Genomic DNA, 115,343 nt, shown 5'->3' on the forward strand with positions numbered 1-115,343 from the left:
TGTAGAACCTGTATTTGCACAACTCAAACATAATAATGGTTTTAGAAGATTTTCTCTAAAAGGACTTGAAAAAGTGGAGTTAGAGTTCGGTTTAATGGCATTAGGTCACAATTTAAGAAAGAAAATTGCCGCATAAGGTCAATTTTTGACTTTTTCAGCAGAAAGAAAAATCAAACTAAAAAACCTGAAAATAAAAAAGCCGACTCAAATTGTGTTTTGAGACGGCTTCAACGTTAGTAGAAAAATTTCTGCTAACGTTTTTTGTTTGTTGAAAACCGTGACTGAACACTTAATACTGAACACTAAGAACTATTCCTCTACTTTCTTAATCACTTTTCGAGCCACTTCGATTTTGAACTTTTTACCTTTCATTTTTTCGTCTCGAATATTCTGCAATAAGTCTTTTACTTTTCCGAATTTGACTGCGGCAAAAGAAATAAAATCTTTGACTTCTATTAATCCTAAATCGCCTTTTTCTAATTTTCCTTTTTGAGAAAAGAAACCCACAATGTCGATTTTATTTAACTTATTTTTCTTTCCACCGCTGATATAAATTGTTTGAAATTGTGGCGGTTTTGGAACACTTCTAGCTGTTTCTACTTCTAAAACAGGAATAGAATAATCAATATAATCCGATTTCTTTTCGCTATCATGTATCAAAATATACGCCGTTCCCGAAGCCAACATACGAGCGGTACGACCATTTCTATGTGTAAATTCATCTTCTTTTGAAGGCAAATGATAGTGAATTACGTGATTCATTTCTGGGATATCCAATCCACGGGCTGCCAAATCGGTTGTGATTAAGTAACTCATACTACCGTTACGAAACTGAATCAAAGCACGCTCACGTTCGTCCTGATCCATTCCGCCATGGTAATACGTAGCATAAATCCCTTTTTCATTCAAAGTATCACTAATGCGTTCGGCTGCATCACGATGGTTGCAAAAAACAATTGCAGATTCCGATTTTAAGGAACAAATCAAATTGAAAAGTGTACCTACTTTATCTCTTTCTTTGGAAATTACCATTCGCATTTCGAGATTACTCTCTCTCTCTTCTTCTTCAGGAATAAAATCCAAAATCGTTGGATTGACAACTCTCGTGTATTTTGGAATCTCTATATCTGAAGTAGCCGAAACCAAAACACGTTTGTTTAACTTAGGTAACTTTCCAATAATAAAAGACATTTGCTCATGAAAACCCAATTGTAAAGACTTATCAAATTCGTCTAAAATCATTGTTTGGATTTTGTCCAAACGAAAAGTTCCCCTTTCGATATGATCTGCAATTCGGCCAGGAGTACCAATTAAAACCGCTGGTGGGTTGCTTAAGTTTTTGATTTCGGTATCAATAGAATGACCACCGTAACACACATTAACTTTATAATCCGTTCCCATTTTTTTCCAAACTTGCTCAATTTGTAGTCCTAATTCACGTGAAGGAACCAAAATCAAACATTGAACAGACAAAATTTCAGGCTGTAACAACTCTAAAACTGGCAATAAAAAAGCCAATGTTTTTCCGGAACCTGTAGGCGATAACAACAAAACATTGTTGTCATGCAAAATAGCGTCTTGTGCTACTTCTTGCATTTCATTCAATGCTGAAATCGCTAAATTTTTAAGTATATTTTGAGGTAGGTGTTTTGGATTCATTTTTATAATTTGGGCAAAGGTAGTTAAAAATTGTTGTCAGTACAGTATTCCTCAAAAGCCAGACTAGGTTTTGAGCAGTTAACAAATCATCGCAAATCCTAAAACAAAGAATTGAAATTACTATGTTTATACTGCCAATTTTAATCCAAATACAACAATCCGCGAGCTAAAAGCTTACGGTCTTAGCACAACTGATTAAATATTGGCCAATCTCTAAAACTTACTTCTAACCTATCTAGGTAGAAAATTCATTCGGCCACTTTTAATACTTGAGTATAAAAAACGAAGTTGTTTACAAAAATCACCCCAAATTAAAAAAACGAACATCATTTTAAAATTAAAATCACTATCGCGGCCAATAATCAACTAGATGTGTTGAAAAAACAGTTCAAATGACTAATAACAACTAAACTCTGCTTACTGTTTTTTGACTTACAAATTTCATTGTAGTGCAAAACTTAATATCCATTTTGGTTGAACTAAAAAACTATCTGACGATTAGCCTTTATATTATTTCGTCAAATATCAAAAAATATTAATTTAACTTTTCTTCCTCTTCAAACAATAATTTAATATTCTCGTAAGAATTTTTTAACACCTCTGGTATCTCATCAGGGCTAAACCAGGCCACTTTTTCGATTCCTTCCTCCAATTGTCCTTGCGGAATCCCGTCAAAATCTGATTGCATTTCAAACCAATGTGTAATTTTCAACTTATAAACACCGTTGCGTTTGAAAACATGGTAAGTCTTTTGAAGCTTGTTGGTCACTCTTAATTGGTTTACCCCTGTCTCCTCCTCTACTTCACGCATGGCAGTTTGCTCAATATCTTCTCCTTTTTCGGTACCTCCTTTGGGCAAATCCCATTTTCCGTTCCTAAAAATAAAAAGCACCTCCCCTTTTTTATTATAGACCAAGCCTCCACCTGCTTTATTTACAGGTATTTTTGTCTTTAAAGTTTTCATAATTTCACGCTCATCTGGATGATAGAGATAGGCTTTTTGAATTTTATTTTGAAAAATTTTAACAATAAGTTGCTTGATATCAATACTTTCGAGAAGAAATAATTGAAAATCGGTTTCTTTTGATATTTTATTTGTCAAAAAAAGTGGTTTGTCGTTCACAAAAACTTTATACATTTGTACTATGATTTTTAATAAAGATACAGCCGAAAAAACAGCCGAATTGCTTTTACAAATAAATGCAATTAAATTGAATCCAGGAAATCCTTTTACATGGGCTTCAGGATGGAAATCGCCTATTTATTGCGATAATCGTTTAATACTCTCATTTCCAGCCATAAGAAATTATGTCCGAGATGAATTTTCTAAACACATTGAGAAACAATTTGGAAAACCTGATGTAATTGCAGGTGTAGCTACTGGAGCCATAGGAATTGGGATACTCGTTGCCGAAAGCATGGGATTACCCTTTGTGTATGTACGTCCAGAAGCTAAAAAGCATGGTCGTCAAAACCAAGTAGAAGGTTTTTTACAAAAAGGCCAAAATGTGGTTGTGGTAGAAGATTTAATCAGTACTGGTAATAGTAGCTTGATGGCTGTAGAAGCTTTGAAAGCAGCAGGAGCCAATATCAAAGGAATGGCTGCTATATTCACTTATGGTTTTGATGTTGCAGAACAAAACTTTAAAGCAGCTAACATTGATTTATACACACTAAGTAACTACCAAAATTTATTAAATTTAGCGGTAGCTAAAAGTTATATTACAGAAAAAGAAGAGGCTACTTTAAGAGAATGGAGTGTTACGCCATCAACATGGAATGTTGTCATTGAAAAATAAACCAAGATGAATCTAGAAAGCCCCAAAGTAACGGTTGAAAAATCAGCTCAGGAATTGTTTGAATCCTTGTCAGACATAAAAAACTTTGAAAAATTAATGCCTGAAAACATTGCTAAATTTGAAGTAGTAGAAGACGATTCTTTTATTTTTGGGCTGAAAGGAATGCCTGAGGTGCATCTAAAAATGAAAGAAAAAATCGCCCCTTCAAAAGTAGTCTTAGGTGCAGCTACTGGAAAACTTCCTTTTACATTGATTGCCTCTATCGATGCAGTATCCGATAATACGAGTGCTGTAAAATTAGATTTTGAAGGCGAATTCAATGCAATGATGGCAATGATGGTAAAAGGTCCTATCAGTAAATTCATTGAAACATTAGCAAATAATATGGGGAAATTATAAAAAAAAACCTATTTTGATATTTTCAAAATCCCTTTTAGTTTCATTTTAGAACTAAAAGGGATTTTCGTTTGAAAAGAGACGAAGAAAATCTATATAATTTCACAAAGCTAATCTTAACTTTGAGTGCTTTCCAAAAAATAAAATACAGATTAAGTTAAAAACGAAGCAGAAAAAACTTCTATAGTAGGGATTAATATAACATTTGAACTTCTTTAATCCCAAATTCAGCTGTTACATCATCCTCTAACAAAACTTGCAATTTCCCTTGACAGGTTACACCTTGAATAATTCCCATGAAGTTTTGGTTAGTCTTCATATTTTTAAAAGCCATGGGCGTGTTTTTTTTGAAAAGCAAATCAGCATAAGTTAGCCAAATAGCATCCCATTTTGGCGTCTTGACCGCCAAATTTTGTTTAATATTTTCAATTATTCGCAATACGAGTGATTCTATATCAAATTCACGTTGACACAAGACTGCCAGTGAAGAAGCTTTGGGTAAGTTTTCTAAGTTAATTTGGTTTACATTCAGCCCAATCCCAATAATGGAATGAATAGTCCCGTCTTGTTTAACACTATTTTCGATCAAAATGCCACCGATTTTAAATTGATATGACATAATGTCGTTAGGCCATTTAATTTTCAATTGAGGAATTTGAAAATGTTCTAAGGCTTGAACAATTGAAACCGCAACCGCTACATTTAAATTAAAAATATCAGAAACACCAGTAAGCGTTTCTTTCAAAAAAACACTCATTATGAGATTCTTACCTGATTCTGTTTGCCAAACCGTCCCCATTTGTCCTCGTCCTTTTGGCTGACTTTCAGCTGTGACAACAGTAAAACTTTCTACTGCTTCCTTTAAACTTAATTGTTTTAGAAAATCATTCGTAGAATCTATGGCATTGAGTTTGATTAGTTTCATTTAGTTATTATTTAACAAACAGCATTTAATATTATGTTAAGGTTCAAAAATAATGACAAAAAATGATAACTTTGCGAACTTACACATATAAAATAATTCATGGCGAAAAAAACAGTAAATAACGATGCTCTTTTAGCGAACATCATAAAAGGAATAGAAGAAGTAAAAGGTAATGACATAGACATTCTAGACTTAAGAGAAATAGACACTTCGGTTTGTGATTATTTTATTATTTGCAACGGAAATTCAAATACTCAGGTTAACGCCATAGTAAACTCCATCCAAAAAACAGTATCGAAAGAATTAAAAGATAAGCCTTGGCATATTGAAGGTACAGATAATGCTGAATGGGTACTGATGGATTACGTAAATATCGTAGTACATGTTTTCCAGAAACACATAAGAGAGTACTACAATATTGAAAGCTTATGGGGGGATGCAAAAATCACTACTATAGAAAACAAATACTAAAGACAATAAACATAGAATGGCAAAAAATAATAACCCAAATCCAAATAAATTTAGAATAAGTCCTTGGTTAGTTTATACAGCCATCCTACTTATTTTCTTATTTATTAGTTTCGTAACTGGTGGTTCTAATATCCAAGAGCCAGCTCAATTAACCTCATCTAAATTCAATGTTTTTTTAGATAAAGGCCAGATTGACAAAGTAATCGTTTACAACAAATCAGAAGCTGAAGTTTTTTTAAAGCCTGAAGCTTTAAAATTACCTGAACATAAAAAAGTTGCTAAAGATATTTTTGACAGACCTAACACAAAGGGACCTCAATACACTTTTGAAATAGGAAATGATCAAATTTTCCAAACCAAACTGGAAAAAGCGGTTGAGGAAGGCAAATTAAAAGATTTTAACTTTTTAGCAAAAAGCAACTGGTCTGATATTATTATCAGCTTACTACCTATCATCATCATTATTGGAGTATGGTTATTTATCATGCGAAAAATGTCAGGTGGTGGCGCTGGTGGTGGCGGACAAATATTCAACATTGGCAAATCCAAAGCCAAATTATTTGACGAAAAAACTGATGTTAAAACTACCTTTAAAGATGTTGCTGGCTTAGAAGGAGCGAAAGAAGAAATACAAGAAATTGTAGAATTTTTGAAAAATCCAGAAAAATACACCAACTTAGGAGGGAAGATCCCTAAAGGTGCCTTACTGGTAGGACCTCCAGGTACAGGGAAGACTTTATTAGCTAAAGCCGTTGCTGGTGAAGCACAAGTACCCTTTTTCTCTTTATCAGGTTCTGATTTTGTGGAGATGTTCGTAGGTGTTGGAGCCTCACGTGTAAGAGATCTTTTTAAACAAGCTAAAGAAAAATCACCTTCCATCATTTTCATTGACGAAATTGATGCTGTGGGTAGAGCGAGAGGAAAAAGCAATATGTCAGGTGGTAATGACGAGCGTGAAAACACTTTAAACCAATTACTAACCGAAATGGATGGTTTTGGAAGCCAAACTAACGTCATCGTTCTAGCAGCAACAAATAGAGCTGATGTATTAGATAAAGCTTTGATGCGTGCTGGTCGTTTTGACAGACAAATCTATGTAGACTTACCAGACGTTAGAGAACGTGCTGAAATTTTCAAAGTACACTTAGCTCCTCTAAAGAAAGTAGAAGGATTAGATCTAGACTTTTTAGCCAAACAAACTCCGGGTTTCTCTGGTGCTGATATTGCTAACGTATGTAATGAAGCGGCTTTAATTGCTGCTAGAAATAACAAAACAGCAGTAGATAAGCAAGATTTCCTTGATGCTGTAGACAGAATTGTTGGTGGTTTAGAGAAAAAGAATAAAATCATCACCATTGAAGAAAAGAAAGCTATTGCCATACATGAAGCAGGACATGCTACTGTAAGCTGGATGCTGGAACATGCCGCTCCACTTATCAAAGTAACTATTGTACCTAGAGGTCAAAGTTTAGGTGCTGCTTGGTATTTACCTGAAGAACGTCAAATTGTACGTCCAGACCAAATGCTTGACGAAATGTGTGCTACAATGGGTGGTAGAGCTGCTGAAAAAGTAATTTTCAACCGAATCTCAACAGGTGCATTAAGTGACTTAGAAAAAGTTACCAAACAAGCTCGAGCTATGGTAACCATTTATGGTTTGAATGATAAAATAGGAAATGTAACTTACTACGACTCAACGGGTCAAAGCGAATACAGTTTCTCTAAACCTTATTCAGAAGAGACTGCCAAAATTATTGACACTGAAATCTCAGAACTGATTGAAGGACAATACCAAAGAGCTATTAAAATATTAGAAGAAAACAAAGACAAACTGAACGAATTAGCAGACATCTTAATTGAAAAAGAAGTGATTTTCAAAGATGACTTAGAAACAATTTTCGGGAAGAGAGCGTTTGACAAAAATCTAGGAGAAATAGTATCTTAAGAAAGGCTTTATTAATAATTATTTTTAAAATCTTAATTCAAAAAACGCTTTTGAATTAAGATTTTTTTATCTTTGAACGTTTTTCAGATAACAAATAAAGCCCCTTTTCATAATATGAGCATTTTCAGCAAACTTTTTGGTTCTAGCAGTGCAGCTTCAGAAGAAGATAATGACAAAGAAAATAAAAACTCTTTTCCTGAAAAAAACATGACTATAGACGAACAATTCATCTATAATTTCAAGAAAAACGGAGGTAAATTTTTGTATTGTGAAAATCAAGAAGAAGTAACAGAACAGTTTGAAAATATACTACAAGAAAATGATTGGTACGAGAGTGAAGTACTTTGTTATGAAGCTTCTCTTTTTGGTATACTAGAAGAAAACAAACTTTCCTTTACTAAAGTTAACAATCCTAAATTTTTATTTGCAGGATGTGAAAACCTGATTGCTGACGAAGGCTCGGTTTTATTTTCATCTCGTCAAATAAAGCAACACAAACCAAACGAATTACCTACCAACATTGTTGTTTTTGCTAAAACAAGTCAAATTCTTGCCTTTAAAACCGATGGCCTCAGTGCTATCAAAAAGAAATATGAAGGTGATTACCCAACCAATATTACCGCGATAAAATATTTTGAAAAAGCAAAAGAAGAAGACTTTACGCAATATGGAAGTTCTGCAAAAAACATTTATTTGTTGCTTTTAGAAGATCTTTAAAATGAATGAAACCCTCAAGAGATCTTTATCAGGAGCTGTTTATATCTTTCTATTAATATTCAGTATCATTTACTCAACCGAAAGTTTTTTTTTACTTTTTGGTGCATTCCTGCTAACTGCTACTATTGAGTTTTGTTCTTTAGTGAAAATAAATAAAATAGCACCTTTTCTATTTGCCTTAGTATGTTATGTTTTTTTCTACAGCATTACTTTTGCTACAAACGGATTCTTATTATCCCTTAAATTCAACAAAACATTTGATTTAATTGTATTAGGCTCCACCTTATTTGTATCTGCGAAATGCATACATTTTTTATTTGACAGTAAATCTTTAAATATAGATACATTTTCAAAATACGTTTATTTACTAGGATATATCATTCTCCCTTTTATCATTATCACTAAAATACCTTTTGGAAAAGCAGGATATAATCCTAAAATCCTAATTAGTATTTTCATTTTGATCTGGACCAATGATTCTTTTGCATACATTGTAGGGAAATCGATAGGGAAAACTAAATTATTTGAACGTATATCACCTAAAAAGACAGTGGAAGGGTTTTTTGGCGGAGTTTTTTTTACAGTTCTAGCCAGTTATATTATCGCAAGATATTATATTCAAATCGCTGAATCCAATATCTACATTTGGATTATTATTGCTCTAATAGTTGGTGTTTTCGGTACTATAGGCGATTTAATCGAGTCAAAATTCAAAAGAGTAGCCGAAGTAAAAGACAGCGGAAAAATAATGCCAGGCCACGGAGGCGTACTAGATCGACTAGATAGTGTTATATTTGTAGCACCAATTGTATTTTTGTTTTATCAAATTTTAAATTATGTTTCATAAAGAGGGAATCAAGACCATTTTACTAGGTATTATTTTTACCGTTACTGTACTATTAGTATCAGATCAATTTATAGCTGTTGAATGGGTGAAAAAGCTTATTCAAATCAGTGCTTTTTTAATATTGATTATTATTTTACAATTCTTCAGAAACCCGAAGAGAACCGCAATCATTAATGAAAATCACATTCTAGCTCCTGTAGACGGAAAGGTAGTGGTTATTGAAGAAGTATATGAAGGAGAATATTTCAAAGACAAACGTTTGCAAGTTTCTATTTTTATGTCACCAGTAAATGTACACGTAACTCGCTATGCAATGAGTGGCTTGGTCAAATTTAGCAAATATCATCCAGGAAAATTTTTGGTTGCTTGGCATCCAAAAGCAAGTGAAGAAAACGAAAGAACGACCATAGTAATTGAAAATAAAACTTTTGGGGCTATATTATACCGCCAGATTGCTGGTGCCTTAGCACGTAGAATTGTAAATTATGCTCAAGAAGGCATGCAGGTAGTGCAAGGAACCGATGCTGGTTTTATTAAATTTGGATCTAGAGTAGATTTATTTTTACCAATCGGAACCAAAATTGACGTTGTTTTAAACCAAAAAGCTATAGGAGGAAAAACTATTATTGCTACTAAAGAGTAATGAGCAAAAAAGATTTAGAAATACAATTTCAAGAAGCATTACAAAAAGCCTCAGAAATGACTCAAGCTTCCCTACCACAAGACGTTCAATTACGCCTATATGCCTATTTCAAACAGGCCACTTTTGGTACAATTGACCCCAAACAACCTAACGCCTCTTTCCACCTTAGAGATGCTTTCAAAACAAACGCTTGGATGCAAATTAGTCATATTTCTGTCTCAGAAGCAAAAAAAAGATACATAGAAATCATTAACTCACTTTTAGAAAAACCAAATTCCAATGAAAACGAATAATTTTTTTATAGTAAGTACACTAGCCGTTCTTTTCTTTATTTCATGTAATAAAAAAAAATATACAGAAGTAGTTGAAGTTCCTTTGCCTACTGCACAAGAAAAAATAACGATAGGCTTCCCAGAAGACGTTAGAGCAGACCCTGGTTCTTTCTTAATGGAAAAATTACCTTATGCTTATGATGCTCTTGCTCCAACAGTTTCCCCTTTAACCCTAGAAACACATTATTCAAAACATTACCTAACCTACACCAATAATTTCAACAAAGCAGTTGCAGGAACAGGACTAGAAAATCTATCTATTGAGGAAGTTCTAAAACAACTCGACCTAAACAATGCTGAATTGCGCAATAACGCCGGTGGTTATTACAACCATGGTTTGTATTGGAAGTCGATGTCCCCAAATGGTGGAGGCAAACCTACTGACACGATAGCATCAGTTATCAATAGGGATTTTGGTTCTTATGAAAATTTCAAAAGAAACTTTTCTGCTGAAGCCAGCAGACAATTTGGTTCCGCTTGGGTATGGCTGGTTGTAGACAAAGGAGGAAAACTTCAAATCACAAGTACTCAAAACCAAGACAATCCATTGATGCGAAATGCCATTGTTCAAGGAACGCCTATAATCGCTTTAGATTTATGGGAACATGCATATTATCTAGGTTACCAATACCGTCGCAGAAGCTATATTGAATCCTTTTTTAATGTCTTAAATTGGAAAAAAATAAACGAAGCCTACGAAGCAAGTACACGAAAAAAATACAGATAATAAAAAGCTGATGTAAATTAAATATACATCAGCTTTTTTATTGCAATTCACATCCTATTTAAATATCATTCCATTTCTAAAATGAAAGATTCTAATGGTTCTAATTGCATTGCAATCAAACCTTCTCCGTTTTTAACCTCCATTATTAATTTGGTTTTCTTGTATAGCTGCTCTTTTAACTTGTATTTTCCATCATTCAAACCCCATTTTTCAATAACTAGGCCTGGTACTTTCAACTCAAAACTACTTTTAATTTCATCAGAAAAATTAACTACAATTACTAATTTTTGAGTTTCAGACCAGCGCGTATAACTATAAATCCACGTATCATAACCTTGCGTATGATATCGGTTTGCGAATTGAATTTCCTGAAATCCTCCCATCAACGCAGAGCTTTCCAATGTAAAATTCAATAACCGTTTGTAAAAATCACGCAAAGAAGCTTCTTCGGCCGTTAACTGCCCACCATCAAATTTCCCATTATTTACCCAACGTTGATGTGATGGCACACCCACATAATCAAAAATAGAAGTTCGAGAATGTGTCCCAAAACCTCCATTCTCATTAGCCGCTTCACCTACTTCCTGGCCAAAATAAATCATTACCGGAGCAGTACTTATCGTAGCCGAAACCACCATCATTGGTTTGCCTTTTTCCCCACTGCCTGCAAATTCTGGACTAGCAATACGCTGTTCATCATGATTATCTAAAAATTTCAACATATGATGACCTATATCCCATAAATCATACTGAATTTGGGTCAATTCATCAGGCCATGAACGTCCTTGAATCACATCTTTTAACTTATCATAGGTACCCACTTTATCATATAGGTAATCCATTTTTCCCATTTTGATATAATTGTAATACAATTGCGGATTATAAACCTCAGCAAGTAAAAACGCATCCGGATTTTCCATTTTGATAGCCGAGTTCATAAAACTCCAAAATTCAAATGGAACTAATTCTGCCATATCATATCGAAACCCATCTACTCCTTTTTTAGTCCAATACAAAGCAATGTCTCTAAATTTATACCAAGAATCTGGCAACTCTTTATCTTTCCAGAATTCAAAGTGTGTTTCATAGGACTCCGTATCATAACCCCATGGTAAAAAAGGAAAATCATAGCTTCCATCAGGACGTACCCCATAATTGATTTTTACAGTTTCGTACCAATCATTTTTGTCTGGACGTGCCAATCGAGAACCATTACCTGTCCATTTAGCAGGAATTTCAACAAATGGTGTACTTAAAGACGGATGCGATTCCCCGCCTAGTGGTGGCTCAATATCGGGTAATTCAAACTGAGAATTGGGAATATAATAAAAATTATTATCCCTGCTATACTCTACTGAACTGTCGTCATTAGCTCCAAAATCTTTCACTCCTCTCGGATTGGTTTTTCCTTCGTATTTTCGAGCCACATGATTAGGTACAATATCAATAATTACTTTCATCCCCGCTTTGTGAGTACGTTCAATCAAAGCCTCAAATTCCTGTAAACGATTTTCAGGATTCACCGCTAAATCAGGGTTTACATTAAAATAATCCTTGACTGCATAAGGAGAACCTGCACGCCCCTTCACCACTGAAGGATGATCATTTGAAATCCCAAAAGCTGTATAATCATTAATCAAGGCATGATGCGGTACTCCCGTATACCAAATATGAGTTACTCCTAGCTTTTTAATTTCCTTAAGCGCTTTAGGGGTAAAATCGGCGAACTTCCCAACTCCATTCTCGTCAATTGTTCCCCAAGGTTTGTTTGTTGTATTAGTATTCCCAAAAAGTCGTGTAAACACATGATACACTACTTTTTTAGTCTCCCTGTTTTTTTCTTTATTCATAATAACTTATTTAGTTCATTCACACCCAAATCATGCAGGTAACCACTAGATTCTTTAATTTCTAAATATAATATTTTCTAAAAAACAACCACTAACAAAGCTGTTGTATTTTCAATTTTAATAATAGAAATCAAAAACTGACCATCTTTGACACAAAAGCACAAAGTTAGTTAGTCGTTAAATTTAAATTAAACCTTATTATTAATGTCAATCTTCTATTATTTTTGTAAAAAAACTAGTAACCTTAGATAAAAACTAGTAAAAACAATAACAAATGGCTTCAGGAATTTTTTTATTATTAGACGATATCGCAGCATTAATGGATGATGTGGTTGTGATGAGCAAAGTGGCGACAAAAAAAACCGCTGGAATTTTAGGCGATGATTTAGCCGTTAATGCCGAAAAAGCATCTGGTTTTGTCTCTTCTAGAGAGATTCCTGTTTTGTGGGCAATTACAAAAGGTTCACTTCTAAACAAAATTATCATTCTCCCGCTAGCTTTTGTGTTGAGTTATTTTGTACCTGTATCCATCACAGTCATTCTTTCAATAGGAGCAATTTATTTGGCCTACGAAGGTGCTGAAAAAATTTATGAATATTTTTTCCCTCACCATCATGAAACAGCTACAGCTTTGACTCAAAACTTGACAGAAGCTGAAATAATAGAACAAGAAAAAAGCAAAATCAAATCGGCAATCTTAACAGATTTTATTCTTTCAATTGAAATAATAATTATTGCCCTAGGAACCGTACTCGAAAAATCAATTACTACTCAAATCATTGTCACCTCTTTCATCGCTTTACTAGCGACTGTAGGCGTTTATGGAATAGTTGCCATCATAGTACGTATGGATGATTTAGGTTTAATTTTGAGTAGAAAACAGCACAAGATTCAGCAGATTATTGGAAAGATATTGATTCAAGCATTACCCAAAGTGATTCAATCTTTAGCTTTCATTGGTACTATTGCCTTACTTCTTGTTTCTGGAGGGATTTTCAAGCACAACATTGACTATTTTCACCACTTTTTGGACAGTTTTCCATCCTTGGCTAGCGAATTTATTCTAGGCCTCGCCATTGGAGGAATTACACTATTCACAATAAGTAGCTTTCAATTTATTAGAAAAAAAATCATGTAATTTTATTCCTAAACACATCTTTTCAAATCTTGAAAGCAATAACCAATTTCATTGCTTCCTTTTTCATAAATTTGACGAAAAATATTTCCATTGAAACCATTTCATTTTTTTATTAGCTTTTTCTTGTTTCTCATGAGTTTTCAAACACTTGTGGCACAAACTCCCAAAAAAATCATTATTGAACATTCGGACTTTGCAGATGTTAATGAAGCCGAGATTCCAGATGCTTTTTTACTTACTGGAAATGTGAGCGTTAACCACGACGGAATAGTTTTAACTTGCAACAAAGCCTATTATTTTCAAAAAGAAAATTACATAAAAGCTTTTGGAAATGTTCAACTGGTACAGGGAGATACACTTTACCTCAATAGTAAATATGCTGAATACAACGGTAATATGAAACAAGCATTTGCCACTGGAAATGCAGTGATGAGTTCTCCAGATGCTACTTTAGCTACGGATACTATCAATTTTAACCGAAATACGCAAGAGGTTTACTACAACACGCAAGGAACAATTACAAATCGAGAAAACACCTTAAAATCGAAATCTGGTCGCTATTATGTAGCTCAAAAGAAATTTCAATTTTTAACTGCTGTAACAATTACTAACCCAACTTATGTCATCAAGTCTAACCACTTAGACTATTACAGTAACTCAGGCCACTCATATCTTTTTGGACCTTCAACAATAACAAGTAAAGCCAATTATATCTATACAGAAAAAGGTTTTTATGACACAAAAAAGAATCTCGCTCACTTTTTAAGAAAATCCTATATTCGTTATGATGACCGTTTAATTGAAGGAGACAGTTTGTATTACGACCGAAATAAAGAATTTGCTTCAGCCACACGAAATGTCAAAATCACAGATACCATCAACAAAGGGATTGTAAAAGGTCATTATGCCGAAATGTACAAGAAAAAAGACTCTCTTTTTGTAACCAAAAGGGCTGTGGCTATAAATTTGGTCGAAAAGGACTCTGTTTACATTCATGGAAAAAAATTAATGGTAACAGGACCTGAAGGCAACCGAATCATTCGCGCATTTAATAATGTTCGGTTCTTTAAAACAGATATGAGTGGCAAATGTGATTCTCTGCATTCTAGTTCCAAAGAAGCTTTGACCAAACTAATTGGGAATCCAATTTTATGGAATGGCGAAAATCAAATCACAGGGGACATTATGCATCTTATTGGCAGCAATCAAACTCGAAAACTCGATTCTTTAAAAGTGCTTAACAATACTTTTTTAGTATCCAAAGACACTTTGGGAACTGGCTTCAACCAAGTCAAAGGTCTCAATTTATATGGTAAATTTGAAGAAGGCAAACTCCACGAAGTTGATATTGTCAAAAACGCGGAAGTTATTTATTATATGCGGAATGACGCTCAGGAACTCATTGGTATAAATAAAAATGTAAGTAGTAGAATCAATATGACAATGGCTGATAATACAGCCGAAACTATTACTTTTTACAACCAAGTGGATGGAAATATTTATCCTGAAGAGGAATTGCCTGAAAATGCACGAAAACTGAGGGGTCTCAATTGGCGTGGCGAAGAAAGAATTAAAAACAAAGACGATATTTTCTCCGAAGAGGACAATCAAATGAATGAAAAATTAGTCCAAGAAGGTGAAATTGACAAGGCCAAAACCAACGTTCCTATGAAAATCAGGAAAGAAACTTTGGACTATGACAAGAAGAAAAAGAAGAAATAAATTTAGTACTAAGTCGTAACTTAAAATAAAAACTTTGTGAACTTTGTAATTAAAAAAGAACGAAATTGAATTCAGATTTTATAAAATACCAAGCGCAAACCTCTCCTTACCCTTTGGGCATGGAAGTTTCTCATGCAAAAGGCTCCTATATATACGACACAAACAATAAAAAATATTTGGATTTTGTCGCTGGTGTTTCTGCTTGTACCTTGGGACATCAACCACAAAGAGTCAATCAAGCTATAAAGGATCAATTAGATAAATATTCCCATGTAATGGTTTACGGAGAATATTCTCAAAGTCCCGCAGTTGAATATTGCAAATTAATGGCTTCTCTCCTACCTGCACCTTTGAACAAAACCTATTTGGTTAATTCTGGAACAGAAGCAATTGAAGGAGCTTTAAAACTTGCCAAACGTGTTACAGGACGTAGCCAATTGCTATCCTGTCACAATGCTTACCACGGCAACACCATGGGCTCTATGAGTGTAATGGGTTTCGAAGAACGTAAACAAGCTTTCCGCCCCTTACTTCCAGATATTGATTTTATCACCTTTAACAATGAAGCTGATTTAGAAAAAATAACCACTAGAACCGCTGGAATATTATTAGAAACAATTCAAGGTGGTGCTGGTTTTATCCAACCAGAAAATGATTTCTTAAAAAAAGTACGGCAACGTTGTACCGAAGTAGGTGCCTTAATGATATTGGACGAAATCCAACCTGGTTTTGGACGAACAGGTAAATTATTTGGATTTCAAAATTACGATATCGTTCCTGATATTGTGGTTATGGGTAAAGGCATGGGAGGCGGAATGCCAGTAGGCGCTTTCACAGCTTCATCAGAAATGATGGACTTACTTACCCATAGTCCTAAATTAGGACACATCACAACCTTTGGAGGACATCCTGTCATTGCGTCAGCCTGCTTAGCCACTTTACAAGAATTAACAGAAACTGATCTTATAGAAGCTACTTTAGTAAAAGAAAAACTCTTTAGATCACTTTTGGTACATCCTTTGATACAAGAAATAAGAGGAAAAGGGTTAATGCTTGCCATTATGACAAATAGTGCAGACATTACAAATGAAGTGATATTGAAGTGCCAAGACAGAGGACTTATTTTATTTTGGTTACTCTTTGAAAGTTGTGCCATTCGAATCACTCCCCCTTTGACTATTTCCGAAGAAGAAATTCGTGAAGGTTGTGCGATATTGATAGATGTGATGAACGAACTGGCTTTAAAACAGGAAAATAATAACTAAAAAAATACCATATTACTAATAATTCATTACCTCTTAGATTGTTAATTAAATTGTTTACAACAATTCTAGATTTTCTTCCTCATAAAAGTAATGATGCCTAACTTTAAATAGGCTAAATTCTAAACAACAACAGTATGCAACTAAGTGACGAAGAAGAAAACTATAACTTATCGCTTTCCAAATTCGAGTCCATGTTAAAAACCAATAAGGTGCTCTTTTTTGACTCTGAAGAATTTGAGGAAATTATCCTTCACTATTTGGATACAGGTAAGACGGCGTTGGCTAAAAAAGCCCTAAAATTAGCACTTGACCAACATCCTAAATCAACTGGTTTAAAATTGGTCCAAGTTGAAATGCTTATTTTTGAGGACAAGCTAGATATTGCGGAAAAATTACTCAACGAACTCTATGCTATTGAGCCCAACAATGAAGAAATTTACATTCAAAAGGCCAATATTTGCTCTAAGAGAGACTTGCATGAAAAAGCCGTAGAATATCTTAAAATGGCATTAGACCATACCGATGATTATGCCGATGTGTATAACTTGATGGGAATGGAGTACTTATTTATGGATAATCTTGAAGAAGCAAAGAATAGCTTCATAAAATGTCTCGAAGAAGATATCGAAGATCAATCGGCACTATATAATGTGGTGTATTGTTTTGAGTTTTTAGATCAAAATATAGAAGCTATTGAATACCTCAATCAATATATAGATAAGAATCCATATAGCGAAATCGCATGGCACCAGAAAGGACGTTTACACTATGGATTAACACAGTATGATGAAGCTATTCGTGCCTTTGAATACGCTACTTTAATTGACGAAGATTTTCTAGGGGCTCATATGGAAAAAGCCAAAGCATACGAACGTCTGAATCAATACGATAAAGCCATCGAAAGCTACAATCGCACCATTGAGCTAGATGACGCCACCTCTTATGCTTTATTAAGAATAGGAAAGTGCCATGAAAAATTAGGAAACACTGCTTTAGCATTAAAATTTTATAACGAAACAGTACATGAAGACCCATTACTTGACAAAGGTTGGATTGCTATTACTGATTTTTACGTTCGTCAAAATAACTTTCAAAAAGCATTATTTTTTGTCAACAAAGCACTAGCTATTGACAATCAAAATAAGCTGTATTGGAAACGTTATGCTACTATCAACAAACAAATGAACTTTTTTGAAGAGGCAGAATTTGGATATAGAAAAGCAGTAGAATTTGGCGATACCGAATTAGACACTTGGTTGTTTTGGGTTGACTTATTGCAATTTTTAGGAGAATTTGACGGTGCTATCATGACACTATTACAAGCTACCGAATTTTATCCGGAATCAAATGAAATTGAATATCGATTGGCAGGATTGTATTTTATGATTCAAGACACTGCTAAAGCCAAATTTCACTTGAGCAATGCATTACGTCTCAATTTTGACAACTATATTCTTTTAGAAGACCTATACCCTATAGCTTGGGCTAAAAAAAGTGTTAGAAATTATATTGATAAACATAAGAAAGAATAATGATTACGATTAACAAAAAGCGTTATGGCTTATTAGGAAAAAATATTAGCTACTCCTTTTCAAGAGGATATTTTAAAGAAAAATTTGAATCGGGTAATTACGAGGGATGTAGCTATGAAAATTTTGACATTCCTGAAATTACAGATTTCCCAAGTATTATCGAACACCACCCATCTGATTTAAAAGGGATTAATGTCACTATTCCATATAAAGAAGTAGTTATTCCTTACTTAGATAAATTATCCAAAAAAGCAGCCAAAATTGGAGCCGTAAACACCATTAAGATTACAAAAAAAGGCAAATTAAAAGGCTATAATACTGATTATTACGGATTTAAAAAGTCATTACAATCACTTTTACAACCACATCATCAGAAAGCATTAATCTTAGGTACTGGTGGTGCTTCTAAAGGAGTTGCTTTTGCCCTAGAAGAGTTGGGTATACAATATACATTTGTCTCTAGAGGAAACAAAGCAAACACCATTGATTACAGTCAAATCAACGAAGCTACTTTTAATCAATACCACATCATTATTAACTGTACTCCAGTAGGTACAAGTCCTAATATCGATGCTTGCCCTGATATTCCTTACGAATATTTTTCAGACAAACATATCGCTTACGACTTAATTTACAATCCTGCCGAAACGAAATTTCTCCAGCAAGCCAAAGCAAAAGGTTCTCAAATAAAAAATGGACTGAAAATGCTTGAATTACAGGCTGAAAAATCTTGGGAAATCTGGAACAAATAAACTCCCATAACAACACTAAAAAACCCGCTTAGAATCAAATCTAAGCGGGTTCTTATTTTGGTACAAACTGGATTATTTACCCATTTTTTCTTTAAGTGCTTTTTTCTCAGCAGACATTTCCAATGCTCCATAAACACTCATAAGAGTTGTCGAAATGTCTTCATTTTTAGGATCGATTTCCATAGCTTTTACTAGTAAAGGAATAACTCCTTGGTAAATCTTTTTCTTCTCAGCTTTCAAAACTTCATACCTTTTATTGTCTTTGTCAGAAGTTCCCAATTTATTCATCTCTGCATTGATTGGTGTTTCAGCTTCTAATTTTAAAGCAACTAAATTAATGTAAGCGTTCATATACTTTGGTTGCACCTCAATTGCTTTCTTATAGTACATCTCGGCCTCTTCTTTATTTTTAGCATTTGCACTAACCACACCTAAGTTAAACAACAAATCAGGATCATTAGGGTTCTTAGCTAAAATTTCAGAAACTAATTTTTTATAGGTATCGAAATCTTTGGTCTCCAAATATAAATTAGCTTCAGTCAATGCCAAAGAACTATCAGAAGGATTTAAAGCTTTAGCCTCAGCTATTACTTTCTTGGCTTCTTCGATGTTTTTTTGCTGAACCAAAATCAAAGAAATATTTTTATAAATCTCTCCTTGTTTTGATGGTATCACTTCGACTCTCGGTTTTGAATGGGTTTTCAATTTCACCATTTTATCCATCTCAGCTTTAGTAGCGAATGATTCTTCTTTATTTGAAACTTCGCTTGTAGCCATAAAAGATTTAGATTTACCAGTGAAATTAAGTTTTCTTAATTCTTGCAAGTCCTTAAGAGCCCCTTCGTAATCTTTCGCATTCAATCTAAAACTTGAAGCATAATACAAATTCAAAGTGTCTTTTTTATCTAATAGATAGGCTTCATATAACTTTTTTGCTCCATCCTTAAAATTTTCAGCTTTTGAATCTTCAATTGCTCCATTGATTAATTTGTCCTTAACCTTTGCAACTACTTTATTCATTTCAGCTGAATACTCCTTTTTACCAGATTTTCTCTCAATTTCCATTACTTTTTTAGCTGCCTTAGCTGCCTTCAATAAGTTCTTTTCAGTATCAACATTTTTGTCAGCGGCATCCATGTATACCGTTTCCCTTAAATAATAATACTTCGCTTGCTCTTCTTCAGAAGCATTCGTAAGCAACGGTTCTGCTTCATTTAAAAAATTAGCAACTTCCGCAATATTCCCCTTTTTCAAGGCTTTTTCTGCAGACTTTAATTGGTCCTTTTGAGCAAAGGTAGCTACTGACATCACCAAAGCCGAAGCAAGCAATACGTTTTTAGCTTTCATAATAAATTATTTTTAAAATTAGTTAGTTTGTTTTCATTTTACACCTAAGACTCATCATCTTCATCTTCTAGTTCTTCATCACTATCGTCCTCTACTATTTCTTCATCCTCATCGTCGTCGTCCTCAACGACATCGTCTTCCAGAACCTCTAGAACTGGTTTCACTCTTTCAATTGTTTCAATTACTTCACCGTCTTCGCCAATTACTTTTTCTTCTTCTTCATCTTTCATTACTTTGGCTACTGCTGCAATTGAATCGTTCCCTTTAAGATTAATCAACTTAACACCTTGAGTAGCACGTCCCATAACACGTAAATCCTCAATTGCCATTCTGATTGTCAATCCTGATTTATTAATAATCATTAAATCATCAGCATCAGTAACAGCATTTATGGAAATTAATTTTCCTGTTTTCTCAGTAATATTAAGTGTCTTGACACCTTTTCCACCTCGATTAGTGATACGATAAACATCTTCTCCGTCATCATCCACTAACTTAGTACGTTTTCCATACCCATTTTCAGTTACAACTAAAACTTGAGAATCATTTACTGCATCTTTATCTACAGTAACCATACCAATTACTTCATCTGTATCATCTTTTAACGTAATTCCACGTACTCCAGAGGCTGTTCTTCCCATCGGACGTGTTTTCGTTTCTTCAAAACGAACTAGTTTACCTGACTTAACTGCAAGGATAATTTGACTTTCACCGTTGGTTAATTTAGCTTCTAATAACTCATCACCTTCTTTAATTGTGATAGCGGCAACACCATTTACTCTAGGTTTAGAATATTTCTCCAAAGAAGTTTTCTTTACCTGTCCTTTTTTGGTCACCATTACTAAATTATGGGTAGTGATATAGTCCTTATCTTTAAGATCTTGCGTACAAATAAAAGCTTTTACTTTATCATCACTTTCAATATTCACTAAGTTTTGAATCGCTCTACCTTTTGCGGTTTTACTACCTTCTGGGATTTCATACACACGCATCCAGAAACATTTTCCTTTTTGTGTAAAGAACATCATGTATTGATGGTTAGTTGCCACAAACATATGTTCTAAGAAATCTTGATCTCTCGTTCCTGCACTTTTTTGCCCTACTCCACCTCTATTTTGAGTTTTGTATTCGGTTAAGTTGGTACGTTTAATGTATCCAGCATGCGAAATCGTAATTACTACTTGTTCGTCTGCAATCAAATCTTCGATACTTACATCTCCACCAGAATATTCAATTTGAGAACGACGTTCATCACCGTATTTATCTCTTATTTCGGTAAGCTCTTCTTTTATTAAAGCAATACGCAAGTTGACATCTGCTAATAAAGCTCTTAAGTGCTCAATTAACTTCATGATTTCTTCGTACTCCGCTCTTAATTTATCTTGCTCCAGTCCTGTCAATTGACGCAAACGCATCTCAACAATGGCTCTCGCTTGAATATCTGACAAATTAAATCTTTCGATTAATTTCTCTCTAGCTTCTTCTGTATTCTTAGAGGCTTTGATTAAAGCGATTACTTCGTCAATATTATCAGAAGCGATGATTAATCCTTCTAAAATATGTGCTCTTTCTTCTGCTTTTCGCAATTCGAACTTGGTTCTACGAATCACAACATCGTGACGGTGTTCTACAAAATAATGAATCATATCTTTTAGATTCAACATTTGAGGACGTCCGTTTACCAATGCAATATTGTTCACACTGAACGAAGACTGTAATTGTGTATACTTATATAAGGTATTCAAAACTACGTTAGGTGTTGCATCACGTTTTAAGATGTACACAATACGCATACCTGTTCTATCTGACTCGTCACGAATATTTGCAATTCCGTCAATTTTTTTCTCATTAACTAAGTCCGCAGTACGCTTAATCATATCTGCCTTATTGACTTGGTATGGAATTTCAGTTACGATAATACTTTCTCTTCCATCTACCTCTTCAAAACCAACTTTAGCACGCATCACTACACGTCCACGTCCTGTTTTAAAGGCTTCACGAACTCCCTCATATCCATAAATCACACCTCCAGTAGGGAAATCAGGTGCTTTAATATGAGTGATTAATTCATCAATTTCAATGTCATTATTATCGATGTAAGCTAAAGTACCATTGATCACTTCCGTTAAATTGTGAGGAGGCATATTAGTAGCCATACCCACGGCAATACCTGTTGCTCCGTTAACCAACAAAGTTGGCACACGGGTAGGCATTACTTTTGGCTCATATAAAGTATCATCAAAGTTCAATTGAAAATCAACTGTTTCTTTTTCGATATCTGACATAATTTCTTCAGAGATCTTACGCATTCTGGCCTCTGTGTAACGCATAGCTGCAGGGCTATCACCATCAACAGAACCAAAGTTACCTTGACCATCTACTAATAAATAACGCATGCTCCACTCCTGAGCCATACGAACCATGGCATCATATACAGAGGTATCTCCGTGTGGGTGATACTTACCCAAAACTTCTCCAACGATTCTGGCAGACTTTTTATGGGCTTTATTTGAAAAAACTCCTAAATCATACATTCCATAAAGAACACGACGATGTACAGGCTTCAAACCATCTCTAACATCTGGAAGCGCTCTAGATACAATAACCGACATTGAATAATCAATGTAAGCTGATTTCATTTCATCTTCTATATTAATAGGAATTAACTTTTCTCCTTCAGACATAAGTTGTTATATTAAATATTATATTCGTTTCAAAACGTGCCAATATACAGCTTTTTGAAATTTTTAAAAGCTTTTTACCTCACTAATTTCAATGATTTATTAACAAACCTAGCCCATATTTGTTGAATAAATTAACCTTTTTTTTAACCATATTATTTATTTTTTTTGTCACTTAGCTGTCAAGACCCGATAAAGGAATGATTTTTGTTTTTAAAATACTAAATCACTAAATTTACTGATACCAATTACAAATATTATGGATGATAATTTTTCACCAAGAGTAAAAGACGTTATTACCTACAGCAAGGAAGAGGCCTTGCGATTAGGTCATGACTTTATAGGAACAGAGCACTTAATGCTAGGTATCTTAAGGGACGGTAATGGAAAAGCTATAAGAATATTAAACAATCTTTCTGTTGACCTAGAACATTTACGCAGAAAAGTAGAAATACTAAGCCCCGCAAACCCAACCACTGAAACCAACATCGAGAAGAAAAATTTACATTTGACTCGTCAAGCCGAAAGAGCTTTAAAAACAACTTTTTTAGAGGCCAAAGTTTTTCAAAGCACTTCTATCAGTACAGCGCATTTATTGCTATGTATATTAAGAAACGAAAATGATCCCACAACCAAGCTACTAAATAAACTAAAAATAGATTATGACCTAGCTAAAGAACAATATTTAAATATGACACCAAACGAAGAAGAATTCCTAGAAAACCTACCTAGAGCTACTGATTCATATAATGACGATCTAGGACAAGATGACAGCCTAAAAGAAGGCAATTTCAATAATCCTGCTAATAAATCTAATAAAAAATCAAAAACACCAGTTCTTGACAACTTTGGTAGAGATTTAACAGAAATGGCTGAAGAAGGTAAACTAGATCCAGTTGTAGGACGTGAAAAAGAAATTGAGCGTGTTAGCCAGATTTTAAGCCGTCGTAAAAAGAACAATCCGTTATTGATTGGAGAACCTGGCGTAGGTAAATCTGCTATTGCAGAAGGTCTTGCTTTACGCATTATCCAAAAGAAAGTTTCTCGCATCTTATTCAACAAACGCGTTGTTACTTTAGACCTTGCAAGCCTTGTAGCTGGCACTAAGTACCGCGGACAGTTCGAAGAGAGAATGAAAGCGGTGATGAATGAATTAGAAAAAAATGACGACATTATCCTTTTTATTGATGAAATCCACACTATTGTAGGTGCTGGCGGAGCCACTGGTTCACTAGACGCTTCCAATATGTTCAAACCTGCATTAGCAAGAGGTGAAATACAATGTATTGGTGCTACTACTTTGGACGAGTATAGACAATACATCGAAAAAGATGGTGCTTTAGAAAGACGTTTCCAAAAAATTATCGTAGAACCTACATCAGTTGAGGAAACCATCACCATTTTGAATAACGTTAAAAACAAATACGAAGACCACCACAATGTAACTTATAGCCCAGAAGCCATTGAAGCTTGTGTAAAATTAACCAATCGCTATATGTCGGAGCGCTTTTTACCAGACAAAGCCATTGATGCCTTGGACGAAGCAGGATCACGTGTTCATATTACCAACATTGAAGTTCCTAAACAAATACTTGATCTCGAACGTCAATTAGAAGACATTAGAGAGCTTAAAAATGTAGTTGTTAAAAAACAAAAATATGAAGAAGCAGCTAAACTTCGTGATGACGAAAAACGTCTTGAAAAAGATTTAGCCATCGCACAAGAACAATGGGAAGAGGACGCTAAAAACAACAGAATAGAAGTAACAGAAGACAATGTTGCCGACGTAGTTTCTATGATGACAGGAATTCCCGTAAATCGTATTGCCCAAACCGAAAGCAATAAACTCGCGAAGTTACCAGACCTAATTGAAAGCAAGGTTATTGGTCAAAAAGAAGCCGTGATGAAAATCGCTCGTTCTATTCAAAGAAACAGAGCAGGCTTGAAAGACCCTAACCGACCAATAGGTTCCTTTATTTTTCTAGGCCAAACTGGTGTTGGTAAAACACAGTTAGCCAAAGTTCTTGCTAGAGAATTATTTGATTCTGAAGACGCTTTGGTTCGTATTGACATGAGTGAGTACATGGAGAAATTTGCGATATCTAGATTAGTGGGAGCACCTCCAGGATACGTTGGTTACGAAGAAGGCGGCCAATTAACCGAAAAGGTAAGAAGAAAACCTTATGCTGTAGTACTTTTAGACGAGATCGAAAAAGCACATCCAGATGTATTCAACATGCTTTTACAAGTACTTGACGATGGATTCTTAACGGATAGTTTAGGTCGTAAAATTGATTTCAAAAACACAATCATCATTATGACTTCAAATGTAGGTGCGAGACAATTAAAAGATTTCGGACAAGGAGTTGGATTTGGAACAGCCGCTAAAGTGGCACAAGCTGATGATAACTCAAAAAGCATTATTGAAAATGCTTTAAAGAAAACATTTGCACCTGAATTCTTAAACAGAATTGACGATGTGATTGTATTTAATGCATTAGAGAAAGCCGACATCGATTTGATTATCGAAATTGAATTAAAGAAATTATATTCTAGAATTGCCGAATTAGGATACATTTTAAAACTTTCTGACAAAGCAAAAAGCTTTATCGCTGACAAAGGATTTGACAAACAATTTGGAGCAAGACCCCTAAAAAGAGCCATTCAAAAATACGTTGAAGACTCATTGGCAGAAGAAATAATCACTTCTAAAATAGATTCAGGTGATGAAATATTTATGGATATTGAAGATGGAGCACAAGAACTATCCGTCGAGATACATAAAGCTGGAGAAGCCAAAAAGAAATAATTTATGATTCTCAATAATTTACAAACCCGTTACGTTTTATTAACATAACGGGTTTGTTTTTTAACGTATTCTTGACTAAAATCAAAAAACTATAGCTACTTTTACTTCTACTTAAAATTAGGCTAAACAAATCATAAAAAATGTCTCTAAACAAAGTCATACTCGGTAGTGAAGAATGGTGTTCACTACCTGAATTAGGCATCCCAACCATCAAAGCTCGTGTAGATTCAGGTGCTAAAACATCCGCTTTACACGCTGTAAACATTGCTCCTTTCATAAAAAACGAAACTAATTGGGTTAAATTCGACATTAATCCTATTCAGAATAATCAAAAAACTGTCATCCATTGTGAAGCTCCATTAATCGACAAAAGAATTGTAAAAAGCTCCAGTGGATTCAGAGAACAACGTTATGTCATCCAAACCCCTTTAGAAATTGGAGGAGAAAAATGGCTTATCGAAATGACATTAACCAACCGAGATTCCATGGGGTATCGCATGCTCTTAGGCAGAGAAGCCATGAGTGGCAGAGTACTAGTGGACCCAGAACAACAATATCTTCTAGGAAAACCTACAACCGAGCACCTCAAAGAACTATACAAAGATGCCGAAAAACAGACCACAGGTTTACGAATTGGACTTTTAGCTAGTAATCCCGAACTATACAGCAACAAAAGAATCATGGAAGCAGGCGAAATGCGCGGCCATGAAATGCATTTTCTTAATATTAAGGAATGCTATATGAAATTGGACGCTGAAAAACCCGAAATACATTACAGGGGAGGAATTATCTTAAACCAGTTTGACGCAATTATTCCTAGAATTCGCCCTAGTGCTACATTTTATGGATGCACCTTAACGCGTCAATTTGAAGCTCTAAAAGTATACTGTTTAAATTCGTCTACAGCGATAACCCAGTCCCGTGATAAATTATACTCACTCCAACTACTACTACATAGCGGAATCGGTATTCCAACCACAGGATTTGCAAATTCTCCTTTAGACACTAATGATTTGATAAAAATGGTTGGAGGACCACCATTAATTGTAAAATTATTAGAAGGAACACAAGGAAAAGGAGTGGTTTTAGCAGAAACCAAAAAAGCTGCTGAAAGTGTTATCAACGCTTTCAAAAGTCTCAACGCAAACATCCTTGTTCAGGAATTTATTAAAGAAGCAAACGGTAAAGATATTCGTTGCTTTGTCATTGACGGTAAAGTAGTCGCTTCTATACAAAGAGAAGCCATGCCTGGAGAATTTAGAGCTAACATTCATCTAGGAGGAACAGCTTCTATCATCAAAGCTACAGCAGAAGAAAAACGAATTGCCATTAAAGCCGCCAAAGCCATGGACCTAAAAGTTGCAGGTGTTGATATTATTCGTTCTTCAAAAGGACCATTATTACTGGAAGTAAACTCTTCACCGGGCCTTGAAGGAATTGAAGGTGCTACAAACAAAGATATTGCAGGTGAAATGATTAAAGCGATTGAAAAAAACTTTATCAAATCAAAGTAATCTCATTTCAAAACACACACTTTAAAACAAAAAAACATCCTAAATCTCATTGAATTACACTGCCCCCAAAAAGTTAGACACTATTTGGGGGTATTTTTATGGAAAGAAAAGTCAAGTATGATTATGCATTTAAACTTGAATGTGTAGAATTAGTTATCAACGAGCATTATTCTTGTGAATCTGTAGGTAATAAAAAAGGGGTTAGTAAGTCAAATGTTGAAAAATGGGTGAGATTCTATAATCACTATGGTGAAAATGGTTTAGTACCGAGAAAGAACCGTAGTTATAGTTCTGATTTTAAATTTAAGATATTGCAGTACATTCAGAAAGAATCTTTATCGCTTCGAGATTGTTGTGTAAAATTTGACATACCTGATGCAGCAATTATAGTAAAATGGAAAAGAGATTTTATTAACTTTGGTTTTGAAGGATTAAAACAAAAACCAAGAGGTAGACCCAAGAAGATGAGTGATTTTAAACGTAAAAAACGTAAGTCTGATAAACCATTAACTAAAGAAGAAAAGCTATTACAAGAAATAGAGTTTCTTCGTTGTGAGAATGATTTACTAAAAAAGTTCCAGGCCTTAATTCAAGCCGAAGAGCAAGCCAAAAAGCGCAAGCCATAATGGAATTAAGGCATAAGTACGATTTAAATTTACTTTTGAATCAAACAAATATGGCACGGAGTAGTTTTTATTATTATGAAAAACGAAGTAAATCGATTGATAAATATCTTGAAATCAAAGAGTTTATAAAACGTATTTACCACAAACATAAAGGCCGTTACGGCTATAGAAGAATTACAGACGAACTCAACAATCAAGGAGTAATAATTAATCATAAAACAATTTTAAGACTAATGAAATCTTTAGGATTAAAAAGTGTTATTAGAGTTAAAAAATACAAATCATACAAAGGAGAACAAGGAAAAATAGCTCCTAATTTGTTAAACAGAAATTTTAAAGCAGCAGCACCTAACCAAAAATGGGCAACCGATATTACCGAATTTAATGTCTCAGGCAAAAAATTATATTTATCACCAATTATTGATTTATTTAATCAAGAGATAATTAGCTACGAATTGAAGGAACGACCTGTGTTTGCACAAGTAAAAGTGATGTTAGAAAAAGCTTTTAAAACAATACCAAACAACACGAGCTTAACCTTACATTCTGATCAAGGATGGCATTATCAAATGCGACAATATCAACAATTATTAAAAGAAAAAGGAATTAAACAAAGTATGTCAAGAAAAGGAAATTGCTTAGACAATGCTATCATTGAAAACTTCTTTGGAATTCTAAAATCTGAATTATTTTATCTTAAAAAATTTAATTCGATAAATCAGTTAAAACAAGAAATCAAAGAGTATATATTGTATTATAATAATGAAAGGATTAAATCAAATTTAAACAAAATGAGCCCGATAAAATACCGAGCTCATTATTATCAAAATTAATTATAAATTTGTCCAAACTTTTGGGTGCAGTCCAAATTAGGATGTTTTTTTTCGCTTAAAAGTGCTTTTCTACTAAATAAAAACACTTAAAATATAATAAAACAAAGCTGCTAACAAGGCCGAAATTGGAATAGTTAACACCCAAGCCCACAATAAACTTACTGTAACTCCCCAACGTACCGCAGAGACTCTATTTGTCAAACCAACCCCGATAATAGAACCCGTAATGGTATGCGTCGTACTAACTGGAATTTTTAAATGTTCTGTAAAATACAATGTCAAAGCACCGGCTGTTTCAGCAGCAACTCCTTCAAAAGAGGTTACTTTGGTAATTTTAGATCCCATGGTTTTTACAATTTTCCACCCACCACTAAGTGTTCCTGCCGCAATAGCAGAATAACACGCTAAAGGAATCCAACCCGGCATACGACCTTCAACATTATCTTTAGGCAATACCACATTCAACCAATCTGGCAAACTTTCTTGAGCAACACCACTAGTATTAATATACACCGCTACAGCCGCAGCAATAATACCCATTACTTTTTGAGAATCATTACCACCATGCCCTAAACTAAAGGCTGCAGAAGACAACAACTGCATTTTTTTCAACCATGCTGTAGCTTGATTTAAATTTAAAAAACTAAAAATCAAACAAAAAGTACTGACTGACAAAATGATGAAGCCTACTAAAAACCACTTAATATTATGCGCTTCGGTTACAACAGTCCAAAAATGTGATTCAAAATTACGATCCTTTAAATCTATAGCATCGTAATATTTCAATTGGCTCTCCACAAACCAAACCGTTATAATCATAATCAAGGCGGTAATTACTTTTGGCATGATTGTTTTTTTAGAAGAATGCAGCAACCACAATGAAAGTAAATAAGACATCAATGCTCCTACCAAAGGCGCCAAAACTATAAATGCGATAATGATCAATACCCCTGAAGGCATTCCACCATCTTTTCCTTCTTTGTACCAAGAAACTACTTCCAAACCTGCATGAGCTATGGCCGCTCCAGCAAATCCACCAATCAATGTATGAGAGGAACTCGAAGGGATTCCCAACCACCATGTCAAAAGATTCCAACATATCGCAGCAATAACACCTGCGAGAATTACCACCAGATTAATATCCATGGTGTGAGCGGTTTTGGCAACGGTATCAGCTACCCCAAATCCAAAAACCCAATAGGCTAAAAAATTAAAAAAAGCAGCCCAAACAACTGCCTGAAAAGGAGATAAAACCTTTGTAGCAACAACAGTTGCGATAGCATTAGCCGCATCATGAAAACCGTTGATGTAGTCAAAAATCAAGGCTAAAATTATAATAACTATAAGTAGTGTAAATTCCATAAATGTAATTTCAGAAATGTAACGATTAAATTAAGAATGTTTTACTGCAATTGATTCTAATACACTAGCAACACTCTTACACTTATCCGTAGCCGTTTCTAAAACAGACAATACCTCTTTATATTTAATGATATTTTTAGCATCTGTTTCATTTTCAAAAATCTCAAACACTGCTTTATTATACACATTATCCGATTTATTTTCCAACTTACTAATTCTAGCACAAGCCTCTGTTATGCTTCGAATATTTTGTAAATTTCTTAATTCTTTCACCGCTGAATCAATATTTTGACAAGCTTCCAGATTAATCTCAGTTAATTTCCTGATAGACTTTGTAATTTTATCTACTTGATACAAACGCATAATACTCGATGCCCCATGCAACTTATCAGCAACATTGTCAATAGACGTAATCAAAGAATGAATATCCTCTCTATCAAAGGGAGTAATAAAATTTTTGCTTAATTCTAAATTTGTCTGACGAGTAATATCCTCTCCTTTTTGCTCCAAAACATCGATTTTTTGAAAAAGCGCTTCTCTTTCCTTTAAGGGCAAATTAACCGCTTCATGCAAATCTGAAGCCAATTCAATTAAATTACTTGATGCTTCTTCAAAAAGTGGAAAAAACTTTTTATCCTTTGGAACTAGAAATTGAAAAATACTATTTAATGACATTTTTATCTATTTTTATTGTTGTGCGCAAATTTAATTTTTTTTTTTATACCAATCCTCATCTACTAGGACAAATCCATATTAAACTTAAAGCACTGATTTACTATTGACTTAACAATTTAAAAATAAATTAAAGTGACAGTCTTTTGCTTATTTATAAAAAAAATGTACTTTTGGACTTCTATTTATGACAAAAAACAGAAATACATATTATACTTCATTGTCAACTTCTAACGAAGTTGCTATTTCTGTTACTTTTACGACAACAACTACCCCTTAGGGGTAATCTTTTCACATATAATCTTATATTTGCACTTTCCTTTATTTTAAAGGACGGTCTTGGATATATAAAAAATAGTACATTTTTTTTTTAAATAAAACAAACAAAATGAAAGTATTAAAATTTGGCGGAACTTCAGTTGCCAATGCTCAAAATATAAAATTAGTTTTAGACATTGTCGCTAATAAAGCCAAAGAAGACAAAATAATCGTCGTAGTTTCTGCACTTAGCAAAATTACTGACACTTTGCACCTTGCCGCTGCAAAAGCTGCTGCTAATGATGAAAATTTCAAAGAGATCATCGCTGAAATTGAAAAAATACATTTAGACACCTTAAAACAACTAATTCCTGTTAGTGAACAAAGTAGTCTCTTAAGTCATATAAAAAGAATCATCAACCACCTTGAAACTTTACTAGATGGTTGTTTCTTACTAGGTGAACTTTCAGCCAGAACTTTGGATACAATTTTAAGTTTTGGAGAATTGCTTTCTTCTTATGTTATTGCTGAAGCTTTAAAACAAAATTTAAAAAACAGCAGCTACAAAGACAGTCGTGAATTAATTAAAACCAACAATAATTTTGGCAAAGCCAATGTTAACTTTGATATTACCAATTTATTAATCACTGATTTTTTCAATGCAAATGAAAACCAAGTGGTAGTAATGCCTGGTTTCATTTCTTCATCAACTGACGGAATCAGTACTACTCTAGGACGTGGAGGTTCTGATTATACTGCCGCTATTGTTGCTGCAGCATTAAACGCAACTGATTTAGAAATTTGGACAGATGTAAACGGAATGTTTACTGCTAATCCTAAGATTGTAAAACAAGCACAGCCTATCGCTACCATTTCGTATCAGGAAGCTATGGAATTGTCACACTTTGGTGCCAAAGTTTTGTATCCTCCAACAATTCAACCTGTTTTGCAAAAAAACATTCCAATTCATATCAAAAACACATTTGATCCTGAAGTTGAAGGAACTTTTATCTCTAATAATCCTTTGACGAGTACTAATCCTGTAAAAGGAATTAGCCATATTGAAAATATCACTTTAATTACGCTGGAAGGCCCTGGAATGATAGGCGTATCAGGATCGTCAAAAAGACTTTTTGAAGTACTCTCTCATGTGCACATCAATGTTATTTTTATCACCCAAGCTTCATCTGAACACTCTATCTGTATAGGAATTCTTAACGAAGATGCTGAACAAGCTGAAATAGCAATCAACAAAGCTTTTGAAGTTGAAATTGCTCAAAACAAAGTGGATCCTTGCATCGTGGAGAAAAACTTGTGCATCATTGCTCTTGTAGGCGAAAAAATGAAAAACCACCAAGGATTGAGCGGAAAAATGTTCAGTACTTTAGGTAAAAACAATGTAAACATCCGTGCGATTGCCCAAGGTGCTTCTGAGAGAAACATTTCAGTGGTAATCAACGAAAGAGATGTCAAAAAAGCGTTGAACACATTACACGAGCGTTTCTTTGAAGACAACACCAAACAATTGAATCTATTTGTAATGGGTGTTGGAAATGTGGGTGAAATATTCATTTCGCAAATTGCACAACAAAAGAAATTTTTGAAAGAAAATTTAAAAATCAACCTTCGTGTTATTGCCGTTTCTAACTCACGAAAAATGCATTTTGATGAAGATGGCATTGAGTTGAAAAAGTGGAAAGAAGCACTTGATGAAAATGGCGAAACTGCCAATCAAGATCTATTTGTATCTAAAGTAAAAGAACTCAATTTACGCAACAGTATTTTTGTTGATATTACTGCTAACGAAGGTGTTTCTAGATTATACGAAAGATTCTTAAAAGAAAGTGTTGGTGTAGTAACCTGTAACAAAATCGCTTGTGCTTCTGAATACAATAACTACATCCATCTGAAAAACCTTTCGCGTCAATACAACGCCCCTTTCTTATACGAAACAAACGTTGGTGCTGGATTGCCTATTATAGATACTGTAAAAAACTTAATTGCCTCTGGTGATAAAGTACATAAAATACAAGCCGTATTATCAGGAAGTTTGAACTTTATTTTCAATAATTTTGACGATAAAAATTCTTTTCACGATGTCGTAAAAGAAGCAGGAGTTCAAGGTTTTACAGAACCTGATCCTACTATTGATTTGAGCGGAATTGATGTTGCTCGAAAAATATTAATTTTAATTCGCGAAAGTGGATACAAAATGGACATCGAAGAAATTGCAAATGAAGCGTTCATGCCTGCAGCTTGCTTGCAAACCAATTCTAATGAAGCTTTCTTTGCTTCATTAATTGAACATGCAGCACATTTTGATGGTCTTTACCAAAAAGCAATTAGCAAAGAATCAAGATTGAAATATGTAGCGCAATTTGAAAACGGAAAAGCTAGTGTAGGATTGCAATTCATCCCTAAAGAGCATCCTTTCTACAACTTAGAAGGAAAAGACAATATTGTTTTGTTCTACACAGATCGCTATGTTGACCAACCATTACTAATCAAGGGTGCAGGTGCAGGTGCGGCGGTTACAGCCTCAGGAATTTTTGCAGATGTAATTAGAATAGGAAACGTTTAAAAAATAAGTTGCTAAGCAACTAAGGCACTAAGTCGCTAAGGGAAGTATTTCATCACAAAACACTCAACTTTAAACTTAGAATCTTAGAAACTTAGAACCTCAGAACCTTATAAAAATGAATGAAATAAAAGTATTTTGTCCCGCAACTATTGCCAACCTTTCTTGTGGGTTTGATGTTTTAGGCTTGTGCCTAGACAATGTTGGGGACGAAATGATTATTCGAAGAACTAAAGAAAAAGGCGTTCGCATCACCAAAATAGAAGGTGCCGACTTACCGCTCGAAACTGAAAACAATGTTGCAGGTGTCGCTTTATTAGCCATGCTTGAGGAAGTAGAAACAGAATTTGGATTTGAAATCGAAATCTACAAACATATTAAAGCAGGAAGCGGAATTGGTAGTAGTGCTGCCAGTTCTGCAGGAGCAGTTTTTGGCGCCAATGAGCTATTAGGAAAACCATTTACTCGAAAAGAGTTGGTAAAATTTGCCATGCAAGGCGAAAAGTTAGCTTCAGGAAATGCACATGCTGACAACGTTGCCCCTGCTCTTTTGGGAGGCTTCACTTTAGTACGAAGTTCAAATCCTTTGGATATCATTAAAATAGACAGTCCAAACGAATTATATGCCACCGTAATTCATCCTCAAATTGAATTAAAAACATCTGATGCTCGTTCGGTACTAAAACAAACAGTTTCCTTAAAGAGTGCTATCACACAATGGGGAAATGTAGGCGGTTTAATCGCTGGTTTATATACTCAGGATTACGATTTAATTGGTCGATCCTTGCATGACGAAATCGTAGAACCTTTGCGTTCTGTTTTAATTCCTGGTTTTGATTTAATTAAAAAAGCCGCTTACGAACAAGGCGCTTTAGGTTCAGGAATTTCGGGTTCTGGACCATCTATTTTTGCCTTGAGCAAAGGAGCAGCGACTGCCGAAAAAATAGCCACCGCCATGTGTGCTGTTTACGACAGTATCAATTTACCTTACGAGATTCATGTTTGTAAAGTAAATGACGAAGGAATGAGAGTGATTTGAGGTTAGAAGTTAAAAGTTAAAAAGATTAAGGACTTTGGATTTGGGTATTTGGATTAAATGAATCCAAATTAAAAAAATCCTAAATCCTAAATAAAAAAATCCTAAATAAAAAAATGAAGTATTACAGTTTAAATCATAATGCCCCAAATGTTTCTTTTCAAGAAGCAGTAATTCAAGGATTAGCGGCTGATAAAGGATTATACTTTCCTGAAAGCATTACGCCACTTCCACAAGCGTTTTTTGACAACATTGAAAATTTAAGCAACGAAGAAATTGCTTTTGCGGCGATTCAACAATTTGTGGGTGATGAAATCCCAGAAGCTAAATTAAAAGAAATCATTGCAGAGACATTGTGTTTTGATTTCCCAGTCGTTCCTGTTGAAAAGGGGATTTACTCTCTAGAATTATTTCACGGCCCTACGATGGCATTTAAAGATGTGGGAGCACGTTTTATGTCTCGTTGTTTGGGATATTTTAACCGAGATAAAAAAGACAATAAGAACACGGTTTTAGTAGCGACTTCTGGAGATACTGGAGGTGCTGTTGCTAGTGGTTTTCTAGGGGTGAATGGTGTTGAAGTTGTCATCTTATATCCCTCTGGAAAAGTGAGTGATATCCAAGAAAAACAATTGACAACCTTAGGTCAAAACATCAAAGCACTGGAAGTAGATGGTGTATTTGATGATTGTCAAGATATGGTTAAAAAGGCATTCTTAGACGAAAGTTTAAAACACAAAGGATTAACTTCGGCAAACTCGATTAACATTGCACGCTGGTTGCCACAGATGTTTTACTTTTTCTTTGCGTACAAAGCCTTGAAAAACCAAAACAAAAAATTAGTTTTCTCTTGTCCTAGTGGAAACTTTGGAAATATTTGCGCGGGTATTATTGCCAAAAAAATGGGCTTGCCTGTGCATCATTTTGTAGCTTCTACCAATGTGAATGATACCGTTCCACGATTTTTAGTAGACGGAAAATACGATCCAAAAGCTTCGATTGCAACAATATCTAATGCGATGGATGTAGGTAATCCGAGTAACTTTATTCGTATTCAGGAGATGTACAACAATGATTTGGAGCAATTCAAAAAAGACTTTTCATCGTACCGTTTTACAGATGCAGAAACGACTATTGCAATGCAAAACATTTATAAAACCGATGGCTATATTGCAGAGCCTCATGGTGCGGTAGGCTATTTAGGTTTGAAGAAAGAATTGGCTTTTCATGAAAATGCGATTGGTATTTTCTTGGAAACAGCACATCCTATCAAATTCTTAGATGTGGTTGAACCTGCTTTGAATATCACCCTTCCTATTCCTGCTCAAATTGAAGCGGTAATGCACGAAGAAAAAGTAAGCACTAAGATTAAAACTTACGAAGAGTTGAAAGCATTTTTAGGCTAATCAACTATTCAAATTTTAATATACTAACGACTGAGAAGTGATTCTTGGTCGTTTTTTTTATTTGATTAGTTTTATGTAGGTAAAATTATTAAGTTCGTGATGACAAATAAAAGCTACCGTTGTAGCACAAAGCCATCCTGAATTGGGTGGATTCAAGAGATTTTATGGCTTTTACATATAAATTAGTAGATAGTGAAAAAAAAAATCCGTAGAAAAAAGGAAAACAGAACATAAATGAAGCAAATTTTAACACTTATAATTCTTATTTCATTTAGTAATTGCGGAAAAAATATAAAAATGAAAAAATTCAATTCCGAATATAATTATTCAGTAAACATTCCTGAAAATTGGAGTGAGTATGAAACTGATGAAAAAAACACAAATGCTTTTTTTTGACACAACTCAATGGACGGGAAATTTAAGAATAACCCCAATGAATTATGAAATCAAAAATGCAAAGGAATTTTTAAGAGAAATATTAAGAGAAGAACATGGTCAAAATATAAATTGGAAAAATATACTCGGAGTTTACTATACTGAAAATAAAAAAAATGAAGAAATAAATTATTGGTATTTAATAGAAAATAACAAACTTTACATTTGCTCTTTTACTGTTGGAAATCTTAATGGAAAAACGGAAAAAGAAACGGAATTAAAGAAAGTTAATGAAATATTGAGGTCAATTAAAACTGAATAAAAGCACTATCTGCTAATACACTTCTTGCGTCATTTTCGAATTTAGTGGAATTACCGTTTTTTAATCATATTTTCGTTTAGCCGAAAATATTCGTCTTCATAAGTCGTAAACTGAGCAAGGAGCATGAACGTTACTGGAAACTTGTATCGAAATGACGATGTTAGAAATAACATTAATAAAAGTATCAAACAAATTGAAATAAAAATGATTTTTTTTATTACATATTCTTTAATTCCTGCTATTTATTTAGTTAGCAGAAAATCTTTAAGTGAAAAGAAATCATTTCTCATCATTTTATTTTTATGTACAATACTTTCAACTTTTGGGATTACAAATATGATTATTAATCATAATTATAAGTATTTAGACTTTATTTGTCCTTTATATTCATTAATCATCTACAGGATACTATTATTTATTTTTTATACAATAACAAAAAAATATCCTGATATTCCAACACGCAGTTTTCCTGCCAGCAATGAAGAAACTGCTAACAGATTTTTTTTTATAATATTTATGTTTTTCTGCACAATTGTTCCCAACCAAATAACAATGAATTTCACACAATCCATATAAATTCCAAAGTAAAAGTTTAAAAATTGGAAACCCCGATTGCTCAGATATGTTCAAACGTTAGCGCAGGTGGATATCTGCGGTAACGATTGTTGTAAGACTGGAAAAATCTAATAAAAAACTTAATTGTAGTTGTCTGACAATCTTTGCGGGCACAGGTGAATACGCTAACGATTGTTTTTTACACCGATTTTTTAAATTATTTTTTAAAATTAAAAATATTTATCAAATGTTAAAGATGTTTTAAAAAAAATCCAAACAAACAAAAAATCTTTTAATTTGTTTTCAAAAAAATCAAAGTATAACTATGAAAAAATCGATTTTATTAAAAATATTAATTGATATATTAATTCTATTTTACATTCTTGGACTATTAGGATTAATACTAAATATCCCTTTACGAAAATGCATAATGAGTCCCATAAAAATATGCATCACAGATTGGAATTTATTTTATTGGTCTATTGCATTTATAAGTTTGGTTGCGTATTTATCATTTTTGAAATCTTTATATCATTTACGAAAAATAGTTAAACTATTAAACCACAAACCTCTTTCTGTTACAATAATTGAAAATTTAAAAATAACAGGAAATTATTTTTGTATTACTGGAATTAACTATTTTTTAGTTATCATTTTTCTTTGGTTATACCAAGCAGTTGAATCTGGTGAAGTTATTATAGGATACGATATGGATCTTATCCCTCCATTATTCATATTCATAATAGGAATGCTTTTTACCAAAGCATCAAGCTTAGACTTCCCAAAAAATTAACACAGGTATTTATTATCTGTGCTAGCTCTATGAAAAGACAATGTGATTTAATAAAAAAACTCAAAAACGCAAATGGTACTTCGAGTTTGCGTGAGGGATAGAAGCTGGCTACCAAAGTAGCGCGAATAGCCCGACAGCATTGTGGAAAGGGGCTTAATCAACATACAGAAGAGTAAGCCCCTTGACAGAATGGTGGCACGCCCAAATGATTTTATAATTAACTTTTTAGAAACAGTCTATTATTTTAAAAAAGCTATCTTTGAAATCTATTTTAAAAAATTTTGAGACCATTCTTTCACTTTTTTTTACTGCTCTATTATAGCTTTGGTGTGATTTGTTTGCCTATGGGTGATTTTTCGACCTTGGTGCAATTGCCTGATATGTATAGTCATTGTAAGGAAACGGAAGATCCTAATTTGACTATTTTGGATTTTGTGGGAGAACATTTGATGAATTTGGACATGATTTTTGAAGCCCATGAAAGCGAAGAAGACGATGACAAACCTCATCAGACGGTAACCTTAGTATCACTTAATCAAGTGACTCCGCTAACTCAAAAAATTACTGCATTTGAATTTAAAAACAATACACCTTTTGTTTCTTGTTTCGAAATAGAGGCTATTGCTTTCAAAAATCAAAATTATTTGTACAATCCTAACTTTTCTATTTTTCGCCCTCCGATAGTTTAATTTACTTTTTACCAACTCAAAAATTTGAATAACAACTATTTGAATCAAATAACTATGCGAAAAAATCATTATTATCTCGCTTTACTACTTATTGTAGTAGGCACAAACCTTTATGCGCAACAATTGGCTCAAAAAGACAGTCTTGTTGTAAAAGAAGTAAAAAAAACAAAATTTAACTACAAGCAATTAATCCTTCCTGTAGGTTTGATGTCTTATGGCCTCATAGGTATTGAAAGTGATGCTGTACAATCAATTAACACAGAAATTAAAGAAGAAGTCAACGAACATATTGACAAGCGAATCACAATTGATGATTTTGCTCAATATGCGCCAGCCTTGACTGTTTATGCGTTAAACAATTTAGGCCTACAAGGGAAACATAATTTAAGAGATCGTTCTATGATATTAGCGACTTCTTATTTGCTCCTTTCGGCGACAGTTTTACCTTTGAAGACGATTACCAAAGTCGAACGACCCGATGGAAGTTCGAACAACTCTTTTCCTTCGGGTCATACAGCAACTGCTTTTGCGGGAGCTGAATTTTTATGGCAGGAATACAAAGATGTTTCGATTTGGTATGGCATTTCGGGTTATTTGGTCGCTGCGGGAACGGGAGCTTTCCGTATCTACAATGACCGCCACTGGCTAACGGATGTAGCCATGGGAGCTGGTATAGGGATTCTCTCTACCAAAGTAGCTTACTGGACGTTTCCATACATTAATAAATTATTACAAAAGAAAAATAAAAACAATACAGGAATGATTTCGCCATTTTACAATGGAACTCAATTTGGAGTAGGAATGATTTTGAATATAAAATAATACTCTTATGAAAATTAAAATTTTAAATACAATCCTACTTTTAGGTTTGCTAACAACTCAATTATGGGCACAGAGCAAACAAGTAACCATTTCAGGATTGGTAAAAGAGAATAAAACCAACACTAGCATACCTTTTGCTAATGTGGTACTAAAAACAGTAGCTCAAAAAACATTTGTAGCAGGAACAATCACAACTGAGTCAGGGCGTTTTAAATTAGTAAATATTACATCTGGGAACTATATCCTTGAGATTTCCACTTTGGGATATGCAACACACGAGCAAGAGCTGTACGTGGGGAATTTATCGGATTACTTGGATTTAAAAACCATTGAACTAAGTGAGAACATCAATTCGTTGAATGAAGTAGTTGTAACCTCAAACAGCACCGAAATAAGCAACAAAATGGATAAAAAAACTTTTGAAATAGCTGATAATATTGCGCAATCAGGAAGTTCCGTTTTACAAGCCATGCAAAACTTACCTAGTGTGACCGTTCAAGATGGAAAAGTGCAATTGAGAGGAAACGACAAAGTAATGGTTTTGATTGATGGTAAACAAACAGGTTTAACGGGTTTTGGTAGCCAAAGCGGTTTGGATAACATTCCAGCCTCAGCCATTGAAAAAATTGAGATTATCAATAATCCATCAGCCAAATATGATGCGAATGGAAATGCGGGAATCATCAACATCATCTACAAAAAGAATAAGAAAGAAGGTTTTAACGGAAAAGTGGGTTTGACATCAGGACTGGGTGCCTTATGGGTTCGAAAAGAAAACTTGCCTACGATTCGTCCACAATATACGATGACGCCAAAAATCAACCCCTCGGTTTCGTTGAATTATAAGAAAAATAAAATCAACGCCTTTTTTCAAGGGGATTATTTGTACACCGAAACTTTGAATAAAAACGAATTTGTCACCCGTTATTATGACGATGGCGACATTATTAATTCGCAATTAAAAAGAAATCGTAACACGCATTTTACAACTATCAAATCAGGTATTGACTGGAATATTGACGACCAAAATACTTTGACGGTTTCAGGTTTATTTGGAAGCGAAAAAATTATTGACCGTGGTGACCAACCTTTTTTTAATGCTGATTTTTCAGAACGACGAAGATTATGGCAGTTTCTAGAAGATGAGTTAAAAACAACCGTTATGGCCACAGCTGCTTACCAACACAAATTTAAAGAACCTGGTAGGTTGCTAAATGTTGGTTTTAACTATACTTTTCATAGAGAAGACGAGAAGTATTTTTACGATAATATTCTAGTGGGGTCAACTGGGACGGATGCTTTCAAACTATTATCTGACGAAAAAGTCTATGATTTGAATGTGGATTATATCGAACCGTTGAAAAATGGGCGTATCGAAACGGGAATTAAATTCCGCAAACGCGACATTCCAACGAATATGGATTTCAAACCGGGACAGAACTCGGTTATTGATGCCAATGCTGGCGGACCTGCAACCTACAAAGAGTTGATTCCTGCGGTTTACGGAAACTACGTTTTTGAAAGCTTGAAATGGGAAGCTGAACTAGGATTGCGCTTGGAATATGTTGATTTGAATTATGAGGTAAATCCAAATCACAATACGTATAAAAGTGACGGATACAATTATACACAGCCTTTCCCTAACATGCGATTGGCGTATAAATTTAATGACGACAACAAAATATCGCTGTTCTTTAACCGAAGAGTTGACAGACCCAATGAAGTTGATATTCGAATTTTTCCAAAATACGATGATGCTGAAATTATCAAAGTCGGAAACCCAATGTTGAAACCACAGTTTACCAATTCACTAGAATTAGGCTATAAATTGAATTGGACAAAAGGAAGTTTGTACACAGCCCTTTACCACCGTTTTGCTGATGGAACCATTACTAGAATATCGAGCACCGTTCCTGGAAGCGACATCATTTATGCTACTTTTCAAAACGTGAATAAAAGCTATAACTCGGGAATCGAAATGGTTTTGTCGCAAGAAGTAAGTCCGCTCTACTCCTTTAATATCAATGCAAATGCGTATCGCAACCAAATAAATGCTTTTACGGTAGAAAACAAATATCCAAGTTCCCATTTATTTTCGGCAGAAGAACAAGTTATTTATTCTGGAAATGTAAAACTGAATAATACTTTTCATTTTACCAAAACGGTAGATGCACAGTTAACAGCTATATATCTAGCTCCAGATGTTATTCCACAAGGAAAAATGGAATCCCGTTATTCGGTTGATTTTGGTATAAAAAAATCTGTTCAAAAAGGAAAAGGAGAATTTTTCCTGAATGCAACCGACTTGCTAAATACCATGGTTCCTAAAAAACGAATTCAGGGAGATGGTTTTTATTATACAAGTAATGATTATTACGAAACTCAGGTTATTCGTTTAGGATACAATTATAAATTCTAAATTCCATACAACTTAAAAGCCTCTAAAATAATTGCTTAGAGGCTTTTTTTTTAGTACCTTAGTATAATAAATCAGCTTTCCAAAAGCAAACAATACCACATCAAAGAATATTTCAATTAATAGATTTGTTTTTATTGATTATAAGACATTTGAACCTATCACAATAATTGCCTCAATTTCTGACTTCTAAAAAACTACTACACTAATCTATGTACTGATCTCGTTTACGAAATCAGTAGTAACGATATTCTTAAACTATAAATTAAAAAATAGCATATGAATTGTAAAATTACTCGTCATGAAAAATATTTTTCAAATACTTACTATTTTCGTAGCATCATTGTGTACACATAGTGGTTATTGTCAAAATCCCAACGTGACCATTAATACTGAAACACGAAAAGTGCTCTACTATCAAGTAGAAGAAACCGTAAACCAAAATTTTGGAGGAACCAAAACCAGCTATACAGTTTCTGATTTGAGTCTGATAGACGATGCCGATTTAGGTCCTAATAACATCCGAACCATTACCCCAATTTATAAAAAGGAAAATTTTACGGACAAGGAATATGCCCGAAACATTACAGCTAAGACAAGAGAAACCAACGTAAAAAAAAGAGTTGAAGAACCTAGTAGTATCCAAATAGAAGGTAAGGAAACCACTGATATTGTTGATCCAGAGATTGAAAAAATAGCCTTAAAACTTGCTATTGAAAATTTCAAAAAAGAAGAAGCTAAAGAAATAGCAAAAAGCGACCCAAACAGGCTAAAACCAGATCATATCTATATTAATATTATAGATATTTATGAAAGAGTCGCTGAAAAGGGATATAAATCTGTATACTTATTCACCTTATTATCCGACTCGTTTTACTACAACAAAGAAATTGAAAAAGCAGCCAAATATTATCAAGAATTATTCAAAATGACCACCAATTTAGCCCCCGAATATTACTTTAGATATGGTGATGCTTTGCTAAAAACAGGACAAACTGCTAAAGGAAAAGAAATGATAGAAAAATTCTATCAATTGACAGAATAATAAAAAACTAGGCTAATTTAAATTAAAGTAGCCTAGTTTTTTATTTACTTACCATCAACATAATCCTGCAGGTAACTAAAACGAGCCGTTAACTGTCCATTATGGGTAATTTGCGCTCTTTCTAAAACCCCATCTGTATCTTCATTAAAGAATGCAGGAATGACATATTCAGTAAACATTTCTCCAAATCCAATACTGGCATCTCTAGGCAATTCGCTGGGCAAATTATCTACTGCCATCACCACTAAAGCAGCTGGATGAAAAAAGTCTACCTCCTTAGCTTCTGAAGGTAAATAACCATAAAAAGGCTCTTCAATAGTTGAAGTACGTAATGTACAAGCGATAGGTCCACCAACATCACATGAAATATCCGCTACTACTTTTAGTTTGCAATCCTTAGACTGTAACATCTCGCGAGTCAAAATAGCTGGAGAACCCACACTATAAAAATGCCCCGAAATATAAATCTCTGAAACCTTGGTAAATTTTTCAAAATCGGATTCATAATTGGCTGGATTTGATTTGAAATCTTCAAAATCAAACACCTGATTTTCTTTATGTTTGTAATAATCGGACACGCCCAATTGCGTATATACAGATTGGGAATATTTCTTGGTTAGATAATTTTCGATACTAACCTCTTTTATTTTTAATAAACTTAGAATTTCTTGGGCACCCTTCCCTACTTTTCCTTTACCTGTAATGACAAATTTCAATGGAGGCAAGACCAATCTTTTTAAATGTCTCACAAGTTCCTCTTTTCCATTTAAAGTCGAAGCTTTTGGCAGTTTAAATAATTCATATTTTAGTCCAAAACCACGAATACTATTATACACCCCTACATAACCCGCATACTTACCAAAACCAATTAATCTACGATTATTTGGGTCCACAATAGTTTCATGATCGTATAAGTCAATATTTTTTTTCAAAATATTTTGTAGTAAAGCGCAATTATGCGGTTGCTTTTTTATAGTATGTGAAAAAAAGAAATAAGCTTTATTCGCAATTAAATCTTCTACGGGAATTTCCTTGACACTTATGAGTACATCACAGTCACTAATATCATTTACCACTTCAATTCCAGCGAATCGATATTCTTCGTCTTTAAAAATTCTATCTTCAGAACTTTCTACTGCAACTGAAAAATCAGGATATTCTTTTTTCAATTGTACCAATGCTTCTGGTGAAAAAACAACTCTTCGGTCTGGTGGATTTTTTCTTTCTTTTAAAATTCCAAATTTCATATTCTAAACTATTATGTAAATTTTATTATTTCTTTACTTTCATTTAAAAGCAAAGTCTCCATGGGGTTATTTTTACAAATAATAATATCCAAAAAATGCAACCCTACATCTCCCAAACAGGATTTTATTCCTGAACTACTGAATCTCAAAATGATAGAAAACACTGTCTGTAAAAACATTAAAAATAATCAGAATTGATCCCAAAATAATTATCAAAAAAGATATTGATTCTATATATTTGTTTTTATAGCACCACAATGATGATTTCAATAAAAAACACAAATATACCACAATTAGTACTGCTCTTATTGCTTTTAACCTCTTGTAAAGGAAATAATAATTCTGACTCTAATTTATCAGACAATAAAGCCAAAAAAGATTTTGTCTTAAAAACAGGTCATAAACCTACTAATGATTATATCAATTCTAAAAAAAATGCGATTGAGCATTTTTATAACAAAAACTGGCCTCACAACAGTTTGAACGGAGGATTTTTGGTTGCAAAAAACGGACATATAATTTATGAAAAATATGAAGGCTATGCCAATCATAAAACCAAAACTGAAATGACCAGTAACAGTCCGCTTCATATTGCTTCTGTTTCTAAAGTAATGACAGCAACTGCCGTATTAAAATTAATTGACCAAAAGAAATTAAACTTAGAACAAAAAGTAACGACCCTTTTAAAAGGATTCCCATATCCCGATGTTACCGTAAAGACCTTACTGAATCATCGAAGTGGTATTCGTAACTACTCCTATTTTACAGACAAAAAGGAAATTTGGGATCGGCATAAGATTTTAACCAACAAGGATATTGTTGATTTATTAATTACTAAAAAAATCAATCTCGAATTTAGAACCGACAGTCGTTTCAGTTACTGCAATACCAATTATGCCATTTTAGCTTTAATTATTGAAAAAGTAACAGGACAAAATTACAAAGAGGCGATGAAGACAATTGTTTTCAAACCTCTGGGAATGAACGACACTTTTGTTTTTGATTATGACAAAGACAGGCAAACTGCCAATCCATCATACAGAGGGAATTTCTCTCTTTATTATTGGGATTATTTAGACGCTATTTATGGCGATAAGAATATCTACTCCACTCCAAGAGATTTATTAAAATTTGATTTAGGACGCAATGACCCTGAATTTTTCAAAACAGAATTACTAAAAAAATCTTTTATCCCATATAGTAACGAACATAAAGGACAAAACAATTATGGACTAGGAATCCGAATGATTAATTGGGAAACGGGACAAAATTTATATTTCCACAACGGATGGTGGCATGGAAATACTTCTGCTTATATTACTCTACCAGAAGAAAAAGTGACCATCATTGCGTTATCAAACAAATTCAACCGCATGACCTATAAAGTTAGAAATCTTGCGGCTTTATTTGGTGACTACCCATTTAAATTAGACGACAACGGAACTGCGGAATGATTTTTGATGAATAAATAAACACAACGCAATTGTAGTTTGACTAAAAAGAATATCTTTGCAAACTCAATTTATTGATTGAAAATTGGGGTCGACTGGTTTTGACAGCAAGTCGAATTGAAATGTAAGCACGTCGAGAACTGGGACAATTCTCGCTAATAAAAGGTCTCAAAACACTTACACGGCGAAGGAAACTACGCTCTTGCTGCATAATCTGAATTATAGTAAGATTAGCCTCGTCCTACAAGGTAGGAAAGCAGGATTTACCTCGAAAGCTTTGGTTTATGGCGGTCGAATCAGGTGAATCGTAAATTTAAACCTAGATTTCCATGAGCTTCGGGTGGATTTCGAAACTAAAGAAGATAAGCGTTGTGCGACTGTTTCTGGTCAATCACAATGTCGAAAATTTAATCAGGAAATAAGCGTGTAGAAAGCATTTTAGTTGCTTGTTTGGACCCGAGTTCGATTCTCGGCGACTCCACTTAAAAAAATCCGTAACCACTTACAAAATAAGTAGTTGCGGATTTTTTTTATTTTATTTCCCCAACATTTTCCCAGCAATATTAAAATTTATCTACAAAAGAACACAATGCTTTTTGGCACTTCTAGATTGCAAATTCCACTTTTGATATTTGGGTGCAGATCAATCCAAGGTCATTTTTTTATTAAAAATTTCAGTTTATAGCTGACTTTTATAGCTAGAAAACATATCTATAAATGGTACATCTCTAGATTCCTTTTTAGGGTTATATTTTTCGTTTACTTTTGGCCAGTAACGTTTGTCAATATTTACCTGTAACCAGCTCATTAATTTGTGAAACAAAGCCGTTTTGAGCTTAGGATTTTCATTTGCTAAATTGTGTTTTTCAAAAGGATCTTTTTCTATGTTATATAAATTCAATCTACCATACCAATCAAAAATAAGCTTATAATCGCCGTCACGAATAGCAGAATGAGGTGTGAGAGCAAATGGCTCATAAGGACTATTGTAAATCACATTAAAAGGATAATGCCAGTAATGCGTAGTTTTTTTATAACTTTTATTCTTATTGTTTACATCAGAAAGCATAGCAATTAAACTTTCGCCATCAAGATCATTCTTCTTAATTATTTCTTTAGAATGATAACCACCCGCCTCTAAAAGTGATGGATAAATATCCGTACAATCTACAGGTACATCAACCCATTTACCAGCTTGAACTTTTCCTTTCCATCTAAAAACTAAAGGCACTCTAATTCCCCCCTCTGTCACACAGGCTTTTCCTCCTAGAAATGGAGCATTATTTGTACCGTCTCCTTTTGCTGTAATTTTAGAATCTATCCCGCCATTATCTGACATGAATACTACTAATGTATTTTCTTCAATATCTAACTCTTTTAGTTTATCTAAAATAGCTCCAACAGAACGATCTAAACTTTTAATCATCGAAGCGTAAACGGGATTTTTATGGCCATTCCATCCTTTGGTTTTCTTACCATCAAAATGAGTTACTTCATCTTCTTTTCCTTGATACGGTGAATGAATGGCAAAATGTGAAAAATATAAGAAAAAAGGCTTGTCTTTTATTTTTGCTCTTTCATCGATGTATTGTAAGGCTTGCACAGTAAGATCGTCTGTCAAATAGTCCTCGTTTGTTGGTTTTCCTGATGATCCAATTTCCAGTGCATCAGGAGATACTTTTGGATACATTTTATTCGTTCTATCATTCCATGCATTTTTCCAATTGTAGTAAGCAGAACCACCCGCATCAAACCATGCCAAAGGTTCAAAACCCTGATCTTTGGGTTGATACCCTTTGGCTCCAAAACCACCTAAATGCCACTTCCCTATAAAAGCTGAATGATAATCCGTTAAAGCTTCTGCTATAGAAAGTTCATCTTTACCTTGGTCATACTTTGTTCCTGAGGGAACACCAGCATTTGAAATTCCATTTAAAAGTGCCTGCTCGATTTTTATATCATCACTATGCTCAAAAATATCGTTTACATAATACCCTTTTGGCACTTCTTGATTCTGATTATAATAGGTTTGTCTTGGTGGCAAAGCTGTGGTAAATCCAAGTCTACCAGCATACTTACCTGTTAACAAACTTGCGCGTGTTGGCGAACATAATTGATTCGCATACGCTTGTGAAAAAGAAACTCCCTCATTAACTAATTTATCAATATTAGGCGTTTCATAAAACATTAGAGAAGGATTTGTTCCTGTAAACTTATTAGCATAGGCTTGACTATCCATTATCCCAAAATCATCAGCTAGGATAAAAATAATATTGGGACGTGAGGTAGTTTTAACATCCTTTTTTTTATCGATTTCAGACTTACAGCCTAGCAACAATAAGCCAGCAAGGCAAAACACACCATTTTTTATAATTTTCATGAATCCTATTTTTAATATGAATTAGTTCGTTTTCTTTATTTACTAATATAACCTTATGCTTTATTTCATCCCAACTATCAATACTTATCATTTCTTTATATTCATCATAAACCTCATCTTCTTTTTTAACTTTTTGTGTCGGCTAAGTTAGCATGTCCAGTGTATATTATTATAAGAAAGAATCAAATTTAAACAAAATGAGCCCGATACAATATCGAGCTCAGTATTATCAAATTAATAGTCAATTTGTTTAAACTTTTGTACACAGTCCGTACTTAGTACTTATTCTGTTTGAAATTTATTGCTATTTTACACATCTAAAACCGAGATGATTGGCTCCTGATTTAATTTCACCATTCCCTCTGGTACCTACCATATAACGGCTACAATATTCACTTGTACACAAGAAAGAACCACCACGATGCACACGTTTCAATTCATTATTACCCGTGGTATCATAAGGAGCGGTTTCTGGACCTTTTGGATTACGTACTACTTTTCCACCTGCACTAATTTCAGAATAATAGGTCTCACTATACCAATCGTGTACCCATTCCCAAACGTTACCTCCTACATCATACAATCCGTAGGCATTTGGCTTATATTGTTTTACAGGTGCTATACCAACAAACCCATCTTCACCCGTATCGCCTTTTTCAACTGGAAAAGTTCCTTCAAAAATATTTGCTTGGAATTTTCCATCAATCTTTAAGGTATTTCCCCAAGCATATAAATCACCTGCTTTCCCTCCACGAGCAGCAAACTCCCATTCAGCCTCTGTCGGCAAACGTTTTCCTGCCCATTTGGCATAAGCTACAGCATCTTCATAAGCGATATGAACCACAGGGTAATTTCCTTTTCCTTTTAAATCACTATTAGGCCCAAGAGGGTGCTTCCAATTAGTACCACCTACAAAATCCCACCATTGCAAGAAATTATTCAAATTTACTTTACCGGGAGTTGGTTTAAAAATAGCTGAACCAGCTATTAAAAATTCTTCGGGAACATTTGGCAATTCTTCTGCTGTTGGTTTTTTTTCCGCTACAGTTACATAGCCCGTAGCTTTTACAAAGGCAGTAAATTGATCATTAGTAACCTCTGATTCGTCCATCCAAAAACCATCTACATACACACGGTGTATCGGTGAAGCATCTTTGGTTATCCCTTTAACATCGCACAAACTCTCATCAGAAACGTCACTCCCCATCGAGAATTCACCTCCTGGTATCCATACCATCCCTTCAGGAGCGGTACCAGATGGTTTGTTATTTTTATTTTCAATTGTTGGTTGGTATAATGCACTTCTTTCTACTGAATTATCATCATGACACTCTTCTGCAGTTTCTAATTTTGGAGTATTGAAACATTTTGCGTACCCAAAAGCTAACGTAATGATAACAAGGGTTACCAATGCATACAATCCAATTTGTTTTTGTTGTTTATTCACTTTTAATTTAATTATTTTGGTTTATTTTTTGGTTGAAAACGAACAAAGTTCCTATTTTCCAATTGATTTTACTATGAAATGATTGATTTTTTTAAAAAACTTTAACTTTAAAATCCAAGGTCACAATGTTTTCTTCTTAAAATTAAATCAGTCCTTTACTCTGTTTTCTTCCTAAATTTGGACTCCTAATAGCTCTATTGGTTTAAAAAGAGATTCCATTTTAACTTAAAAAATGCTTAATTCATTAAAATTCTTTGTTTTTTACTCTTTAAAACAGATTAAATCACAACCTTTTCTCTTACAAAAGGTTCTGAATCGAAAGAATTGTTTTGTATTTCAGCGACTCTTTACTATCTTTCGTGTTCAAAAATTACAAACCTTAAAACATTGAACCAATGTTAGAAGAACAACACGATAACCTGCAAGATGCAGATGGAAATTTAATTACCGATTCAAAGGAAGTAGAAGAAACTCCCAAAACTGTCAATGCAAATCAAAACGCATTAAATGCTATTGAAGAATCGAATGCCGAAGAAGGAGAAGATGAAACTCTAAGAGAACGTCATGAAATTCCTTTACTTGATTATGACATGCTGTCAATGGAATCTCTTGTGGACGAACTACAAAAATTAGTTGCAACCAATAAGGTGATGTCCATCAAAGAACATATTGATGAGATTAAAAAATCATTCTTAGCCAAATACTATCATTTTATTGAAGAAAAGAAGGAAGAATTTCATACTGAAAACCCTGATAGTACCGAAGACTTCCAATACCACCTGCCTTTAAAAGCAACTTTCGACCATTTTTACACCGAATATAAAAATAAAAAAAATGCTCATTTTAAGAGCTTAGAATCCAATCTTAAATCTAATCTTGAAAATAGATTGGCCATTGTAGAGGAATTAAAAGATTTAATTAATCCGCAAGAAAACATCAAAGACACCTTAAAGCATTTTAATGAATTAAGAGAAAGATGGAAAACTGCTGGTCCTATTCCAAAAGACAAATACAACCATGTTTGGAATAACTACCATTTTCATGTGGAAAACTTTTACGATTACCTACATTTAGATCGAGAAGCTCGTGACTTAGATTTCAAACACAATCTGGAACAGAAACAAAAAATAATCGAACGCGTTGCCGCATTGGTAAACGAAGCCGACATCAACAAAGCTTTCAGAGAATTACAAGACCTGCATCGTATTTGGAAAGAGGATATCGGCCCTGTTTCAAGGGAGCATCGTGATGAAATTTGGAATCAATTTAGTGATTACACGAAACAAATTCATGATAAAAGAGAACAACTTTTTGAAAAACAAAGAGGAAATGAAATTGAAAATCTAAACAACAAAAAATTAATTATTGCCGAAATTGAGGCATTAGGAACGGTTAAAGTAAATTCACATTCTCAATGGTTGGTACAAATAGAGAAAGTTGAGACTTTAAGAACTGCATTCTTTAATGCTGGTAAAGTTCCTGCTGATGTAAATGAAGAAACTTGGGCTGCTTTTAAAACAGCCGTTAGAAACTTTAATGCTTTTAAAAATTCATTCTACAAAGAAATTAAAAGAGAGCAAAATGACAATCTCGCTAAGAAAAATGCATTAGTAGCCAAAGCTCAGGAACTAAAAGACAGTACCGACTTTGCAGCTACTACTCCTATTATGAAGCAAATTCAAAATGAATGGAAACAAATAGGTCATGTCCCTAGAAAGTATTCGGATAAAATTTGGAAAGAATTTAAATCAGCTTGCAACCATTACTTTGATCAATTAAAAGATTTCAAAAACGAGGAAAATAGTGAAGAAATTGAAGCCTTCGACAAAAAGAAAGTTTATTTAGAAACTCTCAGAGATTTCCAATTAGCAGGAGATCACAAAACCGATTTGGACGCCATCAAAGCACATATTGAAACTTGGAAAAGTTTTGGTAAAGTGCCTTTTCAAAGAAGACATATTGAAGGTAAATTTAACAAAATATTAGATGCCCTTTTTGACAAATTAAGTTTGAGTAAAAAAGAAGGTGACATGATGCGATTTGCCAACCGTCTGGACAATCTATCGGAAAGCAATGACTCACGAAAAATTGAAAACGAAAAGATTTTTATCATTCGTAAAATTGACGAATTGCAAAATGAAATTTTCCAACTAGAAAACAACATTCAGTTTTTTGCCAATACTAAAAATGCCAAAAAAGAGAATTCTATTGTACTAGAAGTGCGTAAAAACATTGCTATCCACAAGGAAAACTTAGACATCTGGAAAGAAAAACTAACACAGTTGCGCAACCTTGACCAAGAATAAAGAGGTTAGAGGTTAATTTCAAAAATTAAGTATTATTTTTTGAAATTAATCTCTTTTCTTTTCTCTTGAAACTTTTCTCTTAGCTTTTGATAATTGAACATGACAATTATCATTTTAATTACCTTACCACTACCCTATTTTTGACTATTGAAAAATAGGTCAAAATGAAAAAGTCACTCTTACAAAAATACAATGTTCCTGGTCCAAGATACACAAGTTACCCGACGGTTCCTTATTGGGATGAGGCAAAGTTTACCACTGAAAATTGGATTCAAACATTAAAAAAATCTTTTGTAGAAAGCAATTCTACCGAAGGCATAAGCTTGTATATTCACCTGCCTTTTTGTGAAAGTCTCTGCACTTTTTGTGGTTGTAACAAACGAATCACCAAAAACCACCAACTTGAAAACCCCTACATACAAGCGGTCTTGAAAGAATGGAAACTGTATTGTGAACTACTTCCAGCAAAGCCAATCATTAAAGAAATCCATTTAGGAGGTGGAACACCTACTTTCTTTTCAGTGGAGAATTTAGAACTGCTAATCAACGGAATTTTTCAAATGTCCGAAATAGCAGCTCAACACGAATTTAGCTTTGAAGGACATCCTAATAATACCACTCGCAAACACTTGCAAAAACTGTTCGATTTGGGATTCAGGAGAGTGAGTTTTGGTGTTCAAGATTATGCAGAAAAAGTACAAACTGCCATCCATCGCCTCCAACCTTTTCATAATGTAGCCAAGGTAACCCTTTGGGCAAAAGAAATTGGTTACACCTCAATTGGTCACGATCTTATTTTTGGATTGCCCTTTCAAACCATCGAAAATGTAGTGGATACAATCGAAAAAACAAAATCACTACAACCTCATCGTTTGGCTTTTTACAGTTATGCTCATGTACCTTGGATAAAAGGAAGTGGACAAAGAGGTTTTAAAAAACAAGACTTGCCTCAAGATGAAGAAAAAAGAAAATTGTATGAGATAGGAAAGATACTTTTAGGAAAAAACGGCTATCATGAAATTGGAATGGATCATTTTGCCCGACAAGACGATAGTATGTACCATTCCTTTAATAAAGGAAAATTGCATCGCAATTTTATGGGCTACAGCTCCTCAAAAACCCAGTTAATGATTGGCTTGGGAGTTTCTTCTATCAGTGATAGTTGGTATTGTTTTGCACAAAATGTAAAAACGATAGAGGAATATTACCAAAAATTAGAACAGAACAAATTGCCAATTTACCGAGGCCATCATTTGACTGCAGAAGATTTAATCATTCGCAAGCACATTTTGAACTTGATGTGTCAATTCAGCACTTCATGGACAATAGACAGTGATTTCTTTGAAGAACTACCTGAGATACTTCTACAATTGAATGAAATGCAAAAAGACGGCTTGCTGGAAATTCACCAAAATGACCTCCTTGTGACCGAAAAAGGAAAACCGTACGTACGTAACATCTGCATGGCTTTTGACTTGAGATTAAAGAAAAAAGCACCCCAAACACAGTTGTTTTCGATGACGATATAAAAAAACACTTTTCTCTGTCTAGTCATTTTGAACAAGCTGCCAACCACAATTTATTTTGGTTTATATAAAATAATTTACCATTGACAATTTATAAGAATATTATACATTTATTTAAAAAAACTTAATAGTTGACAAATTTTATATATAACTTGTTTTTTAAAACAAAAAAGAAGGAGCTGATAGGCATGTACTCTAGTTATCTCAAATTCATTCTGTTAGCCAGTTTTTTTTTTGCGTCTAAAGTACTGATTTCATTGACTTTTACTTTTTTTTCTGAGTTCAATTCAGAGCGTCACGAAGCATCCAAATTATCATTTTGTTATACCTCTTGTTATACCTTCGTTTTACGATTCGCCCGACTGAAACATTTTGTTTTTCAACTCATTACTTATTCTGCATTGTTTTACAATTTGGTATAACAAACTCTAACCCCGCTCTACAAAGTGTTCCTGTGAAAAATATTTTTGTCGTTTATGCTGTACAAATGTCTACTGACTTTACGCATCATTACCAATAAAGCCTATGGATTAATAATAAATTGGCTATTAACTTTGAAGAGTCTTTAACTTTGTACTTAAAAAATGAAACTAACAGCACAAAATCTTCATTCAAAAATCAACACAACAGGATTAATGACAATTTGCTTTCGCTTGCACAAACAAACTCATTTTAGTTGGCGAAACATAAGGAATCCCCAAGCCTAATCCTCTTAATATAAAAAGCACTCCAATAAGCACTGCCACATAAGGAATTACTTTTTGGATTTTATTACGAATGGGAAGGGTTAAATAGGAATTAATATAAACGACAGCACTCATTAAAGGAACCGTTCCTAAACCAAAAAGCAACATATACAACACTCCTAAACTGGCTGATTGCATGGCTACAGCACCAAAAAGAGCCACATATACCATTCCGCAAGGCAAGAAACCATTGAGCAACCCAATAGTAAATAAAGAAGAATAACTTTTGTTTTTGAATTGTTGTCCGAGTTTGGATTTGATATTCGAAATAATTTTAAAAACAGGTCTTGAAAAGTTGTATTGTGCTAATATTTTCTCAGGAATAACCACTACCAAAATCATCGCCATTCCTATAAAAATGGATAATCTTTGCTGAAAACCTGCAATAAACAATCCCCGCCCTAGCATTCCAAATAACAAACCTATAGTTCCATAAGCAGTCAGCCGTCCTACATGGTAGGTTAAGATTTGTAGCGTTTTTTTGGTTGCATTCATTCGATCCACAGGAAGCATCATCGCAATAGGACCACACATCCCAATGCAATGAAAACTACTGATTAATCCAAATAGAAATGCGGTGTAGAGCAAAGGTTTTATTGTTTAGAAGTTTAAAAAAGGTTAATTGTTTAAAAAAGTTTAACTGTTTAAAATGAAAATTTAAAACATTGTGTCCTTGCTAGGATTAAATCAACAATCGTTAATTAAAAACTCCTAACTCAAATCACAAATACAAAATTTCCTTAGTCATATACAACTTTCCTTCGTACTGCCATTGCATGGTAATGTCCCAGCGACCGCCAACCAAATTTAATTTAGGTATGAGTAAAGATGGATTAGAATCAGAAAGCGAAAGGGGAATTTCGAAATCTAATTTCTTATTCGACGGTCGGTAGAGGGACAATTTCCCTTTTACTTTTGAAACATCAAATTCTGACGGAAAAATTACAGTGATGCCTTTTGCTGTTTTGGTAAAACTAGGTTTGTTAGGTAAATCATGATTGTTTTGCAACTGGTCAATTTCTTCCTGAAAACGAGCATCCTGTTTATAGTATTCTTCTACCACCAATTCGTTGTCATATTTAGAATTCGATTGTACTTTAATTACAAAATACAAGATAAAACTCATGAACAAGGCAATGGCGATGACAATTCCTGTTCCCCAGTTAATCAAGGGTTTCTTTGTAACATTTATTGGATTATTTTCCATGATTTTTACATTAAATGATTAACAATTATGAACTGAAAATCTGAAAGATTATAATTTTAATTAGCCACAGATTACAAAGATTAATCTTTGCTAATCTTTATAATCTGTGGATCTATTTTTTAGAAGCTACTAAATCATCAGGTTTAAACTTAATTTGTGGGCAAAAATCAATCAAAACTTCTTGGACTTAAAAAATTAGTCGTTGTTGTTTCTACTTTTCGATTGCCTTCAAATACTTCAATTTTTAATTTCGTTTTATCACTTTCGAGTAAATATTGATTGATTTCAATAAACAAAGTACCGCTGCTCATCCCTTGTTTAGGTACTTTAAAATCACTGTTACCTACTACATTCAACTTGCCTTTAATTCCTACTAATTCAAAATGAATATCTTTAAAGTCATCATTCGTTTTGTTGATAATTTTGAAAGTGTAAACATTGCTAATATTTTCTCCTTTATGTTGAAATAATTGTCCAGGAAGCCTTAAAATGGTGGCTTCTACATCATTTCTCAAAAACAGCAAGCCCAACAATATCCCTGTCAAAATTGCAAGAATAGCGGTATAGCCTTTCATTCTACTTGTGAACTTGAAAGGGGCTTTTTTCTCTATTTCATCTTCAGAAGCATATCGAATCAAGCCTTTTGGAAAACCAACAGTTTCCATGATACTGTCGCATTCATCGATACAAGCCGTACAATTCACACATTCCAGTTGGGTTCCGTTACGGATATCGATTCCGGTGGGACATACATGGACGCATTGTTTGCAATCAATACAATCTCCTTTGCCTGTTTCAGCCCTATTTTCTTTTTTGTTGAATTTGGCTCTGCCCACTTCTTTTTCGCCACGAACAAAATCGTAAGCCACATTAATGGATTTATTATCCAACAAAACACCTTGCAAACGACCGTAAGGACAAGCAATGATACAGACTTGTTCCCTAAACCATACAAAAACAAAATAAAAGACTCCTGTAAATATCAAAAGTGAAATCAATGTTTTGAGATGTTCCAAAGGTCCCTCATCAATCATCTGGAATAAGGCATCACTTCCAATGATATAAGCCAAAAACACATTGGCAATAGCAAATGAAATAATCAAAAACAAAGTCCATTTGAAACCTTTTTTCTTGATTTTTTCAGTATTCCATTCTTGTTTAGCCAAACGCATTTGTGCACCTCTATCTCCTTCAATCCAATATTCGATTCGTCTGAAAACCATTTCGAGGAAGATAGTCTGCGGACAAATCCATCCACAAAATATACGTCCAAAAATAACCGTAAACAGAATCACGAAGACCACCATTACAATCATAAAAATTACAAAAATGTAAAAGTCTTGTGGCCAAAATGGGAATCCAAAAATATTAAAACGACGTTCGAGAATATTGAACAACATGAACTGATTGCCATTGACTTTTACAAATGGATTAGCTACTAAAATCAATAACAAAAAATAACTGACCCACTTGCGGTAATCATAAAAGGTACCCGACGGTTTTTTGGGAAAAATAAATTTCCTTTTCCCTTCGGCATCAATTGTTCCGATGGTATCTCTAAAAGCTTCATTTTGTTTAGGCATTTTATTGTTTTTTTAAATCTAAAACATTAGATTTTTTTATTCACCATTAAGAAATTAAGGTTTTAGAACTTAACTTTTCTTAATTCCTTAATGGTAAATCAAGCTTTTTAAACTAACTGTTATTTTGTAACGACAGTGGCATCCGCTTCATCTTCTACCCAAACTTCTCCGTCTGGTGCTTTTGGGTCTTTTGGATTACTGCCTTTAAGCGAGATGATGTAACTAGCAATCTTTTGAATTTCTTTTGGTTTCAGAGTTCCTTTCCAAGCAATCATTCCTTTTCCATCACGACCTCCATTAGTTATTGTGTGGAAAATGTTTTTGATACCACCCCCTAAAATCCAATTCTCATCTGTTAAATTAGGACCAATTTGCCCTCCCGCATCTGCACGGTGACAGGCAGCACAATTTGTAGCAAAGAGGTTTTTCCCTAAATCTAAATCCGCTGGTTCTGTTAATAAGGTTACTGTTTTTTCATCCATTAAATCGGGAGCCGTTTTCATGTATTCTTCTACATCAATTTTGGCTTGAGCCAATTCTTTTTGTAATTCCATTTCTTGATTGTCAGCGCCCATGATTTCGTAACGCACTAAATACACCACTGAAAAAAGAATACAGATATAAAACAAATACACCCACCATGGCGGTAAATTATTGTCTAATTCTTTGATACCATCATAATCATGGTGCAAAATAATCTCGTCCTCCGTTTCCAACGGTTGTGTATGAGTCAGTTTTTGCATCAGGTTCTTGTACCATTCTTTTTCTTTATAAGAAACTAGTTCCTCAGCAGCTTGCTTCGCTTTTTCTTCATCCGAAAGTAAATTATACATGATATTGTCAATGGCACTTAAAGCAATTTCAACCGCAATCAAAAGAAACAAAAAGACAAATAGAAAAACCGAAACCATCGGATATTTGATGAACGCAGGACGATCACCGGAGTCTATAAAAAATTCCATTACACCAAAAATCATGAAGAAAATCAGCAGTACTCTTAAATAGTTGGGAATTATTTTTTTCATTAGATGTATTTTTGAAATTATAATTTATCGTTTAAAGGAATTTGGCTCAATTCCTGAATTTTCTCTTTTTTATACGAAATCACCCAAATGGCAAGTCCTACAAAAAAGAAAAAGAAAATCAACAAGGATAGAATAGGATATATAGATACCCCTGCTATCGTTTCCATATTGTGTTTAATTTGTTCGAACATAACTTTATTTTTTTAGGTTCTAAGGTTCTGAGTCGCTAAGTCGCTAAGCTTTTTTCTATCTTAGAATCTTAGCCGCTCAGTTCCTTTTGTTATTTTTTCACTTTAATATCGGTACCCAATCGTTGGATGTAAGCAATTAAGGCTACAATTTCACGATCTTGCATTGGGATAAATCGTTCTCCTTTTGCCAAAGCACGTTTTTTACTTTCATCATAACTTTTTACAAAATCAGGATCTGCTTTTAGGTTTTCTTCAATTTTCAAAGACTGGGCTTTAATGGCAGTTTTTGCATTGGCTACCTCAGCATCAGAATAAGGAACACCCAATTCTTGCATCGTTTTCATCTTCGCTTCAATATCATCAATATCTAATGCTTTGTTGTCAAACAGCCATTTGTAACCTGGCATAATCGAACCTGATGACGTACTTTGTGGATTCCACATATGGTTGAAATGCCAGTTGTCATTATACTTTTCCCCCACTCTTAGCAAGTCGGGACCAGTTCGTTTAGACCCCCATAAAAACGGATGATCGTATACAAACTCTCCTGCTTTTGATTGTGGTCCATAACGCTCAACTTCTGAACGGAACGGTCGTACCATTTGAGAGTGACAGCCCACACACCCTTCACGAATGTATAAATCACGGCCTTCTAACTCTAAGGGAGAATACGGTTTTACACTAGTGATAGTAGGAATATTAGATTTTACCATAATTGTAGGTACAATTTGGATAACTCCTCCAATCAAGATGGCTACAGTTGCCAAAATGGTCAATTGAATTGGTTTTCTTTCTAACCAAGTATGGAATTTTTCTCCGCGCAAACGTCCATTGCTTATTCTTTCTAAAGCAGGTGCTTCGGCTAATTCGTCTTCAATTGCATCATTGGCTGTAATGGTTTTGTACATATTGTACACCATGACAAATGTCCCAATAATATACATGGTACCCCCTATGGCACGCATCCAATACATAGGAATGATTTGGGTTACGGTTTCAAGAAAATTTCCGTAAGTCAAGGTTCCGTCAGGATTGAACTGTTTCCACATAGAAGCTTGAACAAAACCAGCCACATACATTGGTAAAGCATACAATATAATTCCGAGCGTACCCAACCAAAAATGAACATTTGCTAACTTTAAAGAGAATAAAGGTCCTTTGGACATTCTAGGAACCAACCAATAGATTAATCCAAAAGCCATGAATCCATTCCAAGCCAATGCCCCTACATGCACATGAGCTACGATCCAATCGGTAAAGTGTGCTATCGCGTTCACATTTTTCAGTGACAACATAGGTCCTTCAAAAGTCGCCATACCATAACCCGTAATGGCCACCACAAAGAATTTCAAAACAGGCTCCGTACGTACTTTATCCCAAGCACCACGCAAGGTCAATAAACCGTTAATCATACCTCCCCAAGAAGGCGCTATTAACATAATGGAAAACACAACACCTAAATTCTGAGCCCAGTTAGGCAAAGCAGAATACAATAAATGGTGTGGACCTGCCCAGATGTACAAGAAAATCAATGACCAAAAGTGCACAATAGACAATCGATAAGAATACACAGGACGATTCGCGGCTTTTGGGATATAATAATACATCAATCCTAAGAAAGGAGTAGTTAAGAAAAACGCAACTGCATTATGTCCGTACCACCATTGTACCAAAGCATCTTGCACTCCTGCATATACAGAATAACTCTTCATGGCTGATACTGGCAAAGCCAAACTATTGAAAATATGCAAAACGGCAACCGTCACAAAAGTGGCCAGGTAAAACCAAATGGCGACATACAAATGACGCTCTCTTCTTTTTATAATTGTTCCAATCATATTGATACCAAAAACCACCCAAATGAATGCAATTGCAATATCAATTGGCCATTCCAGCTCCGCATATTCTTTAGAAGTGGTGTATCCTAATGGCAATGAAATCGCTGCGGCCACAATAATCAATTGCCAACCCCAGAAATTAAGATTACTGAGTAAATCACTATACATTCTGGTTTTGAGCAAACGTTGCAACGAATAGTAAACTCCCGCAAACATGGCATTCCCAACAAAGGCAAAAATCACCGCATTTGTATGTAAGGGACGCAAACGACCAAAACTCAACCACGAAATCCCATCGGTCAAATTGGGGAATAAAAACAGCGTGGCCAACAAAAGCCCGACCGCCATACCTACTACACCAAAAACAATGGTGGCGTAGATGAATTTTTTAACAATTTTGTTGTCGTAATAAAACTGTTGCATTTCCATAAATTAATTGTTTAATTGATTTGAATCTTTTGTTACTATAGTGTTGTTACAGACAACTGTCTCATCAGTCGATACTTTTTTTTCTTTTGACAATTCGTCATCAAAAAGCATTCGCACTGAAGGGGTATAATCATCATCATATTGCCCTGTTTTTACTGCCATCACAAAGGCGATAAAAAAAACAATCGCAACCACGATACTAATGGAGATTAATAAATAAATAACACTCATACCTTAAATTTGTAGGAACAAAATTAGACTTTGACCTTGGTGTAAACCATGACATTTATCATGGTTTACAAAAATAATTTCAAACTATTAGAGCATTCGATTAAAAAATGCTTAGAACTTAACAGTTGAACCATTAAGAAATTAAGATTCATTAAGTCTTAATAAACTTAATTACTTAATGTTTTTTAACACTTAACTTTCTTGCGTAATAATTACTCATTATGGTCACAAAACTGACAATCGTAATGGTGCTCAACGGCATCAAAATAGCACCTACTAAGGGCAACAAATTCCCCGTAACTGCAAATGTCAATCCCACTACATTGTACAATAATGACAAGCCAAAACTCATTTTAATTACAAAAATCGATTTCTTAGACAGTTTCAAAAAATAATTCAATTTCTGAAATTCATTGGCTTCTAGAATTCCATCGCAAGCGGGTGAAAAAACATTGACGTTCTCTGAAATTGAAATACCGATATTGCTCTGTGCCAAAGCGCCAGCGTCATTTAACCCGTCGCCTACCATCATCACATTTTTGCCAGAGTCTTGTAGTTTTTTGATAAATTCTAGTTTTTCATCTGGTTTTTGGTTGAAAACCAACTGGGTTCCTTTTGGCAAAATAGTTTCTAGAGTTTCCTTCTCCCCTTCGTTATCTCCCGAGAGTACGGTTAACTCATAGTTATCTTTTAGACTTTCGAATAATTCCACTAATCCTTCTCTGTATTGATTTTTAAATTCGAATGTTCCAATATATTGGTCATCAATTTGGATATGTACCGAAGTATTCTGAGTCACATTATCATGATTTTCATTCCCTCCACAAAAAGCAGCCGAACCCATTTTGATTACAATCCCATTTTTAGTAGCCTGAATGCCTTTGCCTGTAATTTCGACAAAGTCATCCAGTTTAATCGTTTTTGTTTCTGGTAAAAAGTCATACAACATTCGACTCAACGGATGATTAGACGCTCGTAATCCATTTTTAACGAATAGTAATTGATTGCTTGTCAATTCTTTTCCTTTGTAATTAATCGCCGCTTTTTTATTGGTGGTAATCGTTCCCGTTTTATCAAATACAATGGCATCTACAGCGGCTAACTGTTCGATTACCAAAGCATTTTTGAGATACAATTTTTGTTTCCCCACAATACGCAAGACATTACCCAGCGTAAAAGGTGCCGTTAACGCCAAGGCACAGGGACATGCCACAATCAAAACTGCAGTGAAAACATTAAAAGCAATAGCGGTATCAATAAAAATCCAATACCCAAAGGAAACAAAAGCAATCAGTAAAAGCATTGGAGTGAAATAATGACTTATTGCATCAGTAATGCTTTTGTGTTTTTGGTCAACCGATTTTTGAAACACCTCATTACTCCACAATTGGGTCAAATAACTTTGGGAAACCGAATGCAATACTTGCATCTCGATTACTTTCCCCTTCTGCTTGCCTCCCGCAAAGATTTTATCACCTGATTTTTTGGTTACTGGAACAGCTTCGCCAGTTACAAAACTGTAATCAATAGCAGCGTTTTCACTCATCAAAATTCCGTCAGTGGGAATTAACTCTTGGTTACGAATCAACAATCGGTCTCCTTTTTCAATCTCATAAACAGGAATACTTTCTTCCTTATTGTCTTCTCCTATTCGAGTGATGGCAATAGGGAAATACGATTTAAAGTCGCGTTCAAAACTCAAAAAATTATAGGTTTTGAGTTGGAACGATTTTCCTAATAACATAAAGAAGATTAATCCTGTCAAACTATCAAAAAATCCAGAACCATAATCGAATGTAATATCGACTACACTACGCACAAACATCACAATGATACCCAGAGCAATGGGAACATCGATATTCCACATTTTGGATTGGATGCTTTTATATGCCGAAACATAATACCCACTGGCAGAATACAAAAAGGCGGGTAAAGACAAAGCGAAAATCAATCCTCTAAAGAAAGGCTTGTAGGTATCTAACCAAAATTCGCCCACCTCAAAATACTCAGGAAACGATAGCAACATGATATTTCCAAAACTAAAGAAAGCCACACCTAATTTATAGGTCAAACTCCTGTCTACATTTTGCGTACCTGTTTCATAATTTTCGAGACTGATATAGGGTTCGTAACCAATTTTACTCAACAAAAGCACAATCGATTTTAAATCCACAACTGTTTTGTCATATACAATTCGCACTTTCTTTTGATTGAAATTCACCTGTGAATTACTGATGCCTTTTTCTAGTTTATGCAAGTTTTCCAAAATCCAGATGCAGGAACTACAATGTATATGTGGTACACTCAAGGAAACAATAGCCGTATTTTCTTCCTCAAACTCTAAGAGCTTAGAAACAATTTGCTCATTGTCTAAAAAATCATATTTACCTTGAATGTCTAAAGGGGTTGCTCCAGGGGATTGTTCAAAATCATAATAGCAAGTCAAATCATTATTTGAAAAGATTTCGTACACGGTTTTGCACCCATTGCAACAAAAATCTTTTTTGTCAAAAACAATTCCTTCAGCCTTTACAATCGCTAATCCACAATGGAAACAATTTGATGTATCCATAATTTACTCATTTACCTACTGCAAATTTCTAGAATGAATGTGGCGTAAAATATGATATATGTCATAGAAATTAGTAATTTTGAAAAAACATCAAAAATGGAAGTAAAATGAGCAAATGTGAACAATGTATCGTCAGAGAATTTAGCTCACTAAAGGCTTTAAACAAAGAAGAATTGTTACAAATTGCTGATTGTAAAACTTCTTACATCGTTAAAAAGGGAGAACCTCTTTTTGCTGAAGGAGAAACGGTCAATGGTATTTATTGTATCAAAGACGGTGTGTGTAAGTTGTCTAAACTTAGCGCTAATGGTAAAGACCAAATCGTAAAACTCATCAAGCCTGGTGAATTATTAGGACAACGTTCTATGATTAGTGATGAACCTGCCAATTTGAGTGCTGTGGCGTTAGAAGACATGGAAGTTTGTTTTATTCCAAAGGCTGAGATTCTAGGTTTCTTTGATAAGAACAACCAATTTTCCATGAATGTGATGAAGTCCATTTGTGGAGATTTAAAAGATGCAGACGACCAAATGGTGTCTATGGCTCAAAAAAATGTAAAAGCAAGATTAGCCGGAACATTATTATATCTAGAAACTCAATTTGGTAAAAATCCAGACGGTTCTTTACATATTCAACTCACCAGAGAAGAACTTTCGGGCATGATAGGAACAGCAACTGAAAGCTGTATTCGTTTACTATCCGATTTTAAAAAACAAGGTTTCCTTGAATTAGACGGTAAAAAGATCATCCTCAAAGACCACAATAGCTTAAAAAAAATATCGGATTAATATTGAATATTAATTTTATCAGAATTAAAAACCATTAAGAAATTAAGTTTCATTAAACATTCCTTTATTCAATTGTCTTAATCCCTTAATGGTTTAAAATATTATATTGTTATTGTTAAAAAGATACTGCCAGTTCAGGTATGAAAATCGCTTCAATTTCTGAAATATAAAAATCTAATTGTTGTTTCGTTTTTTCATTATTTTCAGCTAAAACTGTAGGATTACTAAATAATTCTTGGTAATACTGAATTCCGTTTAATAAATTCTCTTTAAATGTTTTCCATTTTTTTATCTGCCCAGCCGAAATTGTTTCTGAAAAATCAGCAATCTCTTTTCTCAAGTAGTCCACATACATTTTCAATTCGTTCACAAACAAATTAGGTCGATTAGTAACCGTCAAAACAGAGGACTTTCCGTAAATATGTTGTACCATTTCTAACAAGGAAACCTCATGCTCAAAGTAAGCCAAATTAGGTCCAGGACACACAATTACCCCTTGTTCTTGCCCTTTGATTACAATGTCATTTTCTAGATAAGAAGCATTAGCCAAACCAACGCACAAACAAGATTTATCGGTAATCACATTTTTTCTTTTAGCAAAAGCCTCTGCTGTTAAATCTGCTTTCTGAGACTCCAATTCTTCTAATTTTAAATCTTGGTATTTCTTGGAAGCCGAACACATTCCTTTGGCACCATATTCTTTGCTTAGCGCTAAAAATTTCTTCGGACAAGAACTCCCTGAATTTCATCATCGATACGCTTTTGTTTGAAAAACTCATTGGTGGTTCCTTTAACCGCATTAAATGGAATTCCGAGAGGCGAAATATTACTTAAATAAAAATCGGCTTCTTTGGCTTTTGCCAATAATTTACGGGTATCAGGATCCACCGAAGTTGCTTCAGGAACCAATAAAAAAGGAGAACCCCAGCCAATGGAATCCAACTGATATTCTTTCAGTAAAAAATCGTGTTCTTGCGCTGTACCTACGCCACCTTGAGCGGTAATTTTTAATTCTAAAGGTTGTTCTGGAATATGTTTTCCCTTAATTGTTAAAGCTTTTAGCATCAATTCATGAGCGGACTGTATTAATTGCTGTTTCTTCTCTTTGAATTCTTCTAAAATTGGTCCCAACAACAAACCTTCGGTAGCAAAAGCATGTCCTCCACAATTCAAGCCAGATTCGATACGGTACTCTGACACCCAAAGTCCTTTTTTGGCTAAAAAATTCCCTTGAATCATCGCCGAGCGAAAATCGCTTACTTTCAAGATAATTTTCTTCTCTAATTGATTATTTTCATTTGGAAAAAAGCAATCAAAATTCTCAAAATAGCTGTACAATCTTGGATTCATCCCTGCTGATAAAACAACTGATGAAGTCAAATTACTATTAGCAAAACCACGTAATGACGCATGTGCATCATTGAATTCTGCTGGCAATTGTTCGTCTTTGTCAAAATTATCTTTATCCACTTTGGTCATGATATTCACATCAATAACACCCGCTGACAAATTGTTTTCGAGATAATTTAAAATGGCTTCTTTCCCTTCTTCCATCCTTGTTTGAAGTCCTAGTTTGAGTTCTGACGTTTGTGGTAACATTGCCAAATAATTGGTCAACACTTCTTTACTGGCGGCTAATTCTTGTTTGAAATCATGAAACTTTTGCCTCACAATTGTATCCATCAAATTCAAATAAGCCGTAACTCTTTCAGCACGATAATCGTGCATTTTTTGAGTAATTTCTTGGTATTTAAAGTTGAATTTTTGGCTATAAAAGCGGTTCATCTTTTCGATTAAATCATCATCAACTATCGAAACTACTGATGAAATTCCGTAATGTGCCACTCTAATCGGACTATCAATAGTATATCCCAAACCCATTACTGGAATATGAAAACTGTGAGGTGAGTTTGTATTTATCATTCGTTCTATTTTTATTTATTTCTAAAAGTGGAACAAAATTCGATAAATTCAATTTTATAAAATATGATAAATATCATCCTGACTCATATTGGTACAAATCAAAAAAAATAGGGTTTCGATTAAAAAAACAAATTCTTAATTGAAACCCTATTTTAAATTTATATGAAGATTGAAACTCCTAACTTACCATTAACTTCTTAGAAGCCATAATCTTTTGTCCGTTTACAATTAATTCCAAATCTTGATCGCCATCTACTTCAAAAGAAGCTCCTTCATGATTGCATTTTACTGTCAAAATTTGGTTTCTAAAATTAATTTTAAACGAATACCCTTGCCATTCTTTTGGGATTTTGGGTGTAAAATGCAAGACATTGTCTTTGACTCTCATTCCGCCGAAACCTTCTACAATGCTCATCCACGTTCCCGCCATTGAAGTAATATGGCAACCTTCTTCTACCTCTTTGTTGTAATCATCTAAATCCAGACGAGAGGTACGAAGGTAAAATGCATACGCCATATCCATTTTATCTAATACTGCAGCTTGAATCGAGTGTACACAAGGAGAAAGCGAACTTTCATGAACGGTAAAGGACTCATAAAACTCAAAATTGCGTTTCAATTCCTCTTTAGTAAAATGATCTTCAAAGAAATAAAAGCCTTGTAAAACATCGGCTTGTTTGATATAAGGCGAACGCAATACACGATCCCAAGACCACTTCTGGTTAATTGGTCGCTGTGATTTATCTAAGTCTTTAACAGGTACCAATTCCTTATCCAAAAATCCGTCTTGCTGCAGATAAATACCTAATTCTTCCGATTTTGGAAAATACATATTGCCAGACACTTTCTTCCAATCTTGCAATTCTGCATCGGCTAAATTGACTTTTTCAATAATGCGTTTGTGATCTAAGGGATATTCTAATGATACTTTCAGAATTTGTTCGTGAGTATAATCAATACACCACTTAGCAATATAATTGGTATAAAAATTATTATTGACGTTGTTTTCGTATTCATTAGGACCTGTAACGCCTAAGATTACATATTGATTTTTAGCCTTTGAAAAACTCGCCCTTTGATGCCAATAACGAGCAATAGCAATTAATACTTCCAGTCCTTTTTCAGGAATATAGCTATAATCACCAGTGTAACGATAGTAATTGTAAATGGCGAAAGCAATCGCTCCGTTACGGTGAATCTCTTCATGTGTGATTTCCCATTCGTTATGACATTCTTCACCATTCATAGTAACCATCGGGTACAAAGCTGCCCCTGCTCCTGCTTTAAACCCTAAATTCTTGGTCGCATTTTCAATGGCTTTGTCCAATTGATTGTAGCGGTAGGTCAATAAATTACGAGCCACTTGTTGATCTTTGGTCGCCATGTAAAACGGAATACAATAGGCCTCGGTATCCCAATAAGTAGAGCCTCCGTATTTTTCACCTGTAAATCCTTTGGGTCCAATATTCAATCGGCTGTCTTTTCCTAAATAGGTTTGATTGAGTTGGAAAATATTGAAACGGATTCCTTGTTGCGCTTTGACATCTCCTTCAATGGTAATATCTGACATCTCCCAAATCTTAGCCCAAGCTTGAATTTGATCTTCTAATAATTGGTCATATCCAATAATGGCTGCTTCTTTAATTACATTTTCTGCCGCAGTTAGTGTATCGGTATGATTTAATGAAACGGTATACCCTCCGATTTTTTGAATAGCCGATTTTTTACCTTTCGATACTTGTACTTCATAAGTTGCTTGTACCTTTTCTGTAGTAACATCCCAGCCCAAAGCAACGATATCCAATTTTTTATCCTCTTCTAAAATGCTATTGTGCATAAAAGTAGTCGCCTTAAAATGGGTTTTAAAAGTTTGAGCAGTCACAAAACCGCTATTGCCTCCGTGCTTAACTTCTAGCGGTTCCCAAAATTTCTCATCCCAATTGGCATCTTCATTCGTTACACCAGCATCCACATAAGGTTTGTATGTAATGGAAACATCCTTATTAAGTGGTGTAATTTCATAATTAATCACACCTGCTTCATCTAAAATTAACGATAAAAAACGGCGAATAGCAACCGAAATTTCAACTCCATTTTGTAATTGAGCAGTAAAAGTTCGTAGGTACCAGCCTTCTTTCATGTTCAATTCTCTACGGAAATCGGTTACCGATTGACAAGCATGTAAATCTAGAACTTCTCCGTTTATTTCGATATCGATTCCAATCCAGTTGGGCGCATTCAATACTTTGGCAAAATATTCAGGATACCCATTTTTCCACCAACCTACTTTTGTTTTGTCTGGATAATAAATACCAGCGATATAACTTCCTTGAAAAGTTTCACCAGAGTAAGACTCTTCAAAATTGGCGCGTTGCCCCATGGCTCCATTACCGATACTAAAAAGACTTTCAGATGATTTCACTCTTTCTACATCAAATCCTTCTTCTATGATTGACCAATTGTCTGGTTTTATATAATCTTGGTTCATTCTGTTATGCTTTTTATTAGTTTTAATACTTAGTTAGGGTTCAAATCTTAACTATTCCTTTCATTCAGTTTCTAAGTTTTCTTTAATGAATAGAAACAAACTATTCTTTTTTTTTATTGATGATTATATAATTGCCTACAAAACCTTAGGAACTTCGAAACTCAGGAACTACTAATTCTAAATAGTTACAATCTAATTCACACGTTTGTTAATAATCGTATCAATAAAATGTGTGTCAATATGCGTAAAATCTTGAAAAACATATTTGGCCTCATGCAAAGTAGTATCATCTCCTATTCCGATACTCAACATTTTTGCAATATTAGCAGCTTGTACTCCCGCTATAGAATCTTCGAAAACGATAGACTCTTCTGGTGTAAACCCTAACTTTTGAGCTGCAATCAAGAAAACTTCAGGATCGGGTTTGGCATTACTAACATCATTACCGTCTACGATGGCATCAAAGTAGGACATAATACCAGTTTTCTCTAAAATGGGACGTGCGTTTTTACTAGCGGAACCCAAAGCGATAGGCTGTTGTTTTTCTTTCAAATATTTTAAAATGGGAAAAACACCTGGCAAAATTTCGCTTTCGTCCATATCTACCAAATAAGACAAATATTCCTCATTCTTTTGAACCAACCATTTGTCTTTGTCTTCTTGAGAAGCATCAAATTTTCCTAAATCCAAAATAATATCTAAAGAACGAACTCTACTCACCCCTTTTAATAATTCATTATGTTCATGAGTGAAATTAATTCCTAATGTATCTGCTATTTTTTTCCAGGCTAGATAATGGTATTTGGCGGTATCTACTATCACTCCATCTAAATCGAATATAAATGCTTTTTTGGCTATCATGCTTATTTTAATGCTTTGTTATCAAATGAGGTCTTTGTAAATATAAAAATTTATTTCACAATTTAGTTTTGAAATCAAAGAATTAAACATAAAATAAAGAGTCTAACACATTAGGATTCGATTTATTAAAATTCCTCAATTAAACAGCAAAAAAATAATTATAATAAAATTTAAGAATATCACTAAAAGTGGGTATTGTAATATGATTCTTAATAGAATATGTTTGTGCACTAATAATTAACCAATAACATTCTTAAAATGAAAAAATTAAATGCCGTATGGTCTCTAGGACTAGGATTATTACTCTGTATTTCCTGCTCATCTGACGACAAAGACCCTAATGTAATATTTAATACAATGTCGGCTAACAAAACAGATGTTTATATTGAGGAACCAATAGCCATAACCTTGGAAGGAACTGGATTTACTGAAACGAACCTTACTTCAACAAATTCAAAAATAAAAATTACAAAAATTTCCAACACTTCTTATGAAGTTTCTAGTACAGAAGCTACAACTGGTAAAATTTATGCCGAATTAAAGAATAAATCTAACTCCCAATCTAAAAATATAAACCTATCTTTTTACAAACACGGAATTATAGATTTCAAAACCGTTGAAGGAATAACTGTTAACTCTGATACTTCAGATAAAATCATTAAACTTCTTGGAGAACCAGAAGTAAAAACGGACTTAACAGCTTCGACACCTGCAGAGAAATGGGAATATACTTCTAAAGGAGTCAACTTCATAGTTATAAAAAGCACAAAATTAGTAACTATTGCAAATGTAAATAGCTCTAATTTCTATACTTTTTTAAGTGATGGAATAACGAAACTAACATACACTAAATATCCCTATGAAATAGGAAATGGATGGAAAATAGATCTGAGTACTACAACTATGACCAACGTGATTAACAAATTAGGAACAGACTATATAAAATCAAGCAGTACAACTAATATGCTAAGAAACTACAAGTTCTCTTTTGATAATCAAAAAGTATATTTTTATTTTTATGCTGACACTGAAGATGATTACAGCGGTAAAACTATCCGTTCTGTATTAATCGACTAAAATCAAAAGCCCCAAACTTCAATTCGGGGCTTTAATATTTATTAGTACAAAATAAACTCGTTGTACTTTTTACTGGAAGCCAATACATCTTTATAATATTTTTCATAAAGTGGTTTTGACAACATCTGATCCACACGGTACAATTGCCAGCAAAGTTTGAGTTGAACACCTTCCCAATCACTGATTTGCTTGTATGGAAATTCGGCTACCGGCTTATTGATGTACGGAACTAAAAAGTCAATAGCTTTCAGGATACTTCTTCCATCTTTAGATTTTGCTTTCAACAAATCAATTTTTAATATTTGTCCAATATTTACCATATCTAAAAAGTGAGTCAAATTAAAAACAGAATAACCAAAAGCAGTCGTTCTAGCCAGTTCTAAAGGTTGTGATCCATCTGGCTGAATTTGAGCAAACAATCTTTTTTGTGGAAATTCATTCACTATTTTCTTTGCTAAATCACAATTTCCTACAAACATTGCATACCGGGCCAATTGCACGTCAAAGGCAGTACCGTGGTTGTTTTTAGCAGCTTGCTCTTCCGCCGCCACTGGTGAGTTTTGCAACCAATTGACGTAAGATAAAAACCATTCTTTTATCGCTTGTTGGTCTGCATCTGTAAAAGATTTTGATTTTTTTAGTAATTCCACTCCATCAAGCATTTCTAGAAAAGAATAGGTATCTAAAACCCCTTCTCCTCTACCCAATCCGTTTCTGACTCCAGGAATTGTTTGTCCGTAATTCATATTGGGATTCATTTTAGTAGCTTCGTTGATGAACCAAATCCTTAAATTATCAACCGCTTTCTGTGCGTATTTCTCGTCAGAAGTTAAGTAATAGGCCAATGAAAGTGTTTCTACACTCTTGGCAAAACTCCCCAAAGGATAGCGGTCTAACTTTTCAATTTCAGGATTAGAAACTCCATCTTTACGAATATAAGGCAAACCATCAGCTTTCTTGGGGTCAGGCCACCAATAGCGCCCCATACTCATATAATCATGTTTATCACCACTGGATGGAGTCATTTCCTTATCCATTACCGTGGTAATAGTTTGTGTTAATTTTTTATCCGCATCACGAACAATCGACTGTACTTCCTCTGTATTGGAAGCTTTGGCTTTTTTTAAACTTTTCATATTCCATACACATACTTGCGCTTCAGTAACACTTACAACAAATAAGGCGATGGTAATAATTGCTTTTTTCATAAAATAATAATGATGGTTGTTAATCGTATCAAATACAAAACTGGTAAACCAATTTTAATTTCCAAAAGTAACAGATATTTCAATAGAAAAAAAATAATTCACAGCCTATTGCGAAACAATCCTATCAAATTATATTGTAGTAAATAGTCGGCTACAACCAAACCAAGAACAGTATACAGATCTCTCCTAGACAACCAAAATCTTTCTCTTTAGCCCCGGTTGCAGCGGCATCCTTGTAGGGAGGCTCCCCGAAGTTTAAGGAGCCTCCCTACAAGATATAGCGGAAGACGGGAACAATGCTCCTAAAAAAGACAAATGTGCTGCTCCTGATTTTAAAATAATCCAAAAAAAATAGGCTATCTTTATGGGACAGCCTATTTGGTATTTATAATATAGAGTGATTATTTACTCAAGTACATTTTTCTTCTAGAATACAATTCGTAGAAAGCATCGTCTTTTAAATCATCAATAAACAAGATGCTTTCTCCTGTAGATTTCATCTCTGGTCCTAATGCTTTGTTTACATTCGGGAACTTGCTGAAAGAGAAAACAGGTTGCTTAATCGCGTATCCTTTTAACTGTGGATTAAAGTCAAAGTCAGTTACTTTATTGTGACCCAACATTACTTTAGTCGCATAGTTTACATAAGGCTCACCATACGCTTTTGCAATAAACGGTACTGTACGAGAAGCTCTTGGATTTGCTTCAATGATGTAAACTGTATCGTCTTTGATCGCAAACTGAATATTGATTAAACCAACAGTCTTTAAAGCTTTAGCAATTTTATGTGTATGGTCTTTAATTTGTTGCATTACAAACTCTCCTAAGTTGAAAGGAGGTAAAGTAGCGTTACTATCCCCAGAGTGCACGCCACATGGTTCGATATGCTCCATGATTCCGATGATGTAAACATTACCGTCAGCATCACAAATGGCATCTGCTTCTGCTTCAATAGCACCGTCTAAATAGTGGTCTAATAATAATTTGTTTCCAGGAATTGTTTTTAGCAAGTTTACAACGTGCTCTTCCAACTCTTGTTTGTTGATTACAATTTTCATTCCCTGACCACCCAATACATAAGAAGGACGAATCAATAATGGGAAGTCTAACTGGTCAGCCAAATCAGAAGCTTCATCTGCTGTTTCAGCGATTCCGAATTTAGGGAAAGGAATTTTTAACTCTGTTAACAAATCAGAGAAACGTCCTCTATCTTCCGCTAAATCTAGTGCGTCAAAACTAGTTCCGATGATTTTTATTCCATATTTAGATAGTTTTTCCGCTAATTTAAGAGCCGTTTGACCACCTAACTGAACGATAACTCCTTCTGGTTTTTCGTGTTGGATGATGTCATAAATATGCTCCCAGAAAACTGGTTCGAAATATAATTTATCAGCCGTATCAAAGTCTGTTGAAACCGTTTCTGGATTACAGTTAATCATGATGGTTTCATAACCACATTCCTTAGCTGCTAATACTCCGTGTACACAAGAGTAATCAAACTCAATTCCTTGTCCAATACGGTTTGGTCCAGAACCCAATACTACAATTTTCTTTTTATCTGTTACAATACTTTCATTGTCAACAAAACGTTCTCCATTAGCTTTTTCGATTTCAGCCTCAAAAGTTGAGTAATAATAAGGTGTTTTTGCTTCAAACTCAGCCGCACAAGTATCTACCAATTTGAATACACGGTTGATTTTCATGTCCATACGCAAAGTATGCACTTCACTTTCTAAACAGCTCATCATGTGTGCTATTTGTCTATCAGCAAAACCTTTTTGTTTCGCCTCTAACAACAACTCTTTAGGTAAAGTCGCTACAGTATATTTAGCGATTTCTTTTTCAAGAGTAAAAAGTTCCTCGTATTGTTTCAAGAACCACATGTCGATTTTTGTGATTTCGTGAATACGGCTCAACGGAATACCCATGGCAATTGCATCGTAAATTACAAATACACGATCCCAACTAGCATAAGTTAATTTCTCAATTACTTGTTCATAGTTAGTATATCCTTTTCCGTCAGCTCCAAGACCATTACGTTTGATTTCTAAAGACTGAGTAGCTTTGTGTAAGGCTTCTTGGAACGAACGTCCAATTCCCATTACCTCACCTACTGATTTCATTTGCAATCCTAAAGTTCTATCAGAACCTTCAAATTTATCAAAGTTCCAACGTGGGATTTTCACAATTACGTAATCCAATGTTGGCTCAAACAAAGCTGAAGTTGATTTAGTAATTTGGTTTTGCAATTCGTCTAAGTTGTACCCTAAAGCCAATTTAGAAGCGATTTTTGCAATCGGGTAACCAGTCGCTTTAGAAGCTAAAGCAGAAGAACGAGATACACGAGGATTGATCTCAATCGCAACGATATCTTCTTTTTCGTCTGGTGATACCGCGAACTGTACGTTACAACCTCCAGCAAAGTTTCCGATACTACGCATCATTAGGATAGCATAGTCACGTAATTTTTGGAAAGTCGTGTCTGACAATGTCATCGCTGGTGCTACTGTAATCGAATCTCCAGTATGGATTCCCATTGGGTCCATATTTTCAATTGAACAGATAATCACCACATTATCATTTTTATCTCTTAAAAGCTCTAATTCGTATTCTTTCCATCCCATCAAAGCCTTGTCAATTAACACTTCGTGAATTGGAGAAGCCTCTAAACCTTGTGTTAGTAATCTATCAAAATCTTCAGGTTTGTAAACGATAGAAGCTCCAGTTCCTCCTAAGGTAAACGAAGGACGAATTACCAATGGGAAACCAAATTCCTGAGCAATCTCTTTACCCCTTAAGTACGAAGTACAAATTTCAGCAGGCGCTGTAGGAACATTGATTTTTTTAAGTAATTGCTTGAATTGCTCTCTATCTTCAGTAATATTAATGGCGTTCACATCAACACCAATCATTCGCACTCCAAAGTCAGTCCAAATCCCTTTTTCTTCAGCTTCCAAACATAAGTTCAAAGCTGTTTGTCCTCCCATTGTAGGTAGAACAGCATCAATTTGAGGATGTTCTTTAAGGATTTCAATAATTGATTTAGTAGTTAAAGGCTTCAAATAAATATGGTCCGCCATAGAAGGGTCGGTCATAATAGTCGCAGGATTCGAGTTTATTAAGATAACTTCTATTCCTTCCTCACGAATGGATCTTGCAGACTGTGATCCTGCGTAATCAAATTCACAAGCTTGACCAATTACAATTGGACCTGAACCTATTATTAAAACGGATTTAATTGATGTGTCTTTCGGCATTTTTATATAATTAAGGTGTGTTTTATAAATATTTCTCAGCTAAAGTCTTAAAGATAAATACGTTCTATAAGTTTTATCCGACTAGGTATAAAAAAAGGCGATACTAAAAAAAGTAACGCCTTATTTATGTTAATTAAAACATTATTTTTTGTGTCTTGGATCACAAGAAACAGTCAATTTATGTCTTCCTTTAGCTCTTCTACGTGCAAGAACTTTTCTTCCATTCGCAGAAGCCATTCTGTCCATAAATCCGTGCTTATTTCTTCTTTTTCTTTTCGATGGTTGAAATGTTCTTTTACTCATTGCTTTGTATCTTTAAAATCTTATTTATATATCTTGTTTGTTCTTTTGAAACCGAGTGCAAATATACAAAGACTTTTTTTTTACCAAGTAGTTTTTTAAAAATATTTAAATAATATCAAATCCTACTTCTTTTAAGCTTCACAACCAGTTTATTATTATTCATAATACAGCTTCATTTTATCAAAAACTACTCATATTAGTTTGTAAAACACCTATTATCAATCCCTTTATAGTTTTGACTTTTGTTTTGGGACTATCCTATTCATTTTACTATATTTGCGGACTTAAATATAAACAAAACTTATGTTTCACAAAAATATCAAATTAATCTTAGCTGGTTTAATCCTAATTACCAGCATTTGGCAATTCACAGAGAACAATATTGGTAACGGAATATTCCTTATTCTTTTGAGTTTAATTCCAATTTTTCTTTATTTCAAAAACGAATTTATCTTATTAGCGTTCTTAAAACTTAGAAAACAAGATTTCCCGGGCGCTACTAAAATGTTATCCTATATCAAAAATCCAGAAGGCGCTTTAGTCAAAAAACAACAAGGATACTTTAATTACCTACACGGAATCATGCTTTCGCAAACGAATTTGGTTCAAGCAGAAAAGCATTTCAAAAAAGCAATTGAATTAGGACTTTCTATGGATATGGATTTAGCTGTAGCCAAATTAAACCTTGCTGGTGTAGCTATGACTAGAAGAAGAAAACTGGAAGCTACTAATTTATTGAACGAAGCTAAAAAACTTGACAAACAAGGCATGCTAAATGATCAAATCAAAATGATGAAAGATCAAATGAAAAAGATGTAAACCCTAATCCTTATATATACACGAAACCACTTAGCGATAAACTAGGTGGTTTTTTTATGAACTGTTGGAAGCTGAGTTAAAACACGAATTGCACGAATTAGCACAAATTTTAGAATTGGTGAAATTTGGGCGTGACCCTACAGATTGCTTCGTCGTTCCTCCTCGCAACTGCGGGTCGGGCTATACGTTGCAAGTCTTCAACAAGTTCCGCTCTCGCTACAATTGTCTGCGGGCTTTCCACTACTATCCCTCACGCGAACAATCAAGATACACCAGGACTTCTAGATTATAACGGTAGTTCTAGTGCCCATATATAAGCTTACATGGGTATCAAAGTATTCAATAAATAAAAAGTGTAATTGATGATTTGTAAGAAAAAAAACAATAAATTTGAAAACAAATAATATATACTCGCTATCAAACATATATATTAGCTGGGCGATATTTTGCTCGAAAAAACAAAAAACAGAAAATTATGAAAAAATTAATTTTGAGCATTACATTTCTATTAATTTCAACACTAAACTATTCACAAAATTCAAAAATTAAATTCGGAATTCAAGGTGGATTAAATTATTCAAATTTCAGAGGTTATGACATTCCAGGTACTCCATTGTATTCAGAAAGTCCTGCATTTGCTTATTTAGGTGGGATAAATATTGAATATATAATCAAATCAAAATTGAGTTTAAAATTAGACCTTAATTACGAGCGCAAAAGTCAAAAAGCAGATAACACATTAGAGATATTTGATAATAATGGATCTTCTAAAGTTTATAATTTTACATCAAAGAAAAATTATGATTATTTGGTTTTCCCCATAATGATCAAATATAATTTTACTAACAGAAATAGTTTCTTCATAAATGGAGGACCATATATTGGATATTTATTAAAATCAAATATAACATATGACTTGGGAAATATAGATTTCCTAAATAATGAACCATTTGAAACTACAAAATATAACCACAAAACTGATTTTGGATTATCGATTGGATTAGGAAAAATAATTGAATTAAATAAAAAAAACTCTATTTTTATAGAAGTTAGAGAAAATCTAGGATTAACTAATACAAGTAAGAATAAAGTTTGGGGAAATGGAGAGGTTAAAACAAATTCATTGAATTTAATAATTGGATACCAACTCAACTAGATATTTCGAAAACACAAACACATAGCCAAAAAAATCTTTATACTATCAAATAATAGAATAATAAGTCAAGATGCTGTATACGTGATTGCTTCCTTCCTCGCAATAAACAAATCTTTATAGATTTGCATGGCAGCTGGTTTGGCGCTTTTAAGCGTTTTAAAACTTATATGAACTTCTATTCTCCTTAATTTTATTACCCTAATTAACGATAGACAACGAAAAACTTATATGGCTTATATGGTTTAAAAAAAATCCAATTGCGCAGACTCACTGATAATTAATTATGGTATTCGCAAACTTTCTCGACAACTTTATCCTCAATCCAATACCACATTATAAAATCTCTGAGTAAATAACTAAATTTGGTTTTTCAACTAACAAGACAAATCAAAATATGCTCGACAAGGAATTAATCAAATCTCAAATAATAAAGAATATTAGACTTTTTAACCCATTAGATTTTTGCCATAATGGAGGTTGGGCTAATTTTGACGAACTAGAGATTATTGTATTAAGCGATATTGAAAACTCAAAAGGGAATCAGGTAAAAGTATCCATACTATACAACTGTGATTATCCCGCATCATGCTCCTGTTTTGAAGGAAACTCAAAACCAAATTCATTAATTAAAGAACTATTAATCGGAAATGATGGAACGTTTGTGGTCTTAAATTAAAATGCACAAGGTGTTGCTCTAAATATGTTGCATTAAAAAGCTATTTTAGACTTCAGGTTCAAGCGTTCCGATCATACAAGCAAAGAAAACAGAGTCTAAAATTAGCTAAAAACCTACAAAATACATTATTTTGATTGTAGGCACGAGCGGAATACTTGCCTTTACGCTTACACGATTTTTCACTCCTCATCATCATTTCGTACGAATTTATCATACATTTGATACTTACCAACTAAAATCCAAAACCTCATCAATGAAAAAAATCGCTCTTTTGTCATTAGTATTTTGCTCTTTGACATTACTTTCTTTCCAAATCGATACCATTATCGATTATCTATCTACAGGTTCGGTATTGCAATTTGAAAATAAAAACTACCAGTTGGCATGGAGCTCTCATCCCAATGACACCTATTACAAACAAGAATATTTAAGAGCTTCCGACAACAAATTTGAGACCTATCAAAAAATGCTGATGGTCGAAGCTATTAAATCTGAGATTTCTATTGAACAAGTCAGTAACATGAAATTGAACGAACTAAACAATTTAAAAAAAACCAACCCAATGGTCCAGTTCAAAGTCGAGAAATCGCTGAATAAAGACGAAAAAGTAATTTCATTTATGCTAAGTGGAGGCAAAAACATTCTAGAATGGAATATGTATCGCTACCAGCAACAACAAAACGACAAAGGAACTTACCTCGTTCTTTATGCCTACTCTTACCGCAACTACTTTAACACCAAAGAAGACATCCTAAAGTTTCTAGAGTATGTACAAACAAACAATTCGAAAATGACCGATTTGATCAATGGAATAAGAATTCCTAAAATTCAAGTGAAATAAAGGGCTGACAAAATATTCTTCTGCATCTAATCGCCTATCTCACACAAAACTCCTTACAACTAACAGATTATAAAGCTTTTGCAAAATAAAAACCAAAAACCTATTGCAAAGCTCCAATTCTAACACTACTATTTTCAAATCTTAACTCCAATAAATTTGCACATTTTATTGGATTTTTCTTTAAAAAAAGTTATATTCGTTAGCAGCTCGACAGTCTTATTTACTGGACTTACCGATAAAATAGTATTTTATAAAATCTGCTTATAACAGAAATTATTAGTTTATAAAATTTCAGAAAAAATGACTTGAGCTAATTCCTAAAACTATTACTAAACCTATTAACTTTTATTTTATGAGACTGGAAGATTTTGACAATGATGAAGATAAAGTAATCCAAGATAGTTTAAAACAAAAAACTTGGAACGAAATACGAACTAATGACAGTTGGGCGATTTTTAAAATCATGGCCGAATTTGTCAATGGATATGAAACTATGGGACGTATTGGTCCTTGTGTGACCATTTTTGGTTCAGCAAGAACACTACCTGAAGACCCTTATTACCAACTGGCAGAAAACATCGCGTTCAAAATAGGAAAAGCGGGATATGGTGTCATTACTGGTGGTGGTCCTGGAATTATGGAAGCAGGTAACAAAGGAGCCCATTTAGGTGGTGGTCCTTCTGTAGGTTTGAATATTGTATTGCCATTTGAGCAACATTTCAACCCTTATATTGATTCGGATAAAAACTTGAATTTTGATTACTTCTTTGTACGCAAAGTAATGTTTGTCAAATACTCTCAAGGATTTGTAGTAATGCCTGGTGGTTTTGGAACCATGGATGAATTATTTGAAGCCTTGACCTTAATCCAAACCAAAAAAATTGCCAAATTCCCTATTATCCTTGTAGGAACTACTTTTTGGACTGGATTAGTCGACTGGATTAAAACCGTTTTGATAGAAGGAGAAAAAACCGTAAGCCCTGAAGATTTGAATCTAATCAAAATTGTGGATTCTGCAGAAGAAGTTGTAACTGTTCTGGACAACTTCTACAAAAAATACAATTTAAAACCCAACTTTTAATACTAAAGCTACTCTCAGGGGTAGCTTTTTATTGATTACTCTACATATCCATTTTTATATGCAAGTTATAGGTTTTAAATGATTCTAAACATCTTCAAACTAGAACTGCATTTTTAACGTATATTAGTACTAATAAATACCACCCCAATTGAAATTATTTGTCAAAATTTTATTTTTTTTATTGTTTAGTTTGAAACAATACGGACAACATCATTCTAAAATGTTTGTTGAAGTAAATATTGATGAAAAAACCTTGAATATACAACAAGAAATCACCTACTACAATCAATCTAGTGACACACTAAATGTTATCGTTTTAAACGACTGGAACCACGCCTATTCTAATGTAAATTCTCCTTTAGCAAGACGCTTTTCTGATGAGTTTTATCGTGGTTTTCATCTGGCAAAAGAAGAAGAAAGAGGTAGCACACAAAACATAACGATTATTGACCAAAATAAACTGTTTCTTGCTTGGAATAGAAATACCGATGTTCCAGATGTGATTCACGTTCGCTTAAGAGACAAACTATTGCCCAATGAAAAAATCAACATGCAACTCACCTATGTTGTGAAAGTCCCTAGTGATGCTTTTACAAAATATGGATATAATAATGAAAAGGGATTGAATTTAAAAAACTGGTTTCTCACTCCTGCCCGTTACGATAATCATAATTTTATAAAATACAACAACGAAAATTTAGATGATATTGCCAATGCTGTTTCTAATTATGAGATCGAATTAAAAATTCCTGTAAATCACTTTCTGACAACCGATTTAAATACTGAACACTTTAAATCCTATTCCGATTACAGCCTCAACAAAATTTCAGGCTCCAATAGAACCGACTTTAGTTTATTTATTGAGCCGTTACCCAGTTTTGAAAATTACGAATCCAACGGATTGACAGTACTTACCAATATAAAAGACAATAAAATTTCTACCATCCAAAAGTCACAAGTGATTGATTGCGTGGTTCAATTTGCTGCGGCTAGAATTGGCCAATATCCTTTTGAAAAAATAGTCGTTTCTGAGTCAGACTACGAACGCAACCCTTTTTATGGACTAAACCAGTTGCCTTCATTTATCAGTCCGTTTTCGGATAATTTCACCTATGAAATCAAGTTTTTAAAAACCTTTTTAAATGCCTACCTCAAAAACAGTTTGTTTATTGATCATAGAAAAGACGCGTGGATTCATGATGCTATTCAGGTCTACACCATGATGAAATACATTGAATTGAATCATCCCAACAGCAAAATGTTAGGGAGTGCTTCTAGTTTTAAACTCCTAAAAAGTTTCAACCTAACCAATCTCGATTTTAATGAGCAGTATAGTTATTTCTATATGTTAATGGCTCGAAAAAATCTGGACCAACCATTAAATACCCCAAAAGATGCTTTGATAAAATTCAACGAACAAATTGCCAGTAAATATAGAGCGGGCTTAAGTTTGCGTTTTTTAGATAATTATCTTGAAAACAACAGTGTTAGCAATAGCATTCATGAATTATACAGCAGCAAAAAAGGGAAAAACATTTCAAATAAGGATTTTGAGAACATTCTAAAGAAAAATTCTAATACGGATATCAATTGGTTTTTCAGCACAATAATTAATTCCAGAAAAGCAATCGACTACAAATTTGATTATGTGTCTAAAACACAAGACAGCATATCTTTTTCAGTCAAAAATAAAACAGGAGTAACCGTTCCTATACCCGTTTATGGTATTAAAAACGGAGAAATTGTCTTTAAAAAATGGCTTGACTTTCAAAAAAAAGACAGTTTATTCACCGTAGAGCGAAAAGATGCTGATAAGATTGTACTCAATTATAAAAACGAAGTTCCAGAGTACAATTTAAGAAACAACTGGAAGTCCTTGAAAGGTTTTTTTCCCAACAATCGTCCCGTGAAGTTTGTCTTTATGAAGGATTTAGAAGACCCCTATTACAATCAAGTTTTGTATGTACCTACCGTAGAGTTCAATATATACGACGGTCTTATTTTGGGAATGCGTTTGCACAACAAAACCATTTTGGATAAGCCTTTTATTTTTGATATCACTCCTGCCTATTCAACGAATACGCAAACTATTTCGGGCTCAGGTTCCATAGCCATTAACCATAATTATCGCAATAGTACACTTTTCAATGCCAGATACGCCTTGTCAGGATCTTATTTCCATTACGCACCTGACGCTACTTATTTCAAATTCAACCCTTCAGTTCAATTGCGAATTAGAGACGAAGATTTTAGAGACAACCGCAAAGAATTAATCTACTTACGTCAAGTCTTGGTCAATCGTCAAGAGAGTGAAATCATCAAATCCGATTTCAACGAAAATTATTCGATTTTCAATGCAAAATATTACAACACCAAAACTGAAGTTACCAATCACTTTAGTTTTATGTCAGAAATACAAGTGGCTAGTAAATTTAGCAAAGCCATTGCAGAGGTCTCTTATCGAAAACTATTTGAAAACAACCGCCAAATCAATTTGAGATGGTACGCTGGTACTTTTATCCACAACAATACCAATTCCAATTTCTTTAGCTTTTCACTAGATCGTCCAACAGACTACATGTTTGATTATAACTATTATGGAAGATCAGAAGACAGTGGTTTTTTTAGTCAACAATTGATTATAGCCGAAGGTGGTTTCAAATCAAAACTTGAAACTCCATTTGCAAATCAATGGATGACCACTTTAAATGGAGGTTATGCAATATGGAATTGGATTGAAGTCTATGGTGATCTAGGTTACTTAAAAAACAAACACCACATGGATCGTTTTGTATTTGATAGCGGAATTAGACTCAACTTGGTTACTGACTACTTTGAAGTTTACCTTCCAGTCTATTCCTCAAATGGATGGGAAATAAACGACAATAAATACAACGAAAAAATCCGTTTTATCATCACCTTATCCCCAAAAATATTTCTAAACCTTTTCAATAGAAAATGGTTTTAAAAGATTCTGATTTTAATTTTATTAAATTAAATAATAATCATTTTTACAGGGTTTAAAAGCTAAATAAACAACAAAACAAGCAAAATAATACGTAATTCTCAACACTATTAATACCATATTTTTTATATTCGATTATGAAAATAGCCAGTTTTTAAGTAAATTTGCGCCACATTAAGTTAACCCTTCATAGAGAATGATAAAAGAAAAAAACAACACTGCATTGACATTTGAAGATTTCAAAACCGAAGTATTGAACGATTATACCGTTGCAATCACCAGTAGAGAATGCAGTTTGTTAGGAAGGAAAGAGGTGTTAACAGGAAAAGCTAAATTCGGAATTTTTAGCGACGGAAAAGAATTGCCACAAATTACAATGGCTAAATTTTTCAAAAATGGAGACTTCCGTTCAGGATATTACCGCGATCAAACCTTCATGATGGCCATTGGAGAATTAACTCCAGAACAATTATTTGCAGGTTTATACGGAAACACAGACATTAACGAAGAACCCATGTCAGCCGGAAGACAAATGGGAGGCCATTTTGTAACCCACAGTTTGAATGAAGATGGGAGTTGGAAGAACTTAGTACAACAAAAAAACTCAAGTTCAGACATATCCCCTACAGCAGCTCAAATGCCAAGACTTTTAGGTTTGGCCCAAGCATCTAAAATATACAGACATATTACCAATATCCCCAATCAAGAAAACTTTTCTAATCAAGGAAATGAAATTGCATGGGGAACAATAGGCAATGCCAGCACATCTGAAGGACTTTTCTTTGAAACTATCAATGCTGCTGGAGTATTGCAAGTTCCAATGGTAATTAGTATTTGGGATGACGAATATGGAATTTCTGTTCATGCCAAACACCAAACCACCAAAGAGGATATTTCAGAAATATTGAAAGGTTTCCAAATTGAATCAGGTACCAATGGGCTGGAATTGATCAAAGTTAAAGGTTGGGATTATTCTGATTTAGTTACTGCCTATGAAAAAGCAGAAACAATTGCCCGTGAAAAACATATACCTGTCGTAATACACGTTGAGCAATTAACACAACCTCAAGGACACTCTAGTTCAGGCTCGCATGAAAGATACAAAAGCAAACAACGTTTAGATTGGGAAAAAGAATACGATTGCATTAGACAAATGCGTTTGTGGATGATTGCCATTAATATTGCTTCTCCAGATGAACTTGATGCTATTGATGCTAAAGCCAAAAAAGAAGTACTCGAAGCTAAAAAGAAAGCGTGGACTACCTTTATTACACCAATTATAAAGGAACAAAAAGAAATCGTAGCATTATTAGAAAAAATAGCAGCCGCTTCTATAAATCCTAAAGTTGTTTTGGCACATGCCAAAAAACTACAAGGAATCAAAGAACCTTTGAAAAAAGAAATTCTAGTAGCGGCCCGTAAATCTTTAAGACTCTTTGCCCCTAGTACTGAAAAATCAGAACTGATTGCGTGGATCAAAGCTTTTACAAAAAAATACCAAATAGCCTTTAACTCAAAATTATATTCCGAATCAGCTCAAAATGTTTTGTCTGCTAAAGAAGTAGCGCCAGAATACGACGAAGAAAACACCTTGGATTCAGATGGGCGTATGATTATTAGAGATAACTTTGACGCTATTTTTGCTAAATATCCCGAAGCCTTAATTTTTGGTGAAGATTCTGGAAAAATTGGCGATGTGAATCAAGGTTTAGAAGGACTTCAAGAGAAATTTGGCGAAATGCGTGTAGCCGATACTGGAATTCGTGAAGCTACTATTATTGGACAAGGAATCGGAATGGCTTTAAGAGGCTTGAGACCTATTGCCGAAATTCAGTATTTGGATTATATGCTCTATGCGATACAAATATTGAGTGACGACTTAGCATCCTTACAATACCGTACTTTTGGAAAACAAAAAGCCCCTTTAATTATTCGTACTCGCGGTCATCGCCTCGAAGGGATTTGGCACTCAGGATCACCTATGGGAATGATCATCAATGCCGTAAGAGGAATACATGTTTTGGTTCCAAGAGACATGACCAAAGCAGCCGGATTTTATAACTCTTTGATGGAGTGTGACGAACCTGCTATTGTTATCGAATGCTTAAATGGCTACCGACTTAAAGAAAAAACACCAACAAACTATGGAGAATTTAAAACTCCAATTGGTGTTGTTGAAACTATTAAAGAAGGAACTGACATTACTCTAGTTTCCTACGGTTCGACTTTACGTTTGGTAATGGAAGCCGCTAAGGAACTCGAAGAAATAGGAATTGGATGTGAAGTGATTGACATTCAATCTTTAATTCCTTTTGATGTTCATCACGACATTGTAAAAAGCATTATGAAAACCAATCGTCTTTTAATCATCGACGAAGATGTACCTGGTGGAGCCTCTGCTTATATTTTACAACAAATCATTGAAGACCAAAATGCTTATCAATACCTTGATAGCAAACCACAAACCTTATCAGCCAAGGCACATCGCCCTGCCTATGGAACAGATGGTGATTACTTTTCTAAACCTTCTATAGAAGACATTTATGAAAAAGCCTACGCATTGATGCATGAAGCCAATCCTACAAAATATCCTAGTATATATTAAAATCCAAAAGATCTGCTTAATTGTGGATCTTTTTTTTTGAAACATAGGTTTCCACAGATTTTAAAAAAAATCTGAGAAATTATAGATTTTTTTACAAATGATTCGTGCATATTTGCACAACGAGACTAAATGATTCTTTCAAAAATAAACTATGTAGATTCCCTTTACATCCAATTGGGCGCTTTTAAGCGTGCCAAAACTTATATGTAGTGCTATTTCTTATATGGTTTAAAAAAATCCATCCTCGGCAAAAAACTTATTTGACTTATATGGTAAAAAATCAACAGGACGAATTCGAAAAAAAACAGCCAATAAAATTCAAAATTCTATTGGCTGTTTCATAATTATGATAAAAAATTACTTCTTATAGTACTTTCGATACTTAGGATAAGTGATTGCTCCAATTACCGAAATCCCACCTATCATATAATATATCCAATCCAGTGATTTCGCTTCACCACTCGCATAAGAATGCAAGCCTACCAAGTGAAAATTAACCCCATAATAAGTAAACAAAATCGAAATAAATGCAAACATACTCATTAAATTGAAAATCCATTTTCCTCTTAGCGATGGAACAAATCGAGCGTGAATTACAAAGGCATATACCATAATACTAATCAAAGCCCAAGTTTCTTTTGGATCCCATCCCCAATAACGTCCCCAACTTTCATTGGCCCATTGTCCTCCCAAAAAGTTACCAATAGTCAACATGATTAATCCAATAGTCAAAGCCATTTCGTTGATATAAGTAATCTCTTGAATGTTCAAGTCCATCTTGGTTTTGTTTTTCTCATTGGTAAAAAAGATTAACAATAATGAAACAAATCCTAGAATCATCCCCAAGGCAAAAGGACCATAACTCGCTACAATAACCGCCACGTGAATCATCAACCAATACGAATTTAATACCGGTTGTAAATTGGCGATTTCAGGATCAATCCAGTTCATATAAGCAGCCATCAAAATCATAGCTGTAACAAATGCTGATGAAGCCACAGTTAATTTCGATTTAATATCAAAAGCCAATCCAAAGAACATAGTAGCCCAAGCGATATAAATAATGGATTCATAAGCATTACTCCAAGGAGCATGACCTGAAATGTACCAACGCGCTATTAATCCCAATGTATGCAATCCAAATAACAATCCTATAATAACATGCATCGTATTTACAGCAATGGACAAGAACTTGCGTTCTTTAAAAATTTGCAGAATGGTAAAAAACAACATCAATATCGCTGCATAGATATACCAATAAGACAGTTTTTGGAACACATCGTATTTGTTATACAAAATCTCAGCCGTTACTTTATCTTCTGACGGCATCACTTTTTCACCAAACTTTCGTTGAAAACCATGCAAACTTTCCAATAACTCATCTGCATTTTTATAATCATTGGATACAGTAGCATTGTTCAAAGTCCCAAAATACAACGGCAATACATTTTTAGTATAAGTAGAATCCATTCCTTTCAAGCCAGACTGCCCTACTTCCATATAGGAAATCCATTTGTTGTTGGCGTCATTTGGAATTGGGAAGATTTTCATAATAGCACCACTCAAAGCTGATTCCATCAAGTTGACTTTCTTATCCGTTTCCACAAAGTCTTTTTCAAACTGATTTGGATTGGCCGCTTTGTAAGCTGCATCCAAATAAGGTGACAATTTATAATTCCCCTTTTCGTCAAAGAACTTTACAAAAGGTGCATATTTAGCTTTCGAATCTATTCCGATAATTTTTCGAATACTATCATTCCCTGATTTGATGTAAATAATAGGCACTTCAATCCATAGCTGCGCGTATTGCGACATCGACAAAAATACTTGATCCGAATTCATTCCCTTGTAATCATTGGAATGGCTTACTTTACGCAACAATTCAGATGAAAAGGTATTTATGGGTTTCATTCTACCACCAGCATCTTGCACAATCAATCGTCCAAATTTAGCCGCATGCGCCTCCGAAACTTTGAATTTATTAATTAAAGAATCTATCTCTTTAGCCGAAAAAGTTTTAGGTTTGTGAGCAGTTGCTGAGGCTTGCGTTTCTTCTTGTTTGTGATCGTGCTCATGATTATGATCGTGCTCATGATCGTGTGTTTGCGCCACACCATTAAAGCTCAAGAACAGAACCAAAATAGTAACTAGCTTGGCCTTTTTCTCTTTTACTACCTCAAGTTTGCGTTTCAAATCCGCAAAACGAGAATGTTTGGTAAACATAATCGCCATCATCGAAAAGAACAACATAAAGTAACCAAAATAAGTGATATTCGTCCCCCAAAAATCGTGGTTTACTGATAGTACTGTTCCTTTTTCATCAGGGTCAAAGGATGATTGAAAAAAGCGATAGCCTTTATGATCCAGAACATTATTCATAAAAATGTGGGCATCAAAAGTTTCTGTATCTTGCACAGTTACTAAGCTTTCAAATGACGAATAACTCTTCTCGGTCCCTGGGTATTTTTTAGCAATAAAGTCGTTTAGTTTAATCTTAAATGGCAATTCATAGGCTTTACTACCGTAAAAAAGACTGTATTCTTTATTTCCAATCTTCACTGTTTTAGGCTCCCCTACCTTCCCTTTAGAACCAGTAAGAGTTACTTCTTTCTCCTGACCTTCGGCTTTTACTTTTACTATCAGAGCATTATCACCAGTTTTGGCCTTGTAATCATTATTAGATTCATAAGCAATCGTTCCTTTTACAGCCATATCAGGAAATACAAAACGCATTTCGCCAATGCTGTATAACGAGCGCATCATCAAGGGTTGCACCTCATCTTTGGTAACTTCTCCTTGTAACTTATCAGCCATACGCATAAAGTTTCCTTCAAAAGGGGTCTGAATGGTATACGCTGTACCAGTAGTGTTAATGTTTATAGCACCATCGGTATAGTTGTTCAACGAAAACAATACGTTGTGAATATTCTGCACTTCACCCTCTTTCAAGAAATGTTCGTGACGACCACCATCACCCGCTTCCACAATTTTCAAATATAAAGTTCCGTTTTTATCTTCTTTGATATATTCCTTGGCCCCCATGATAAAATCTTGGTATTCCACTTTGAAAGGCGTCCCGTCAAATTCCCCCGAAAGACTAAAATTATTCTCAGTAGCAGGCGATAGTAAAACAGGTTTGTCAAAAGCCCTACGCTTCATTTCCCCTTTGTATTCCCCATCTACAAAAACCGTTAGAAAAGTTTTATCCGAATAAAACTGATTCTCTGCCGCCCCTTCGCGTATTGGCATTACCCCTTCGTAGCTAATGTAGCGTGTTACAAAAGCTCCAAGCAGAATAAATACAAAAGCCAAATGCAGCATCAAAGTTGCCCATTTTTCCTTTTTCCACAACTGGTAGCGCTGGATATTTCCGGCAAAATTGATCATAAAAAACACCATAATCCCTTCAAACCACCAAGCATTGTATATTAAAATTCGAGCGGTATCAGTATTGTACTTGCTTTCAATAAAAGTTCCCGTAGCCATAGCAATTGCAAAAGTCAAAAAAAGTATCGCCATCAATCGGGTCGAAAACAAGAAAGAAATTATTTTTTTATCCATTATATTTAGGAATATTACAAATTTTAAAAGTGCGACAAAAGTACTTAAAAATGTTCGGTTTGCCTGATGTCCAGTTGTTAATTTAATCCAAAAATAAGACAAAACAATCCTTATTTACATTACCCCTATTTGGGCGTGCCAACAGTAGAAAACGGGTCTTATTTCACTTTGTCCATACAAAGCCCCTTTCTTTACTGCTGTCGCGCTCCCGAAGTTTCGAGACGTACTACTTCGGTAGCTAGCGGCAATCCCTCACGCAAAACCCAAAAAAATAGTACAAAATCAATACAAAAAATAAGTATCTTTAAAACATCAAAACAATATAGCATGAAGTGGTCAGCAAGTGTAATAAAATACAAAAGCGAAAGCCGAATCGCCGTTTACTTCGAAAAAAATGCCGAACTAATTGCGCGGATTAAGCAATTTGAAGGCGCACGATGGAGTCAATCATTAGTAGTATGGCATCTTCCAGATAATGAAGAAAACAGAGTGCGATTTAAAATACCAATAACTGAAGGTAAAACAGCATTATCACAAATTAAAAACAACAATCAATTAGTTTTGAAACGTTTCATAGAACAAATCCAACTCAAAGGATATAGCAATTCTACTTTAAAAACCTATCGAAATGAATTTGGCCTATTTTTAAATTATTTAAAAGAATTACCAGCCGAAACCTGTACAACCGAGGATATTCGTGACTATATTTTGCATTGTATTAATGAGCTTAAACTTTCTGAAGCCACCGTTCACAGTCGCATTAATGCTATCAAATTTTATTACGAACAAGTATTAAGAAGAGAACGTTTTTTATTGGAAATTCCTCGTCCCAAAAAACCATTAAAATTGCCCAAGGTCATTGCTCCCGCTGACATCAAAAAAATGTTTGAAACTGTAACCAATCTTAAACACAATACGATGCTCAAACTTTGCTACGGATTAGGACTGAGAGTTTCAGAAATTGTGAATCTAAAAGTTTCAGATATCGATAGCAAAGCGATGCAGGTATTTATCGAACGAGCAAAAGGCAAAAAAGACCGTTATGTCAATTTACCCGAAAGCATATTGCCACAACTCCGAATTTATTTTATCGAATACAAACCAAAAATCTATCTATTTGAAGGTCAATATGGCGGACAATATAGCAGTAGAAGCGCTCAACAAGTTTTCAAAAACGCCATGCTAAAAGCAAAAATCAATAAAGAAGTTAGCATCCATAGTTTACGACATAGTTTTGCTACCCATTTATTAGAACAAGGAACCGATATTCGTTTTATACAAGAGCTATTAGGACATAACGACATCAAAACTACTTTGATTTATACCGAAGTCAGTGATAAAAGTATTCGAAAAATAATAAGTCCACTTGATAATCTATAATACTATTTTTCTTATTTTTGAAACAGAAAAGAAAAACATTCTGACAACACAAAAAAACGCAATGCGTTTTTTTGTGTTGTCAGAAATAAAGAACTAATTATCAACAATTTACAAATACACCAGCTTTAGGAGTTGCGTATATTTAAGAGTTGTGCGTCAGCTTAAACCAAAGAGAACGTTGAAAAACACAATGTTTAGAAAAAACTAAACAGAAATGTATACAAATCTTATTATAATAGCTGGGTGTCTGTATTTCATATATTCAGTTATTAAATTGTATAAAGAATGCAGACCTTTAGATATAGACATAGTAGATATTAAAAGTTGGGAAACGTTTCACCTCAACCTCCTTCTATTTTCTATGTATATGTTAATGCCAATATTAATTATTTTTTTTGTTCTCTTCTATATTTCAGAGCATAGCTTAGAAAGTTCAGTATTAGAATGGTTAATAACAATAATGACGAAAAGATGAAACTTTGTTGAAGTAGGAAACTTAAAGAGTATGAAAAATAGTACGATGTTGTTATAAAAACGCAGAGTGAAAAAATTCCTAAAAGATTTCCAATCTCAAGGACAATAAAAATATTATCTTTCTTAAAAATAGTAATAAAACCTACAGCAATTAAAAAATAAATAAACAACCATATAAAACTTAAACAGAAGGTTAAAATAAATTGGATGTGAATAGGATTATTTAAAAAAGAAGGTTTTGTAATAAAAATTGCTAGTGCCCAAAAAGGAAATATGAAAGATAGATTTATAAGTATCTTTTTTAAATGTTCTTTAAGGTCAGTAAATATGTTTTCAAAATTCATAATTTAATTTAAAAAGAGTCAAACCAAAAGTAAGTAAACATATTTAATGAATTATATTGTAAAATACTTACTTGTTACAAGTTTATAATTGATAGGCTGTACTATTTCATCGGAAACTCCACTTTTACCATCAGCTAAAAATAATTCTAAATTAGAGATTCTAAAGTAAACACCATCTACATAAGCACAAGTTGTAAAGAAGGGGAAACCATTTACATAAGAAGTAATAACATAATAATTAAATTCAAGCATAATGTATAATTTTATAATTTTAAGTAAAAGTACTAAATCTTCTGAACATTTGTCAGAAAAAGACACCGACCTTCACTCATTTAAACGAGGAAAAATAAATTTTGAAGAGCCTTGGAACTCTAGTTTTTTAAAATTAACAGAGGAAGAGTGGAAAGAATTGGAGGAAAAAGGAAAACTAACTAAAACAGAAATAGTAAAAAAGACCACGTTTATATCGAAATAAAGCCGAACGCACAACAGCAGTTACACAAGATGCAAGGATTTTGTGGAATTATAGGTTCTCAGAAAAATTAAAATAAATTAGAAACCCCGCAGTCACGAACCCTTGCACCTCGTGTAGCTGCAAAACGTTACCTGCTATTTTAACAGAAAAAGGGACGTTATAAAAACAATATGACATGAAAGAGGATGAACTAAACCTTCACAGTTTCTTCACAGCGAAAGGTGTTGACCCAAAATACACGCCATCTGACGAATCTTTAAAGTTTACAGAGGTAAATGCAGCAACTGCTAAACTGTACTTAGCGACTTACTACGATATGTACAAGGCAAAATTAACAACAGAAAAAATTGATAAGTTTTTAGCAGAGAGTCTAGAATCGTGTGCTTATAATGTTATAATGAATTGTAAAAAGGCTCTTCGTTAAAACCATGTTTTTGGTATTTTAGTTTTATATCTTTAACTATAGATGTAAAATCTTCATTGTTAACAATAGGGATAAATATAAAATGTGGATTTTGGATAGTATTGACGTTTAAAGATAGTATTTCGTCTAAAGTGTTGTGGACATTTATGTAGAGATAGTCTAAACCTATATTATTTGAATAAGCAAGTGTAGTTGAAGCAATTATACAAATAAAAGGCGATGTAATAGAATAACTATTATTCCTTAAAATTCTGTTTTCTATTTTAAAGCCTGTATATTTATTTTTCAGTCCTTCAATCACATATTTATTTATAATATCTACAATAAGTCTGTTTTGCATAATTTAAAATTTAGAAACCAAACGTACGAAAAATATTTGTAAGTTAGCAACAGAAAAAGAATAAAAACAGCAGGTAACAGCCGTTTGGCAAGATTGCAAAATTTAGTGGAATTACCGTTCCGCTATGAGGCTCGTTCCTCGCTAAAATAATTATTAACCGACAATTGAGTGATACCGCAGATTTGCAACCTCGCCAAGCGTCAGGACGTTACCTGCTATTTTAACAGAAAAAAGGGACGTTGTAAAACAAAAAATAACATGATACCAAATAATAAAATGGTAGAAATAGTATCTAACCAAATAGCTTTTTTAGAAGAGAGGTTAAAAGATTCTAACTGTGACGTAGAATTAGTGACTAATCAACTTAATCTTCGCAGAGGGTTATTAAAAACATTTCAAAATCTCCAAACAGGAGTTGTTTAGCATCTTGGTTAAACCCTTTGTTAACATACTCATCACAAGTAAGATTAAAAATATCTATTTGGCTTTCCAAAGCTGATGTATCTGAGAGTTTAATTTCTGAAATAACGTCTAAAAAGTCTCGCCTATACTTATTGAATAAATCAGGGTTTGTTTCTTGAATAAGTTTTAGAAAGACCTCGTTTAAGTTGTTTTTAATCTCTAAGTTACTCATAATGTAAAATAATTAAAAAAAAGTTGAAATAATTCAAGAGAGGGTTAAGACCATCTTAACTTTACGGCTGGTGCACTATTATTCTAACTTTCTGTATCCTCCCAGTAATTTTACAGTCCGTGGACTAACCGTTTCAAGTAGCTTACAACAAGTGCAAGCGAGTTAATATGTACACACTAACCGCAATTAGTGTAATTAACTTCTTCATAAATTTTGTGGATACTTTAATTTTAAACTTCAGTTCCATTTGTAGGTTTTAGTTTAATTTAGAGTACCTCTCTTGAATATTTAACAAAAGTAAGAAAATATTCTTAAATTGCGATTAAAAATAAAAACAGCAGGTAACAGCCGTTTGGCAAGATTGCAAAATTTAGTGGAATTGTAAGTCCGCTATAAAATTTAAAATAAATTATAAACCGACTCTTTCCGAAGTTTTGCAACCTCGCCAAGCGTCAAAACGTTACAGGATATTGTACCAAAACTGTACGTTGAAAAACAACCCAACAGAAAAATGGAATACCTAATTATAGCAGTTTTACTAATTGCTTTATTTTTAGTAACTTTGTGGAAAGAAGAAATAACTAAAACAAAAGTTGTTTATATATCAAAACAAGATAATAACAGTATTATGAGTTATAGTCCAACAACAATAGCAAACTACTTCATACAAGAAAAAGCCAAATTTGGTAAGTTAACTTCAATGAAGTTAATAAAACTAGTTTACATTTCTTACGCGTGGTATATCACATTAAAAGGGAAAGAAAATCCATTAACAACTGAGAAAGCTCAAGCTTGGAAATATGGTCCAGTATTCCCTTCTTTATATAAAGTAATAAAGAGCGAAGGCACAATAGAAGTTGAAAAACCTCTACCTAACGATAAAGAAGAAGTTATTATAAACGAAGATGCTGAATTTTTAGACAAGATTTGGGGTCTATATGGAAAATATAATGGTGTAGAGTTGAGTGCTATGACACACGCAGAAAATACTCCTTGGAGAGAAGTTTATTGTAGAGATTGTAATTCAGAAATTCCAGACGATTTGATAATTAGTCACTATGCTCCAAAACTAAAATCTGCTTCGTAAGTGATTGATTTAACAAGATTACCTGATACGATTCCTGATAACTTCAGAGATGCGGATATTGATGAAGCGGTTTCTGATGTGAAATCGTGGAACAAAGACATTTCACCCGAAGAAGAAAGATACCGTGGAAACACAATTTTAAGAGATAATTTAGCAAAGGTTTTTACTATTGTTATAATATTTTGGTTAGTATCTGTTATTCTGATTTTAGTCGGTAATAATTGTAACCATTATAATTTAAGCGACACAGTATTAGTGACCCTTTTAACTACTACTACAATACAAGTTTTAGGATTGGTATATATCATACTTAAAGACTTATTTCCAGGCGGAAAAGGCAAAGAAAACTCCGAAAACAACAATACCGAAAAATAACAACATCCTGTAACAGCTGTTTTGATATAGTGGGGGGATTTAGTGGAATTATCGTCTCGCAATAACACTCTCTACAAAATTAGAAAGTTTAGCATTTACGAACCCCCACCATCTCAAAGCAGCAAAACGTTACCTGCAAGCTGAAAAAACGAACTGCAAAAAAGAAACAGTATCTTTGAAAATAAAAAATAGAGAAGTTTGAAACAAAAGAGAGACAGATACGAAATGCACAAATATTGGGGCAAAAAACCCTCAAATGATTTGAAAGAACTTATCGAAAAATATTCGAATGAAGGCGATACTGTACTCGACCCATTTTCTGGTTATGGTGTATTTTGTTCAGAAGCTTATATTTTAAATAGAAACGTAATTTCAAACGACTTAAATCCAGTAGCCAACTTCATTAACATTCAACTTCTCGAAAAGAAGATTGATTTAAAACTTCTCAAAAAACAATGGGAATTGATTAAATCCGAATTTGAGCCATATAATTTTGAATGGTATAACTGGAAATACAATGGACAAACTGTTGAACTTATAACAGTTTTACGTGATAAAGATGATAATCCTATAAAATGTAAGTTCAAAATATTAGGTTCAAATAAATCACAAGAAATAGAGATTACAGAAAAAGAATCACAAGAATATTTGAAGTTTGAAAAAAACAAAGAAATAATTGATTGGTATCCAACAACTAAACTCATTCAGAACTCAAGAATTTCTGCAAAATCGGGAATGAAAGTTTCTGACTTGTTCACAAAAAGAACACTTGCTTGTCACGCAAGATTATTGGCTTTAATAGAAAGACATTCTAGTGGAAAGGAAAAGGATTTATTCAAAGTTGCTTTTACAGCCAATTTAGCAAATTGCTCAAAATTATTACCTCCAATTAAGAGCCGAGGAGCAATGGCACCTGGAGCTTGGATGACTGGATTTTATATTGGAGAAACATATTTAGAAAATAACGTGCTTCATTATTTTGAAAATAGATTTTCAAAAATCCTTAAAGGAAAAGAAGATTATTTAAATCAATTTGGGAACAAAGGTGAGTTTAATTTCAATCCTGTAAATTATAATAATTACTATCAAACGCTTCAAAATGATGCTAAAAATTTATCAATAGAAAATGAATCAATTGATTATATTTTTACAGACCCACCTTATGGAGATGCAGTTCCATATTTTGAGCAAAGTGTAATATGGAATTCTTGGCTTAAACTTGAACCCGATTACAAAAACGAAATTGTTATTTCTGACAGTAAAGAAAGAGGAAAAGACTGTCATAAATTTGAAGAGGAAATAAATTTAGCCTTTTCTGAAATTCGTAGAGTTCTTAAACCAAACAAGTACTTTTCACTTACTTATCATTCATTATCAGGAAAAGAATGGAAAGCTATTACAAATGCTTGCATTAAAAATGGATTTGAATTAGTCGATTATGAATGGCTTGTTCAAAAATCATTTACTCCAAGACAAATCAACAGATTGACAAGTATCAAAGGAGATGTACTTGTTACTTTTCAAAAAGCTTCTATTATTGAAGCCGTTATTTGTAAATCAGATAAAGAAATTAAACAATTATTTATTGAACAAATTGAAGAATGGCTAGATGATAGTAATGGTCTTGATACAAATGAAATTTTTCTAAAAACTATGAATAAAGTTTTCTCTGAAAAAATATTAATCGGAGATGTCGACTTACTTAAAATATTAATTGAGAATTTCAAATTCTCTGAAAACCAACAATGGATATTAAATGACCAACTTGAACTTCAACCAACTAGATAAATGCTTTAGGAGTAACGACTTCCCAAGTATAGAAAACGACAACAAAGGAATCAGATTTTTAAAGCTTCGTAGTATGTCTAGAAAAGACACTATGGAAGAATTTGCTGGAATACATAAAATAGACCTTTCACAGTTAAAATCGAAAGAATATTTTGAGCATGTTTTTAATTTAAATCAAATTACGGACGCTCAAATAAACGATTTTATAAATTTAAAATATCAAGAAGAAAGGGCTTCAAGAGTAGATAATCAAGATTATTTGGTTGACCAACTCACACGATTGCAACATTTTGATTGGGGAGGCTCATTTGGTAATAGTTTAGAAAAGAATATCGTTAACAATTACGTTAAGAAAATTCAATCCTATGATGCAATAAATGAAGAAATTGAAGGAAATCTTTTATCTAGCTTAAGGGGTTACACGTTAAACTCTTGGTATAATCATTGGACTTCAATTTTAATTGAAGACTTATTTAAAGACCACGCAACAGTTCTTCCAACAGTAGGTTTAGTAAAAAAGATTGATTTTTTCATTAATGATATACCTTTCGATTTAAAAGTCACCTATTTTCCAGAGCAATTATTAGCAGACAAGCTAAAAGCGATAGGTTATGGAAATGAACTGACAATGTTAAAAGGTATTTGTCGCAAACTTAAAATATTCATACCAACAGATATTAAAGATAAAGCTCTAAAACTGCATTTATTCAATAAAGTATCAGAAGACCAAAGAAAAGAAGCGAAGGACTTTATTTCAACTTTAAGACAACATAAAAAAGAAATAATTGCTGAAGCAGAAGCAAACCCAACGGAATTAAAGAAATGGTTATATGAAAATCAAGGAGAAGCAAGGTTTGATGCCTCTAACAGATTCTTTTTAGTTCTTACTGACGAAACTGATATGTCAAACAGTTGGAAACTTAAAAGAAATGTTGTGTTCTTAAGAGAAAAGATAACTGAACACTTAACAAATCTATCTATGGATATGTCAAGTTTGGAAACGGAATTTTATTGGAGCCTTGACCAAAAAACTTATAGCTGTAAATCTGATATTCTGTTTTTAAAGTATTCTGAATAGAAAAGCCAGCAGGTAACAATGTATATAAAAAATAGGCGAAACAGTGCTAAATTAAAGGTTTTTGGCTCGTATCAGAGTTCGTGCTTAACCGAAAGTTTAATGCTTCGAAATCGCCTACTTTTCATATACTAAACGTCAGGCTGTGAAAAAACCTCTATTTTCTCCAAAAATCCATAAATTATACAGTACTACAACCCCAATAAAGCCTTTTTAAGAAGGCTCTTTTTTTTAGGCTGTAAATTTCAGTTGATAAAAATTTAAGGCTGTATTTAACTTTAAATAAGCCGTTTTTAGTAAAAACAAGACTTTTGCCTTGTAGGGTGACTTCCAGTTCTTGATTTTATCAATCAAATCGGGAACTCCAAGAATATTTATCGTGCGTTTGATGTTATAGACCAACATAATTAGACTATGCTCCCCATTTACTTTTTCTAGTCCTGTTAAATTGGTATGGTTATACCCCCATTGTCTCTTGATTGTCCCAAAAATGTGTTCGTTTATTTCTTGCCTAGTTCGGTATAGTTGTGGGTTTTCTTGATAACGTTGGTTGTTTTCTTCTACGGCATCGGCATATTCACTTCTATCTATTTCCCGTCCTCCCGCTCTACTGGTACAAAGGTGTTTTACGGGACAGTCCTTGCAGGCTGATGTTCGGTATTTCTTGAATTGATAACCACTTTGCTCTGTTCGACCACTTTTTTTATGCCATTTCCCCGTGGTTTTTAAGATTTTCCCTTGGGGACAGGTATAGGTATCATCTAATTTATTGTACTGAAATTGAGCCACTAAATAGTCTGGTTGGGTAACACTATCTTTAGCTCTTCCTGGGGTAGGATGTGCGACAATGGTGGTGATATTGTGGTTTTTACATTGAGTGATTTCTCTACCATTATGATAGCCTTTGTCAACCAAAGCGGTAAAGGTTTTTACTCCCAAATTTTCTTTTGCTTCAACAGCAATAGCTCCCAAAGCGTAGAGATCATTTCGATTGATAGTATGAGTGGCAACAATCAAGTTGTGTTTGTTATCTACCGCCGCTTGTATGTTGTAGCTTACTTCTACCACTACGCCTTGAACCAATAAGGCTCGAGCATCTTCATCGGTGGTACTTATCTGAGGCTCTCCACTAACTTTTAGTTTTTCTTCTAGTAGCTCATAACCTATTTTGTTCTGCTTTAATCGTTCTATTTTTTCTTGAATGTTAGTAATTGAAATCCCATTATCTTGCGAGTCGTTTTGGTCTAATTGCGCTAAATATTCTTGTGTTTTTTCTTCGATATAAGCCAAATGTCTTTCTATTTTCTTTTGGCTAAAATTAGCTTTCTTACTGTTGTGTGCTCTGCTTTTAGTCCCATCAATAGCGATGATTTCGCCTGCTATTAAGTCGGTATCTTTAAGAAAGGAAACAAAGAGTTTGAAGAGTTTTCGCAATCCTGATGGATTCTGTTTTCTAAAATCAGAAATACTGTGGTAATTTGGCACCAGACCACATAAAAGCCATTGCAATTCGATGTTTCTTACACATTCTTTTTCGAGTTTTCGCGAACTTCTAAGCCCGTTCAAATAACCATATAAATAGATTTTAAGGAAGATTTTAGTATCAAAGCTGGGGCGACCCTCGACTTTGAGAGTCTGAACAGTAAAACCCAAAGATTCCATATCTAATGCCTCCACAAAAGCATCTACAAAACGAACGGGATTATTGGGTAAAATAGTGTCTTCGAAACTAGAAAACACCATTTGGTTACGAGGAATTCCTGTGATATGTTGCATATTTAAACATACAACTTTTCTTGCTAACAATAAAATTATTTACTTATATTTGATGGAAATAAATGTTAGTTTTTTCACAGACTGACGTTGTGAGCAAGCTTAAAATGATGATACTAAACAGAAATAGAAAAATTGAAATATTTGTATCAGGGCTAACAATTATATTATTGGTCTTGACTATTTTGACTTATACACTCGACCAACAGAAGTCGAATTGGGTTTGTGGACCTGTTTTGCTTTTAATGGAAATTATAGCTCTCGGAATTCAAACTATATTGACAATTTCAATTTGGAAGACAACTAATCAAAAGACAAAAATTGTTCTATTAGCGTTAAGCATTTTGATTATATTTTCAATAACTTACGGATTTGTGAACTTTAATTTAAAATGCACATAATGAAAAAGAAAGTGTGTGAATGAATATAAAAGAAACCAAAAATACGTGAAAAAAGGATTAATAATATTGACATTTATATTCTCTCTATTTTTTGCTTCTTGTGGAGTTGAACAGAACAAATTTGACAAGAATACTTGGAATGATATGGACGACATTATGTATGCAAATAGAGAAAGTATGATTTCGGATTTAATAGCAAATCATCTGCGAAAAGGTATGACTTATAAAGAAGTCGTTGAACTTTTAGGGAAACCTCAAAATTATGCAAATATAAAATCAAACACAATCGGCTATGAGATTATGGTAGATTATGGATGGAATATTGACCCTGTTAAAGGAAAGACACTTTACATAGAATTTACTAACGACTCAAAAGTAAACGACTTTAAACTAGATGAATGGACGCATTGAAAGGAAAGCCAGCTCACAAAGATATGAGTAGACGGCTCCGCTAGAAACTAACGGAGTGCGCCTCTCACACCACCGAGGCCTTCGGCTTCGCTCAGGACAGGCCAAGCGGGTCATCCCTCGAATCGGGACAGGCTAGACTCGGCGGTTTCCCGAAATTATTTCGGGATAAACTCCAAATGATGATTTAGTTCGATATAAACATCTGTCAAGGATTGATAGCCTTTTTGTCTTAGGCGCTTCAAAGTGATAGTTGAACCTAAAATAGGACTCTGCGCAATTGCCCAACCGCCTTTGCGAGTGCGACTAAATGCATAGGCGTGGTCTTGGTCAACACCCAATCGTATGAGATTCTTTCTCTTTCTCTCAGGCTTCTTCTCCGCCGCGGCGGACCAAATACAATATCGAAGTCGGTTTCTAAGCCAGCCGTCTATAGCCCGTAATTTACCCATGATACTTGTACCCCGAAAATAGTTTAACCATCCTCGTTGCACTTCTTTTATCTTGGCAATACGTTCTTCTAGCTTGACTGGAGTGGTTTTTCTATCCTACCAAAAACTTTACACAAGCATTAAAAATATTCCTGTATCTTTGGGCAACATTCTACACCCAATACTATGTCACAAATTGTCCCTGAATTAAAACTAGCCGTACTTATTGATGCCGATAATGTTCCTTACAGCAACGTCAAAGGAATGATGGAGGAGATTACCAAATATGGTACACCGACCACCAAACGTATTTATGCCGATTGGACAAAACCTAATGCTTCAGGCTGGAAGGCCGTTTTATTGGAACATGCCATTACTCCAATCCAGCAGTATAGCTATACCACCGGTAAAAATTCATCAGATTCGGCTTTGATTATTGATGCTATGGACTTGTTGTATACTGGTAAACTAGATGGTTTCTGTATCGTATCTAGCGATAGTGATTTTACGCGTCTGGCAATCAGACTACGTGAATCAGGTATGAAAGTCATTGGAATTGGAGAACAGAAAACACCTAAACCTTTTATTAGTGCTTGTGACAGGTTCGTTTTTATAGAAGTTTTGGATGGAGCCATCAAGAAAAAATTACCCAAACATACATTTGATACTAAGAAAACCGTTGAAAAACCAAGCTCAAAAACTATCGAGAAACCTGGACGAAAGCCTCTTAACAAAATAGACGAGGCCACAGTCGAATTGATTGAATCCACAATTGACGATCTTAGTGATGATGACGGATGGGCGTTTCTTGGTGACATCGGTAACCTTGTCTTAAAGAATAAACCAGAATTCGATCCACGAAATTATGGTTTTTCTAAACTGACGCCTTTGCTAAAATCATTAAACGATATACTTGAAATTGACGAGCGCGAATCCGAGAAAAAAGGAATCAAGCATGTGTATGTTCGACTAAAACTGAATTAAAACATTTTTGAACTGCTTGATATAAAGTTTCTTTTTTCACTGGTTTAGTCAAATAGTCATTCATTCCTATTTCAAAAACTCGTTGTTTAGTCGTTTCCATTACATCAGCAGTTACAGCAATGATAGGCACATTGGCATTTTCTGTTCCTGCTTCTCCATTTCGGATTGCAATGGTTGCCTCATAGCCATCCATTACAGGCATTTGCAAATCCATTAAAACAATATCAATTCGATGATTTTTGAAAGCGTCTACACCTTCCTGACCATTATTAGCAAATACAACCTGCGTATTCTTCCATTTTTTCAAAATCATTTTGATTACCATTTGGTTCACAGAATTATCTTCTACCACCAAAATGGTTTTACCGTCTAAATCATAAACTTCAGGCAATGGCGCCACAACTTCAACTTTGGGTTGGGCAATTATTTCAAAATCAAGTGTGATTACGCAACTGGTGCCTTTTTTAATATAACTGTTCATCGAAATAGTTCCCCCTTGCATATCTACCAAGGTTTTCACTATATACAACCCCAAACCAAGACCTCCAAATTTTCTTTTATTGTCAATATTATGCTGACTGAAGGAATCAAAGATACTAGACATTTTATCTTTAGAAATCCCAACACCCGAGTCCGAAACCGTAAGAATCATAGTTGCTACAGTATCACTTTTTAGAATTGAATCAATTTCAAATTTCACAAATCCTTCCGATGTGAATTTAATCGCATTACTTACAACATTGTTAATCACCTGAACCAAACGCATTTCATCACCAGAAATTAAATCAGGAAACGCTCCTCGCTTGACATATACAAATTCCAATCCTTTGTCTTGAGCTCTTATTTCGGCATTATTTTTCACTTGTTCTATCACCAACAAAGGATTAAAAGGGACTTTATCCAACATTAGCTCCTTTTTTTCAATTTTAGAAAAATCCAAAATATCATTCACAGAACTCAATAAACTATGGGAAGAATATTTAATCACTTGGCAATTCTTCTTGATTTTTTCATCTTCCACTTCACTGGAAACCGAATCAATTAAATTCATAATTGCATTAAGAGGTGTTCTTAATTCATGACTAATATTGGACAAGAAATAGGTTTTCAAATCGTTCATTTCCTCAGAACGAACTAAGGCCAAACGATTTAGTATATTTTTTTCATTTTTAAGATCTCGAATTAAATTAGCCATCGATAATGATAGAAAAATAATCTCTAACCCTGTTCCAAATTTAGAACTATTTTGAACTAAAAAAGTATTGGGCAACAATCCAAAATTATTCAAGATAAACACTCCAAATCCTAGTATCAAAAACAAAATTCCTGTGACAAAGAATGTATCTACCTTAATTTTTTTACGAATCAAGAATACTATCGAACTAATAATTAAAGAAAGAATTAATAAACCTAAAAGATTCGCAATTGGATAGCAGTAAGGCAAGGCAACAGGCACAAAAAGAACAATACCAATAAGCAATACTGTTAAAAAATAGACTATATGAAACAGCATTGGAATCAACTTGTTGTATTGATTAATTTTCAAAAAAACTTCACTATATTTTCCTAAAAGAACACCTGTAATCAGAGAGAAAGTTAAAACCGAATGCTGGGTAATCCAACCACCACTAGGATCTATATATTTGTAAAAATAGCCATCCAAGGACAATTGCATCATCCCTACGCAAAAAACATATATACTATAATACAAAAAAGTACTTTCCTTGAGCGCAAAGAAGAAAAAGAAATAAATAATGGCCGCAATAGTTAATATGCCATAAAAAATTCCGAAAATAAACTGTTCAAAAGATATCGAATCATTAAAACTATCTGCTGAACTTAACAATAAAGGCATCTTCAGCACTTCTCCATCACTTTTCAAATGTAAAAACAAATCTTGATTTGAATTAGGTTCTAAATTCAGCTTGAAAATCGTTTTTCTACTGTTATAAGCTCTTTCATGAAAAGGCATTTTATCGCCACTAATTGATTTTGTAATCTGCCCTGAATGCTTATCCACTACATACAATTCTACCCTATCTGTGATAGGACGAGCCGTTTCAAGGTAATACTGTAATTTTATATCGGTAGCATTTTGTAACGAAACTTTTCCCCACCAATAGTTATCGGTAAATCCTAAATCATCCGATTTAAATTTTAATGCAATAGGTTTTAATAAACTGTAGTTTTTTTGGACATAATCAATATCCAATAATTGCTGACCAACATCTACAACAGAAGCATAGGCTTGTAAAGAAATTTTTTCTGAGATTGACTCATTATCGAATACATATTGTGCATGAGAAGTTGTACAAAACATCATCACAATAAACAGTAGGAATGTATTACAATTAGTCGTGGGGCTAAATAATTGCATTTTTTTGTTTTTAGAATGTTGAAATATACAAAAACCAAGTTGGTTCCGTTATAAAAAAAAATCAATCAAACCAAAAAAAATAAAGCAGAAAAAACAATAACAACTGACTCACAAATAGATACAAAAAAAAGGAGAGCTTTTACACTCTCCCCTCTTGTAGGTTTTGGTTTATCATCTTCAACTTATACTTCCAAAATATTCCATCTTATAGTTGAACATTGAGTCATCAATCTCATGTAAAAGCTTGATATAAACAAATGATTAAGCAAAACCACATATCAAATATACAACGAATAAAATCATAAACAACTAAAATACAACACATTAACCATTGTTTAACATAAAACAAGACTACAATCATAGAAAAATCATCATAATGATAAAATCCATCCTAATTCATCAATGAAGATTTTTTAAAAAATCATGTACCTTTGACTCGTATTATCAATAAATTTAGCTCATGGAACTTGTTTTTGCTTCTAACAATAAAAATAAAATCAGAGAAATTCAACAATTACTCCCTTCAACTATTCAGATTTTAAGTTTAACCGATATTGGTTGTCATGAAGAAATTCCAGAGACAGCAGACACCATTGAAGGCAACGCCATCCTTAAAGCGAATCATGTTACCGAAAAATACGGTTATAATTGTTTTGCTGATGACACAGGACTGGAAGTAGCTGCACTCAATGGGTCACCAGGAGTTTACTCTGCTCGTTATGCAGGTGAACCATCGGATGCAAATGCCAATATGGAAAAATTATTGAAAGCGCTAGAGGGAGAAAAAAACAGAACAGCTCAATTCAAAACCGTAATTGCCCTAAATTTAAAAGGCAAGCAAGAACTTTTTACCGGAATTGCTAAGGGTATAATTACTGCTGATAAAAGCGGAACTGAAGGTTTTGGCTATGATCCTATCTTTCAACCGGACCATTTTCAGGAAACATTTGCTCAAATGTCGGCTGCTGATAAAAATCAAATAAGCCATCGCGGAATTGCAACTAGGCAACTTATTACTTTTTTAAACAGCATAAAATAATTGATTCAAACACAACATTTTGCCAAAATATTTTTACACATACGACTATTTTAGTGCTTCAAAATATCAAATCCATTAGTAAATCGCCTTTAAAAAAACATAACTTTCTGATTATCAAATACCAATAAATCATTAAAACTTAGGACTCTATTAGTTTATATGGATTTTTAACAGTACTTTTGCACCCTATTTAAAATTACATATGAATAAATTTGAACAATTAGGATTGAGTGAATCGTTACTGAAGGCGATTTTAGATCTAGGATTTGAGAATCCGTCAGAAGTACAGGAGAAAGCGATTCCCCTATTATTGGAAAAAGATACAGATTTAGTTGCGTTGGCTCAGACTGGGACAGGGAAAACGGCAGCTTTTGGTTTTCCAGTTATTCAGAAAATTGATGCCGACAACAGAAATACGCAGGCGTTGATTTTATCTCCAACACGCGAATTGTGTTTACAGATTACCAACGAACTTAAAAACTACTCTAAATACGAAAAAGGTATTAATGTGGTAGCAGTTTACGGAGGAGCTAGTATTACAGAACAAGCCAGAGAAATTAAAAGAGGAGCACAAATTATTGTGGCTACTCCAGGAAGAATGCAGGATATGATTAACAGAGGATTGGTAAACATTACTCAAATTAACTATTGTATTCTTGACGAAGCAGACGAAATGTTGAATATGGGATTCTATGAAGATATCGTAAACATCCTTTCAACAACCCCAGACGACAAAAACACTTGGTTGTTTTCTGCAACGATGCCAGCAGAGGTAGCTAGAATTGGAAAACAATTCATGAGCAACCCGGCAGAAGTTACTGTAGGAACTAAAAACTCAGGTTCTGCTACAGTTTCTCACGAATTTTACCTTGTAAATGCACGTGATCGTTACGAAGCTTTGAAACGTTTAGCTGATGCTAACCCAGACATTTTCTCAGTAGTGTTTTGTAGAACAAAACGTGATACACAAGCTGTTGCTGAAAAATTAATCGAAGACGGTTATAGCGCTGCTGCTTTACACGGAGATTTATCGCAAGCACAACGTGACGGCGTAATGAAATCTTTCCGTGGAAGACAAATCCAAATGCTTGTTGCGACTGATGTTGCCGCTCGTGGAATTGATGTTGATAATATTACGCACGTAGTAAACTACCAATTACCTGACGAAATTGAAACCTACAACCACCGTTCAGGAAGAACTGGTCGTGCAGGTAGATTAGGAACTTCTATCGTGATTGTAACAAAATCAGAATTACGTAAAATATCCTCTATCGAAAGAATCATCAAACAAAAGTTTGAAGAAAAAACAATTCCTTCTGGTATTGAAATTTGCGAAATCCAATTATTACACTTAGCAAACAAAATAAAAGATACTGAGGTTGATCACGAAATTGACAACTACTTACCCGCTATTAACAATGTTCTCGAAGATTTATCTAAAGAAGAATTGATTAAGAAAATGGTATCGGTTGAATTTAACCGTTTCATCAACTACTATAAGAAAAACAGAGATATTTCTTCTCAATCTGGAGACAGACGTGAAAGAGATAGCGCTCCAAGAGAAGGTGGAAATGCAAATGGCGGAGCAACTCGTTATTTTGTAAACATAGGTTCAAGAGACAACTTTGATTGGATGTCATTGAAAGATTACTTGAAAGAAACTTTAGACTTAGGTCGTGATGATGTATTCAAGGTAGATGTAAAAGAAGGATTCTCTTTCTTTAACACTGATCCAGAACATACAGATAAAGTAATGGAAGTATTGAACAACGTACAACTAGAAGGACGTCGTATCAATGTTGAAATTTCTAAAAATGATGGTGGCGGAAGACGTGACCACAACGGAAGAAACTCAGGCGGAAGAAGCTTTGGTGGAGGCGGTGGAAGACGTGAAGGTTCTTTTGCTCCAAGACGTGAAGGTTCAGGAGGCTTTAGAGGAGATAGAAATTCAGCTCCAAGAGAAGGTGGTTTTGGCGGAAGAAGCGGTGGAAGACGTGAAGGCGGATTCACTGAAAGAGCTCCAAGAGCAGAAGGTTCTTCAGACAGAGCCCCAAGACGTTCTGAAAGCTATGGTGACTCACCAAGACCAAGAAGACCAAGAAGAGACTAACAATCTGTTCTGTTAATTTTCTTGTAATTATACAATGAAACTACAAAATATTTAAAGCTGTTTTATTACTTTTAAAGTCTTAAAACAGTTTATGAAATATTTTGTAGTTTTCTTTTTTTTAACCCTATCCTTGGCCACCCAAGCTCAGGAGCTTCACATTTCCCAAAAAGTTACTGGTTATATCTATAACGACAATACCAAACTTCCCTTAAACGATGCCAACGTCATCAATATCAATAAAGTCAGAGGCGCCCAAACAGACAACAAAGGTTATTTTGAAATTGACGTACATCCAAATGACACCTTACACATATCGCTTTTAGGATTTCAGTCATTACGTGTAAAGGTAACCAATGACTGGTTAAAGAATAAAGTGGCTAAAATATTCTTGACTGAAAGAGCCATCGCACTTGAAGAAGTAGTCATCAAACCCTTTAATCTAACAGGTTATTTGGAAGTAGATTCTAAAACTATCCCGCTCAAGGAAAACCATCGCTACAGCATCTCTGGATTAACCAGCGGTTATGAAACAGGCGAATATGCACCCAACGCCTTCAATAAAATATTAGGTTCGATTTTTAATCCAGCCGACATGCTATACAACACCTTTAGCAATAAAGCCAAAGAATTCCGGAAGCTGAAAGACATGAAAAAGGACGATACTGTCCGTAATTTATTAGCTTCTAAATTTGATAGAGAAACTCTAGCTGTACTTTTAGGTATTGACAAAAAAGACATCCCAGACATTCTGCAACGTTGCAACTACTCCGAATCGTTTATACAAACAGCGAACGACCTTCAAATAATGGATGCCATTAGTGGTTGTTATGAAGAGTATAAAATCCTTAAAAAAGTTAAATAAAGAATATTACGCTATTTATTTTTAACAAAATGTATTTTCAATCAATACATTACCTACCTTCGCTAAGAACCATAGGTTCCTAACTAAATAAACAAACCATGGCAAAAAGTCAAGACGCTAAAAAAACGGCAAAAAAAGAACCGTTGAAAACAGCAAAAGAGAAGAAGGAAGAAAAAGAGAAAAAAAGAACAGTCCTAAAAGAGACTAGTAATAAGTGTTCGGTATTCAGGAAAAAGTGTTCAGCTACAAAAGTAACTGAACACTTTTTTTATACTGAACACTGAACACTATTTCAAAGGAATATTCCCCAAAACCTCCACCAAGAATTTCCAGAATTTCTGAGAAGACGTGATACTTGCTCTTTCATCTGGACTATGAGCTCCAAGGATGGTTGGACCAAAGGAAATCATGTCCATATCAGGATAATTGATTCCTAAGATTCCACATTCTAATCCAGCGTGACAAGCTGCAACCCTAGGCTTTTCATTGTTTTGTTTTTCATAAATAGGCAACAAAACCTTCAATATTTCCGACTCTGGATTAGGGGTCCAACCTGGATAAGCACCACCCATTTCCACCTCACAACCCATCAACTCAAAAGCTGATTGGATTCCAGTAGCCAAGTCCAATTTAGCCGTTTCTATCGAAGAACGTGTTAAGCACTTTACTTCCAGTTTACCCGCTCCTACTTCAACAATTGCAATATTATTAGAAGTTTCAACCAAATTATCAAAATCGGCACTCATTCTATACACCCCATTATGCGCTGCATACATTGAACGCACAAAATAATGTTGCGCCATGGATGGCATCACAGTTTTTGGTGTTTTCTTCATTTTTTCAAAAACCACTTCTAAGTTTGGCTCCGTGGTTTTCAACTCGTTTTTCACCTCATTCACAACCTGTTGCATGTCAAACACAAAAGCCTCGTCATAAACAGCAGCAATAATCACCTCCGCCACGCTCTCTCTCGGAATTGCATTGCGCAAGCTACCACCTTTTATAGTAGAAATCTGTAGCCCAAAATCATCAAAAGCGTCAAATAAAATACGGTTCATAATTTTGTTGGCATTCCCCAAACCACGGTGAATATCCATTCCTGAATGACCACCTTTTAAACCTTTAACTGTAATCGTATAGCCTACAGAACCTTCTGGAGTTGGTTCTTCGTCATATTCCGCTACTGCAGTAACATCGATTCCACCCGCACAACCAATTCCGATTTCATCATCTTCCTCAGTGTCTAAATTCAGTAAAATTTCGCCTTGCAAAACCCCAGCTTTTAACTCAAAAGCCCCTGTCATCCCTGTTTCTTCGTCAATGGTAAACAAAGCTTCAATGGCAGGATGTGCAATATCAGTACTTTCCAAAATTGCCATAATGGCCGCAACTCCAAGCCCATTATCAGCTCCAAGAGTTGTCCCTTTGGCACGTACCCAGTCCCCATCCACATACATATCGATTCCTTGGTTGTCAAAATCAAAAACCGTATCGTTATTCTTTTGGTGTACCATATCCAAATGCCCTTGTAAAACAACTGTCTTACGATTTTCCATTCCTGGCGTGGCGGGCTTACGGATAATCACATTTCTGATTTCATCCTCAAAAGTTTCTAAACCAAGTTTGTTTCCAAAATCTTTCATAAAAGCAATCACTCGATCTTCTTTTTTGGAAGGACGTGGCACCGCATTCAAATCAGCAAATTTATTCCACAAAGCCTGTGGTTCTAGGTTTCTTATTTCTTTACTCATATAAATTTTCTCTTTTTTATAGCAATGCCCAAAGTTACAAAGTTTGTTTTCGTTACCATTTTATTTGTCATTATATTTACTTAATAAAAAATAATGAAGTGAAACTAAAATCCATTCTTCCTATATTTCTATTGATACAAATTCTTTTACTGAAACTACTTTCTTTTTTCCCAGAATGGATAGAACGCTATTACAGTAATGGACTGTATAAAAACATTTCAAAAATCTCTCGAATTACTTTTGGTTACTTCCCGTTTTCAATAGGAGATTGTCTGTACGGAATATTGATCTTTTTCATACTTAAATGGTTTTGGAAACAAAGAAAAACTTGGAAATTGCATTGGAAAAATAATCTATTGACGGTTTTGAGTTTTCTATCTGTTTTTTATTTTGTATTCCACTTATTATGGGGTCTCAATTATTACCGAGAACCTTTGTTCGAAAAAATGAACATTCAACGTGAATATACGGATGCCGACTTACTGGCTTTTACCCAAAAACTCATTATAAAAACCAATGCCATTCAGCACCAAATCACCAAAAATGACAGTCTAAAAGTAGTTTTCCCTTATTCACATGATTCGGTTTTTCAAATGAATTTAAACGGTTATGAAAACCTTTCAAAACAACATTCTTTTTTCTCCTACAATTGCCTTAGCACCAAAAAATCCTTAATCAGTTTACCATTAACTTATATGGGATTTAGTGGATATTTGAATCCTTTCACTAATGAAGCCCAAGTCAATGATTTAATGCCTATGTATAATTTTCCGATTGTAACCGCACACGAAATGGCACACCAAATAGGCTATGCCAGTGAAAGTGAATGTAATTTTATAGGATTTCTAGCCACAATAAAAAACGAGAATCTTTATTTTCAGTATTCGGCCTATAGTTTTGCTTTGCGCTATTGTCTAGGAAACTGGCAAATGCGAGATGAAAAAACATCGAAAAATTTACTAAAAACCATCAATCCTGGAATTCTCAAAAACTATCAAGAAAGTGAAGATTTTTGGAATAAATATGAAAGTCCAATCGAAACAGCTTTCCATGCGTTTTACGATCAATTCTTAAAAATTAACCAGCAGAAAGAAGGAATGAACAGCTATAGTAAGTTCTTGAATTTGTTGATTAATTATTCTGATGAGGAGCCACTGAGCCTCTAAGAAACTAAGGCCCTATGTTTTATCATTATAAACTGAGACTGAATACTACAAAACTGAACGCGGAACACTATAGCTCATCACTCGTAAAAGTTACAAAACTTTTCTTTTTGAATGGTCGAATAATTAAACGGCTTTCACGGTCAAAACGAATGTAGTTGTACACCCAACTCAAGAAAACAACGGCCTTATTTTTGAATCCAATCAATGAAAAAAGGTGCACAAACATCCAGACAAACCAAGCAAAAACACCATCAAAATGAAACTTCGGCAAATCAACTACGGCTTTATTTCTTCCTATTGTTGCCATTGAACCTTTGTCATTGTATTCAAAAGCTTCCATTGATTTGTTAGCTATTAATCGAATAAGATTTTCTCCCAAAGCTTCTCCCTGTTGCAAAGCGGGTTGTGCCATCATGGGGTGCCCTTGCGGAAAATCCTCTGTTTCCATGCAGGCCACATCACCAATGGCAAATAGATTTTTGTAACCTTTGATTTGACTATATTCATTCACTCTAATTCGTGCTGCTTTTTCGATCAAAGAATCAGCTGGCAAACCCTGAACTAAAGCTCCTTGTACACCTGCGGTCCAAATGACTGTTGCCGTTTCAAAGCTCAAATCGGTATTCGTTGTGACGGTTCGTCCGTCATAGTTTTTAACACGTACGTTTTTCCAAATGGTAACGCCTAGACTTTCTAGAAATTTCTCTGCCGCATCTGATGATTTTTCACTCATGGTATTCAAAATCCGATCCCCACTTTGAATCAGATTGATTTGCATTTTGGTAATATCCAAATCGGGATAATCTTTTTGGAGGATGGCTTTTTTCATTTCCGCCAAAGCACCAGCCAATTCTACTCCTGTTGGCCCACCTCCTACCAATACAAAATTGATGAGACTATTTCTCTCCGCCGCATCACTTGTTAAAACAGCTTGTTCAAAATTTTCCAAAATCAAAGAACGAATATTCAATGCTTGTGGGATGTTTTTCATCGCCATACTATTGCGTTCGATTTCTTTGTTGCCAAAATAATTGGTTTTAGCGCCCGTTGCCATGACTAAATAATCATAAGTCAACTCCCCTATCTCGGTAATAATCTTTTGATTTTTGGTGTCGATTTCTTGAACATTGGTCAGTCTAAAATAAAAATTATCATATTCCTGAATCACTTTTCGTAAAGGATAGGCAATAGAACCATCTTCGAGTCCACCAGTGGCTACTTGGTACAACAACGGCTGAAAAGTATGATAGTTATTCTTATCAATAAGTACTACTTGTACTGCTTGTTTTTTTAGTTGTTTGGCCAAAGCGATTCCTGCAAAACCACCTCCAATGATAATTACACGAGCTAAAGTTGTATTTGGGATATTCATGAATAATTAGGTTAAGGATTAATCGGTTAAGAATTTAAGGGGATATAATTGTTTCAATCAACTAAACGATTAAGTAATTAACCAGTTAAACTTTTAAACAATAAACAAACTAGCACTAAACCTCCCATTCTCTCAACTTATTTAATCGTTCTTGTTCTTCAAGTTCTTCGACCGAAATCACATTCAAAAATGAAGGATGTTGTTCAATGGCATATTCTACTTTTTCGACTATTTCATCAATAGTTTCATTTTCATAATCAATATGAAGCGGCTCCTTAATGATAAATGACTGTAAAATACCTTTCTTCTTCACTCTTAGTCCTTTTTTATCAAAAGAACGTCTGAATCCATCAATAACTATTGGTACTACAATAGGTTTGTGCTCTTTGATGATATGTGCGGTTCCTTTTCGAACTGGCTTAAAAGACTTGGTTGTTCCTTGTGGAAAAGTAATGACCCAGCCATCTTTTAGTGCTATTTTGATATTCTCGGTATCACTAGGGTTAACTTCTTTTTTCTCTGTTACATCTACGCCTTTGGCACGCCAAGTACGTTCGACAGTAATGGCACCTGCATACGCCATTATTCTTGGCAATAATCCTGCTTTCATCGTTTCTTTGGCGGCAACATAATAGATATTGAGTTTGGGTTGCCAAAGGTAGCCTACATTCTTGATACTATCGGTACGACCACTTAAACTGGCATTAAACACATGAAACATGGCCACCACATCAGCAAAATAAGTTTGATGATTGGATATAAAAAGTACATTGGTATCGGGTAGATTTTTGATGATTTCTGATCCTTCAATTTGCAATTCATTGAACCCACGATAGCGTCTGTGAGTCAATGCTCCAAAAATTCGGATGAGCCATTTCTTTATAATCAGAATGTGTCCAAAAGGATTTCGTTTCAACAATCCCATAAGTAGTCGTTTGTTTTGTTTTTGGTTTACGAATGTAGTGATTTTTAATTTTAGTATTCTGTTCTCAATGTTGAGTGGTAATTTATCAATATATCAGCGAATCACCGATTTCAATACTTCTTTCAATTCGCTCAAAATCATGGCTGTGGCTCCCCACACCATTTGTCCTTCAATCTCAAAGGCGGGTACTTCGATTTCGTGGGCATAAGAAGTGGTCATTCGAACTTTTACAATAATTTCGTCACTCAAAAAAACCGAAAGTGGCAACTCAATCACTCGATCCACTTCTGATGGGTCGGGTACAAATTGAATTTCATTTTGGCTTATCCCTAAAAACGGATACACCAAAAAATTACTCGGCGGAATATAAATAGGTGAAAAATCCTTTTTGATTTCAACATAATCAGGAGGCACACCTACTTCTTCATGAGTTTCTCGCAAAGCCGTATGCGCAAAATCAACATCATCTAACTCAAATTTTCCACCAGGAAAGGCTATTTGCCCAGAGTGAACACCTTCATACAAATTACGAACTATCAATACTAAATGAGTCAAGCTGGCTTTAGGATACAATAACATCATGACTGCTGCTGTCTTGATTTCCTTTTTATCCAAATCAATATATTGCAACTGTTCCATACGCTCCATAGGTGCCATTTTTGCATGCGCAATACTAGCTGGCAAATCAGCTTTAATAATATGAGGAACAATTTCTAAAAAATAACGGAAATCCATAATCAAATCTTATTTTTGCAGTCCGTAGCAACTATAAATATAGTCTAGAAAACAACGGTTCGCAAATTTTCTACAATCAAAACACACAAATAGATGTACAGCAAAGAAGAGTCACAACGCATAAAAAGAGAATTTTGGGTGAATTTTGCCGAAAAATATCCTAGAAAATGGATTTTATACGATACCAAAATCAAAGATTTTTCTTTTAAATTTTTTGTAGACAATAAAAAAGCACAAGTACTGATTGATATTGAGCACCGTAGTGCAGAAAAACGTACTGCATACTTTGAAAAATTAGAAGCTTTAAAAAATATTCTCGAAGAGGAATTCATCAAAGATTTAGTTTTCGAAAAAGAATTCGTTTTAGAAAGCGGAAAAACTATCAGCCGTATTTGGGTTGAAAAATTAGGAGTAGGTTTCAGCAACCGCAATCATTGGGACACTATTTTTGATTTCTTTTTCGAAAAAATGAATGCTTTAGAGTTGTTTTATTTAGAATATGATGAGTTTATTAAGGATATAGAATAATTATTGCTACAAAGGGGTAATCAAAAGAAAACCAAGATTCAAGTAAAATATCACCTTAAAACGTATAAGAAATTGAAGTGAAAAAATAACTGCTAAGTAAAAAACACCTCAAAGCTTCTTGTTTTAGAATTATTTTCAAACTGTGATTTACGCTTAGGCATTAAAAATATTATAAAGTATAATTCTGTCACCAAAGTTGATGTACAGCTGTTTTCGATTGCCTTGTTTTTTTCTGGTGATTATAGAGAGGGTACAATCTTCACCGTCTATATTTTTGCATACAAAAGAATAAACAATATCATTTTCGTTTTCTTCGGTTGGAACATAATTCACAATATCATACACTTGAATAATCCGAGAATAAACAACAATTCGGTTTTTATTGGTGTCCAAATTAACCACCAAATTAACCAGTTCTAAATCGGACCATTGCCCCCACTTCCCTTTCTCGTTTTTTTCTAAAACACTCACACCTGAGGTGGTAAATTTATAAGACTGACTATACAATCCTTGTATACCAAAACTTAAAAACAACAATAGAAAACTTAACTTAATTGAGCTCTTTTTAATCATTATTGTATGGGGTTATTGTGTATTGCTATTCTTGTTTTTTCATATTCTTGAACCATTTCAGCTACAATCTCTGCCGCCGATTTTATCTCATGGATAATTCCCGCTACTTGGCCTATTTCAAGTTCTCCTTGCTCTAAATCACCTTCAAACATTCCTTTTTTGGCTCTAGCTCTTCCTAATAATGTTTTCAATTCCTCTTGCGAAGGACATTTTTTATACAATTCTTGCACATCTTGATAGAACTTATTTTTAATCAATCGCACAGGAGTAATTTCCTTCAAAGTCAATTGGGTACCTCCCTCTTTTACAGAAACAATTAAGCTTTTAAAATTATCATGTGCCGAGGACTCGTGCGAAGCTGCAAAGCGACTTCCCACCTGAACTCCATCGGCCCCCAATGCTATTGCGGCTAACATTCCTTGTCCAGTTGCAATTCCGCCCGCCGCTATTAACGGAATTTCAATTTGTTCTTTGACCATTGGAATTAACGTAAAGGTAGTACTTTCCTCCCTACCATTGTGTCCTCCTGCCTCAAAACCTTCAGCAACTACAGCGTCAACACCTGCTGCTTGCGCTTTTATAGCAAATAAGGCACTGCTTACAACATGCACCACGGTTATTCCATTTTCTTTTAATATTGGCGTCCAAGTTTTAGGATTACCAGCTGAAGTGAATACAATTTTCACTCCTTCCTCAATCACAATTTTTATGATTTCATCAATATTAGGATACAGTAACGGAATGTTCACTCCAAAGGATTTTGAAGTCGCTTTTTTGCATTTTTGAATGTGTTCTCGTAAAACTTCGGGATACATAGAACCAGCTCCAATTAGCCCTAAACCACCGGCATTACTCACTGCGCTAG

91 protein-coding genes, 1 other RNA gene and 2 pseudogenes (2 of these 94 only partly in view) are annotated in these 115,343 nt (G+C 34.1%); 56 read left to right on the plus strand and 38 right to left on the minus strand.

Going from position 1 to position 115,343, the window contains the following annotated elements; all coding sequences use genetic code 11:
* Positions 1–136: the end of an IS1182 family transposase gene (locus ACNH59_RS14820; RefSeq protein ID WP_418263296.1), read on the plus strand. 1,403 nt of this gene lie to the left of the window's left edge; the window shows 136 of its 1,539 coding nt (coding positions 1,404–1,539); its start codon lies off the left edge, out of view; it ends in the stop codon at positions 134–136.
* 173 nt (positions 137–309) lie between these two features.
* Here the strand turns inward: ACNH59_RS14820 and ACNH59_RS14825 are convergent, their stop codons facing one another.
* A complete protein-coding gene (locus tag ACNH59_RS14825) occupies positions 310–1,659 on the minus strand; it encodes a DEAD/DEAH box helicase (RefSeq protein WP_418263297.1) in 1,350 nt (449 codons plus the stop codon).
* Between the two features lie 535 nt (positions 1,660–2,194).
* On the minus strand, positions 2,195–2,797 hold the full coding sequence (locus ACNH59_RS14830; protein ID WP_418263298.1) for an NUDIX hydrolase: 603 nt from the start codon (positions 2,795–2,797) through the stop codon (positions 2,195–2,197).
* A gap of 7 nt (positions 2,798–2,804) precedes the next feature.
* Between ACNH59_RS14830 and pyrE the strand changes: the two genes are divergently transcribed.
* Together pyrE and ACNH59_RS14840 are read left to right on the plus strand one after the other, a co-directional pair.
* Positions 2,805–3,458 (plus strand): orotate phosphoribosyltransferase, encoded by a 654-nt coding sequence (pyrE, locus tag ACNH59_RS14835; protein WP_418263299.1) that lies wholly within the window; start codon positions 2,805–2,807, stop codon positions 3,456–3,458.
* 6 nt (positions 3,459–3,464) lie between these two features.
* Complete coding sequence (locus tag ACNH59_RS14840) at positions 3,465–3,857, plus strand: SRPBCC family protein (RefSeq protein ID WP_418263300.1); 393 nt, start codon at positions 3,465–3,467, stop codon at positions 3,855–3,857.
* A 190-nt stretch (positions 3,858–4,047) separates the two neighbouring features.
* Here the strand turns inward: ACNH59_RS14840 and ACNH59_RS14845 are convergent, their stop codons facing one another.
* Positions 4,048–4,779 (minus strand): biotin--[acetyl-CoA-carboxylase] ligase, encoded by a 732-nt coding sequence (locus ACNH59_RS14845; protein ID WP_418263301.1) that lies wholly within the window; start codon positions 4,777–4,779, stop codon positions 4,048–4,050.
* A gap of 99 nt (positions 4,780–4,878) precedes the next feature.
* On the opposite strand from ACNH59_RS14845, the gene rsfS reads away from it, so the two are divergent.
* From rsfS to ACNH59_RS14880, 7 genes are all read left to right on the plus strand, one after another.
* The gene (gene rsfS / locus ACNH59_RS14850) at positions 4,879–5,250 is read left to right on the plus strand and encodes a ribosome silencing factor (RefSeq protein ID WP_418263302.1); all 372 of its coding nucleotides are present in this window, start codon (positions 4,879–4,881) and stop codon (positions 5,248–5,250) included.
* 16 nt (positions 5,251–5,266) lie between these two features.
* A complete protein-coding gene (gene ftsH / locus ACNH59_RS14855) occupies positions 5,267–7,195 on the plus strand; it encodes an ATP-dependent zinc metalloprotease FtsH (RefSeq protein WP_418263303.1) in 1,929 nt (642 codons plus the stop codon).
* 114 nt (positions 7,196–7,309) lie between these two features.
* On the plus strand, positions 7,310–7,912 hold the full coding sequence (locus ACNH59_RS14860; protein WP_418263304.1) for a lactate utilization protein B/C: 603 nt from the start codon (positions 7,310–7,312) through the stop codon (positions 7,910–7,912).
* A 1-nt stretch (position 7,913) separates the two neighbouring features.
* A complete protein-coding gene (locus ACNH59_RS14865) occupies positions 7,914–8,759 on the plus strand; it encodes a phosphatidate cytidylyltransferase (RefSeq protein WP_418263305.1) in 846 nt (281 codons plus the stop codon).
* Positions 8,749–9,402: a phosphatidylserine decarboxylase family protein gene (locus ACNH59_RS14870; RefSeq protein ID WP_418263306.1), complete on the plus strand. Its 654-nt coding sequence runs from the start codon at positions 8,749–8,751 to the stop codon at positions 9,400–9,402. The genes ACNH59_RS14865 and ACNH59_RS14870 overlap by 11 nt, the downstream gene beginning before the upstream one ends.
* Positions 9,402–9,695 (plus strand): acyl-CoA-binding protein, encoded by a 294-nt coding sequence (locus ACNH59_RS14875; RefSeq protein WP_418263307.1) that lies wholly within the window; start codon positions 9,402–9,404, stop codon positions 9,693–9,695. The genes ACNH59_RS14870 and ACNH59_RS14875 overlap by 1 nt, the downstream gene beginning before the upstream one ends.
* Positions 9,682–10,461, plus strand: coding sequence for a superoxide dismutase (locus ACNH59_RS14880; RefSeq protein WP_418263308.1), 780 nt, complete (start codon positions 9,682–9,684; stop codon positions 10,459–10,461). Before ACNH59_RS14875 ends, ACNH59_RS14880 begins: the two co-directional genes overlap by 14 nt.
* Before the next feature lie 65 nt (positions 10,462–10,526).
* On the opposite strand, the gene ACNH59_RS14885 is transcribed toward ACNH59_RS14880, so the two are convergent.
* The gene (locus tag ACNH59_RS14885; protein WP_418263309.1) at positions 10,527–12,311 is read right to left on the minus strand and encodes an alpha-amylase family protein; all 1,785 of its coding nucleotides are present in this window, start codon (positions 12,309–12,311) and stop codon (positions 10,527–10,529) included.
* A 274-nt stretch (positions 12,312–12,585) separates the two neighbouring features.
* On the opposite strand from ACNH59_RS14885, the gene ACNH59_RS14890 reads away from it, so the two are divergent.
* The 5 genes from ACNH59_RS14890 (at position 12,586) to ACNH59_RS14910 (ending at position 18,720) form a co-directional block, all read left to right on the plus strand.
* Entirely contained in the window at positions 12,586–13,449 is an 864-nt protein-coding gene (locus ACNH59_RS14890) for a DUF808 domain-containing protein (RefSeq protein WP_418263310.1), read from the plus strand.
* Between the two features lie 132 nt (positions 13,450–13,581).
* The gene (locus tag ACNH59_RS14895; RefSeq protein ID WP_418263311.1) at positions 13,582–15,171 is read left to right on the plus strand and encodes an OstA-like protein; all 1,590 of its coding nucleotides are present in this window, start codon (positions 13,582–13,584) and stop codon (positions 15,169–15,171) included.
* Positions 15,172–15,236: 65 nt separating this feature from the next.
* Complete coding sequence (locus ACNH59_RS14900; protein WP_418263312.1) at positions 15,237–16,436, plus strand: aspartate aminotransferase family protein; 1,200 nt, start codon at positions 15,237–15,239, stop codon at positions 16,434–16,436.
* Positions 16,437–16,570: 134 nt separating this feature from the next.
* On the plus strand, positions 16,571–17,968 hold the full coding sequence (locus ACNH59_RS14905; protein WP_418263313.1) for a tetratricopeptide repeat protein: 1,398 nt from the start codon (positions 16,571–16,573) through the stop codon (positions 17,966–17,968).
* The gene (locus tag ACNH59_RS14910; protein WP_418263314.1) at positions 17,968–18,720 is read left to right on the plus strand and encodes a shikimate dehydrogenase family protein; all 753 of its coding nucleotides are present in this window, start codon (positions 17,968–17,970) and stop codon (positions 18,718–18,720) included. The genes ACNH59_RS14905 and ACNH59_RS14910 overlap by 1 nt, the downstream gene beginning before the upstream one ends.
* A 72-nt stretch (positions 18,721–18,792) precedes the next feature.
* On the opposite strand, the gene ACNH59_RS14915 is transcribed toward ACNH59_RS14910, so the two are convergent.
* Together ACNH59_RS14915 and gyrA are read right to left on the minus strand one after the other, a co-directional pair.
* On the minus strand, positions 18,793–20,067 hold the full coding sequence (locus ACNH59_RS14915; RefSeq protein ID WP_418263315.1) for a hypothetical protein: 1,275 nt from the start codon (positions 20,065–20,067) through the stop codon (positions 18,793–18,795).
* Positions 20,068–20,111: 44 nt separating this feature from the next.
* Complete coding sequence (gene gyrA, locus ACNH59_RS14920) at positions 20,112–22,751, minus strand: DNA gyrase subunit A (protein WP_418263316.1); 2,640 nt, start codon at positions 22,749–22,751, stop codon at positions 20,112–20,114.
* Between the two features lie 256 nt (positions 22,752–23,007).
* Between gyrA and ACNH59_RS14925 the strand changes: the two genes are divergently transcribed.
* The 4 genes from ACNH59_RS14925 (at position 23,008) to ACNH59_RS14940 (ending at position 28,530) form a co-directional block, all read left to right on the plus strand.
* Complete coding sequence (locus ACNH59_RS14925; RefSeq protein ID WP_418263317.1) at positions 23,008–25,557, plus strand: ATP-dependent Clp protease ATP-binding subunit; 2,550 nt, start codon at positions 23,008–23,010, stop codon at positions 25,555–25,557.
* A 140-nt stretch (positions 25,558–25,697) separates the two neighbouring features.
* A complete protein-coding gene (gene rimK, locus ACNH59_RS14930) occupies positions 25,698–27,071 on the plus strand; it encodes a 30S ribosomal protein S6--L-glutamate ligase (RefSeq protein ID WP_418263318.1) in 1,374 nt (457 codons plus the stop codon).
* Positions 27,072–27,169: 98 nt separating this feature from the next.
* On the plus strand, positions 27,170–27,697 hold the full coding sequence (locus ACNH59_RS14935) for a helix-turn-helix domain-containing protein (protein ID WP_418262092.1): 528 nt from the start codon (positions 27,170–27,172) through the stop codon (positions 27,695–27,697).
* Positions 27,697–28,530 carry an IS3 family transposase gene (locus ACNH59_RS14940; protein WP_418262091.1) on the plus strand — a complete coding sequence of 278 codons (834 nt, stop codon included), beginning with the start codon at positions 27,697–27,699 and terminating at the stop codon, positions 28,528–28,530. Before ACNH59_RS14935 ends, ACNH59_RS14940 begins: the two co-directional genes overlap by 1 nt.
* 72 nt (positions 28,531–28,602) lie before the next feature.
* Here the strand turns inward: ACNH59_RS14940 and ACNH59_RS14945 are convergent, their stop codons facing one another.
* On the minus strand, positions 28,603–29,892 hold the full coding sequence (locus tag ACNH59_RS14945; RefSeq protein ID WP_418263319.1) for an inorganic phosphate transporter: 1,290 nt from the start codon (positions 29,890–29,892) through the stop codon (positions 28,603–28,605).
* 30 nt (positions 29,893–29,922) lie between these two features.
* On the minus strand, positions 29,923–30,567 hold the full coding sequence (locus tag ACNH59_RS14950) for a DUF47 domain-containing protein (RefSeq protein ID WP_418263320.1): 645 nt from the start codon (positions 30,565–30,567) through the stop codon (positions 29,923–29,925).
* 385 nt (positions 30,568–30,952) lie between these two features.
* On the opposite strand from ACNH59_RS14950, the gene thrA reads away from it, so the two are divergent.
* From thrA to ACNH59_RS14995, 9 genes are all read left to right on the plus strand, one after another.
* Entirely contained in the window at positions 30,953–33,403 is a 2,451-nt protein-coding gene (thrA, locus tag ACNH59_RS14955; protein ID WP_418263321.1) for a bifunctional aspartate kinase/homoserine dehydrogenase I, read from the plus strand.
* Positions 33,404–33,518: 115 nt separating this feature from the next.
* Positions 33,519–34,439: a homoserine kinase gene (locus ACNH59_RS14960; protein WP_418263322.1), complete on the plus strand. Its 921-nt coding sequence runs from the start codon at positions 33,519–33,521 to the stop codon at positions 34,437–34,439.
* 113 nt (positions 34,440–34,552) lie between these two features.
* A complete protein-coding gene (gene thrC / locus ACNH59_RS14965; protein WP_418263323.1) occupies positions 34,553–35,842 on the plus strand; it encodes a threonine synthase in 1,290 nt (429 codons plus the stop codon).
* 358 nt (positions 35,843–36,200) lie between these two features.
* Positions 36,201–36,539 (plus strand): DUF3805 domain-containing protein, encoded by a 339-nt coding sequence (locus ACNH59_RS14970; protein ID WP_418263324.1) that lies wholly within the window; start codon positions 36,201–36,203, stop codon positions 36,537–36,539.
* Between the two features lie 880 nt (positions 36,540–37,419).
* On the plus strand, positions 37,420–37,887 hold the full coding sequence (locus tag ACNH59_RS14975; protein WP_418263325.1) for a hypothetical protein: 468 nt from the start codon (positions 37,420–37,422) through the stop codon (positions 37,885–37,887).
* A gap of 281 nt (positions 37,888–38,168) precedes the next feature.
* Positions 38,169–38,576, plus strand: a complete 408-nt coding sequence (locus ACNH59_RS14980) for a hypothetical protein (protein WP_418263326.1) — start codon at positions 38,169–38,171, stop codon at positions 38,574–38,576.
* A 54-nt stretch (positions 38,577–38,630) separates the two neighbouring features.
* Positions 38,631–39,398, plus strand: a complete 768-nt coding sequence (locus ACNH59_RS14985) for a phosphatase PAP2 family protein (RefSeq protein ID WP_418263327.1) — start codon at positions 38,631–38,633, stop codon at positions 39,396–39,398.
* 7 nt (positions 39,399–39,405) lie between these two features.
* Positions 39,406–41,817, plus strand: coding sequence for a TonB-dependent receptor domain-containing protein (locus ACNH59_RS14990; RefSeq protein WP_418263328.1), 2,412 nt, complete (start codon positions 39,406–39,408; stop codon positions 41,815–41,817).
* Between the two features lie 298 nt (positions 41,818–42,115).
* On the plus strand, positions 42,116–42,859 hold the full coding sequence (locus ACNH59_RS14995) for a tetratricopeptide repeat protein (RefSeq protein WP_418263329.1): 744 nt from the start codon (positions 42,116–42,118) through the stop codon (positions 42,857–42,859).
* A gap of 44 nt (positions 42,860–42,903) precedes the next feature.
* Here ACNH59_RS14995 and ACNH59_RS15000 read toward each other — a convergent pair whose 3' ends face one another.
* Positions 42,904–44,106: an NAD(P)-dependent oxidoreductase gene (locus tag ACNH59_RS15000; protein ID WP_418263330.1), complete on the minus strand. Its 1,203-nt coding sequence runs from the start codon at positions 44,104–44,106 to the stop codon at positions 42,904–42,906.
* Between the two features lie 260 nt (positions 44,107–44,366).
* On the opposite strand from ACNH59_RS15000, the gene ACNH59_RS15005 reads away from it, so the two are divergent.
* Both ACNH59_RS15005 and ssrA read left to right on the plus strand, forming a co-directional pair.
* Entirely contained in the window at positions 44,367–45,560 is a 1,194-nt protein-coding gene (locus ACNH59_RS15005) for a serine hydrolase domain-containing protein (RefSeq protein WP_418264905.1), read from the plus strand.
* An 84-nt stretch (positions 45,561–45,644) separates the two neighbouring features.
* Positions 45,645–46,041: a transfer-messenger RNA gene (gene ssrA / locus ACNH59_RS15010) on the plus strand.
* 195 nt (positions 46,042–46,236) lie between these two features.
* Here ssrA and ACNH59_RS15015 read toward each other — a convergent pair.
* Complete coding sequence (locus tag ACNH59_RS15015; RefSeq protein WP_418263331.1) at positions 46,237–47,937, minus strand: sulfatase; 1,701 nt, start codon at positions 47,935–47,937, stop codon at positions 46,237–46,239.
* A 304-nt stretch (positions 47,938–48,241) separates the two neighbouring features.
* Positions 48,242–49,384 (minus strand): formylglycine-generating enzyme family protein, encoded by a 1,143-nt coding sequence (locus tag ACNH59_RS15020; RefSeq protein WP_418263332.1) that lies wholly within the window; start codon positions 49,382–49,384, stop codon positions 48,242–48,244.
* Between the two features lie 395 nt (positions 49,385–49,779).
* Between ACNH59_RS15020 and ACNH59_RS15025 the strand changes: the two genes are divergently transcribed.
* Positions 49,780–51,690, plus strand: coding sequence for a DUF349 domain-containing protein (locus ACNH59_RS15025; RefSeq protein WP_418263333.1), 1,911 nt, complete (start codon positions 49,780–49,782; stop codon positions 51,688–51,690).
* A 164-nt stretch (positions 51,691–51,854) separates the two neighbouring features.
* Positions 51,855–53,219 (plus strand): oxygen-independent coproporphyrinogen III oxidase, encoded by a 1,365-nt coding sequence (gene hemN, locus ACNH59_RS15030; protein WP_418263334.1) that lies wholly within the window; start codon positions 51,855–51,857, stop codon positions 53,217–53,219.
* Positions 53,220–53,848: 629 nt separating this feature from the next.
* On the opposite strand, the gene ACNH59_RS15035 is transcribed toward hemN, so the two are convergent.
* The 8 genes from ACNH59_RS15035 to ACNH59_RS15070 all read right to left on the minus strand — a co-directional run bounded on the left by ACNH59_RS15035 (position 53,849) and on the right by ACNH59_RS15070 (position 63,038).
* A complete protein-coding gene (locus ACNH59_RS15035; protein WP_418263335.1) occupies positions 53,849–54,550 on the minus strand; it encodes a sulfite exporter TauE/SafE family protein in 702 nt (233 codons plus the stop codon).
* A 133-nt stretch (positions 54,551–54,683) separates the two neighbouring features.
* Complete coding sequence (locus ACNH59_RS15040) at positions 54,684–55,169, minus strand: FixH family protein (RefSeq protein ID WP_418263336.1); 486 nt, start codon at positions 55,167–55,169, stop codon at positions 54,684–54,686.
* Between the two features lie 167 nt (positions 55,170–55,336).
* Entirely contained in the window at positions 55,337–56,752 is a 1,416-nt protein-coding gene (ccoG, locus tag ACNH59_RS15045; protein WP_418263337.1) for a cytochrome c oxidase accessory protein CcoG, read from the minus strand.
* A 119-nt stretch (positions 56,753–56,871) separates the two neighbouring features.
* Complete coding sequence (locus tag ACNH59_RS15050; RefSeq protein ID WP_418263338.1) at positions 56,872–57,777, minus strand: cbb3-type cytochrome c oxidase N-terminal domain-containing protein; 906 nt, start codon at positions 57,775–57,777, stop codon at positions 56,872–56,874.
* Between the two features lie 17 nt (positions 57,778–57,794).
* Complete coding sequence (locus tag ACNH59_RS15055) at positions 57,795–57,968, minus strand: CcoQ/FixQ family Cbb3-type cytochrome c oxidase assembly chaperone (protein WP_418263339.1); 174 nt, start codon at positions 57,966–57,968, stop codon at positions 57,795–57,797.
* Positions 57,969–58,057: 89 nt separating this feature from the next.
* Positions 58,058–60,235: a cytochrome-c oxidase, cbb3-type subunit I gene (ccoN, locus tag ACNH59_RS15060; RefSeq protein ID WP_418263340.1), complete on the minus strand. Its 2,178-nt coding sequence runs from the start codon at positions 60,233–60,235 to the stop codon at positions 58,058–58,060.
* A gap of 3 nt (positions 60,236–60,238) precedes the next feature.
* On the minus strand, positions 60,239–60,466 hold the full coding sequence (gene ccoS, locus ACNH59_RS15065) for a cbb3-type cytochrome oxidase assembly protein CcoS (protein WP_418263341.1): 228 nt from the start codon (positions 60,464–60,466) through the stop codon (positions 60,239–60,241).
* Between the two features lie 175 nt (positions 60,467–60,641).
* A complete protein-coding gene (locus ACNH59_RS15070) occupies positions 60,642–63,038 on the minus strand; it encodes a heavy metal translocating P-type ATPase (protein WP_418263342.1) in 2,397 nt (798 codons plus the stop codon).
* Between the two features lie 107 nt (positions 63,039–63,145).
* Here ACNH59_RS15070 and ACNH59_RS15075 point away from each other — a divergent pair, with 107 nt between their 5' ends.
* Positions 63,146–63,826 carry a Crp/Fnr family transcriptional regulator gene (locus ACNH59_RS15075; protein WP_418263343.1) on the plus strand — a complete coding sequence of 227 codons (681 nt, stop codon included), beginning with the start codon at positions 63,146–63,148 and terminating at the stop codon, positions 63,824–63,826.
* Positions 63,827–63,941: 115 nt separating this feature from the next.
* Here ACNH59_RS15075 and ACNH59_RS15080 read toward each other — a convergent pair.
* The 3 genes and pseudogenes from ACNH59_RS15080 to pgmB form a co-directional block, all read right to left on the minus strand.
* Positions 63,942–65,749, minus strand: a pseudogene (locus ACNH59_RS15080) (hypothetical protein).
* Positions 65,750–65,927: 178 nt separating this feature from the next.
* On the minus strand, positions 65,928–68,237 hold the full coding sequence (locus ACNH59_RS15085) for a glycoside hydrolase family 65 protein (RefSeq protein WP_418263344.1): 2,310 nt from the start codon (positions 68,235–68,237) through the stop codon (positions 65,928–65,930).
* A gap of 192 nt (positions 68,238–68,429) precedes the next feature.
* On the minus strand, positions 68,430–69,095 hold the full coding sequence (pgmB, locus tag ACNH59_RS15090; RefSeq protein WP_418264906.1) for a beta-phosphoglucomutase: 666 nt from the start codon (positions 69,093–69,095) through the stop codon (positions 68,430–68,432).
* Between the two features lie 261 nt (positions 69,096–69,356).
* On the opposite strand from pgmB, the gene ACNH59_RS15095 reads away from it, so the two are divergent.
* A complete protein-coding gene (locus ACNH59_RS15095) occupies positions 69,357–70,175 on the plus strand; it encodes a hypothetical protein (protein WP_418263345.1) in 819 nt (272 codons plus the stop codon).
* A 41-nt stretch (positions 70,176–70,216) separates the two neighbouring features.
* Here ACNH59_RS15095 and ACNH59_RS15100 read toward each other — a convergent pair whose 3' ends face one another.
* The 3 genes from ACNH59_RS15100 to rpmH form a co-directional block, all read right to left on the minus strand.
* The gene (locus ACNH59_RS15100) at positions 70,217–71,383 is read right to left on the minus strand and encodes an alginate lyase family protein (RefSeq protein ID WP_418263346.1); all 1,167 of its coding nucleotides are present in this window, start codon (positions 71,381–71,383) and stop codon (positions 70,217–70,219) included.
* 401 nt (positions 71,384–71,784) lie between these two features.
* Positions 71,785–74,640 carry a carbamoyl-phosphate synthase large subunit gene (gene carB, locus ACNH59_RS15105; RefSeq protein WP_418263347.1) on the minus strand — a complete coding sequence of 952 codons (2,856 nt, stop codon included), beginning with the start codon at positions 74,638–74,640 and terminating at the stop codon, positions 71,785–71,787.
* Between the two features lie 141 nt (positions 74,641–74,781).
* Positions 74,782–74,943, minus strand: coding sequence for a 50S ribosomal protein L34 (rpmH, locus tag ACNH59_RS15110; protein WP_026706823.1), 162 nt, complete (start codon positions 74,941–74,943; stop codon positions 74,782–74,784).
* A 303-nt stretch (positions 74,944–75,246) separates the two neighbouring features.
* On the opposite strand from rpmH, the gene ACNH59_RS15115 reads away from it, so the two are divergent.
* From ACNH59_RS15115 to ACNH59_RS15145, 7 genes are all read left to right on the plus strand, one after another.
* Entirely contained in the window at positions 75,247–75,762 is a 516-nt protein-coding gene (locus ACNH59_RS15115) for a DUF2892 domain-containing protein (protein ID WP_418263348.1), read from the plus strand.
* Between the two features lie 475 nt (positions 75,763–76,237).
* Positions 76,238–76,918 carry a porin family protein gene (locus ACNH59_RS15120; RefSeq protein WP_418263349.1) on the plus strand — a complete coding sequence of 227 codons (681 nt, stop codon included), beginning with the start codon at positions 76,238–76,240 and terminating at the stop codon, positions 76,916–76,918.
* Between the two features lie 394 nt (positions 76,919–77,312).
* Positions 77,313–77,594, plus strand: coding sequence for a hypothetical protein (locus ACNH59_RS15125; protein WP_418263350.1), 282 nt, complete (start codon positions 77,313–77,315; stop codon positions 77,592–77,594).
* Positions 77,595–77,847: 253 nt separating this feature from the next.
* Positions 77,848–78,435, plus strand: coding sequence for a hypothetical protein (locus ACNH59_RS15130; RefSeq protein WP_418263351.1), 588 nt, complete (start codon positions 77,848–77,850; stop codon positions 78,433–78,435).
* Between the two features lie 352 nt (positions 78,436–78,787).
* Positions 78,788–79,516: a TIGR00730 family Rossman fold protein gene (locus ACNH59_RS15135; RefSeq protein WP_418263352.1), complete on the plus strand. Its 729-nt coding sequence runs from the start codon at positions 78,788–78,790 to the stop codon at positions 79,514–79,516.
* Positions 79,517–79,664: 148 nt separating this feature from the next.
* A complete protein-coding gene (locus ACNH59_RS15140; RefSeq protein WP_418263353.1) occupies positions 79,665–82,484 on the plus strand; it encodes an aminopeptidase in 2,820 nt (939 codons plus the stop codon).
* 193 nt (positions 82,485–82,677) lie between these two features.
* A complete protein-coding gene (locus ACNH59_RS15145; protein ID WP_418263354.1) occupies positions 82,678–85,086 on the plus strand; it encodes an alpha-ketoacid dehydrogenase subunit alpha/beta in 2,409 nt (802 codons plus the stop codon).
* A 357-nt stretch (positions 85,087–85,443) separates the two neighbouring features.
* Here ACNH59_RS15145 and ccsA read toward each other — a convergent pair whose 3' ends face one another.
* The gene (gene ccsA, locus ACNH59_RS15150) at positions 85,444–88,647 is read right to left on the minus strand and encodes a cytochrome c biogenesis protein CcsA (RefSeq protein ID WP_418263355.1); all 3,204 of its coding nucleotides are present in this window, start codon (positions 88,645–88,647) and stop codon (positions 85,444–85,446) included.
* Between the two features lie 327 nt (positions 88,648–88,974).
* On the opposite strand from ccsA, the gene ACNH59_RS15155 reads away from it, so the two are divergent.
* Positions 88,975–90,027 (plus strand): tyrosine-type recombinase/integrase, encoded by a 1,053-nt coding sequence (locus tag ACNH59_RS15155; RefSeq protein ID WP_418263356.1) that lies wholly within the window; start codon positions 88,975–88,977, stop codon positions 90,025–90,027.
* Between the two features lie 869 nt (positions 90,028–90,896).
* Here ACNH59_RS15155 and ACNH59_RS15160 read toward each other — a convergent pair.
* Entirely contained in the window at positions 90,897–91,097 is a 201-nt protein-coding gene (locus ACNH59_RS15160; protein WP_418263357.1) for a hypothetical protein, read from the minus strand.
* 1 nt (position 91,098) lies between these two features.
* On the opposite strand from ACNH59_RS15160, the gene ACNH59_RS15165 reads away from it, so the two are divergent.
* A complete protein-coding gene (locus ACNH59_RS15165) occupies positions 91,099–91,320 on the plus strand; it encodes a hypothetical protein (RefSeq protein ID WP_418263358.1) in 222 nt (73 codons plus the stop codon).
* Positions 91,321–91,495: 175 nt separating this feature from the next.
* Positions 91,496–91,744 (plus strand): hypothetical protein, encoded by a 249-nt coding sequence (locus ACNH59_RS15170; RefSeq protein ID WP_418263359.1) that lies wholly within the window; start codon positions 91,496–91,498, stop codon positions 91,742–91,744.
* On the opposite strand, the gene ACNH59_RS15175 is transcribed toward ACNH59_RS15170, so the two are convergent.
* Positions 91,713–92,084 carry a hypothetical protein gene (locus ACNH59_RS15175; protein WP_418263360.1) on the minus strand — a complete coding sequence of 124 codons (372 nt, stop codon included), beginning with the start codon at positions 92,082–92,084 and terminating at the stop codon, positions 91,713–91,715. The two genes, ACNH59_RS15170 and ACNH59_RS15175, sit on opposite strands and share 32 nt — an antisense overlap.
* A 364-nt stretch (positions 92,085–92,448) precedes the next feature.
* On the minus strand, positions 92,449–92,718 hold the full coding sequence (locus ACNH59_RS15180) for a hypothetical protein (RefSeq protein ID WP_418263361.1): 270 nt from the start codon (positions 92,716–92,718) through the stop codon (positions 92,449–92,451).
* A 511-nt stretch (positions 92,719–93,229) separates the two neighbouring features.
* Here ACNH59_RS15180 and ACNH59_RS15185 point away from each other — a divergent pair.
* The 4 genes from ACNH59_RS15185 to ACNH59_RS15200 all read left to right on the plus strand — a co-directional run bounded on the left by ACNH59_RS15185 (position 93,230) and on the right by ACNH59_RS15200 (position 97,046).
* Entirely contained in the window at positions 93,230–93,805 is a 576-nt protein-coding gene (locus ACNH59_RS15185) for a Panacea domain-containing protein (RefSeq protein WP_418263362.1), read from the plus strand.
* Complete coding sequence (locus ACNH59_RS15190; protein WP_418263363.1) at positions 93,806–94,180, plus strand: hypothetical protein; 375 nt, start codon at positions 93,806–93,808, stop codon at positions 94,178–94,180.
* A gap of 198 nt (positions 94,181–94,378) precedes the next feature.
* A complete protein-coding gene (locus tag ACNH59_RS15195) occupies positions 94,379–95,968 on the plus strand; it encodes a DNA methyltransferase (protein WP_418263364.1) in 1,590 nt (529 codons plus the stop codon).
* A gap of 73 nt (positions 95,969–96,041) precedes the next feature.
* The gene (locus ACNH59_RS15200; protein ID WP_418263365.1) at positions 96,042–97,046 is read left to right on the plus strand and encodes a hypothetical protein; all 1,005 of its coding nucleotides are present in this window, start codon (positions 96,042–96,044) and stop codon (positions 97,044–97,046) included.
* A 228-nt stretch (positions 97,047–97,274) separates the two neighbouring features.
* On the opposite strand, the gene ACNH59_RS15205 is transcribed toward ACNH59_RS15200, so the two are convergent.
* Positions 97,275–98,819, minus strand: a complete 1,545-nt coding sequence (locus ACNH59_RS15205; RefSeq protein WP_418263366.1) for an IS1182 family transposase — start codon at positions 98,817–98,819, stop codon at positions 97,275–97,277.
* Positions 98,820–99,232: 413 nt separating this feature from the next.
* Here ACNH59_RS15205 and ACNH59_RS15210 point away from each other — a divergent pair, with 413 nt between their 5' ends.
* A complete protein-coding gene (locus ACNH59_RS15210; RefSeq protein ID WP_418263367.1) occupies positions 99,233–99,628 on the plus strand; it encodes a hypothetical protein in 396 nt (131 codons plus the stop codon).
* Between the two features lie 155 nt (positions 99,629–99,783).
* Here ACNH59_RS15210 and ACNH59_RS15215 read toward each other — a convergent pair.
* A pseudogene (locus ACNH59_RS15215) lies at positions 99,784–100,170 on the minus strand (group II intron maturase-specific domain-containing protein); the annotation flags it as partial.
* A 72-nt stretch (positions 100,171–100,242) separates the two neighbouring features.
* Between ACNH59_RS15215 and ACNH59_RS15220 the strand changes: the two are divergent.
* Entirely contained in the window at positions 100,243–101,040 is a 798-nt protein-coding gene (locus ACNH59_RS15220; RefSeq protein WP_418263368.1) for an NYN domain-containing protein, read from the plus strand.
* On the opposite strand, the gene ACNH59_RS15225 is transcribed toward ACNH59_RS15220, so the two are convergent.
* Positions 101,006–103,417 carry a 7TM diverse intracellular signaling domain-containing protein gene (locus ACNH59_RS15225; protein ID WP_418263369.1) on the minus strand — a complete coding sequence of 804 codons (2,412 nt, stop codon included), beginning with the start codon at positions 103,415–103,417 and terminating at the stop codon, positions 101,006–101,008. The genes ACNH59_RS15220 and ACNH59_RS15225 overlap by 35 nt on opposite strands.
* 460 nt (positions 103,418–103,877) lie before the next feature.
* On the opposite strand from ACNH59_RS15225, the gene ACNH59_RS15230 reads away from it, so the two are divergent.
* The 4 genes from ACNH59_RS15230 to ACNH59_RS15245 all read left to right on the plus strand — a co-directional run bounded on the left by ACNH59_RS15230 (position 103,878) and on the right by ACNH59_RS15245 (position 107,712).
* Positions 103,878–104,456 carry a non-canonical purine NTP diphosphatase gene (locus ACNH59_RS15230; RefSeq protein ID WP_418263370.1) on the plus strand — a complete coding sequence of 193 codons (579 nt, stop codon included), beginning with the start codon at positions 103,878–103,880 and terminating at the stop codon, positions 104,454–104,456.
* Positions 104,457–104,658: 202 nt separating this feature from the next.
* Positions 104,659–106,566: a DEAD/DEAH box helicase gene (locus ACNH59_RS15235; RefSeq protein WP_418263371.1), complete on the plus strand. Its 1,908-nt coding sequence runs from the start codon at positions 104,659–104,661 to the stop codon at positions 106,564–106,566.
* Positions 106,567–106,657: 91 nt separating this feature from the next.
* Positions 106,658–107,428, plus strand: a complete 771-nt coding sequence (locus ACNH59_RS15240) for a carboxypeptidase-like regulatory domain-containing protein (RefSeq protein ID WP_418263372.1) — start codon at positions 106,658–106,660, stop codon at positions 107,426–107,428.
* Positions 107,429–107,526: 98 nt separating this feature from the next.
* Positions 107,527–107,712, plus strand: a complete 186-nt coding sequence (locus ACNH59_RS15245) for a hypothetical protein (protein ID WP_418263373.1) — start codon at positions 107,527–107,529, stop codon at positions 107,710–107,712.
* Between the two features lie 3 nt (positions 107,713–107,715).
* Here ACNH59_RS15245 and ACNH59_RS15250 read toward each other — a convergent pair whose 3' ends face one another.
* Positions 107,716–109,179 carry an aminoacyl-histidine dipeptidase gene (locus tag ACNH59_RS15250; protein WP_418263374.1) on the minus strand — a complete coding sequence of 488 codons (1,464 nt, stop codon included), beginning with the start codon at positions 109,177–109,179 and terminating at the stop codon, positions 107,716–107,718.
* 98 nt (positions 109,180–109,277) lie between these two features.
* Here ACNH59_RS15250 and ACNH59_RS15255 point away from each other — a divergent pair, with 98 nt between their 5' ends.
* Complete coding sequence (locus tag ACNH59_RS15255; protein WP_418263375.1) at positions 109,278–110,345, plus strand: DUF3810 domain-containing protein; 1,068 nt, start codon at positions 109,278–109,280, stop codon at positions 110,343–110,345.
* 67 nt (positions 110,346–110,412) lie between these two features.
* Here the strand turns inward: ACNH59_RS15255 and ACNH59_RS15260 are convergent, their stop codons facing one another.
* From ACNH59_RS15260 to ACNH59_RS15270, 3 genes are all read right to left on the minus strand, one after another.
* On the minus strand, positions 110,413–111,717 hold the full coding sequence (locus ACNH59_RS15260; RefSeq protein ID WP_418263376.1) for an NAD(P)/FAD-dependent oxidoreductase: 1,305 nt from the start codon (positions 111,715–111,717) through the stop codon (positions 110,413–110,415).
* A gap of 115 nt (positions 111,718–111,832) precedes the next feature.
* Positions 111,833–112,642, minus strand: a complete 810-nt coding sequence (locus ACNH59_RS15265; protein WP_418263377.1) for a lysophospholipid acyltransferase family protein — start codon at positions 112,640–112,642, stop codon at positions 111,833–111,835.
* Between the two features lie 93 nt (positions 112,643–112,735).
* The gene (locus ACNH59_RS15270) at positions 112,736–113,377 is read right to left on the minus strand and encodes an NUDIX hydrolase (RefSeq protein ID WP_418263378.1); all 642 of its coding nucleotides are present in this window, start codon (positions 113,375–113,377) and stop codon (positions 112,736–112,738) included.
* Between the two features lie 93 nt (positions 113,378–113,470).
* Here ACNH59_RS15270 and ACNH59_RS15275 point away from each other — a divergent pair, with 93 nt between their 5' ends.
* Positions 113,471–113,905: a DUF4268 domain-containing protein gene (locus ACNH59_RS15275; RefSeq protein WP_418263379.1), complete on the plus strand. Its 435-nt coding sequence runs from the start codon at positions 113,471–113,473 to the stop codon at positions 113,903–113,905.
* A gap of 153 nt (positions 113,906–114,058) precedes the next feature.
* On the opposite strand, the gene ACNH59_RS15280 is transcribed toward ACNH59_RS15275, so the two are convergent.
* Together ACNH59_RS15280 and ACNH59_RS15285 are read right to left on the minus strand one after the other, a co-directional pair.
* Positions 114,059–114,478, minus strand: coding sequence for a hypothetical protein (locus ACNH59_RS15280; protein WP_418263380.1), 420 nt, complete (start codon positions 114,476–114,478; stop codon positions 114,059–114,061).
* A protein-coding gene (locus tag ACNH59_RS15285; protein ID WP_418263381.1) for an NAD(P)H-dependent flavin oxidoreductase crosses the window boundary here: on the minus strand, positions 114,478–115,343 show its 3' portion. It continues 82 nt past the right edge of the window; only the last 866 of its 948 coding nucleotides appear in the window; the start codon falls outside the window, past its right edge — the gene reads right to left on this strand; it ends in the stop codon at positions 114,478–114,480. Before ACNH59_RS15285 ends, ACNH59_RS15280 begins: the two co-directional genes overlap by 1 nt.

Origin of the sequence: Flavobacterium faecale (genome assembly GCF_048320115.1) — a bacterium.
In the GTDB taxonomy this organism is placed as follows: domain Bacteria; phylum Bacteroidota; class Bacteroidia; order Flavobacteriales; family Flavobacteriaceae; genus Flavobacterium; species Flavobacterium faecale_A.

What these genes read in the sequence shown, in the direction of transcription:
- ACNH59_RS14825 (WP_418263297.1), bottom strand. Translation starts at nt 1,659, where the DNA reads ATGAATCCAAAACACCTACCTCAAAATATACTTAAAAATTTAGCGATT.
- ACNH59_RS14830 (WP_418263298.1), bottom strand. Translation starts at nt 2,797, where the DNA reads ATGTATAAAGTTTTTGTGAACGACAAACCACTTTTTTTGACAAATAAA.
- pyrE (WP_418263299.1), top strand. Translation starts at nt 2,805, where the DNA reads ATGATTTTTAATAAAGATACAGCCGAAAAAACAGCCGAATTGCTTTTA.
- ACNH59_RS14840 (WP_418263300.1), top strand. Translation starts at nt 3,465, where the DNA reads ATGAATCTAGAAAGCCCCAAAGTAACGGTTGAAAAATCAGCTCAGGAA.
- ACNH59_RS14845 (WP_418263301.1), bottom strand. Translation starts at nt 4,779, where the DNA reads ATGAAACTAATCAAACTCAATGCCATAGATTCTACGAATGATTTTCTA.
- rsfS (WP_418263302.1), top strand. Translation starts at nt 4,879, where the DNA reads ATGGCGAAAAAAACAGTAAATAACGATGCTCTTTTAGCGAACATCATA.
- ftsH (WP_418263303.1), top strand. Translation starts at nt 5,267, where the DNA reads ATGGCAAAAAATAATAACCCAAATCCAAATAAATTTAGAATAAGTCCT.
- ACNH59_RS14860 (WP_418263304.1), top strand. Translation starts at nt 7,310, where the DNA reads ATGAGCATTTTCAGCAAACTTTTTGGTTCTAGCAGTGCAGCTTCAGAA.
- ACNH59_RS14865 (WP_418263305.1), top strand. Translation starts at nt 7,914, where the DNA reads ATGAATGAAACCCTCAAGAGATCTTTATCAGGAGCTGTTTATATCTTT.
- ACNH59_RS14870 (WP_418263306.1), top strand. Translation starts at nt 8,749, where the DNA reads ATGTTTCATAAAGAGGGAATCAAGACCATTTTACTAGGTATTATTTTT.
- ACNH59_RS14875 (WP_418263307.1), top strand. Translation starts at nt 9,402, where the DNA reads ATGAGCAAAAAAGATTTAGAAATACAATTTCAAGAAGCATTACAAAAA.
- ACNH59_RS14880 (WP_418263308.1), top strand. Translation starts at nt 9,682, where the DNA reads ATGAAAACGAATAATTTTTTTATAGTAAGTACACTAGCCGTTCTTTTC.
- ACNH59_RS14885 (WP_418263309.1), bottom strand. Translation starts at nt 12,311, where the DNA reads ATGAATAAAGAAAAAAACAGGGAGACTAAAAAAGTAGTGTATCATGTG.
- ACNH59_RS14890 (WP_418263310.1), top strand. Translation starts at nt 12,586, where the DNA reads ATGGCTTCAGGAATTTTTTTATTATTAGACGATATCGCAGCATTAATG.
- ACNH59_RS14895 (WP_418263311.1), top strand. Translation starts at nt 13,582, where the DNA reads ATGAGTTTTCAAACACTTGTGGCACAAACTCCCAAAAAAATCATTATT.
- ACNH59_RS14905 (WP_418263313.1), top strand. Translation starts at nt 16,571, where the DNA reads ATGCAACTAAGTGACGAAGAAGAAAACTATAACTTATCGCTTTCCAAA.
- ACNH59_RS14910 (WP_418263314.1), top strand. Translation starts at nt 17,968, where the DNA reads ATGATTACGATTAACAAAAAGCGTTATGGCTTATTAGGAAAAAATATT.
- ACNH59_RS14915 (WP_418263315.1), bottom strand. Translation starts at nt 20,067, where the DNA reads ATGAAAGCTAAAAACGTATTGCTTGCTTCGGCTTTGGTGATGTCAGTA.
- gyrA (WP_418263316.1), bottom strand. Translation starts at nt 22,751, where the DNA reads ATGTCTGAAGGAGAAAAGTTAATTCCTATTAATATAGAAGATGAAATG.
- ACNH59_RS14925 (WP_418263317.1), top strand. Translation starts at nt 23,008, where the DNA reads ATGGATGATAATTTTTCACCAAGAGTAAAAGACGTTATTACCTACAGC.
- rimK (WP_418263318.1), top strand. Translation starts at nt 25,698, where the DNA reads ATGTCTCTAAACAAAGTCATACTCGGTAGTGAAGAATGGTGTTCACTA.
- ACNH59_RS14935 (WP_418262092.1), top strand. Translation starts at nt 27,170, where the DNA reads ATGGAAAGAAAAGTCAAGTATGATTATGCATTTAAACTTGAATGTGTA.
- ACNH59_RS14940 (WP_418262091.1), top strand. Translation starts at nt 27,697, where the DNA reads ATGGAATTAAGGCATAAGTACGATTTAAATTTACTTTTGAATCAAACA.
- ACNH59_RS14945 (WP_418263319.1), bottom strand. Translation starts at nt 29,892, where the DNA reads ATGGAATTTACACTACTTATAGTTATTATAATTTTAGCCTTGATTTTT.
- ACNH59_RS14950 (WP_418263320.1), bottom strand. Translation starts at nt 30,567, where the DNA reads ATGTCATTAAATAGTATTTTTCAATTTCTAGTTCCAAAGGATAAAAAG.
- thrA (WP_418263321.1), top strand. Translation starts at nt 30,953, where the DNA reads ATGAAAGTATTAAAATTTGGCGGAACTTCAGTTGCCAATGCTCAAAAT.
- ACNH59_RS14960 (WP_418263322.1), top strand. Translation starts at nt 33,519, where the DNA reads ATGAATGAAATAAAAGTATTTTGTCCCGCAACTATTGCCAACCTTTCT.
- thrC (WP_418263323.1), top strand. Translation starts at nt 34,553, where the DNA reads ATGAAGTATTACAGTTTAAATCATAATGCCCCAAATGTTTCTTTTCAA.
- ACNH59_RS14970 (WP_418263324.1), top strand. Translation starts at nt 36,201, where the DNA reads ATGAAACTGATGAAAAAAACACAAATGCTTTTTTTTGACACAACTCAA.
- ACNH59_RS14975 (WP_418263325.1), top strand. Translation starts at nt 37,420, where the DNA reads ATGAAAAAATCGATTTTATTAAAAATATTAATTGATATATTAATTCTA.
- ACNH59_RS14985 (WP_418263327.1), top strand. Translation starts at nt 38,631, where the DNA reads ATGCGAAAAAATCATTATTATCTCGCTTTACTACTTATTGTAGTAGGC.
- ACNH59_RS14990 (WP_418263328.1), top strand. Translation starts at nt 39,406, where the DNA reads ATGAAAATTAAAATTTTAAATACAATCCTACTTTTAGGTTTGCTAACA.
- ACNH59_RS14995 (WP_418263329.1), top strand. Translation starts at nt 42,116, where the DNA reads ATGAAAAATATTTTTCAAATACTTACTATTTTCGTAGCATCATTGTGT.
- ACNH59_RS15000 (WP_418263330.1), bottom strand. Translation starts at nt 44,106, where the DNA reads ATGAAATTTGGAATTTTAAAAGAAAGAAAAAATCCACCAGACCGAAGA.
- ACNH59_RS15005 (WP_418264905.1), top strand. Translation starts at nt 44,367, where the DNA reads ATGATTTCAATAAAAAACACAAATATACCACAATTAGTACTGCTCTTA.
- ACNH59_RS15015 (WP_418263331.1), bottom strand. Translation starts at nt 47,937, where the DNA reads ATGAAAATTATAAAAAATGGTGTGTTTTGCCTTGCTGGCTTATTGTTG.
- ACNH59_RS15025 (WP_418263333.1), top strand. Translation starts at nt 49,780, where the DNA reads ATGTTAGAAGAACAACACGATAACCTGCAAGATGCAGATGGAAATTTA.
- hemN (WP_418263334.1), top strand. Translation starts at nt 51,855, where the DNA reads ATGAAAAAGTCACTCTTACAAAAATACAATGTTCCTGGTCCAAGATAC.
- ACNH59_RS15040 (WP_418263336.1), bottom strand. Translation starts at nt 55,169, where the DNA reads ATGGAAAATAATCCAATAAATGTTACAAAGAAACCCTTGATTAACTGG.
- ccoG (WP_418263337.1), bottom strand. Translation starts at nt 56,752, where the DNA reads ATGCCTAAACAAAATGAAGCTTTTAGAGATACCATCGGAACAATTGAT.
- ACNH59_RS15050 (WP_418263338.1), bottom strand. Translation starts at nt 57,777, where the DNA reads ATGAAAAAAATAATTCCCAACTATTTAAGAGTACTGCTGATTTTCTTC.
- ACNH59_RS15055 (WP_418263339.1), bottom strand. Translation starts at nt 57,968, where the DNA reads ATGTTCGAACAAATTAAACACAATATGGAAACGATAGCAGGGGTATCT.
- ccoN (WP_418263340.1), bottom strand. Translation starts at nt 60,235, where the DNA reads ATGGAAATGCAACAGTTTTATTACGACAACAAAATTGTTAAAAAATTC.
- ccoS (WP_418263341.1), bottom strand. Translation starts at nt 60,466, where the DNA reads ATGAGTGTTATTTATTTATTAATCTCCATTAGTATCGTGGTTGCGATT.
- ACNH59_RS15070 (WP_418263342.1), bottom strand. Translation starts at nt 63,038, where the DNA reads ATGGATACATCAAATTGTTTCCATTGTGGATTAGCGATTGTAAAGGCT.
- ACNH59_RS15075 (WP_418263343.1), top strand. Translation starts at nt 63,146, where the DNA reads ATGAGCAAATGTGAACAATGTATCGTCAGAGAATTTAGCTCACTAAAG.
- ACNH59_RS15085 (WP_418263344.1), bottom strand. Translation starts at nt 68,237, where the DNA reads ATGAACCAAGATTATATAAAACCAGACAATTGGTCAATCATAGAAGAA.
- ACNH59_RS15095 (WP_418263345.1), top strand. Translation starts at nt 69,357, where the DNA reads ATGAAAAAATTAAATGCCGTATGGTCTCTAGGACTAGGATTATTACTC.
- ACNH59_RS15100 (WP_418263346.1), bottom strand. Translation starts at nt 71,383, where the DNA reads ATGAAAAAAGCAATTATTACCATCGCCTTATTTGTTGTAAGTGTTACT.
- carB (WP_418263347.1), bottom strand. Translation starts at nt 74,640, where the DNA reads ATGCCGAAAGACACATCAATTAAATCCGTTTTAATAATAGGTTCAGGT.
- rpmH (WP_026706823.1), bottom strand. Translation starts at nt 74,943, where the DNA reads ATGAGTAAAAGAACATTTCAACCATCGAAAAGAAAAAGAAGAAATAAG.
- ACNH59_RS15115 (WP_418263348.1), top strand. Translation starts at nt 75,247, where the DNA reads ATGTTTCACAAAAATATCAAATTAATCTTAGCTGGTTTAATCCTAATT.
- ACNH59_RS15120 (WP_418263349.1), top strand. Translation starts at nt 76,238, where the DNA reads ATGAAAAAATTAATTTTGAGCATTACATTTCTATTAATTTCAACACTA.
- ACNH59_RS15125 (WP_418263350.1), top strand. Translation starts at nt 77,313, where the DNA reads ATGCTCGACAAGGAATTAATCAAATCTCAAATAATAAAGAATATTAGA.
- ACNH59_RS15130 (WP_418263351.1), top strand. Translation starts at nt 77,848, where the DNA reads ATGAAAAAAATCGCTCTTTTGTCATTAGTATTTTGCTCTTTGACATTA.
- ACNH59_RS15135 (WP_418263352.1), top strand. Translation starts at nt 78,788, where the DNA reads ATGAGACTGGAAGATTTTGACAATGATGAAGATAAAGTAATCCAAGAT.
- ACNH59_RS15145 (WP_418263354.1), top strand. Translation starts at nt 82,678, where the DNA reads ATGATAAAAGAAAAAAACAACACTGCATTGACATTTGAAGATTTCAAA.
- ccsA (WP_418263355.1), bottom strand. Translation starts at nt 88,647, where the DNA reads ATGGATAAAAAAATAATTTCTTTCTTGTTTTCGACCCGATTGATGGCG.
- ACNH59_RS15155 (WP_418263356.1), top strand. Translation starts at nt 88,975, where the DNA reads ATGAAGTGGTCAGCAAGTGTAATAAAATACAAAAGCGAAAGCCGAATC.
- ACNH59_RS15160 (WP_418263357.1), bottom strand. Translation starts at nt 91,097, where the DNA reads ATGCTTGAATTTAATTATTATGTTATTACTTCTTATGTAAATGGTTTC.
- ACNH59_RS15165 (WP_418263358.1), top strand. Translation starts at nt 91,099, where the DNA reads ATGTATAATTTTATAATTTTAAGTAAAAGTACTAAATCTTCTGAACAT.
- ACNH59_RS15170 (WP_418263359.1), top strand. Translation starts at nt 91,496, where the DNA reads ATGAAAGAGGATGAACTAAACCTTCACAGTTTCTTCACAGCGAAAGGT.
- ACNH59_RS15175 (WP_418263360.1), bottom strand. Translation starts at nt 92,084, where the DNA reads ATGCAAAACAGACTTATTGTAGATATTATAAATAAATATGTGATTGAA.
- ACNH59_RS15180 (WP_418263361.1), bottom strand. Translation starts at nt 92,718, where the DNA reads ATGAGTAACTTAGAGATTAAAAACAACTTAAACGAGGTCTTTCTAAAA.
- ACNH59_RS15185 (WP_418263362.1), top strand. Translation starts at nt 93,230, where the DNA reads ATGGAATACCTAATTATAGCAGTTTTACTAATTGCTTTATTTTTAGTA.
- ACNH59_RS15200 (WP_418263365.1), top strand. Translation starts at nt 96,042, where the DNA reads ATGTCTAGAAAAGACACTATGGAAGAATTTGCTGGAATACATAAAATA.
- ACNH59_RS15205 (WP_418263366.1), bottom strand. Translation starts at nt 98,819, where the DNA reads ATGCAACATATCACAGGAATTCCTCGTAACCAAATGGTGTTTTCTAGT.
- ACNH59_RS15220 (WP_418263368.1), top strand. Translation starts at nt 100,243, where the DNA reads ATGTCACAAATTGTCCCTGAATTAAAACTAGCCGTACTTATTGATGCC.
- ACNH59_RS15225 (WP_418263369.1), bottom strand. Translation starts at nt 103,417, where the DNA reads ATGCAATTATTTAGCCCCACGACTAATTGTAATACATTCCTACTGTTT.
- ACNH59_RS15230 (WP_418263370.1), top strand. Translation starts at nt 103,878, where the DNA reads ATGGAACTTGTTTTTGCTTCTAACAATAAAAATAAAATCAGAGAAATT.
- ACNH59_RS15235 (WP_418263371.1), top strand. Translation starts at nt 104,659, where the DNA reads ATGAATAAATTTGAACAATTAGGATTGAGTGAATCGTTACTGAAGGCG.
- ACNH59_RS15240 (WP_418263372.1), top strand. Translation starts at nt 106,658, where the DNA reads ATGAAATATTTTGTAGTTTTCTTTTTTTTAACCCTATCCTTGGCCACC.
- ACNH59_RS15245 (WP_418263373.1), top strand. Translation starts at nt 107,527, where the DNA reads ATGGCAAAAAGTCAAGACGCTAAAAAAACGGCAAAAAAAGAACCGTTG.
- ACNH59_RS15250 (WP_418263374.1), bottom strand. Translation starts at nt 109,179, where the DNA reads ATGAGTAAAGAAATAAGAAACCTAGAACCACAGGCTTTGTGGAATAAA.
- ACNH59_RS15260 (WP_418263376.1), bottom strand. Translation starts at nt 111,717, where the DNA reads ATGAATATCCCAAATACAACTTTAGCTCGTGTAATTATCATTGGAGGT.
- ACNH59_RS15265 (WP_418263377.1), bottom strand. Translation starts at nt 112,642, where the DNA reads ATGGGATTGTTGAAACGAAATCCTTTTGGACACATTCTGATTATAAAG.
- ACNH59_RS15270 (WP_418263378.1), bottom strand. Translation starts at nt 113,377, where the DNA reads ATGGATTTCCGTTATTTTTTAGAAATTGTTCCTCATATTATTAAAGCT.
- ACNH59_RS15275 (WP_418263379.1), top strand. Translation starts at nt 113,471, where the DNA reads ATGTACAGCAAAGAAGAGTCACAACGCATAAAAAGAGAATTTTGGGTG.
- ACNH59_RS15280 (WP_418263380.1), bottom strand. Translation starts at nt 114,478, where the DNA reads ATGATTAAAAAGAGCTCAATTAAGTTAAGTTTTCTATTGTTGTTTTTA.